At 48.8% G+C, this 115343-nt stretch carries 84 protein-coding genes (2 of these 84 running past the window's edge); 34 read left to right on the plus strand and 50 right to left on the minus strand.

Annotated elements, in window-relative coordinates; genetic code table 11:
- The 5 genes from FBF61_RS03160 to FBF61_RS03180 form a co-directional block, all read left to right on the plus strand.
- Positions 1-2015, plus strand: partial view of a SusC/RagA family TonB-linked outer membrane protein gene (locus FBF61_RS03160; RefSeq protein WP_138475703.1) — the 3' portion only. 1000 nt of this gene lie to the left of the window's left edge; only the last 2015 of its 3015 coding nucleotides appear in the window; its start codon lies beyond the left edge, outside the window; the stop codon is at positions 2013-2015.
- Positions 2016-2025: 10 nt separating this feature from the next.
- Entirely contained in the window at positions 2026-3555 is a 1530-nt protein-coding gene (locus FBF61_RS03165; RefSeq protein WP_138475704.1) for a RagB/SusD family nutrient uptake outer membrane protein, read from the plus strand.
- Positions 3556-3775: 220 nt separating this feature from the next.
- Positions 3776-5176: an aryl-sulfate sulfotransferase gene (locus FBF61_RS03170; RefSeq protein WP_138475705.1), complete on the plus strand. Its 1401-nt coding sequence runs from the start codon at positions 3776-3778 to the stop codon at positions 5174-5176.
- Positions 5177-5179: 3 nt separating this feature from the next.
- Complete coding sequence (gene chrA, locus FBF61_RS03175; RefSeq protein ID WP_138475706.1) at positions 5180-6361, plus strand: chromate efflux transporter; 1182 nt, start codon at positions 5180-5182, stop codon at positions 6359-6361.
- A 3-nt stretch (positions 6362-6364) separates the two neighbouring features.
- Complete coding sequence (locus tag FBF61_RS03180) at positions 6365-7366, plus strand: sulfotransferase family protein (protein ID WP_138475707.1); 1002 nt, start codon at positions 6365-6367, stop codon at positions 7364-7366.
- Positions 7367-7375: 9 nt separating this feature from the next.
- Here FBF61_RS03180 and FBF61_RS03185 read toward each other — a convergent pair whose 3' ends face one another.
- From FBF61_RS03185 to FBF61_RS03235, 11 genes are all read right to left on the minus strand, one after another.
- On the minus strand, positions 7376-8566 hold the full coding sequence (locus tag FBF61_RS03185) for a thioredoxin family protein (RefSeq protein WP_138475708.1): 1191 nt from the start codon (positions 8564-8566) through the stop codon (positions 7376-7378).
- Positions 8567-8755: 189 nt separating this feature from the next.
- Positions 8756-10366 carry a RagB/SusD family nutrient uptake outer membrane protein gene (locus FBF61_RS03190; RefSeq protein WP_138475709.1) on the minus strand — a complete coding sequence of 537 codons (1611 nt, stop codon included), beginning with the start codon at positions 10364-10366 and terminating at the stop codon, positions 8756-8758.
- A gap of 20 nt (positions 10367-10386) precedes the next feature.
- Positions 10387-13743 (minus strand): TonB-dependent receptor, encoded by a 3357-nt coding sequence (locus tag FBF61_RS03195; protein WP_229214898.1) that lies wholly within the window; start codon positions 13741-13743, stop codon positions 10387-10389.
- 166 nt (positions 13744-13909) lie between these two features.
- Entirely contained in the window at positions 13910-15097 is a 1188-nt protein-coding gene (locus FBF61_RS03200) for a FecR family protein (protein ID WP_138475710.1), read from the minus strand.
- A 147-nt stretch (positions 15098-15244) separates the two neighbouring features.
- On the minus strand, positions 15245-15865 hold the full coding sequence (locus FBF61_RS03205) for an RNA polymerase sigma factor (protein WP_138475711.1): 621 nt from the start codon (positions 15863-15865) through the stop codon (positions 15245-15247).
- Positions 15866-15993: 128 nt separating this feature from the next.
- Positions 15994-16443, minus strand: a complete 450-nt coding sequence (locus FBF61_RS03210) for a hypothetical protein (RefSeq protein WP_138475712.1) — start codon at positions 16441-16443, stop codon at positions 15994-15996.
- Between the two features lie 66 nt (positions 16444-16509).
- Positions 16510-17118, minus strand: a complete 609-nt coding sequence (locus FBF61_RS03215; RefSeq protein ID WP_138475713.1) for a hypothetical protein — start codon at positions 17116-17118, stop codon at positions 16510-16512.
- A gap of 50 nt (positions 17119-17168) precedes the next feature.
- Positions 17169-18371 carry a DUF748 domain-containing protein gene (locus tag FBF61_RS03220; RefSeq protein WP_138475714.1) on the minus strand — a complete coding sequence of 401 codons (1203 nt, stop codon included), beginning with the start codon at positions 18369-18371 and terminating at the stop codon, positions 17169-17171.
- A gap of 7 nt (positions 18372-18378) precedes the next feature.
- A complete protein-coding gene (locus FBF61_RS03225; RefSeq protein ID WP_138475715.1) occupies positions 18379-19656 on the minus strand; it encodes a YihY/virulence factor BrkB family protein in 1278 nt (425 codons plus the stop codon).
- A complete protein-coding gene (gene xth, locus FBF61_RS03230) occupies positions 19653-20453 on the minus strand; it encodes an exodeoxyribonuclease III (RefSeq protein WP_138475716.1) in 801 nt (266 codons plus the stop codon). Before xth ends, FBF61_RS03225 begins: the two co-directional genes overlap by 4 nt.
- The gene (locus tag FBF61_RS03235; protein WP_229214899.1) at positions 20434-20655 is read right to left on the minus strand and encodes a hypothetical protein; all 222 of its coding nucleotides are present in this window, start codon (positions 20653-20655) and stop codon (positions 20434-20436) included. The genes xth and FBF61_RS03235 overlap by 20 nt, the downstream gene beginning before the upstream one ends.
- A 104-nt stretch (positions 20656-20759) precedes the next feature.
- On the opposite strand from FBF61_RS03235, the gene FBF61_RS03240 reads away from it, so the two are divergent.
- From FBF61_RS03240 to FBF61_RS03250, 3 genes are all read left to right on the plus strand, one after another.
- Positions 20760-23162, plus strand: coding sequence for a PAS domain-containing sensor histidine kinase (locus tag FBF61_RS03240; protein WP_138475717.1), 2403 nt, complete (start codon positions 20760-20762; stop codon positions 23160-23162).
- A 146-nt stretch (positions 23163-23308) separates the two neighbouring features.
- A complete protein-coding gene (locus tag FBF61_RS03245) occupies positions 23309-23650 on the plus strand; it encodes a hypothetical protein (RefSeq protein ID WP_138475718.1) in 342 nt (113 codons plus the stop codon).
- A 68-nt stretch (positions 23651-23718) separates the two neighbouring features.
- Positions 23719-25239: a GH3 family acyl-acid amido synthetase gene (locus FBF61_RS03250; RefSeq protein WP_138475719.1), complete on the plus strand. Its 1521-nt coding sequence runs from the start codon at positions 23719-23721 to the stop codon at positions 25237-25239.
- Here the strand turns inward: FBF61_RS03250 and FBF61_RS03255 are convergent.
- Positions 25234-25839 carry a hypothetical protein gene (locus tag FBF61_RS03255; protein ID WP_138475720.1) on the minus strand — a complete coding sequence of 202 codons (606 nt, stop codon included), beginning with the start codon at positions 25837-25839 and terminating at the stop codon, positions 25234-25236. The two genes, FBF61_RS03250 and FBF61_RS03255, sit on opposite strands and share 6 nt — an antisense overlap.
- Before the next feature lie 122 nt (positions 25840-25961).
- Between FBF61_RS03255 and FBF61_RS03260 the strand changes: the two genes are divergently transcribed.
- The gene (locus FBF61_RS03260) at positions 25962-27722 is read left to right on the plus strand and encodes an ABC transporter ATP-binding protein (protein WP_138475721.1); all 1761 of its coding nucleotides are present in this window, start codon (positions 25962-25964) and stop codon (positions 27720-27722) included.
- A gap of 367 nt (positions 27723-28089) precedes the next feature.
- On the opposite strand, the gene FBF61_RS03265 is transcribed toward FBF61_RS03260, so the two are convergent.
- The gene (locus FBF61_RS03265) at positions 28090-28491 is read right to left on the minus strand and encodes a GlcG/HbpS family heme-binding protein (protein ID WP_138475722.1); all 402 of its coding nucleotides are present in this window, start codon (positions 28489-28491) and stop codon (positions 28090-28092) included.
- A gap of 185 nt (positions 28492-28676) precedes the next feature.
- Between FBF61_RS03265 and FBF61_RS03270 the strand changes: the two genes are divergently transcribed.
- From FBF61_RS03270 to FBF61_RS03300, 7 genes are all read left to right on the plus strand, one after another.
- Positions 28677-29579 carry a helix-turn-helix domain-containing protein gene (locus tag FBF61_RS03270; protein ID WP_138475723.1) on the plus strand — a complete coding sequence of 301 codons (903 nt, stop codon included), beginning with the start codon at positions 28677-28679 and terminating at the stop codon, positions 29577-29579.
- A gap of 95 nt (positions 29580-29674) precedes the next feature.
- Entirely contained in the window at positions 29675-30046 is a 372-nt protein-coding gene (locus FBF61_RS03275; RefSeq protein WP_138475724.1) for a VOC family protein, read from the plus strand.
- Positions 30047-30092: 46 nt separating this feature from the next.
- Positions 30093-30701, plus strand: coding sequence for an RNA polymerase sigma factor (locus FBF61_RS03280; protein ID WP_310590259.1), 609 nt, complete (start codon positions 30093-30095; stop codon positions 30699-30701).
- Positions 30691-31533 carry a zf-HC2 domain-containing protein gene (locus FBF61_RS03285; protein ID WP_229214900.1) on the plus strand — a complete coding sequence of 281 codons (843 nt, stop codon included), beginning with the start codon at positions 30691-30693 and terminating at the stop codon, positions 31531-31533. The genes FBF61_RS03280 and FBF61_RS03285 overlap by 11 nt, the downstream gene beginning before the upstream one ends.
- A 24-nt stretch (positions 31534-31557) precedes the next feature.
- The gene (locus tag FBF61_RS03290; RefSeq protein WP_138475725.1) at positions 31558-32355 is read left to right on the plus strand and encodes a DUF4097 family beta strand repeat-containing protein; all 798 of its coding nucleotides are present in this window, start codon (positions 31558-31560) and stop codon (positions 32353-32355) included.
- Between the two features lie 73 nt (positions 32356-32428).
- On the plus strand, positions 32429-32728 hold the full coding sequence (locus tag FBF61_RS03295) for a DUF3784 domain-containing protein (protein ID WP_138475726.1): 300 nt from the start codon (positions 32429-32431) through the stop codon (positions 32726-32728).
- Positions 32729-33036: 308 nt separating this feature from the next.
- A complete protein-coding gene (locus FBF61_RS03300) occupies positions 33037-35724 on the plus strand; it encodes an SP85-like N-terminal domain-containing protein (protein ID WP_138475727.1) in 2688 nt (895 codons plus the stop codon).
- Positions 35725-35762: 38 nt separating this feature from the next.
- Here the strand turns inward: FBF61_RS03300 and FBF61_RS03305 are convergent, their stop codons facing one another.
- From FBF61_RS03305 to FBF61_RS03355, 12 genes are all read right to left on the minus strand, one after another.
- Entirely contained in the window at positions 35763-36056 is a 294-nt protein-coding gene (locus FBF61_RS03305; protein ID WP_138475728.1) for a hypothetical protein, read from the minus strand.
- Positions 36057-36064: 8 nt separating this feature from the next.
- The gene (locus FBF61_RS34430; protein ID WP_166444409.1) at positions 36065-36223 is read right to left on the minus strand and encodes a hypothetical protein; all 159 of its coding nucleotides are present in this window, start codon (positions 36221-36223) and stop codon (positions 36065-36067) included.
- Between the two features lie 129 nt (positions 36224-36352).
- Positions 36353-36715: a hypothetical protein gene (locus tag FBF61_RS03310; RefSeq protein ID WP_138475729.1), complete on the minus strand. Its 363-nt coding sequence runs from the start codon at positions 36713-36715 to the stop codon at positions 36353-36355.
- 154 nt (positions 36716-36869) lie between these two features.
- Positions 36870-38336, minus strand: a complete 1467-nt coding sequence (locus FBF61_RS03315; protein ID WP_138475730.1) for a sulfatase family protein — start codon at positions 38334-38336, stop codon at positions 36870-36872.
- A 97-nt stretch (positions 38337-38433) separates the two neighbouring features.
- Positions 38434-39963 (minus strand): RagB/SusD family nutrient uptake outer membrane protein, encoded by a 1530-nt coding sequence (locus FBF61_RS03320; RefSeq protein WP_138475731.1) that lies wholly within the window; start codon positions 39961-39963, stop codon positions 38434-38436.
- Positions 39964-39992: 29 nt separating this feature from the next.
- Complete coding sequence (locus tag FBF61_RS03325; RefSeq protein ID WP_138475732.1) at positions 39993-43040, minus strand: SusC/RagA family TonB-linked outer membrane protein; 3048 nt, start codon at positions 43038-43040, stop codon at positions 39993-39995.
- A gap of 60 nt (positions 43041-43100) precedes the next feature.
- Positions 43101-44747: an arylsulfatase gene (locus FBF61_RS03330; protein ID WP_138475733.1), complete on the minus strand. Its 1647-nt coding sequence runs from the start codon at positions 44745-44747 to the stop codon at positions 43101-43103.
- A 433-nt stretch (positions 44748-45180) separates the two neighbouring features.
- Positions 45181-46224 (minus strand): nucleotidyl transferase AbiEii/AbiGii toxin family protein, encoded by a 1044-nt coding sequence (locus FBF61_RS03335; RefSeq protein WP_138475734.1) that lies wholly within the window; start codon positions 46222-46224, stop codon positions 45181-45183.
- A 34-nt stretch (positions 46225-46258) separates the two neighbouring features.
- Positions 46259-46852 (minus strand): DUF6088 family protein, encoded by a 594-nt coding sequence (locus FBF61_RS03340; protein ID WP_138475735.1) that lies wholly within the window; start codon positions 46850-46852, stop codon positions 46259-46261.
- 243 nt (positions 46853-47095) lie between these two features.
- Positions 47096-48874, minus strand: coding sequence for a sulfatase-like hydrolase/transferase (locus FBF61_RS03345; protein ID WP_205748218.1), 1779 nt, complete (start codon positions 48872-48874; stop codon positions 47096-47098).
- Positions 48875-48897: 23 nt separating this feature from the next.
- Positions 48898-50130: a mandelate racemase/muconate lactonizing enzyme family protein gene (locus tag FBF61_RS03350; protein WP_138475736.1), complete on the minus strand. Its 1233-nt coding sequence runs from the start codon at positions 50128-50130 to the stop codon at positions 48898-48900.
- A gap of 12 nt (positions 50131-50142) precedes the next feature.
- Positions 50143-50865 (minus strand): thioredoxin domain-containing protein, encoded by a 723-nt coding sequence (locus FBF61_RS03355; protein ID WP_138475737.1) that lies wholly within the window; start codon positions 50863-50865, stop codon positions 50143-50145.
- 267 nt (positions 50866-51132) lie between these two features.
- On the opposite strand from FBF61_RS03355, the gene FBF61_RS03360 reads away from it, so the two are divergent.
- Positions 51133-51978 carry an alpha/beta hydrolase gene (locus FBF61_RS03360; RefSeq protein WP_138475738.1) on the plus strand — a complete coding sequence of 282 codons (846 nt, stop codon included), beginning with the start codon at positions 51133-51135 and terminating at the stop codon, positions 51976-51978.
- Between the two features lie 2 nt (positions 51979-51980).
- Here FBF61_RS03360 and FBF61_RS03365 read toward each other — a convergent pair whose 3' ends face one another.
- On the minus strand, positions 51981-53495 hold the full coding sequence (locus FBF61_RS03365) for a sulfatase family protein (RefSeq protein WP_138475739.1): 1515 nt from the start codon (positions 53493-53495) through the stop codon (positions 51981-51983).
- Positions 53496-53582: 87 nt separating this feature from the next.
- Here FBF61_RS03365 and FBF61_RS03370 point away from each other — a divergent pair, with 87 nt between their 5' ends.
- Positions 53583-54881, plus strand: coding sequence for an alginate export family protein (locus tag FBF61_RS03370; protein ID WP_229214901.1), 1299 nt, complete (start codon positions 53583-53585; stop codon positions 54879-54881).
- 86 nt (positions 54882-54967) lie between these two features.
- On the opposite strand, the gene FBF61_RS03375 is transcribed toward FBF61_RS03370, so the two are convergent.
- Entirely contained in the window at positions 54968-55432 is a 465-nt protein-coding gene (locus tag FBF61_RS03375) for a transposase (RefSeq protein ID WP_138475740.1), read from the minus strand.
- Between the two features lie 382 nt (positions 55433-55814).
- Between FBF61_RS03375 and FBF61_RS03380 the strand changes: the two genes are divergently transcribed.
- From FBF61_RS03380 to FBF61_RS03390, 3 genes are read left to right on the plus strand one after another with little or no spacing between them, the layout of a single operon-like run.
- Positions 55815-56735, plus strand: a complete 921-nt coding sequence (locus FBF61_RS03380; protein ID WP_138475741.1) for a family 2A encapsulin nanocompartment shell protein — start codon at positions 55815-55817, stop codon at positions 56733-56735.
- Positions 56719-58503 carry a family 2A encapsulin nanocompartment cargo protein cysteine desulfurase gene (locus FBF61_RS03385; RefSeq protein WP_138475742.1) on the plus strand — a complete coding sequence of 595 codons (1785 nt, stop codon included), beginning with the start codon at positions 56719-56721 and terminating at the stop codon, positions 58501-58503. Before FBF61_RS03380 ends, FBF61_RS03385 begins: the two co-directional genes overlap by 17 nt.
- Positions 58503-59354 (plus strand): serine O-acetyltransferase, encoded by an 852-nt coding sequence (locus FBF61_RS03390; protein ID WP_138475743.1) that lies wholly within the window; start codon positions 58503-58505, stop codon positions 59352-59354. The genes FBF61_RS03385 and FBF61_RS03390 overlap by 1 nt, the downstream gene beginning before the upstream one ends.
- Positions 59355-59859: 505 nt before the next feature.
- Here FBF61_RS03390 and FBF61_RS03395 read toward each other — a convergent pair.
- The 17 genes from FBF61_RS03395 to FBF61_RS03470 all read right to left on the minus strand — a co-directional run bounded on the left by FBF61_RS03395 (position 59860) and on the right by FBF61_RS03470 (position 88383).
- The gene (locus FBF61_RS03395; RefSeq protein WP_138475744.1) at positions 59860-61461 is read right to left on the minus strand and encodes a SusD/RagB family nutrient-binding outer membrane lipoprotein; all 1602 of its coding nucleotides are present in this window, start codon (positions 61459-61461) and stop codon (positions 59860-59862) included.
- A gap of 20 nt (positions 61462-61481) precedes the next feature.
- Entirely contained in the window at positions 61482-64859 is a 3378-nt protein-coding gene (locus FBF61_RS03400) for a SusC/RagA family TonB-linked outer membrane protein (protein WP_138475745.1), read from the minus strand.
- Positions 64860-65394: 535 nt separating this feature from the next.
- Entirely contained in the window at positions 65395-67095 is a 1701-nt protein-coding gene (locus tag FBF61_RS03405; protein WP_138475746.1) for a hypothetical protein, read from the minus strand.
- Between the two features lie 544 nt (positions 67096-67639).
- Positions 67640-68383 (minus strand): RraA family protein, encoded by a 744-nt coding sequence (locus tag FBF61_RS03410; RefSeq protein WP_138475747.1) that lies wholly within the window; start codon positions 68381-68383, stop codon positions 67640-67642.
- Positions 68384-68432: 49 nt separating this feature from the next.
- A complete protein-coding gene (locus FBF61_RS03415; RefSeq protein WP_138475748.1) occupies positions 68433-71297 on the minus strand; it encodes a glycoside hydrolase family 2 protein in 2865 nt (954 codons plus the stop codon).
- 20 nt (positions 71298-71317) lie between these two features.
- Positions 71318-72133, minus strand: a complete 816-nt coding sequence (locus FBF61_RS03420) for an SDR family NAD(P)-dependent oxidoreductase (protein ID WP_138475749.1) — start codon at positions 72131-72133, stop codon at positions 71318-71320.
- A 24-nt stretch (positions 72134-72157) separates the two neighbouring features.
- Positions 72158-73351 (minus strand): enolase C-terminal domain-like protein, encoded by a 1194-nt coding sequence (locus tag FBF61_RS03425; RefSeq protein ID WP_138475750.1) that lies wholly within the window; start codon positions 73349-73351, stop codon positions 72158-72160.
- A 2-nt stretch (positions 73352-73353) separates the two neighbouring features.
- A complete protein-coding gene (locus FBF61_RS03430) occupies positions 73354-74697 on the minus strand; it encodes an endo-1,4-beta-xylanase (protein ID WP_138475751.1) in 1344 nt (447 codons plus the stop codon).
- A complete protein-coding gene (locus tag FBF61_RS03435; RefSeq protein ID WP_138475752.1) occupies positions 74694-75938 on the minus strand; it encodes an MFS transporter in 1245 nt (414 codons plus the stop codon). Before FBF61_RS03435 ends, FBF61_RS03430 begins: the two co-directional genes overlap by 4 nt.
- Before the next feature lie 29 nt (positions 75939-75967).
- Positions 75968-76741, minus strand: coding sequence for a LamG-like jellyroll fold domain-containing protein (locus FBF61_RS03440; protein WP_138475753.1), 774 nt, complete (start codon positions 76739-76741; stop codon positions 75968-75970).
- Positions 76742-78223: a cellulase family glycosylhydrolase gene (locus tag FBF61_RS03445; protein ID WP_138475754.1), complete on the minus strand. Its 1482-nt coding sequence runs from the start codon at positions 78221-78223 to the stop codon at positions 76742-76744.
- Positions 78224-78281: 58 nt separating this feature from the next.
- On the minus strand, positions 78282-79823 hold the full coding sequence (locus tag FBF61_RS03450) for an endo-1,4-beta-xylanase (protein ID WP_138475755.1): 1542 nt from the start codon (positions 79821-79823) through the stop codon (positions 78282-78284).
- 41 nt (positions 79824-79864) lie between these two features.
- Positions 79865-81313, minus strand: a complete 1449-nt coding sequence (locus tag FBF61_RS03455) for a RagB/SusD family nutrient uptake outer membrane protein (RefSeq protein ID WP_138475756.1) — start codon at positions 81311-81313, stop codon at positions 79865-79867.
- A gap of 27 nt (positions 81314-81340) precedes the next feature.
- Positions 81341-84331: a SusC/RagA family TonB-linked outer membrane protein gene (locus FBF61_RS03460; RefSeq protein WP_138475757.1), complete on the minus strand. Its 2991-nt coding sequence runs from the start codon at positions 84329-84331 to the stop codon at positions 81341-81343.
- A 716-nt stretch (positions 84332-85047) separates the two neighbouring features.
- Complete coding sequence (locus FBF61_RS34435) at positions 85048-85395, minus strand: hypothetical protein (RefSeq protein WP_166444410.1); 348 nt, start codon at positions 85393-85395, stop codon at positions 85048-85050.
- A 1515-nt stretch (positions 85396-86910) separates the two neighbouring features.
- A complete protein-coding gene (locus tag FBF61_RS03465; RefSeq protein WP_138475758.1) occupies positions 86911-87651 on the minus strand; it encodes an IclR family transcriptional regulator in 741 nt (246 codons plus the stop codon).
- Positions 87652-87999: 348 nt separating this feature from the next.
- Positions 88000-88383 (minus strand): hypothetical protein, encoded by a 384-nt coding sequence (locus FBF61_RS03470; RefSeq protein WP_138475759.1) that lies wholly within the window; start codon positions 88381-88383, stop codon positions 88000-88002.
- 359 nt (positions 88384-88742) lie between these two features.
- Here FBF61_RS03470 and FBF61_RS03475 point away from each other — a divergent pair, with 359 nt between their 5' ends.
- The 9 genes from FBF61_RS03475 to FBF61_RS03515 all read left to right on the plus strand — a co-directional run bounded on the left by FBF61_RS03475 (position 88743) and on the right by FBF61_RS03515 (position 103588).
- Entirely contained in the window at positions 88743-89381 is a 639-nt protein-coding gene (locus FBF61_RS03475; protein ID WP_138475760.1) for an RNA polymerase sigma-70 factor, read from the plus strand.
- 1 nt (position 89382) lies between these two features.
- On the plus strand, positions 89383-90381 hold the full coding sequence (locus tag FBF61_RS03480; protein WP_138475761.1) for a FecR family protein: 999 nt from the start codon (positions 89383-89385) through the stop codon (positions 90379-90381).
- A gap of 75 nt (positions 90382-90456) precedes the next feature.
- Positions 90457-93924 carry a SusC/RagA family TonB-linked outer membrane protein gene (locus tag FBF61_RS03485; RefSeq protein WP_229214902.1) on the plus strand — a complete coding sequence of 1156 codons (3468 nt, stop codon included), beginning with the start codon at positions 90457-90459 and terminating at the stop codon, positions 93922-93924.
- A gap of 10 nt (positions 93925-93934) precedes the next feature.
- Positions 93935-95377: a RagB/SusD family nutrient uptake outer membrane protein gene (locus FBF61_RS03490; RefSeq protein ID WP_138475762.1), complete on the plus strand. Its 1443-nt coding sequence runs from the start codon at positions 93935-93937 to the stop codon at positions 95375-95377.
- A gap of 23 nt (positions 95378-95400) precedes the next feature.
- Positions 95401-96696 (plus strand): TolB family protein, encoded by a 1296-nt coding sequence (locus tag FBF61_RS03495; RefSeq protein ID WP_138475763.1) that lies wholly within the window; start codon positions 95401-95403, stop codon positions 96694-96696.
- A 31-nt stretch (positions 96697-96727) separates the two neighbouring features.
- Complete coding sequence (locus tag FBF61_RS03500; RefSeq protein ID WP_138475764.1) at positions 96728-99892, plus strand: FAD-dependent oxidoreductase; 3165 nt, start codon at positions 96728-96730, stop codon at positions 99890-99892.
- A gap of 6 nt (positions 99893-99898) precedes the next feature.
- Entirely contained in the window at positions 99899-100999 is a 1101-nt protein-coding gene (locus FBF61_RS03505; RefSeq protein ID WP_138475765.1) for a hypothetical protein, read from the plus strand.
- Positions 100996-102261: a polysaccharide pyruvyl transferase family protein gene (locus FBF61_RS03510; protein WP_138475766.1), complete on the plus strand. Its 1266-nt coding sequence runs from the start codon at positions 100996-100998 to the stop codon at positions 102259-102261. Before FBF61_RS03505 ends, FBF61_RS03510 begins: the two co-directional genes overlap by 4 nt.
- A gap of 52 nt (positions 102262-102313) precedes the next feature.
- The gene (locus FBF61_RS03515; protein WP_138475767.1) at positions 102314-103588 is read left to right on the plus strand and encodes a polysaccharide pyruvyl transferase family protein; all 1275 of its coding nucleotides are present in this window, start codon (positions 102314-102316) and stop codon (positions 103586-103588) included.
- Between the two features lie 77 nt (positions 103589-103665).
- Here FBF61_RS03515 and FBF61_RS03520 read toward each other — a convergent pair whose 3' ends face one another.
- The 6 genes from FBF61_RS03520 to FBF61_RS03545 all read right to left on the minus strand — a co-directional run bounded on the left by FBF61_RS03520 (position 103666) and on the right by FBF61_RS03545 (position 111622).
- Positions 103666-104178, minus strand: a complete 513-nt coding sequence (locus FBF61_RS03520; protein ID WP_138475768.1) for a hypothetical protein — start codon at positions 104176-104178, stop codon at positions 103666-103668.
- An 18-nt stretch (positions 104179-104196) separates the two neighbouring features.
- Complete coding sequence (locus FBF61_RS03525) at positions 104197-105657, minus strand: RagB/SusD family nutrient uptake outer membrane protein (RefSeq protein ID WP_138475769.1); 1461 nt, start codon at positions 105655-105657, stop codon at positions 104197-104199.
- A 13-nt stretch (positions 105658-105670) separates the two neighbouring features.
- A complete protein-coding gene (locus FBF61_RS03530; RefSeq protein WP_138475770.1) occupies positions 105671-109228 on the minus strand; it encodes a SusC/RagA family TonB-linked outer membrane protein in 3558 nt (1185 codons plus the stop codon).
- A gap of 180 nt (positions 109229-109408) precedes the next feature.
- Entirely contained in the window at positions 109409-110470 is a 1062-nt protein-coding gene (locus tag FBF61_RS03535; protein WP_138475771.1) for a FecR family protein, read from the minus strand.
- A gap of 182 nt (positions 110471-110652) precedes the next feature.
- Entirely contained in the window at positions 110653-111240 is a 588-nt protein-coding gene (locus tag FBF61_RS03540) for an RNA polymerase sigma factor (protein WP_138475772.1), read from the minus strand.
- Positions 111241-111367: 127 nt separating this feature from the next.
- The gene (locus tag FBF61_RS03545; RefSeq protein ID WP_138475773.1) at positions 111368-111622 is read right to left on the minus strand and encodes a hypothetical protein; all 255 of its coding nucleotides are present in this window, start codon (positions 111620-111622) and stop codon (positions 111368-111370) included.
- Between the two features lie 126 nt (positions 111623-111748).
- On the opposite strand from FBF61_RS03545, the gene FBF61_RS03550 reads away from it, so the two are divergent.
- From FBF61_RS03550 to FBF61_RS03565, 4 genes are all read left to right on the plus strand, one after another.
- Positions 111749-112504 carry a DUF72 domain-containing protein gene (locus tag FBF61_RS03550; protein WP_138475774.1) on the plus strand — a complete coding sequence of 252 codons (756 nt, stop codon included), beginning with the start codon at positions 111749-111751 and terminating at the stop codon, positions 112502-112504.
- Positions 112505-112619: 115 nt separating this feature from the next.
- The gene (locus FBF61_RS03555) at positions 112620-113219 is read left to right on the plus strand and encodes an RNA polymerase sigma factor (protein ID WP_138475775.1); all 600 of its coding nucleotides are present in this window, start codon (positions 112620-112622) and stop codon (positions 113217-113219) included.
- 58 nt (positions 113220-113277) lie between these two features.
- A complete protein-coding gene (locus FBF61_RS03560; protein ID WP_138475776.1) occupies positions 113278-114375 on the plus strand; it encodes a FecR family protein in 1098 nt (365 codons plus the stop codon).
- Between the two features lie 211 nt (positions 114376-114586).
- Positions 114587-115343 carry the 5' end (the start) of a SusC/RagA family TonB-linked outer membrane protein gene (locus tag FBF61_RS03565; RefSeq protein ID WP_166444411.1) on the plus strand. 2642 nt of this gene lie beyond the right edge of the window, so 757 of the gene's 3399 nt are visible here — the first part of the coding sequence; its start codon is at positions 114587-114589; the stop codon falls past the right edge of the window.

Here is a 115343-nt window from a genome sequence, read left to right on the forward strand (position 1 = left end):
ACACCGATTATGATCGTTATTCCGTTCGTCTGAATGCAGATAAGCAGTTCAGCAAACGTTTCAAAGTAGGTGCCAACGTCTTTGGTTCGCGCACTGTCTCTCTTTTCAAAAATTACGACGGTTCCATCGTACCTTCCAACGTAATGTACGGAATCCTTTCAGCATCGCCTGCGGTACCTTCCTACAATGCGGACGGCTCCTATGCCAGATTCCAGGGCCGTGACAACCCCATTGCCTGGCTGCTTGCACCTACCAACAATCGTTTTGGCAACAAAGTCAACATCAACGCATTTGCTGAATACCAGATCACCGATGACCTTTCGTTCAAAGTGAATGCGGGTACGGAATACAACGGTTTCAAGGAAGGTACCTACCTGCCCCGCGACCTTGTTGACGGTGAGAAAGTAAAAGGCCGTGCAACGGTGCAGGACAACGCCGCTACCCGTAACCTGGTGGAAGGTTATTTTACCTACATCAAAACATTCGGCGCGCATTCTGTCAATGCTATCGCGGGGGTATCTACCCAGGACGACAAGACCGATGACCATTATACGGCTGTACAGAATTTCAGCTCGGATGTTTTTCTCTACAATAACCTGGGTGCAGGTACCGAACGCGTAACTTCTACCAGCAACAAGATCAATACCAAAATTGCTTCGGCATACGGTCGTATCAATTATAGTTTCAAGGACAAATACCTGGCTACGTTCACGATCAGAAGGGATGGATCTTCCCGCTTCGGTGAAAACAACCGCTATGGTTACTTTCCTTCGGGATCGCTTGCATGGCGCATCGGGGATGAGGAATTTGTAAAAAACCTGAACCTTTTTTCTGACCTGAAAGTACGCGCCAGCTACGGGGTTACCGGAAACGACCGCATCGGGGACTATGCTTATATGACTACATTCTCTCCCGTAAACCTGACCCTCGACGGCCAGAATTCTTACGGAGGCGTGGCTGCAACCAGATTGCCAAACCCAGACCTGAAATGGGAAAGCACGGCACAGCTGGACATTGGTGTGGATATGGCATTTGCGAGCGGACGAATCTCGGCTACATTTGATTATTATCACAAAAAAACAAACGACCTGCTGATGAACATCCCGATCGGTGACTGGCAGGGTTTCAGCAGCCAGATCGTGAATGCGGGCGCCATTGAGAACAATGGTCTTGAACTTTCCCTCAATACCCAGAATATTACCAAAGGCAGTTTCAGATGGAAAACATCATTTAACATTGCTTATAACAAGCAAAAAGTGCTTGACCTGGGCGGTCGTCCGTACATTATCACCACTACTGCCAATCCTTATGGCGGCCGTGCTGTGGATTTTACCAAACTGGAACCTGGCCGTGAACTCAGCAGCTTCTTCGGATATGTATATGACGGCGTGATCAAATCGGGTGAAACCTATGCCGCTCAGCCAGGCGCACCGGCGGGAAGTCCCAAATATGCGGATGTAAACAATGACGGCGTGATCAATGCCAATGACCGTGCCTACCTCGGCAATGCGAACCCGCATTACACTTACGGGATCGGAAACGAGTTCAGATACAAGAATTTTGACCTGAACATTTTCATGCAGGGTGCGCTGGATTACAGCCTGTACAATGCCAATGCACTGATCCTCGAATCGGGTTACGGCGTTTCGGCCCTGAACCGCTGGACTCCTTCCAACGAGAATACAGACATCCCGCGTGACGGGTATGCCACTACTTCTTACGGAGGTTATATCAATTCGAGATTTGTGGAAGATGCGTCTTACCTGCGCTGCAAAATGATCACATTGGGCTATAACCTGCCTTTCGGACCAAGCAGCAAGATCAACGTAAGACTATACGGAACCGTTCAGAACCTGTTTACGATTACGGGCTACACAGGTACTGACCCGGAAGTAAATACCAAAGCCGCCAATACAGGCACCGCTGCCACCAGCATCAACCTTGCCTCCGGTCTGGATTATACTGCCTTCCCGTCTTACCGTTCTTATACCCTTGGCTTAAAAGTTAACTTCTAATATTTTGATAATGAAATATATATCGATCCTATCACTATTGATGCTGTGCTTCGCGGTTTCCTGCGAAAGCCTCATCGAACCGAAAGTGTACAGCATCCTGACGGACGCCAATGCTTTCCAGTCGAAAGACGATGCCATTGCGGCGGTAAATGCTGCTTATTCCCGGCTGAAACAACCCAGCGGAAGCAACGACTCCTGGATGTACTATGCTGGTTTTCAGGTTACGATCACTGACCTTACCACTGATGCCGGGCACGCGAAATCCGGCGGGGACGTGGGACTGATGTCTGATGCAAACTGGGGGCCGAGCAATACTTATCTTGCCTACGCCTGGCAGCATCAGTACAAGCTGGTTTCTGATGTGAACAATGCTTTGTATTATATCCCAAAAATCGAGGCACTTTCCGATGCGGAAGAAAAGCAGTTTCTGGGTGAGCTGAAATTCCTTCGTTCCCTGGGCTATTATGACCTTACCAATGCATTTGGTGCGGTTCCGCTGATGACCGAAGACGAAGTTGCCAAAAATATCCAAAGCCCTGATTATGAAGCACGCGTAGAGGTGACAGAAGTGTCGCAGATCAATGCGCAGATCATCGCTGACCTTGAATATGCCGCTGCAAACCTGCCGCTTAATTACGCAAGCAGCCCTATTTACACAAGCAATGATGTGGGCCGGGCTACCAAAGGTTCAGCGCTGGCTTTGCTGGCCAAGCTGTACCTGCGCGAAAAAGAATGGCAGAAGGTGGTGGATGTCACAAAGCAGATCATGGACCTGAAACAATATGAGCTGTACCCGTCTTATGCGAAGCTTTTTGCTGAAAGCAACAAATGGTGCTCTGAAAACATTTTCAGCGCCCTTTCGAACAATCTCGTGGATGCCACCGAAATGATGAACCACTTTGGCCCGATCAACCACAAGGAAGTTACCGACAGGTGGCAGTATTTTGCGATTCCCTGGCGGTTCTGGAATACGTTCGAGAAAAATGACGACCGTCGCGAAATGTTCTTTTACGATTATATCGGAACTGACGGATTGCGCTACGTACAGCCTCCTGCCGGAAGCGTAAACCCTCCTGCCGGTTATTACTACCTGCCTGATGTAGCCTCCAAGAAATATGCAGATCCCGAAGGATCAACAACCTATCTGGACGGACACGTGTTTCCGATCATCCGCTACGCCGACATTCTGATGTCACGTGCAGAAGCTCTGAACGAACTGAACGGTCCGAATGCAGAAAGTATCCAGCTTGTGAACCAGGTGAAAGCCCGCTCGAAAGCGACTTTGCTGGGCGCCGCCGGAACATTTACCAAAGACGGCCTGCGCGACGCGATCCTGACGGAACGTGGCTGGGAGTTTTTCTTCGAATGCAAACGCCGGGAAGACCTGATCCGCATGGGTAAATATCAATCTATGGTCAATACATACCTGACGGCAATCGGACAACCCGCACGCATCGATATCAACAAACACAAGTATTTCCCCTATCCACAGGCACAGGTAGATTTGAACCCTAATCTGAGCAATAGTGGTAGGCAGTAGTGTTGTCGTCGTATTGATATAGTGTTTTAATTGATTGAAAATCAAACACTACAATGTCACACTGAGCGGAGTCGAAGGGCAGATGCAATACGCAAAACCCTTCGACTTCGCTCATTGACAGGGTGACCGGGCATCTTCTGCCTGATAACGAAAACGTCAATGCACATTCGTATAGCGAAGCCGATGTGTGCTATCTTTGCCGCTAAACCCGTTTTTGTCCATGAAATGCATTTTACTCAATTTTCTGGTTTTCGTTTTAGGAGGTTTGCTTGCAGGCTGCGGCGGTACCGGTATTGAAACGATCAGCCTGAGTGCGCCGGGCAGGAATACGCTGAAAGTCAGGATTGATGTAAAAACAAGCCATTCGAACAGTCTGTGGATCGAATACTGGCAGAAAGGCGATTCTCTCAAAAAATACACGACATTGCACACACCTGCCGGCACGGAACATAAGCTGGTACTTACCAACCTCCGCCCCTCTTCACAGTACCGCTACCAGGTTATCGCTGCCGACGGTGGCAGTGAAACTAAAAGCAAGGAGTACGACTTCAAAACACCTGCCTATCCGATGTGGATACAGGATTTTTTCCGCGTTATCGCGCCTGATTCAACGGTCGTTCCGCAAACTTTCAAAGACGGTTTTGTGCTGATTTCCCGCCGGGAAACGCCGGGGATTATCTTTATGCTGGATGCAAAAGGGGAAATACGCTGGTACCATCAGGTGAATGGCACCGGGTTCAAAACGACACATTTTACACGCAATAAAACCATTTTGTCCATACTTGGAACGGACGAATATCCGACAAGCTACGGAAACGAGATCCTGGAAGTATCCTTGGCCGGGGATACACTGCTGCATCTCAAAAAGGGCGAAGCCGATTTTAAAGAAACGGTACACCATGAAATCATTTTAAACGACAAAAGTCAGGTCGTCACCCTGAGTGTGCAAACGAAAATCATGGACCTGACCAGCGTCGGCGGCACTGCGCAGGACACGGTGAAAAGCGACGGCATACTGGTACTTGACAGAAAGGGCAAAAAAGTATGGAGCTGGTCGGTTTTTGATGCACTCGACCCGCTGAAGGATCCTAAAATCATGGCCGAGAAAAAAGACTGGATGCACGCCAACAGCGTCAGTTTTGATACAGACGGCAATTATCTGGTTTCTTTTTATAACAATGGGCAGGTCTGGAAACTCGATGCCGGCACGGGAAAAGTAATCTGGAAATTTGGCAAGAACGGTGATTTTGCAATCCCTAAGGAAGGTATTTTCGATCAGGGCCACGCCGTGCACAAAAATGCACAGGGCGATCTGATGCTTTTCGACAATGGTACCAGCCGCGAACAAACCCGGACCCTGGCTTTCAAACTGGACGAAAAAAACAAAACCGCCGCACTGACCAGGCAGATCATTTTGCCCAAAGAAATTTATACCGCCAGAATGGGCAGTGCTTACCTGGTGGGCACCGATGCGATCCTCCAGTGCAGCTCCAAGACCAACACCGTGGTGCTAACCGACGCAAAAGGGAAATTTCTGTGGATGCTCAAAAGCCAGATCATGCCTTACCGGGCAGAATTTATCCCGGGAAACCTCGTTGCGCCTTATCTCGTCAACAAATAGCCCATGAAACCCTCGCTGACTTACCTTTTTCTGACATTTCTGAGGATCGGCGCGACGTCCTGGGGCGGTTTTATGGCACTGATTTCGATGATTCAGAAAAAGGTGGTTGAACAAGATAAGAACCTGGAAGGTACCGATATCATGGAAGGCATTTCGCTGGCTTCCGTGCTGCCCGGCCCTATGGCCGTCAATGTTGTTTCTTTTGTGGGTTACAAACTCGGCGGCTGGACCGGCGCGCTGGTCAGTGTGGTGGCGGTATTGCTGCCGTCTTTTCTGCTGATGTTAGGACTGTCGCATTTGTATTTTCAATATGGCGATATTCCCGCGATGAGCCAGTTTTTTGCGGGAATCCTGCCGGCTGTTGCTGCTATCATCGTAAGCGTGGCTGTAAATCTGGGCGAGAAAAGCATCAAAGACATTCCGCAGATCGTCATCGCAATTGCTTCGGGAATCCTGGTTTTTTATTCAAAATCCTACCTTACCACATTGGCAATCCTGGCGGTATGCGGTGTTTTCGGGTATTTTTATTATTACAAATCATCAGTTGTGCCTGCCTCTCAAGACGCGAAACCTGTGCAAACTGAAAGTTCGCAGAAAACTTACTGGCTGTTGCTTCCGCTGCTCGGGCTGGGCGTTCTGGGGGTTTGGGCAAACGGAAATCCGCTGTTGGAAATACACAAAACGATCTTGCTGACCTTTTCGGGCATGAGCCTTAGCCAGTTCGGCGGCGGCTATGTAATTATCCCTACAATGCAAAAAATTGTGGTCGACGGGATGAAATGGCTTTCCAACCGGGAATTTGTGGATGCCGTGGCGATGGGGCAGATCACGCCAGGGCCTATTTTTGTGAGCGCGACTTTTATTGGTTATAAGCTTGCCGGGTTCTGGGGAGCGCTGAATGCCACGATCTCCATATTTGCCCCTACGGCAGTACTGACCATATTTTGCGCACGTTTTTTCAACAAAATCAGTAAATCCGCCGTAGTAACCGCTATTTTTAAAGGTTTAAGGCCTGCTATCATCGGCATGATCGCTTCGGCCGCGCTGACGATCCTCTGGGGCAACGGGATTTCTCTTTTCGCAGCCGCAATTTTTGGCATTGCATTGCTCGTCATCATGCGTTTCAAAGTCGATCCGGTGTATGTGATCCCGGCGGCCGGCATTACAGGAATTTTAATATTATAATCCATGACTTTTACCCCCGTCCAGATGATCGGGACCCAGCGTTCCGGGTCTAACCTGCTCCGCCTGATGCTTAACCAGCTGAAAGGCGTGTCTGCTCCGCACCCGCCGCACATACTGGAACGACTGATGCCGTTGCTGCCAGCTTACGGTGATCTGGAAATCCCGGGCAATTTTGAAACCCTGATTGCCGATGTCTGCACTTTGGTTGAAACCAACCCCGTACCCTGGACAGGCGTGACCCTGAACCAGAAGGTAATCCTGGACAGGTGTGAAACAGCCACGCTTCCGGAAATTACACGGGTAGTGTACGAACTCAAGGCCGAAAGTGAAGGCGCCCATATCTGGATGTGCAAAAGCATGGCCAATATCCGCTATGCGGATGAGCTCGAAAAGTACGATCCCAAGCCGCTTTACGTACACCTTTTCCGGGATGGGCGCGATGTGGCGCTTTCTTTCAAAAAGGCGATCGTAGGCGAAAAACACATTTATCATATAGCCCGCCAGTGGAAAGAGGAGCAAGACGCGTCAGTTGATCTGTACGAAAAACTTGGCGGCGACCGGGTGATCCAGCTCCGCTACGAGGACCTGCTTCAGAATCCCCAGGCAGAGCTAAAAAGGCTTTGCGGGTTCCTGGATGTGGAATATTCGGAATCGGCTATGGCCTATCATGAATCCGATGAATCGAAGGAAACTGCCAACTCCGGGCTGATGTGGCAAAATGTGGTAAAACCCGTACTCGCTGACAATCACCATAAATTCCTGAAAGAACTGAGCCAAGAGGATATCCGGATCTTTGAACGTGTTGCCGGGGACACGCTGGAAACACTGGGGTACGAACTTCAGTTTGGGAGAAACCAAAGTCCGTTCCGGGAAGAAGAAATCGCCGGATTTACAGAAATCAATGAACAGCTGAAAGCCGAATTCAGGAAAAAACTCCGGCCGGAAGATCTTGAAAAAAGACGCGGACAGGAGGAATTGCTGAAGTCGGTCAGAGCGAGGATGTAAGAGAAGCTGTTAATGTGCCTTGCTAATTTCTGCTATCAGTTCTTTTGCATCGCTGCCGTCCTGGCCGGTCGACTCGGCCAGCGCCAGCGCTTCTTTTGCTGTTTCGGATGCGGCCTTGTTCTTACCGGTTTTATGCAAAAGCGTAGCGTAGATGCAGAGGTACTCGTAATTCTTATCAAGTGCAATCGCTTTTTTGATCAGCTGCGCGCCTGTCTCCAACGTAGGAATGTCCTTGGCAAAAGCTTTTATATACGCAGCCGTTTCGTAAAAAGTCCCCGAATCGGTGCTATCCACTTTTAGAGCGTAGTCCAGTGTTTCCTGCGCATACTTATTCCAGTTTTTCTGCCCCTGATAAAAATAGATTTTAGAAAGTCCGAGCAGCCGGTTGGAGTAAGTATACTTCTGCCCCACCGCCGTAACGACATCTTTGAAAAGCTCTGCATCGTTTTTCTGGCCCGCTTTACCGGCTGTATTTGTAATGATTCGCTGAACGCGTTTTTGTACCAGATCAGCACCAAAAAGCGGCTTGAAAAGATCTGCATTGGCAAGCAGGTATTGGGTACCAGGCGAATTGAACGCAAGATATTTTGTAAAAACAAAACGCAGGTTCTTTTCAGACTGAAGCTGCTGAGGTGACTGGGTTTCGAGATATTCCTTTGTCACTTTTTCCAGCGGACTGTCCTCACTTCCAAAATTTTCCAGTGCATTACCAAAATTATAGAGCAGCTCCGGCGACCGGTCGCCTTTGTCATACTTCTCTTTCAGAGAAAAAATGGCCTTTTCAGGATTAAAAGCATTTTCTCCATCCATTATAAATTTCTCAGCAGGTTTTCCGCCGAGACTTTGATGAACAGGCATTTCGCTTCCATCGAAAAATAAGTAGGTAGGATAACTTTTGACACCGTACTTTTTAGCGAGAGCCTCCCCTACCGAGCCGTCCTCTATGTTGATTTTGTAGCTAACAAACCTGGTGTTGTAGAAATCCGATACTTCCTTCTGGTTAAATACTTCCTTCTCCATTTGCCTGCAATACCGGCACCCGGGCGTGGATGCATAAAGAAATACGTATTTCTTCTCAGCTTTGGCTTTTTGCAAAACCTGCTCCCACGACGTTGACTCAAAATTGATATAAGGGGTTTCCCGCGCCCGCAGCGCGGCATGGGCGAATACCAGGATTGCCGTCAGTAATAATCTTGCCATTTTTTGAAGCCATTGAAGTAAAACCAGACGCCGCTGAATGGTGCCGGCATTTAGTCACCAATATATCACTAAAATCCCAGATCGGAATATGACAGGATTGTAAATGTTGTGCCGAGGAATGACTTGCAAGCAAACCACCCCTCGGCACAACAGCAAACTAACTGACTTTCCCACACATTGCGGCTCGCATCAGTATCCCGGGTTCTGAACCAGCGCGGGGTTCAGGAGCAGGGCAGAGTTAGGGATCGGAAAAATACGTTTGTTAACGTCTGAGTCGGTCTTATAACCCCATTTTCCCTCATATTTACCAAAGCGGATCATGTCGTTCCGGTGCCACATTTCGGAAGCAAATTCCCTGACGCGTTCCTCATAAATGTTTTCCAGCGTCAAATTTGTAAAGGCGGCAGCCGACCTGGCGGTGCGGACCGAGTTGACAAGCGCGAGGGCACTCGCGCCGCCCGTGGCCGCACCTCCGCGCTGAATGGCTTCGGCTTTCATCAGGAGCGCATCGGCGTAGCGAAAGATCGGCACGTCGTTATTCTGGTTACGGTTCAGGGAACCCGCATCAGGGTAAAATTTGATATTCCGGTAACCCATGTTCCATGCAAGTTCGTCATTGCCAACATCAAAGGAAGTAACGTCCTGACGCAGCGAAACTTCCGGCGTAATGTTCACCTGATAAGTGTACGGGGCCGAAGGATCCGAGCCTGCGTAAAACTGGTCGTACCCTTTTTTTGTGGTCGTAACCATGACCGGCGAGCCGTCATTATAATATTGCAGACCCGTCAGCCATTCTTTGTTTCGCACATCATTGGCATCGTTGAAATGTTTATAAAATTCAGGCAAAGTGCTCACGGCAGCATCCGGCGTAAACGGCATTTTGTACTTACCCACAAGCCCCCTCGGAATATCATAGCGGGAATGCAGGTTGGTGGCCCTGAAAGGGAAACTGTTGGCAGCAGTGGCATCGAAAGGGATCGAAAAAATGAATTCCTTCATCTGCGGACCGTTGTTTGGGTAAAACATCTGCAGGTAAGTGGCAGCCGGCTCGAGCGAAAACTTACCTGAACTGATGATCTGATCACAAGCCGCGATGCAGTCGCTGTTCCGGTTGGTACCGGTGTAAATTTCGGCGTTCAGGTACATTTTTGCCAACAATGCATAGGCTAGATATTTCGTGGGACGGCCATATGTTGTGATGTCGACGGTTTCGCTCAATCCAGGCAATGCTGCATTGATCTCACTTTCGATGAAGGCAAAAACTTCTGCACGCGGCACGTTGGGATGCGGGCTATAGTCACCGTAAGTTGTGATGATGGGAATATTTCCATAGCTGTCCATCATCCAGAAATAAGCCAGCGCCCGCACCATTTTCAGCTCCGAAAGCGTTTGGCTTTTTGACGCGCCCTCCGGCATATTGCTTTCCAGGATTGAAAGCGACTGGTTGACTGTACCGATGATCGTACTCAGCCAAACCCAGTTGCCGGTCACGGTACCGTGATCCTTCGTCCAGGTGTGGTAATGAAGATCCTTGAATTCGGCTCCGTTGAACCAGTTTCCGCCTTTTGCAGGAAAAATAGCTTCGTCCGTACTCAAGGTCTGCAGGTGAAAAAATTCCACAGAAATATTGCCTCTCAGTGCCACGTAGGCCGGTCCGGCTGCGCTTATGAACTGCGCATCATCGCTCGGAAAAACATCCGGCGTAAGCTCAGAAGTGACGGGGACGTTCAGTTCATGGCAGGAAAACAGCGTTCCCAGGACCATGGCGGAAAAAATTGATTTTATGTATGATCTTTTCATAATAGCTCGCTTTTTGAAAATCAGAATGATACGTTCACGCCCAGCAGGAATGTCCTGGTTTTGGGATAGAAATTGTTATAATCCACGCCCGGCGCAATTCCTCCCTGGTTGATCTCAGGATCGACACCTTTGTATCCGGTGATGACGAAAAGGTTGTTTACTGACGTGTAAACCCGCAGATTTTTGATCGATGCACCCAGGTTTTTGAAATTATAACCCAGCGTAGCATTGTCAAAACGCACATAGCTTCCACTTTCAACAAAGCGCGAAGAATACAAGTAGGAATTGAAATCAGCCATCGATTCCCCGGCCACTTCGGCAAGGATATTGGTGTACTGGGCTGTGTTAGGACGGAAGAGGTCCGCACGGGTTGCGTTGAATATCTTGTTGCCAAAAGTCCCCCGGAGGAATACGTTCAGGTCAAGGTTTTTGTAGCGGAAATTATTGCTCCACCCGGCCAGCAGTTTTGGCTGTGCATTCCCGAGGTATTTGTAGTCCACACCGATGATCGGCGTGGTCGTCAGCGAACCGTCGCCTCCTACGTACTGTGATACCCCCGCATCATTTTTACCGGCATATTGCAGGGAAAAAAACTGCCCCAGCGGCTTGCCCGCTTTCAGGATTTCAAGGGAGTGGCTCGATTGTCCGAGCCCTTCCGGATACGCCAGCAAAACCGAGTCGCCGCCCGCAAAAAGCGGGTTGGAGAGGCTCGTAACAGTATTTTTATTATGTGCAAGATTCAATCCCGTGTTCCAGCTAAACCCTCCTTTGTTGATCAGGTTTGCATTCAGGTTCAGTTCAATGCCTTTGTTATTGATACTTCCTCCGTTGGTCGTGATTTTGCCGGTTGGCACCAGGATTGGGTCCACATTGTAGGAATAGATCATGCCGGTCGTATTCTTGTTGTAAAGCTCCAGGGTTCCGCTTAGCTTACCGTCGAACATTGTAAAATCAACCCCAATATTGCTGGTAGCCGTTTTTTCCCATTTCAAATCCGGGTTGGCGGCCTGCGTCGGGCCCAGAGCCGCGGTAAGCGAGCCATTGTAATAATAAGTACCCAGGCTTCCCGACAAAAATTGTGTGGTATAAGCCCCGAAGCCGGTCGCGTTACCCGTAACGCCATAGCTGGCGCGTACCTTCAGTTCGCTGAATAATTTTTGTCCCGCCATAAAATTTTCCTCCGTCACACGCCATGCAACCCCGGCAGACGGGAAATACCCCCACTGGTTGTTTGCACCAAACACCGAGCTTCCGTCGCGTCTCACCGAGCCCTGCAGAAGATATTTATTTTTATAGTTATAGTTCAGCCTCGCAAAATCCGAGATGAGCCGGGTTTGCTGGTAGATCCCGTCTGCGCCGAAGCCGATCTGAAAACCAGAAATGGCATAAGGATTGCTCAGGGCGAGGTTGTTATAGCTGATATTATCGACCGGCAAATTGCTTGTTGTCACCTGAAAACCCTCTCCGATAATGTAATCCTGCCAGGAGTAACCCACTACGGCATTGATGTTATGATCGCCAAAATCGCGGTTCCAGGTCAAAAATGTTTCCAGGATCTTGCTTGAATTCCGGTAAGAACTCCGGGTAGCCTGACCATTACTGCCAAACGACTGCTGACTATGAAAACCAAGACCCGGCTCCGGATTGTCATACATGTTGTTGTAATGGCTGGTGAAGTATTTGTTGTAATAGCTTCCGCCCAGCGACGTCGTGTTGAGATAAGAAAAATTAAGGTCATAAGTTAATCCGAAAGGCAATTTCACCTGGGAGGTAAAGCTGCCTGTCAGGTTGTTGGTCTTCGTTTTTGATTCGCTGTTGTTGAGCATCGCTACCGGGTTATAGTAGTCGGTATGTTCCGGGTTTTCGAAATAGCTCCCATCTGCATTTTTTACCGGAGAAACCGGCAGATACAACGCTGATTGCAACAGTACCGTGTTTCTAAACGGAATATCGTTGGCGGTGCTGTTGGAATTTGTAACGGTAAGCCCGAGTTTAAGTTTGTCCTTGAATGCATACTGCTCCACAGCCAGCCTGCCGATGACTCTTTTCAAAGAGCTGTTGAGCAAAATCCCCTGCTTATCGACATAATTAATGCTTGCACTGTAAGTACTGTGGTCGGTGCCTCCGCTGAATGACAGGTTATGATTGGTGGAAATCGCATTCTTCTTCTGTATCTCCGACTGCCAGTCGGTGTCCGCGCCGAGGTCGTCTTTCGGCGACAGCCCTATGCCATTCTGGTCGAGGTAAGAGCGTAATTGTGTCCCGCTCATCATTTCCAGTTTATTGGACACTTTTTCGATGCCTACAAAACCGTTATACGAAATTTTCATGTCGCCTTTTTTACCTCTTTTGGTAGTGACCATGATCACGCCGTTGGCTGCCCGGTTACCGTAAATGGCCGTCGCAGCCGCATCTTTTAAAATGTCTATGGAGGCAATGTCGTCGGGGGCGATGGTCGCGATGTCGGCACCCGGCACATTATCTATTACATAAAACGGTCCTTGCGAACTGTTGATCGTCGAAGCCCCGCGCAATACGATGGCAGCCGGTTTGTTAGGGTCACCGCTGGCCGTGATATTCAGCCCCGGCACTTTCCCCTGCAGAAGCTGCCCCACATCCGTGATCGCACCTTTGTTCAAGTCCTCCGATTTTACTGTACTTACCGCACTGGTCAACGTTTTTCTCGACTGCGTTCCATAGCCGATCACAGCCACTTCGCCCAAAGTCGTATTGCTTTCGGCCAGGGTCACTGCCATGTTGCTTTGCCTGCCGACAGCTACTTCCTTGGTAGTGAAACCGATATAGGAAAATACCAGCACATCGTTATTTTCTGCGTTGATACTGAAATTTCCGTCCGTATCGGTCGTGGTGCCCACTTTGGAAGCCTTTATTACCACGGTAACCCCAACCAGCGGCTTACCGTCGGGCCCAAGTACCTGTCCCTTGATGAGCTCCAGTACCTTTTTGACCGCAGGTATGGAATCCGGCAGCTTTTTTGCTTTCAGCACCACCGTTTTGTCGACAATGGAATATTCAAGGGGCTGGTTGACAAAGCATTTGGCGAGCACTTCCTCCAGCGCACTCTCGCGCATGGCCAGGGTTACTTTTTCTGATTTTTGGATCAGTTCCGTTTTATACCAGAAAGAGTATCCGCTTTGCTTTTCAATTTCCTTCAAAATCTTTTCCAATGGTGCATTTTTTGCCACAATGGTGATTTTCTGCGAATAGCTGCGGGCGCTGACCTGCATGCAAAAAGCGAGTAAAAAAATAAAGATCAGTTTCATAACCAAAATGGCCCTGAGGAGTGGAGAGCGGGGATGTCCCTCACGGGCATACGAGGATCCCTGCCCCTTTTGGATAAAAGAGTTGTGGTTCATACTTTTGTTTGAGAGTTGGTACTAAACAGTGAGACAATTGTTGACATGTGCCGAGCTCTTTCCAGGCGGGAGCGGTTGCAACGTTCCCGTTCTTTTTTGCCTTTTTCAGACAGGAGACCGGCCAAGAAATGAAGTCGCTATCGGATCATACGCATCTGGTTTTGGTTTAAGGTGTAACAATAATGGTTTTATCCTCAATCCTGAACTTCACGCCGCTGAGCGAGAGTATTTTCAGGAGCTTTGAAACGTTGGAATTGCGCGGTAACCTGCCAGTGAAACGTTCGCTGCTGGTATTTCCCTCATACGCGACCTCCACGTCGTACCACCTGGAAACCTGCCGCATGATGCTTTCCAGGTTTTCGTCTTCGAACTGGAAATAGCCGTTTTTCCACGACAGTTCTTTTTCTGTATCCACGTCTTTTAACACTTCAATGCTGCCGGACGTAACACGCATCCGGGCTTGTTGCCCCGGTGTCAGCATTGCGGAAAATCCGTCTCGCGAAACCTTTACCGAGCCTTCCAGCAAAGTAGTCCGCATCACCGTCTCGTTTGAATAGGCCATGACGTTGAAATGAGTGCCCAGCACAGCGATCTCGGTTTCAGCCGCTTTCACGATAAACGGCATCTGCTTGTTGCGCGCCACTTCAAAGTATACCTCGCCTTTAATTTCAACCCGCCTTTCGGTGCCGGTAAAAACGGTCGGAAAGCGCAGACTCGACGCTGCATTCAGCCATACGCCCGTACCATCGGGCAGTACTACGTGGTACTGTCCGCCTTTGGGTGTCTCAATGGTATTGAAAACAGGAGCGCTTCCGCCCGTTTTTCCTGAGTTGTAAACCAGCTCTCCCGAGCCCGATTTAATAATGTCTGTGCCGCCCTGCTGCGCCAGGTTTCCGTTCCCGGCATTGTCGAGCACGATACTGGACCCGTCACCAAGCGTAAGAACAGCCTTATTTCCTCCCGGCGGCAAATCTCGGAAGTCGGACCGTTTATCCGGTACTTTTGCGAGCTTCGCATCTTGCTGCCCGCCCCACCAATACCAGCCTAAGCCAAGCACCAGCACCACAGCCGCAGCAATCTTGGACCATAGCCACACAGCCGGGCGGTTTTCTCCGGCATCCGGGCTGCCAGGCTGACGGTCGTTTCCAAAAAGATGTACTATGATACGGTCCGAAGTGTCGTCCGGCATTTTTTCGTCTGGCTCAAACTGGTTCCAAGCGTGTTCCAGCACTTCAGTTATTTGCGTGTCTTCCGGATGATCGTTCAGCCACGCGGCCAGCTCATTTTTTTCATCCGGGCTTTGGGTACCATTGATGAATTTACCAGTCAGATACTTGATTCTTTCCAATTGCATAAAATAGCACAGATTGCCCTAACGGCATAAATTTCATTTGCCGGTATCGCATTACAACCATGAAAAGACGGGCTGTTTTGAACAATTACCAAATGAAGGACAATTGGCAGGAGTGAGGGGACTAGTTGAACGGCTATTTTTTAAAAATTATTTTTTCAGGCTCAGCAAAGTAGCAGCGATCAGCAGGGAATCTGCATGGCGGCGCATCTGGAAGCGGATCGCTGCCATGGCCTGGACCATGTGATTTTTGACGGTATTGGGTGAAATTTTTAGCAGGTTCGCGATTTCATCATGCGTTTTTCCTTCCTCCCTGCTCAAATAATAAATTGTTTTCTGCTGTGGTGGAAGGCCATTCACGACAGTTTTCAGCACCTGCTCCACTTCTTTTGCAGCGAGCATTTCGTGGGCATTGTTACGACTTTCATCGTTTTCCCTGAACATTTCGGCGATGATGGCCGTTTCGTGGGCCATTCTCTTAAAATGGTTCAGTGCATGGTTTTTGGACATGCGAAATAGGTAGCTGCCGAAATTATCGATCAACGCGAGCGATGGGTGATCTGCCCAAAGCTTCATAAACACCTCCTGCACAATATCTTCCGCCAGCATTTCGGACTCAGTCAATCGGAGCACGTAGCCGTAAAGCTTGTGTTTGTAGGCATTGAAGAGCATGGTAAACGCCGATTGGTCCGCTCCTGAGGCCAGGAGCATCAGCTCTCTCTCATCAGTTAACGGGCGGGCATCCAACGGTCTGGGCGATAACAGTTTCAATATAATACAATATTTTATTCTGCTTTAAATAACAAAAGTAAATTATTATATCAAAAATTCAGCCCGAAACAAATTATTATTTCACAAGTCACCAATAGTGAAATATTGGTACGCTATGAGTACCGATCTTATTCCGCCAGTTCTTTTATTTTCATCATGGCAAAAGCGGCCGACAACCCGCCCAAAAGGTACCACGCAACAGTCATTACTTTGGTTTCATTTGTTTTGGTAACCGGCGCATCGCTGAGCCCCAGCTGCTGTGTAAGCCCGATAGCGCCCAGGCCGGCAGCCAGTCCGTATCCGGCGCCGCGTACCAGCAGGCTACCTTCTCCTTCTTTGCCTATCATACTGAAATACATAGTGTTACTCACAAGATCCGCTGCCAGCGTCGAGCCCGTCAATAAATTTCCCGTCGGGGCCTCCATACCCATTGCATTCAGGGATTTGGTCAGCGCCTCTTCGCCGATCAGGTCTATCCTGGGGGCTTTGCTATAAAGCCGTCTTGCGGCTTCGTGAACCACATTCAGTACAATTGCGCCTGCAAGACCTCCTATAATGTTTCTGATTTCCGGTTTCATAGTTTATATCATTTACGTTAATCCTGATTTCCCGTCCGTGTTAAAAAACCGTTCCTGAAAACCGGCTCATTTCAGCAACGCCCCGGCCAGATCCTCCCACTGGACTTTCGAAAACGCCATCCGGCCGACGCTGCCTACCAGCATGTTCCTGGCTCGGTCGAGAAATTGCTCGGAATCGTGGTTAACCTTGATATTACGATCATAAACGGCGGCAGTTACGCTCAGCTTTTCCCTTGTCACAGTAAATGTGCTGGTAGCTTCTGACGTATAAAAATGGGCTGTTTGCAGGTTATCTCCGAGCGGATTAGCGACCGGCCGCACCCGCACGGCTATGCTCTGCACATCTTCGGTTTCGTATTCTTCTATCTTCTCGACAAAAACCCAGTCGTACCCGTCGCCTGCATCGCTGCCCGGCCCCGGAATATCGATCCTCAAATAAAAACCCTGCTGCACTGGTCCTGAAACGGCTGCACCGTTCTGGTCAGAAAGCTGAAAATCAGCAAGAAGCCCCGACGAGATATCATTCCATTTACTGACATCCAGCAAACGTTTTCTGGCTGTTTCATAAACTCTTTTCGCCGTGCCGGCATCGGGCAGGTCCCTGAAACTTTCCGCGTTAATCAGTTTGCCATCCACATTCTCCGGGACAGTTTTAGTGAAATTCTTTTCGTTCATTGCTTCCTTTGTTCATAGGATGATATACCTGCATATTGAAAGTTGCCCGTCTATTTCTTCTCAGGCTTCTTGTCCTTCCTGTCAGACTTTTTATCTTTCTTACCGGACTTTTTATCCTTCTTGTCAGACCCGAACACCTTCTGCAGGAAAGTCTTTTTTTCCTCTTTCTGAACTTCCACAGAACCAATGCTGATTTCATTGTCTATCGAAGGCTGAAGAGCATGTATAAAAGCATTCTGCAGCATGGTAGTGATCGCAAACCAGATATTCGTATCAGGATTGTCCAACCTTCCCTCAAAAGGTATTTTGGTGGCGACCTGGTCGAGCTTCTGATTTTGAAATATCTCGCCCACGCCTCCCGCAAGCCCTTCCCACAGCTTCCGGAAAATATTGTCTTTACGATCTTCCTTTCCCAGCACATCGAGGTCCTTGATCAGCGGTTTCACGTATCCTGCAAACTTCTGTTCCTTGGCCGCGACTTCCGAATAAAGTCCGAAAGTGCCTTTGTTCACATCAATTTTAGCATAGGCCTGGAAAAAATCATTCAGCTTGACCAGATTGGTATTTTTCAATTCGGCGCTCATATCAAATGTGGGTGCAGCATCCAGCGGGTTCAGTTTCGCGTCAAGTGTAAGCGTGCCTTCATAGACCGTAGCGCTGGCTTTTACACTGGCCGGCAGCACTGCCGACGAATCATAGCTGTTTTTCAGGTTCTGCGCTACCAGTTTCAGGCGGTTCATTTCAATGTCCACTTTTGGGCTTGATGTATTGTCTTTGTACTGGATCTTGCCATTTGTTATTTCGAACCGGTTGATATCGAGCGGCATAAACTCATCCAATACCTTTTTAAAATCCGCTGAATCCCTTACCACCTGTTTGGGTTCCACCTTGTCTTTTGTAAAAACCAAAACCGGCCGGTCGACATTGATTTTGCTGACAATAGATCCTTTCAGCAAGGCTTTCCACTCTATGGAAAGATCAATTAACGATGCCGAGAAAAACGGCGTCTGTTTTCCCGAAGTGGTATCCGTTTTGTTCAGATAGATACTGTCGATTTTATACGCGCCCCTGATGATTGCCAGATCAATATCCTCGATATGCCCATAATAACCTTTCATACCCGCGAGGGTTTTGTTAGCGTAACGCAACACCACATACGGCAGTATCAGTCGGGCTACAATGATCAATACCACTAATGCAAGCAGGATATACCTCCATTTTTTCCGTCTTTTCACATGATCTTTTTGCTCCATATCTGTATTAAAACTTACCGGCCATTGCTTTTCTGATCAGCTCCATGACTTTATTTTTATATAAAAAACAAACTGAAAGTAATACCAGAACCAGGCCCAGTATCAGCACAAATCCCAGATAGTCACTATCCAGTGCGTCGTTAAGCAATCCGCCCAAGATCAGGAGGACAATGATCAGGATGACGAAGGCGATCAGGGCTACGATCAGGTAAAAGACCACAGGCGATGCAAACTGGGAAACCCTTGCTTCAATTTCCGCCTTTATTTTCCCGATACGCTCGTCTATAAAATCCGTGATAAAATGGAACCACATTTTCGTGCCCTCCTTTTTGTTTTTTTTGTCTTTTTCCTGGGCAGTTTTAAAAGCCGGCTGGGCAGCAGCTGGTTCGGTTTCCATTTCCTTCCGCTCGACCAGCACGGCATGATCATTGGGAGATATCGCGACTCCGTCCGATTTGGCATAAACCTTGGTGAACTCCGCACCGAAGTAGAGGATGATAGAAGAATAGTAAATCCAGGTGAGCAAAATCACGATCGAGGCCGAGGTTCCGTAAGTGGCGCCCAGGTCCGCCTGGCCCAGGTAAAAGCTGATCGCAAATTTGCCTATTGCAAACATGACAGCAGTAAATGCGGCACCTACTACACATTCTTTCCACCGGACATGGCCGTCGGGCAGGATTTTGAAAATGACCGTAAACAGCGCAGTGATGATCACCAGCACCAGCGCAATGTTCAGCCCGGAGAAGATAATGACGGAAACTTCTGAAAAGTACTTCTCCAGCCTGCTGCTCAGCAAATCAACCACTGTATTGACCCCCAGTGATACGATCAGCAAAAATCCCAGTGTAATAATGATGGAAAATGACAGCACACGGTTTTTGAGGTATTGCAGCCAACTTTTTTGCGGCCTCGATTTGATCGACCAGATGTAATTGATGGAATCCTGAATTTCCGCAAATACCCCCGTAGCTCCGATCAGCAGGGTAATCCCGCCGATGGTTGCGGCCATCACCGACTTATTGGTGATCGCAGCATTTTTTATCAGCTCCTGGATCTGAACAGCGGCCTGTTGACCAACCAAGCCGGCGATCTGCGCAAAAAGCTGGCCTTCAAAAACTTCTTTCCCATAAAAAATACTGACCATTGAAATAATCAGCAGTAACATGGGTGCCAGTGAAAAAATGGTGTAATAGGATAAAGCTGCACTGAGCTTCAATGCATTGTCGTCTAAAAACGCGGCAAAGCTCTCTTTCAGGAGAGCGAAAGTAAATTTAATCCTTTTCATACGATGGTTTCCTGTTGATGATTGATATCTTTTATTTCTATCCAGGCCGGGGCATGGTCACTGGCCTTTTCCCAGCCTCTCACGTGCCGGTCTACGCCGGAGGAGGATAGTAAGCCTGCTACCTGCGGACTGAGCAAAAAGTGGTCAAGCCGCAGGCCGGCGTCGCGCTGGTAGGCTTTGTAGAGGTAATCCCAGAAAGTATAGATACGCTCTTCCGGGTGCAAATGCCGGATCGCATCCGTCCAGCCTTGTTTCAGCAGATCCTGATAGGCGCGCCTTGGCTCCGGCATGAACAGGGCATTGTCCAGCCAGCTTTCGGGCTTGTACACATCCAGCTCGGTTGGGATGACATTGTAGTCGCCGGCGAGTATGACCGGCACTTCTTCTGAAATCAGGTATTTTGCATGCTTTTTTAAACGCTGAAGCCATTTCATTTTATAATCGAACTTCTCGCCCGGCGCCGGGTTGCCATTGGGGAGATACAGGCAAGCTATCAGCATATTTTCCACAATTACCTCAATGTAGCGGCTATGGAGATCTTTTTTATCACCGGGAAGCTCGCTTCGCACCACTTCCATGGGCAGCCCTTTTGACAATATTGCTACCCCGTTCCAGCTCTTCTGCCCATGCCACACAGCCTCATATCCCGCGTCCTGAATTGGCTTCAGAGGGAATTTCTCCTGGGGTGCTTTCAGTTCCTGGAGACATACCACATCCGGCCCGGCTTCTTTCAGCCAGCGAAGCAGTACGGGCAGCCTGCCATTAACGCCATTGATATTAAAGGTTGCGATTTTCATCCGTTCCTGATTTTCGCTGCACGGTAAACTCCGCACGTATTTCCATTTCCGTTCCGCAGACAAAGTGCTTATCGCCGTTTTTCAATATGACCAGGCTGTACCGCATGTCGGCATCCGGGACAATTTCCTCAATCTCTTCGACTGAAAAACTGACCGTTACATCCTGATCTTCCTTCGTTTTAAAGCTTGTCTTATTTATCATCTCTGTTGAATTGAACCATCCTTTGGCATACAAAACCATACCCTAGTCTTTGGAACAGATTTCTTGTTACCGTTCTCATGAAAAGAAAAATGGATTATTGAAAAATGGACTCCTCAGATAAGCCCTTCTTACTACAAACATCGACAAGGGAACAGCTGCTGGCATTTTCGCTCTCGGGCGCAGCTATCAGTAGCTGGCGGTTTGATGCCGCAAACAGTACTTACGAGATCGACGATAGCTTCCAGACATTATTTAACTATCACGCTGACAGCAATTTAAACCCGGAAACCTTTCATAACCTGATCCAAATCAGCGACCGCAGGCTCTTCAGAGAGATGCTGCAACGGGCACTTTCCGAAGGGTCGGAAGGTAAGCTGAACATGGTAGTACGCACCGAAAATACTCCCGGCAAGCTGGTTCATCTCATCGGCCGGGCTTATACCGACGGCGCCGGACAGGAGGTGGGAATCATCGGAAGTGCAGTTGAAATTCCCCAATACGAGAATGGCGGACAGCAAGGTCAGATACCGGGAAGTGCCGAGCTTAAGACAAGACCGGACGAAAATTATCCGAGCGAGGAACGTTTCCGCAGCCTCATCACAGAAGCTCCCGTGGCAACCTGTCTGTTTGTAGGTAAGGACATGGTCATCGAGATCGCGAATGATATCATGATCGGATATTGGGGAAAAGACCGGTCGGTGATCGGCAAGCCCCTGCTGGAAGCGGTACCTGAGCTGGAAGGACAGCCCTTTATTTCGATTCTGGAAGAGATTTTCAGAACCGGAATTGCTTATGAATCTAAAAATGCACCTGCCCGTCTGAAAGTACAGGGCGTACTTTCCACTTTTTACTTCGATTTCACCTACAAGCCCCTTTTCGACCATGAGGGAAATGTATACGGGATCATGGATATGGCGATTGATGTTACCTCGCAGGCCATTTACCTCAAAGAACTGCAGGCGAGCCAGGAGCGCTTCCGTTCCATTATTGCCTCCGCACCGGCAGCTATGGGGATTTTCACGGGAAGGGACATGGTAGTGGACTTGCCCAACCAGGCTTTTATTGATATTATCGGAAAAGGTCAGAACATCGCGGGCAGAAAGCTGGCCGAGCTGCTGCCGGAGCTCGAAGGCCAGAAATTTCTTGAGTTACTTGACGACGTTTACACGACGGGGCAGTCCTACAAAAGCTTTGGCGCACCGCTCGATATTTACCGGGACGGGAAACTGGCCCGGACATATTATAACATATCATTTACGCCGCTGAGAGATGCGCAGGGCGATATATACGGAATCCTGGATATGTCTGTGGATGTCACCGAAACTGTGTTGTCGAAGCAAAAAGTGGAACTTGCAGAAGGCAGTCTCCGGAACGTGATTGAACTGGCTGAGATAGGAACCTGGCGGGTAGACCTTGACACTGAAATGGTTGAATGCTCGCCGCGTCTGCTGGGGTGGTATGGATTGGAAAGTTCAGGGCCAGTGGAGCTGGGGACCATTCGTGACATGATCAATCCGGACGACCTGATCAAGATTTCGGAAGTGCTAAGCGAGGCGGCAAAACCGGAAAATTCGCCTTTTTACAACTGTGAATACTCGATCAGGGCAAAAGACGGGACTGTAAGGGCATTGCGCGACCGCGGCCAGATTCATTTCGACGCAGACGGAAAGCCTATGGCCATCAGTGGTTCCGTACAGGACATTACCAATCAAATCAAAGATAAAATATCTCTGGAAAAGCAAATTAACCTGAGAACAAGCGAACTGATAGATTCCCTCGCAGACCTGGAAAGGTCCAACTCGAACTTGCTGCAGTTTGCATACATTGCCTCTCACGACCTGCAGGAACCATTACGTAAAATCCAGACTTTTTCTGATCTGCTGATCAAACGTTATACTACCGAACTGGGTGCTGGTATCGATTACCTCAACAGGATCCAGGGTGCCGCCAGGCGAATGTCGATCCTTATCAAAGACCTGCTGGACTTCTCAGGAATTTCAACCCGCCAGCAGGCGTCAGCCACCGTCCGTCTGAACCAGGTCATCGACGCCGTATTACAGGATCTTGAGGTCAGCATTGCCGATTCGGGCGCGCACATTCAAGTCGGGCAGCTTCCGGTTGTGAAAGGAGACCGTACCCAGCTTGGCCAGCTTTTTTCGAACCTGGTCAGCAACGCTATCAAATTCCGCAGGCCCGGCGTAACGCCCTTGATAGAAATAGATTATGCCTTGTTGCCAAAAACACAGCTCCCGCCCCAGGTCAACCCTGCCCGCCTCGCTTCCCAGTATTACAGGATCGACGTGATGGATAATGGCATCGGCTTTGATGCAAAATACAATGACCGGATATTTCAGGTTTTTCAGCGTCTGCACAGCAAGTCTGAGTTTGCCGGCACCGGTATCGGGCTCGCGATCTGCGAAAAAGTGGCGGCCAACCACGGAGGTGCTATCAAAGCCGCCAGCGTACGCGGGCAGGGCTCAGTTTTTAGTGTATATTTACCCGTTTAGCAAACGGGTAAATTCACTTACATCATGCTATGAAATCTGGTCTTTTTCTGTGTTGTGTGCTTGGGATATTGGTGCCATTGTGCCAAAGCTGCAACAAATGTTCAGATGTTTCCCCGCCCCCGACTGCACCTATACGCTTTATTATCGTGGATAAAGGTGGAAAAAACCTGGTAACGACAGAGGGATCAAGGTATTCCCCGGATTCGATAAGGCTGTTTGAGACGGACAAAAAGACGAATGTCATTTTTGACATCAAATACGATGAATCCGTAAAAGGGTACCTTTTTCAGGCGGATTGTTATAAAAACGACAGCGGAAGCTCTCAGCTTTTTCTGCGGCTGGACCAGTCTGATACCGACACGCTCATCGCATCCTACCAGACGACCAGATCCAAATGTTTTACATACCATGACTATACCCACTTCCAGCTGAATGGTAAGGATGTGTACGGAGCCGGAGAAACTGCGGCCCTGGTCATCGTTAAATAGCGGTCTTCGCGGTAATGGCATGACTTTTTGATTCGCAAAGTCATCAAACTTTCATATTCAGATACAAAATGGCGGTTATCGGCGAGCTTATTAAGAAGGCAATTGATTTTACGGGAATGATCATCAGTGACCCTGAGCCCGTTGAAGCTCAGAAAGAGGTCCTGAGAAAACTATTGGAAACGGCTAAACTGACCGCTTTCGGGAAAGCATACCAATTCGCCGAAATTCTGGAAGCAGACGATATTGTGGCTGCATTTCAGGTTAAAGTGCCCGTTCACGATTATGACAAACTGTACGCCGAGTGGTGGCATTATCTGCTCGAAGGGCATCAGAATGTGACCTGGCCGGGCGGACAGCAGTATTTTGCGCTCAGCAGCGGGACTACCAGCAACAGCAAGCACATTCCGGTCACAGACGACATGCTGGCCTGCATCCGCAAAGCGGGTATCTCCGAAATCACCAACATAGGGGCATTCAACCTCCCTTCCGATTTTTTTACCAAACAAATCCTGATGCTGGGCAGCAGTACCAACCTCATTCAAAAGGATGATCATCAGGAGGGCGAGATCAGCGGGATCAGCGCGAGCAACCTTCCCACATGGTTTGGCGGATTCTACAAACCCGGAATCGAAATTGCCTCCATTGCCGATTTCGACGAACGGGTGAAACGGATCGCAGAAGAGGCCCCGAAATGGGATATCGGCTGTATTTCGGGTATTCCGGCGTGGATTGAGCTGATGCTGAAAGAAGTCATCAGACATAATAACCTCAACAATATTCATGAAATATGGCCGAACCTGATGGTGTATACCACCGGCGGCGTCGCTTTTGATCCGTACCGGAAAAGTCTGGAAAAGTTACTGGCGCATCCCCTCGTATACATAGACACGTACCTGGCTTCCGAGGGCTTTATAGCAATCCAGAAACGGCCCGATACCATGTCGATGGCATTGTTCCCGGACAATGGGATATTTTACGAGTTCGTACCTTTTAACGGCGACAATGTAGATGAAGACGGACTGGTAAAACCCGGAGGCACCGTACTTTCACTGGCCGATGCGGAAGAAAATGTGGAATATGTGCTACTGATCTCTACCGTTTCAGGAGCATGGCGCTACATGATCGGGGACACGGTGATGATTACCGACAAAACCAGGGCGGAGATCAAAATCACCGGCCGTACCAAACATTACCTGAATGTTGTCGGAGAACAACTGTCTGTAAACCAGATGAATGATGGATTAAGGGTCATTGAAAATGAATATGGTGTGGTGATCAAGGAATTTATCATTTCTGCGGTTCGCCGTGACGGTGAATACATTAACAAATGGTTTCTGGGGTGTGACAAAAAAGCCGATAAACTAAAAGTAGCCGAGTCACTGGATGCGACATTGAGAGAAAACAATAAAAACTACAATGTGGCCCGGACTCGCGCATTAAAGGGTGTAGAAGTGGAACTGATCCCTGAGGAACTGTTTTACAAATGGAGCGAGGAAACCAAAAAGAAAGGCGGACAGGTGAAGATACCGAGGGTCATGAAGGAAGAGGATTTCCTGGCATTCGAGGCATTTGTAGCAGCGAATTCATGAGGGGATAATCCGGTCGGCCTCCAGTTTTTTAACCTGCTCCACAATGTCGTCCGGCGAAAGATACAGGCGTGCAATTTTACGCTTGTATTTTTCAGACAAAGAAGCATGATCCAGGATAAAATGCTTGGTTTTGAGAATGTATTTACCCAAACCGTGGCTTACCGCGTACGTGTCCGCTACGCGCTCGGCCTCTTTCACAAACCGTGCAGAAAAAAGATAACCCAGCCCAAACCGCACCATACCCGGCAGACTGCGGTTTTCATAATCCATCACATGCCCCAGTTCATGCCCTATCCAGCCCACTATTACATCAGAAGGGATCTGGTGAATCGGAATTGCTGTATGCGTCAGCTTGAACAAGGCACTGATATTGATGTTATAAGCACGGTCCGCGTTGAACATCGTACTGATTTTCGGCTGCGCCTGCATGACCGAGCCCCGAATCTTTTGCTTGAATACAAAGTTTATAGCTGTTTCCTTCAGTTCCGGGTAAAACGATAGAGCCTGCAATATTTCATTCTCCAAAACCTTGGGGATAGATTTGTTCGTGCGGAACACTTCGGGTACATTGGGGACATCTGGCTGATCTGAAGAAAGCATAAGCGAAAATTACGGAATGATTGTTGGTTAAGAAAAGACCAAAACTGTTCCAAAGATCGGTTTGTGATGCATTAACTGTATTCAAAAGATGCTGCTGGTGTGACTTTTTTGCGACTATCAACATGGCTCTACTCTGGAAATACCTCCGTCCGCACTACACACTCGTATTCTTTGCCCTGCTCCTCGCCGCATCGGCCCAGCTCCTGACGCTGATCGACCCTGTCATATTCGGAAAGATCATTGACGAGTATGGCACCAACAAAAACAATTTGTCAGAAAGTGAGCTGCTGAGAGGAGTTACGCGCTGGCTGCTGCTTGCTCTGGGGATTGCTGTACTGGCTAGGTTGTGCAAGGCCGGACAGGATTACATTACCCGCAAGGCTGTGGCCCGTTTGGGAATGTATATCTTCAATGATGGTTTGAAACAAACTTTGCGGCTTTCATTCCAGGAATTTGAGGAAAGCCGCAGCGGTACCACCCTTTCTGTACTGCAAAAGGTCAAAACCGACGCCGAGCGGTTTATCAATTCCTTTATCAACGTACTTTTTTCGTCCCTGGTGGGTGTGGGTTTCCTGGTTTGGTACAGTTTCAACCGGAACTGGCTGCTTGTACCTGTCTTTTTTATAGGCGTGCTCCTTCTGGGCTCGCTTACCGGCCTGGTTTCCAAGCGTATCAAAGGCATACAAAGGTCGATCAACAGGGAGACCAACCGGCAGGCGGGCATGATCACCGAAAGCCTCCGCAATATAGAACTCGTGAAAAGCCTGGGACTGACTTTCGCGGAGATCAGGCGGCTGAATGTGCTGACACTGGGTATCTTCGACCTGGAAATGCAAAAAGCCAGGAAAGTAAGCGTCCTGTCGTTCCTGCAGGGCAACATGCTGAACCTGCTCAAACAATCGATCCTGTTTATTCTGCTGTGGCTTATCTTCCGTGAAGTGCTCAGTACCGGCGAGCTGATCGCGATGCAGTTCATTTCCACGGCCATTTTCAATCCCCTTCAGGAGCTGGGCAATATGATCATCTTGTACCGGGAGGCCGATGCGTCCCTGAAAACTTTTGACCAGCTGATGCAGAAGCCTGTCGAAAAACGTCCTGAAAATTCCATCGAGCTGGGCAAACTGCTGAGCCTTCGCTTCGACAACGTGGTGTTCAGACATAAAACGGCCGGGTACAACGCCATTGACGGCATTTCTTTTAAAGTAGCACTGGGCCAGTCGATTGCTTTTGTGGGGCCATCGGGTTCGGGGAAATCCACACTCGTGAAGCTGCTCGTCGGATTGTATACACCGGTAAGCGGCGATATTTATTTTAATGAAACCCCCGCCACGCAGATCCGCTACAACCCCCTGAGACGGCAGATCGGGTTCGTGACGCAGGATACCCAGCTCTATGCCGGTACCATCCGCGACAATCTGCTGCTCGTAAAACCTTCCGCTACCCACGAAGATATTAACGAAGCATTACGTAAAGCTTCCGCCCTGGCACTGGTAGCCAAAGCCTCCCACGGCCTGGATACCCTTCTCGGAGAAAATGGCATGAAGCTGTCGGGAGGTGAAAAGCAGCGGTTATCCATTGCCAGGGCATTGTTAAGGAATCCGCAGCTGCTGATTTTTGATGAAGCGACTTCCGCCCTCGACTCGCTGACGGAAGAGGAAATATCGGCCACCATCCGCGATATATCCGGCGCGCGCCAGCAAATGACGATATTGATCGCACACCGCCTTTCGACCGTCATGCACGCGGATGTGATTTATGTGCTCGAAAAAGGACAAATTTCCGAATCCGGCTCGCACGATCAACTGCTCGGTCAGAAAGGACTGTACTATTCCATGTGGCGGCAGCAGGTCGGGGAGCGCAGGTTGACTTCCTTCCTACCGTAAACCGCATTAAAAGCGCCGTAAAAACGGAAATCTGAACTCATTAATTCAGGAAGAGATCCTATCAATACTTTTGTAAACATCACAAACAATTTTCCGTTGCCGCGTCGGAAGTAATTAAAGTGATATTGGCTGATTAGGTTTTAAATGTAGTGTTTGAAGTTTTTCTAGGCAAGCTAAGTTAGGCGTAGTTTTCTTAGTTAGTCATAGTTGAAAACTACGCCGAACAGACCGCATGACGCAAAGACGTACCCAACGTCGGCCGGTTGAAAACTACGCCTGACGAAACACAACTTTCAATTATTGATTTCAATCAGGCTATTAACCCGACACCACACATATCATTTTCTTTTTTGATTATTAAAAATGGTTAATTGATCGCGTCGGCACCTGCCTGGGCAACAATATGATCGTTTTCAACGCTGTCCCCGGAAACACCTACTGCCCCGATAATTTCCCCCCCGGCGTTTTTGATCAATACACCTCCCGGAAATGAGATCAGCCCGCCATTGGAATGCTCGATGTTGTAAAGCGGGCCTCCCGGCTGCGAAAGCTTCCCGATCTCGCCCGACGGCATGTTGAAGTAACGGGCGGTACGTGCTTTCTTTTGGGAAATATCGATAGAGCCCAGCCAGGCCTCGTCCATGTGCGCAAAGGCGATCAGATTAGTACCTGAGTCCACCACGGCAATGTTCATCAATGTTTTGGTTTCGATTGCTTTTGCCTTGGCCGCTGCTATAACGGCCTCCGCCTGTTCCAGTGTAATGTTCATAATCTGTTTTTTAAATAAAAAAAGAAACAATATTACTACCCGCTGCGCCGGTGCGATAGCACAATCCTCTTTTTTATTGGAACAATAATATATTTATTGAAATTGAGTTTGAATTAAAGCGGATCCCGGCCCAACTTGATGCCCGGTTATCATCGAAGCATTCCGGGCTAACAACTTAATATACCATGAACCAGATATGTCATCTTGCGCCAATCAATCTCAGTGACACTACCAAGCTGGACACGCTTGTGGAGCACAGAAAGGTGTACAACCTGCGGCATTGCGAACTGAACATCTTCGAGACCTTTCACCGCTGTTCGGATGTGATGCTATCCTACAATGGACTCGTGGTGTCAAGTATGATGAGAGGCAAAAAGATCATGTCTCTTTCAGGGGCAAAGGAATTTGATTTTCTGCCTGGCGAAAGCGTCATACTTCCTGACGATGTATCGATGCGGGTGGATTTCCCCGAAGCCGACCTCACCCACCCGGTACAATGCGCCACGCTGGCACTGGACTGGGGGATCGTTAACCGAAACCTGGAATTCCTCAATGACCAATATCCAAACAAGGAATCGCCATTTGAATGGAAGCTCAATTTCAGCAACTATCATTTTGTGAATAACAAGGAGCTGGCCGGCAGTATCAACAGGCTGATCAGCATCAGCATGGAAACCGACGTGGCCAAAGACGCACTCGCTGACCTCTCACTTAAATTTTTACTTTTAAGGATTATCCAGACCCAGAACCTGGCTTTGACCGATCACAACATGTTACCGGACAACCGTTTTGGCGGCGTCATCGATTACATAAAACAGCATCTTTCCGAAAAGATCAGCGTGGACATACTGGCGCGGGAATGCTGCATGAGCCGTTCTGCTTTTTTCCAGGCGTTCAAAAACAGGTTTTCCATTTCACCCCTCGAATACATCCTGCGCGAACGGATCCAGCTGGCCAAAATGCTGCTGGTGAACAGCCAGCAGAACATCACCGAAATATGCTACCAGTCGGGCTTCAATAACCTGAACTATTTTATCCGCCAGTTCAAAAAACAGGAAGGCATATCGCCCAGTGTTTTCAGGAACTGACACCCCTCCTACCCGGAAGTTATTGATTTCAATCAAGGCATTAAACCGGCGCCCTTGCCTATTTTTGTTTTATCAAACACAAATAAAACACGGGTATGGAACACAGAGCTGCATCGCTGCGGCCTTTCATCGGGGCCAGGGATTTTGAAGTGTCAAGGAGTTTTTACCAAGACCTCGGTTTTGAAGAGGTCGTTCTGAGTCCGGGCTTTTCTTTGTTCAAAATCAATAATCTGGCATTTTATCTGCAAGATGCCTATGTGAAGGACTGGATCGACAATACCATGCTTTTCCTGGAAGTGGATGACGTGGGCCGGTACTGGAACGAGCTCCTGGCCCTGGACCTGCCAAACAAATACGAGGGCGTAAAACTGACACCCATCCGCGTGGAGCATTGGGGCAGGGAATGTTTTTTGCACGATCCGTCCGGAATCCTCTGGCACTTCGGCCAGTTCTCCCAAACCAGGTGAGGCAAAAAAAGGTCTGGTAAAAAATTATCCATTTCCCGGTAACCTTTTGAAGTTATGCCGGTCTTCACTTCGCATTATCATCCTGACCTTCTATACATTGAATTCACCAGCCGACAACATACTGATGCTCCGGGTAAAAGAGGGCGACTTGTATCCGATGGGCCTGCTTTTCAAACGCTACCACCGCGAACTGTTCGGCTTTTTCTACCACATGAGCGGCAATCCGGATGCCAGCGAAGATATGGTCCAGACCGCATTTTACCGGATGATCAAGTACAGAAATTCATTCACAGGCCATGGGGCATTCCGAAGCTGGATGTATCAGCTGGCGCGCAATGTTCTTCTCGATCATGTGGAGCACAACAAACGGTCGGCCCGGCAGCACAACGTGGAGGATTATGCGGAAAGGATCGGGGGAGGCACGCTGGCGGACGAATTACTGCAGAAAACGGAGCAAGCGACCCAGCTCAGAAATGCACTGGCGCGGTTAAGCGAGGCGCATCGGGAAGTATTGGTCATGAGCGAGTACCAGGACCTGAAATACAAGGAAATAGCGGAAATCCTGAATGTAACGGAAGGAGCGATTAAAACCCGGTATCACCGGGCAATGAATGAGTTAAAGACCATTTACCTGAAAAATGAAGATGAACGATAAACATATCAGTTGCGAACAGGCAAAAGAATGGCTGACAGATGCATTAAAAGGAGAATTATCAAGCGAGGATCAGACAGTATTGGATGCACATGTTGTGCAATGCCCTGAATGTCAGCGGGAACTTGCCCTTACCAGGGACGTCCGGAACTGGCTGCAAACCGACGAGACGCCCGAACCAAGTTCCGGCATGGAAAGCAGATTTTACAATATGCTTACTATCGCGGAGCAGGAAAATAATGTCCAAACCCCGAATGTTCCGCCAGAGCAGGTCGGCCCATTTCACTTCACCCGCAAACCGATGGTCTGGATGCAGGTCGCGGCGACGATATTGTTATTGGGTGTCGGGGTTATAGCGGGATATTGGTTGCGAAGCCGGAAAGCGGGCGACGAATTGGCACAGCAAAAAATAGACATCATGGCCGTACAAATGCAGGAAATGCGGCAAATGATGATGCTTTCGCTACTCGACAACTCTTCCGCCGTAGAACGGCTTCAGGCGGTAAGCCTCTCCACCGAGCTGGATAAAGCAGACGGAAAGGTCATTGAAGCCCTGCTGACTACCCTTAACTATGACACCAATACCAATGTGCGCCTGGCAACCCTGGAAGCGCTGATCAGATACACCGACGAGCCACAGGTAAGGGAAGGCCTCATTGCATCGCTGGCTCTTCAGGATTCACCAATGGTACAAATGGCCCTGGCCGATCTGATGGTGAAGCTACAGGAAAAACGCTCGGTGAAAGCGCTTCGTCAGCTGCTGCGCCAGAAAGGCATCCGTAAGACTGTCAAGACTAAAGTCGAGCAGTCCATCATACAGCTTTCATCAGTTTGATTTATACACAAAACAAAACCCGACATGAACAAGTATCTAAAAATCAGCATTTTGATCCTTTTTTTGGGCAATCATGTAAAAGCTCAAAATAGCAAAGACCAGTTGACAGTGGCGTTAACAAATCCTGCCAAACCCGGAACGCTCGACATTAACCTTGTATACGGGAACATTCATATCAAGGGTTATGCGGGCAAAGAGATCGTTATTGATGCCTCCTCCGATAAAGAGCTTACTGCCGGGAATAATGAAGGGATCAAACGTATTGCGAAGGCGAACCCGATGGGACTTTCCGCGGAAGAGGAGAATAACCACATCCGGCTAAACACAAACAGCAATTCATTCCCGGTGAATCTGACGATAAAAGTTCCGTGGAAGACCGCCCTGAAATTACGGACGTATGATAAAGGTGACATTGTGGTCGAAAATGTGATCGGCAGCATGGAACTGGATAATGTAGGTGGGGCCATCAACCTGACCAATGTGGGCGGATCGGTAGTGGCAAACACTTATAACGGCCCGTTAAAGGCATCTTTTCAGGATTCAGCTTTCGACAAACCGATGGCATTTTCGTCCATGGGCGGACGGATCGACATATCCTACCCGCCGACATTGAAAGCGAATTTGAAGGTAAAATCAGAACGGAGCCGGGTTTTTAGTGATTTTGACCTGACAAAAAATCCCGCCAAGACTATCAAAACCAACGATTCGGGTGTAAACCGCTTAACACTTGACGACTGGCTCTATGCGCAGGTGAATGGTGGCGGCCCCGAAGTGATGATCAAAAACTACTACGGTGATATTTACCTGAAAAAGAAAAAGTGACATCGGCTTTCGGCTTTTTGAATTGAACCGAAGTGTTGCTAATTTACATTACAAATCATCCGATACTATTGCTATGAACTGGATATTTGGTGCAACCGGCTTAATGGTCATTATTTTGGGGATCCTGATCTGGCAGTTCGGGCTTTTTAATCTGCTGAGCAATGTAGACCGTAACCGTGTCATAGACAAGAAAAAAGCGGCACGACTGGCGGGATATTATCTCATATTTCTGGGGCTATGCTTTGTAGCGTTCGGATACTTTGCAGCCAATATCGCCGACCAGACGATGATCCTGATTATCGCATGCTTCATTCCTGTCAATATGGTTTTTGTGGTTTCCTACATGGTCGCTCAAAGCCGTAATATGAGATGAATAATAACATCTGATACAACTTTTATGACAAAATAGCCTTCATCCAGAAGCTGCCCTGCTCCTTTATGACAACGCAGTAGCATTGTTCCGTATAAAATGATTTTTATCACTCTTAGTGACTTTTTACAACAAGGTAACAACCGTAAACTAACTGGTTACCAGATAATAACAATTTAAAATATACCGTAGCCTTTCCGGAAGCTAACGCGGTAAACATTTTAAATTTGACATACATAATCAAATTCCGGTCAGGAAATTTCCGGGAATGATGATGTCAGTTGTAAAATACTCAACTAAAAGTAAGCGTGATGAAAACAAATCTAAAATTCTGCATAGCGTTGCTGTGCCTTATCCCAAACGTTATTTCTGCAGCCATTATTTATGTGAATCCATCCGCCGCCGGAAGCAATAACGGCAGCAGCTGGGCAAATGCTTATACCAATTTATCAACTGCCCTGGGAGCAGCCGCAAGCGGGGACGAGATCTGGGTCAAACAGGGCGTGTACAAACCGACCGTCCTGCACGACGTGAACGGAAACGGCAGTACGGAAGCGCGCGAAGCCACGTTTAAGATACCCTCGGGCGTGACGTTGTACGGTGGTTTTGCAGGTACTGAAGTAACCCGTAGCCAAAGAAATTTCCAGAGCAATATCACCGTATTAAGTGGCGATATTGATAACAATGACACCAACGTTGACGGGAATTCAATTGCTGAAAACACAGGTCAGATCGTTGGCAACAATGCTTACCACGTCATTTATACCAATAACGTGACTACTTCCACCAGGCTCGACGGATTCGTGGTGACGGCCGGAAAGGCCATGAGCGGGGCGGCGATCACCGATGCAAACCAGGATGGCGGCGCCTGGTACAACCTGTTGAACGGGGCCACAAACGCCAGTAGCCCGACGATCGTAAACACTACTTTTCAGGGAAATTATGCTGCTTCGGAAGGTGGTGCATTCTTTTGCAATGCAGCAGCTGCCGGCGGAGCTGTCACATCACTGATTCAAAACTGTAAGTTTATTTCCAACAAATCGAATGTTGCGGGCGGCGCCATTAATATAGGGTCGTTCAGTGCAGGTAATTACCAGCCGACAATCAAAAAATCGGAATTTTCACAAAATGAAGCTTACAGACGCGGCGGGGCAATTTATCTTATTGGCGATCACGCTATACTTGATTCAACGCGCTTTCATGCCAACAAAGTAACTGCGGTTTCACCGGACAACAGCACATTGCCCGGCTCGGGCGGAGGCGTGGGAATGGTCGCGTCCAATGCAAGTTTCTCCAATTGCTTTTTTATCGGCAACAACACGACGGGTAATCCCACGGGAGCTTTTGAAGGTGGCGGTGGCGGTGCCGTATATATGTCGGCGAACGAAACGCAGACCAACACGCTTGGTATTTCCCAGCCTAAGTTTGTCAACTGCGGCTTTTATGCCAACGTCGCCAATGGCAATACTGCGGCCTGGGGCGGCGCTGCCGTTCATCTGAGCGACGCGGGCAAATTAAGGCCCAGCTATATCGGCTGTGTCTTTTCAGGCAATCAAGCCCAGGACCATGGCGGTGCGGTGGCAAGCTTCGCCAGGGTGATGAGTGCAGGTGCCGGGTACACTCCGGAACTGACACCCAAATTCACAAACTGTACCTTTGCCGGTAACCATGCGGGCAAAAACGGCGGTGCGGTCTACAATGACGGATACGTATATATGTCATCAGAAATACTGCAGTCCCGGATAGAAAATTCAATACTGTGGGGCAATACTGCGGGTACCAGCGGGCCGCAGGTGTCGTCCTCGGGAGCTAATACGGTGGCATATTCGCTGATACAAGGTTCAGGAGGAAGCGGCGGCGGATGGAATGTGTCGGTGGGTATCGATGCTGGCAACAATATTGATGTCAGCCCGGGTTTTGCAAATGCGGCCGATCCCGACGGTGCGGACAATAATCCGGGCACTTCCGACGACGGGCTCCGGCCGACTGCCACCGCGGCTCCGGTTGACAAAGGCAATAATGCAGCTGCCGGACTGGTGGGTATTTCGAAAGATTACATAGGCGGCGCGCGGGTGCAGGGCAGTAAGGTGGATATGGGTGCCTATGAACGCGCCGGAAGTGTCATTGTTTATCCAAAAGTATATTGGCTGAAAGACTGGCGTATCGTCCGTCCTGCCTGCCTGAACTGTCCTTGGGCCTTTATTTTTAAAGAGAGGATCTTCGAAAAATTTATCTGGAAAGGAACCGCCAAGCTCACTGACAACGGAAGAACCGCTGTCATCACAGGTAAGATCATCAGCCGTGATAATCAGAATATCGGCTTCGACGTCTATCTGAAACTGATCAATAAGCACGACTGGGCTGCATGGAGTGCGAAGGGACGAACTTACACCACACAAACCTCAGCTTCCCAGCAGGCAGCTTTGCTATCCTATAAAAAATGGCTTTTCTGGGAGCTGAGCAGTGAAAGTTATCTGAAAGGCATAGGCGATTTGTCCGGCACACTGGCACTTACCCATTCACCGATCAGCAAGAAAACCGGCTTCCAGCTGGGTACCGGTGCAAACGGGTGGGATGCAGACTTTGGCATGAGCGGGTCATTCAATTACAAAGGCACCCTGGGGTACAAGGGAACAAAATACAATTTGAGCGCGGTCGCTTCCATGAATGTAGATGCCGGGGAATATAAACTGGGCAGAGAATCAATGGAAGCTTTTTCTGACGAAGAAGATGCGACTGAATCCGGTGATGAGCCCACGATAACAGTTTATCCTAATCCTGTTCGGGACTATCTGAACATCCGTCCTGGCACCCAAGCAAGTCAATTCGCAGTAAGGCTCATCCGAAACAACGGTTCCATTGCGAAGGAACTGAATGCGACGACCTCCGAAGGTTTGATCAGCATTTCAGTTCGCGGACTGACGCCGGGCAACTATGTTTTACAGCTGACCGGTGATGACGGGAAAGTTGAGAATCGGAAGGTTTTGGTTGTAGAGTAAAATATTATCAGCGCCAGAATATGTTTTCTGGCGCTGACCTAAGCTATTTTCGCCGGTTTTACATTATACGGCACAGCCCTGATCAAACGGGTATTGTTGAATTCCTCAACAATACGGATGTTCTGGGCCGGGACAATTCCGCGGTTGATCCAGTTCATGACCGTTTCCTGGTTTTTGATACCGAACCGCTTACAATACTCTTTTATCGTAACCCAGTCTGAAAGATCAACTACTTCACCCTGGCTGATCAGATAAGACTGGGCTTCTTTAATAGCTGCATTGGCACCTGCCAACAAACGCTCTATTTCCTGGGATAATTCTTTTGATTCCATCTCAGTTATTAATTCTTTTTTGATTTCTCCCATTCTTCAATCACATCCTGCAACTTCTCAATTGTCTTCCAGATTTCAAGCCGCTTTTCTTCACTAATAACTTCCGAGTTGTCCCAGAGCAGTTGCCTGAGGGCTGCAAGGTGCATTCTGAGGGTAAATATATTCATGAAAATAGTGGTGTGAAAAACGAATTTATAAAATGTTAGTAATACTAACAAATAAATATATACTTAATTAACTCATCCGGGCTGCCAAAAAAGCTAAACTAATCAAAAAAGGGGCCAAGGCCCCTTTCATTATTCTTCATTAGGAAAGATCCCTCTGAGCAAATCCATGATAAAACCGGTGTACTCCAGAACCTTGTAGATATTGTCGGGCGACAGGTTCCAGTCGTTTGTGGGGCGAATGTAGTGCATCGTCATGTCGGTGAGGAGCCTTTCGATGGCGAGTGGATCAATTTCCGAATCCAGATAATTTTGAATGAGTTCTTGCGGCGTCTTGACAAGAGGCCGGCTTGCAGCGAAGTTCTGCATAGTGTTAGTGTAAGTAAAAGTTTGGCGCTGCAAAAAACGGTGCCGCGCTTGCCGTTGCTCAACCCAAGTAAGGGCAATGGTGTTCAATCCATTACGGTAGCTACGACACCGTTTATCGGTATCCATAGTATATAATAGCACCTTGCCACCTGGCAGAAAAATATATGGGGTGCAACTCGTGCACCTTACTTGAATTGAGCGAGGCAAACGTAAATTATTTGATCGAAGAAATCAAAAAGAATTTTCTTGCGGTAGGATTCATTTACAAACGCTCTGCCTCTTACGGAATCACCTGCGCTCTTGGTCGCACATATTTGCCATTTTCATCCAAAGGGCGAGGATCGGCGTAGTCGGGATTTACATATCCCACGGCCTTTTCCTGTTTTGCCAGTTCCGCCTGAAGTTGGGTTTTCAGCTTTTCACCCTCTTTCGATTGATAAAGATTGGAGGTCTCTCCCGGATCTTTACTGAGATCATACAGCTCCGACCAGCCTTCTTCTCCCGGATAAAGGATCAGCTTGCTGTTTTCGGTGCGGACAGCCTTAATGGTCGGCGTGGCAAAACCTCTTTCGTAAAAGTATTCATAGAGAAACGACGTCCGCCAGTCTTTGGCTTTGTCCTCAATGAGCGGCACCCAGCTTTTACCCTGAAACGAAGCCGGTGCTTTTACACCTGCCAGATCCAGAAACGAAGGCGCGGCATCCAGGTTCAGGACAATTTTGTCAATCTTTTTGCCTTTGGGAAACCTGGCCGGATACCGTACCAGCAGCGGAATGCGGATGGATTCTTCATAAGCTGCACGCTTGTCGCCCAGGTCATGTTCGCCGAAGAAAAACCCATTGTCGCTGGAAAAAATAACCACAGTATTGTTATCCAGACCAAGAGAATCGAGGGTTTTAAGTACCCGGCCTACATTTTCATCAACACCTTTCAATGCACCGAAATAATTCCTGATCCGCTGCTCGTTCTTTTCTGTCCAAGTCCCGCCTTTGGCATTGGTTGCATTGGCATTATTGGGCTTGCCTGTATCGATCTGGCCTTTGTAAGGAAAGATATTACCGTCATTTACAGGTTCGGTCAAAGTCACTTTCGCATAAGTTTCCTGGTGCCGCACCGGCGGCTGAAACGGCCCGTGCCCCGACTTGAAAGCCAGCGAAACCAGGAAAGTTTTGTCCTTATTGGCACGGATATAATCAATGGCGTTGGTCGTCGAAACATCATCCACCCAGCCCTGGCTTGGCTGTACTTTGCCGTTCACTTCAATGGGGCAGTCGAAATATTTCCCCTGGCCTACAAAACTGGCCGAATAATCAAATCCCGGCCGTTTTCCGGTTTCATTGCCCATGTGCCATTTGCCAAAAAACGCTGTGTTGTAACCAGCCTTGCGCAATTCGGTGGCATAAGTCACAGTGGTGTCCGCCAGGCCGGTGTGGTTATTGGCGATGCCATTGAGGTGATTGTACCGGCTGTTGAGCAACGTCGAGCGGCTGGGCGAGCAAAGCGAATTGATCACAAAAGCATTCCTGAACCGGACGCCTTCATTGGCCAGCTTATCCAGGTTGGGAGTCGAAAACCAGGGAAACCTGGCCTTGGTCCCCTGCTCCTGCTGCACCACGCTCAACGCATCAAAACGCTGATCATCCGTATAAATAAATACAATATTGGGCCGCACGGTCTTCCCTGCATTTTGCGCCTGGGAAGTGGCAGCAAGGCCAATGAGGGAAGCGAGAAGAATGTTTCGAAGCATGATCTGATGACTTCGGCTTTCGGCAGTCAGCCGTCGGCCTTTTTTTAAGGTTAGTTAAACAAAAACGAAAGCCGATAGCTGCTTGGCCGACCACCCCCTACCATCCCGGATTCTGGTGCCCCTGCAACTTTGGGTTATTGTCAAGTTCCTGCTGCGGAAGCGGGTATAAGTAATGTTTTTCCGAAGCATTTGTTTTTCCGGCTGCGTGCAAAGACTTGATCAGGTACGAATCTGCTCCTGACAGCGGTTTGTAACGGATCAGGTCAAACCAGCGGGAATATTCGAATACGAATTCCAGACGGCGATCTACACGGAGCGAGTCGCGGAACTGTGCCTGCGTCAGTCCCTTGGTAAGATCATCAAGTCCGGCGCGTTGGCGGACTTTGTTGTAAGATGCATAAGCCGCAGCAGTGGGGCCGTCTTTTTCATTGATTGCCTCGGCATTGATCAGCAACACATCCGAAAAACGCAGGATAGGCACATTCGCAGCCGATTGCGCGAGGTTACCTGCCTGTGCCGGATCCCACCATTTGTTGAAATGCGGGTTGGGTTTGGTTGCGCCGGTTACCGGATCTTTGGTCGTTAGCTGGTAAGTCTGGCCGTTGGCCGGACTCACGATGGACGTGATAAAAGTCACGTCCCGGCGTTTGTCTTTGGCCGAATACAACCCATAAACCGCCGGCATTGGCTGTTCTGCAAAGTTTCCGTTCAATCCCGGAATACCCGTCGGCGCCGAGCGCATAGCCTGGTTGTTTCCATGAGAATCGGCATTGGCTTCAAATTGCGCCGAGAAAATATGTTCGATGCCGTTTTTATTGGCCGGTAAAAAAACCTGTGCATAATTGGCAAAAAGACCATAACCAAACGGCCCTTCGATCACTTCGCTGCTTTTGGCAATTGCATTGGCATAATCATAGCGCGTCAGATAAACCTTGGCCAACAAAGAGCGGGCTGCCCCGCCCGTAGCGCGTCCGGCATCAGCGGCTGTATATTTCACACCCGAGCCGAAAGTATCGTTCGGAAGCCCGTGCGCGTCGGTCAGATCCTGAATGATCTGCTGATAAACCTGCTCGGAAGGCGTTCTTTCCACATAAAGATCTTCCGGCGTGAGGGTCGTTGTTTCATGCAAAACCAGTGGAACGTCCCCATACAACCGCACCAGATTAAAGTAATACAATGCTCTCAGAAACTTGGCTTCCAGTACGAGCCTGGTCCGCAGGGTTTCGTCCATATTCACCGTCGGAATGCGGTCAATGGCAATGTTGGCGCGGTTGATAGCATCGTAATGCTGCTGCCAGATCTCCCGCACACGCAAACCGGTGGACGAATGCGAAAGCACGGATTGCGACCGCACGTCGGCATTGGTAGCGCCCGGCCCCGGCTGCACATCATCCGACATCATATCCATACCCGTCGAAAAAAGGACATGGTAAGGTGTCTGGCCGGTGGAATTCAGACGGAAATATATGGCATTGACCGCTGCAACTGCATCCGCCTGGGTTTTAAAAAACTGGTCTGAGGAAACAAACGACTTAGGCGCTTCTTCCAGGTCGACGCAGGACGTCAGCGCACCTTGTATCAGACCCGCCAGAACAACCGATTTCAGAATATTAGTATGGATTTTCATTTCAAGATGCTCTTTTGAATGCTATGTAGTTAAAAAGAAATGGTAAGACCACCCAGGAAAGTTTTGTTGGCAGGGTAAACACCATTGTCCACACCCTGGGTCAGCGTAGCCTGTTCGTTACGGCTCACTTCGGGATCATAACCTGTATACTTAGTCCAGGTAACCCAGTTTTGTGCGGTGACGTAAATCCGCAACTGGCTTATGCCCAGTTTGCCGGTGATAGAAGCAGGCAGCGAGTAACCCAGGCTGAGATTTTTAAGTCTCAGGTAAGACCCATTTTCGATAAACCGGTCTGAAACCGTTACAGCAGGGTTTTCAATGGCGCGGTGGATTACGTTACTTGGGTTGTCAGGTGTCCAGCGGTCAAGCATCGTGGTCGATCCGTTGATATAACCCGTTCCCAATTCCAGGTTCGCCTGGTTGGCATTATAAACCTTGTTTCCCGACTGACCTTGTAATAACACATTCAGATCGAAGTTTTTATACGAGAAATTATTGGTCAACCCAAACAAAAACTTCGGCTGCGCATTTCCGACAATGACACGGTCGTGCGCCTGGGTGATGGTCCCGTCGGGCACGCCATCGGGTCCGCTGATATCCACGTAGCGCTGGCTGCCTGCCTTATCATTTGCGGCAAATTTTGGCAAATTCGCAATATCATCGCCCGTCTGGAAGATCCCGTCCGCTTTCAGAACCAGGAACGAACCGATAGGCGAACCTACCTGCGCAATGGAGTTTCCGGAAATAACCTGCGTCACACCAGGCCCAAGGCTCAGCACTTTGTTTTTATTGGTAGAAAGTACCAGATCCGTTGTCCAGCCAAACTCTCCTTCGCTGTTAACCGTGTTCAAAGCCAGTTCAAGTCCTTTGTTTTCAACACTTCCGTAGTTCTGGAATGCATTGGCATAACCCGAGGTGTAAGGCAGCGGCACGTCCAGCAAAAGTTCCGTTGTTTTCTTGTGATATGCGTCCAGCGTGATATTGATCCGGTTTTTATATAAACCAATATCAAGTCCGGCGTCGTATTGCGCAGTCTGCTCCCAGCCCAGGTTTGGATTTGCGATTCCGTTGGGTGCATAACCCGCAACCAGTTTCCTGCCAAAAAGATAGCTGTAATAAGCTTCCTGCGCCAGCGAAGTGTATGGTGCAATTTCCTGGTTACCGGTGACGCCGCCGCTGATCCTGAATTTCAGGTTACTGATCTGCTGCACATTGCGGATAAAATCTTCTTTACCCAGGTTCCAGGAAAATGCCGCGGAAGGAAAAAAGCCCCACTTGCTTTCTTTTCCCAGACGCGACGACCCATCGGCACGGCCGGTCAGGGTAAGGTTGTATTTACTTCTGAAAGTGTAATTCACCCGGCCGAGGTACGACAGCAACGCCCATTTAAAGTAATTGGACGAAGCATTTTGAAAGACAGTTCCGCCGCCGAGGTTATGATAACTAAAATCATCCGTAACAAAAGTCGCGGCCCGCGCCACTGCATTTTCGGTTGTGGAAGCTTGTTGTGTAATCCCTACTACGGCATCCAGCGCGTGGTCCGCATTGAAGGTTTTGTTGTAGCTCAAAGTATTTTCATTGAGCCAGCCGATGGTGTTTTTGTTACCAATGATCCCCTGCCCGCTGAGGCCGGCCCCTTCCTGCAAACTGGATGGCAGATAACGGTTTTGTTTATTGAGTAAAATGTCCGTTCCGATCGAAACCTTTGCTTTCAGTCCCTCTGCGATCTCATATTCGCCGTAAGCATTTCCGAACCCGCGGAAAATATGTGTTTCGTTGACCTGCAGGTACAAGGTGGCAATCGGATTGGCCAACGGACTGTCGTAAATGCTTCGCAGGGTGAAACCGTTGGCGGAAGTCGCGTCGTAAATGGGCATGGTTGGCGGCATTTGAATAATATTCGGTACCACGTTTTCGGGTGCCACCTGCGCCGATGATTTGCTTCCCGAGAAGTTGATCCCCATTTTGAAACGCCTGCTCATATCCCTGTCCAGGTTGATCCGGAACGAATAGCGCTCGAAATCTGTGTTTTGAAGGATTCCGTCCTGTTTAAAATAATTCCCAGAAACCGCAAAGCGCGTTTTGTCATCGCCACCGGAGAATGACAGACTGTGATTTTGGATGGCCGCCTGCCTGAAAGCCGCATCCTGCCAGTCGGTACCTACGCCGGGCCGGCCTAAACTATCGATTTCAGACTGAGAGAATGCGGGCGCTTTTTTGGAGTCTGCCAATGCATCGTTTTTAAGCAGCGCCCATTGCTGCGCATTCAAAAGAGGCAATGTTTTCAGCACTTTCTGAACCCCGTAATAGCCGTCATAAGTGATCAGGTTTTTTCCTGACTTCCCCTTTTTCGTTGTAATGATTACAACACCATTTGCGCCCCGAGAACCGTAAATGGCGGTTGCGGAAGCATCTTTCAAAATATCTATGGATTCAATATCACTTGGATTGAGCGTCGAAAGCGCGTTGATCGTCGGGCCATTGGTTACGCCGGCGTCTGCATAACTGTTATTGTTGTAAACCGGAAAACCGTCGATCACATAAAGCGGCTCGTTGGCCCCGTTGATAGAGTTCCCGCCGCGGATTTTGATACTTACCGAGCTCCCCGGCTGACCTGACGACTGCGTAACCTGTACCCCCGCTGCCCTGCCCTGCAATGCACGGTCGAGCGAACTGATGGGTACACCTTTGAGATCGCCCGTTGAAATAGAGGAAACAGACCCTGTGAGGTCACCTTTCTTTTGCGTTCCGTAACCGATCACCACCACCTGGTCGAGCACATTGGCCGTTTTGAGGAGCACTTCAATAGGGGCAGCCGAAAGCTCGTAAATTTCTACTTCCTGCTGCTGATAACCCGTCAGACTGATTTGTAGTGTAAAAGGGAAGTCCTTCGGCGCAGGAATGTCAAACTTCCCGTCCGGGTCGGTAACTGCATATTTTGATGTTCCTTTCTGAACAACAGTTGCGCCGGGTAGCGTCTGGCCTTCGGCGTCTTTCACAACTCCGTTCACAATGTCCTGCGCCTGTGCCAGGCCCACTGCCAGTACGAGCAGCGCAAAAATAAAAAATCGCTTCATTATAGAAATCCTGTTAATTGAGTAGTAAATCCTGTAACGATTGTGTGTATACGAGAACGCTTAACGGAAGGTTGGAGGTTGCCTGTTCGGACGTCCCGCCGGTGATCCTATCTGATTGGCCGGTTTGATTTTTTCATAATCCACAACCCCCGTTTTCTCTGCCCAGCGGAAGTAGTCTGCTGAAAGTTCGTTTACAATTTCCGTCCTGCTGGCGGCCAGGTCAGTCGTTTCACCCCGGTCCTTTTGCAGGTCATACAATTCCCATTTGTAGCCGGGATATGTAGAAACGAGCTTCCAGTTTCCTTTTCTGACGGCCCTGTTACCAGCACGTTCCCAGAAGATCGGTTCGCCCCGTTCCACTTGTTCTGTTTTTCCCGTGAGCACAGGAACGAGACTTTTCCCTGGCAGACCATTCGTGGCAACACCTTGGTTTGAGGCAGGATAGGTTGCTTTTGCGAAATCATAAAACGTAGGTGCAAGATCGATCAAATGGCCGGTGCCTTTTACAATACTTCCCGCTTTGATCTGCTTGGGAAACCAGGCAATGAACGGTGCGCTGATCCCTCCTTCATGCATATTGTTTTTATAATTCGAATGCGGTGTGTTGGATACATAAGCCCAGGGCTGATCCTGATACACATACGACCCGGCGGTTCCGGCAGGGCCCGAATTACGCTGCGGCTTGCGGGGCGAAGATCCTGCGTAACCACCTTGCGCACCATTATCGGAGATGAAGATAATGAGCGTGTTATCGTCTTTTTTCAGTGCTTTCAACTTCTCGCGCAGCTTGCCAATGTTCTGATCGACGCGGTCAACCATAGCTGCGTAAATTTCCATTTTGGTTTGCCAGAGCTGTTTTTCGTCAAAAGGCACATTGTCCCAGGGCGTAACTTCATTGTCACGCACAGCGATGGTCTGCTCAGGGTTGGCGATACCGATGGTTTTTTGTCGCTGGATGCGTTCCTTCCGTAGCGAGTCCCATCCTATGCTGTAACGTCCTTTGTATTTGGCAATATCTTCCGCGGGCGCCTGCAAAGGCCAGTGCGGAGCGTTGAACGCCAGGTAGAGGAAAAAAGGTTTGGGCGTTTTGCTTTGCTCTTCCAGGTACGAAAGCGCATGGTCGGTGATCTCGTCGGTCAGGTATTTGTCAGCGGGCAGATTAATCCGCCTGTTGTTTTCCACCAGCTCAACCGGGGGGCCCTGACCATATTTTCCTATGTCGTAATAATTGCTGGCGCCATTGATAAAACCGTAAAACCGGTCAAATCCACGCTGATTGGGCCACGCAAGGCTATCGTTTCCAACATGCCATTTTCCACTCATCAATGTACTGTAACCGGCATTACGCAATACTTCGCCAAACGTAAGCGACTCTTTATTGAGATAACCCTGATAAGCCGGCAGACCCAGGTTCACATTGAAGTAACCTACGCCGGCTTTATGCGGATACTGACCGGTGATCAGCGAGGCACGTGTGGGGGCACAGATGGAATTGTTATAGAATTCCCGAAAGCGGATACCCTCGCTGGCAAGCTGGTCGAGGTTGGGGGTTTTGATCTCGGAGCCGTAAGCACCGATGTCGGAATAACCCAGGTCATCGACCATGATCAGGATAATGTTCGGGCGCGGGGCGGGAGCGGGCTTTTTTTGGGCAAAAACTTCTGACAAGCCAATAAAGGCTGTTATCAGGAATATAAAAATTTTCATAGGTTGGGTAAAAAATGTTACAAGGAAATGCATAGCCACACCAGCCTGTAAACATTACAGGCCGCGGGAATCAGAAATAAAATCGATCAGCTGATATCCTTTTGGAACATCAGCAACAACTGTTTCGCCTTTTCCTGAATGTAAAGAGAGAAGCCACCATGAGGTTAGCAGAGGTTATCCATTCTGAATGGGCGTTCATAATTAAGATAATTTAGATGCTTACAAGTATACTGCCGGTGGTTGACATATACTCTATTAATATTATAGACAAAGTAAGCTTATTGAAACTGCAATACAAAATTTATAAACCTGAATTTTCAGAAAAGAATGTAAACGTATCGTTTGCTTCATGTTCGGAAGTTTTTGTTTTGGACTAAATCAATAATAACTTGTCAAGAAGAACAAATTTAAATAAACTATTGATCTACTAATTTTATAGTTTATTACAATTAACCTGTGACTGCCACGTCAGATTATTAATCCGGGTCTGCAACACTCCGAGTTTTTTTATAAGTTCTGAGAAGGCAAGCTTATCCCCATAAATCATGTTCTCCCGCATTTGCCGGTAGTCACTCTCCCAAGCCGGAAGCAAATGCTCTGGTGGAACGAAAGCAATTTTATCTGGGCTGTGATTGGCATAGTTTACTTCCGCGAGGGCCGTAAATTTTCTGCGGTGGTCGATGATCGAATGATATAAGTGATGATCTGATAATGCCGTCTCAGCGAATGGGGAACAGCTTAGCTTTTCTATGTCATACAAATGCCGGCTCAGGCGGTCAACACGTATTTTTTCAGGATTTTTCTGGAATTCCTCATGCAGCAGGAATATTTTTTCCAGAAATGTCCGTTCCGGATTTACAATAGGTACTAAGATACCTTTATCAGCAAAGGGGCGCCCGCTAAAATTTTCGGCAACCAATGTGGCAAATGATCTTGGTGTGACCGGCTCTTTCAGCGAGCGACAGCCCACTTCCACCAGCACGCCGGGTTTCAAATATCTGTCCGCTTCGGTGAGTTTGGGATAATAAATCTCAATAATAATCGGATCCTGATCCGACTCACCGGTTTTCCGGAAGTCTATTTTTACATCTCTGAACCTGGCTTCTCTAAATTTACCGGCAAGTTCTTCAATGAAAATTGTCGTTAAAAAAGTGACTGATGCTTTTCGCAACTTATTGATTTTTGTCCTGCTCAGTTCACCGGCGAATCCCAGGTACTCCCGATCTATCGCCAGATCGATATCCTCGGAAAAACGCTGGATCAATCCAAAACCTTTGCTCAGCGATGTCCCGCCTTTGAAAATCAGCGCTGGGGCGCAGTCCATAGAAAAAATCAGCGCCAGGGTTTGTACTACCCACCAGTCTTTTTCGACGGCTACGCCGGGCAATCCCATTTGTCGCCCGGTTTCATTGAATATGTTCAGGCGGGTCGCATCGGACAATTGGAGCCATACTTTCAAACTTTTTAAATCAATCATGTGTGTATAGAATAATGTGATGTGGCGTGTACTGCTACTGTGACGGCCGCATGAGCTGGCGGATCCATTCGGGGGCCAGCTTGATGTCATGCTGCAAGTGATAAGGCTTTTCTTCTGCAAGCCTCTCCCTTATGACGCGCATTTCGTTTTCGGTCACATTATTTTTTCCAATTGTACGCAACGCCTGAATCACCAGCCTGCTGATTTCACCAATAGCTGAAACATTTCGCGTACTAGCTTTTTTGAAAGTGATGATTTGGTTACCGACTTTTACCTTACGGGCGGATGAATCTGTATAGTAAACAACATTCATAGGCACCTGGGTCGTGAGCCCCAATTTGTACAGCGCATAGCTTCCGGTGGGAACGGCCCGCGCTTTGTCACGTTTGATGATCGCTTCCGCTATCTCCTCAATTCCTGGTAATACCGGACCCATATTTTCATCCTCAACCGGCCTCGCATACATCCCCGTAGCCACCCGGTATAACTTGCCATCCAGCACCAATCTCTCCAAAACTTTTGACACAGTTTTGGCATTCGAAACATCCAGAAAACTGTCGGTAAAGTATACCACCCCCCCTCGGGAACGGTATATCTTTTCAATTACCTTATCATCAGCACTTTCCATATCAAATCAAATATACGTTTTGTCGCAAATATAGTAAATATTTGCGACAAAACGTATATAGGTTCCATTGGAATTTCTGATGGTGAAACGATGCCACCCTCACGGGGTTAACGGCTCGAACGCGTTATAATCATCTGGAATAATTTTCATCGCGTGGGATTTATAACGTCATTCACACATCTCCGTCGGCTTTTTTTTAGATAATACTTTGAATAGCATTATACCATTTGCTAACAAGTGCAATCAGTTGATCAATACCAATTCGATTGCCTTTATATCCGCAAATTTTGCGCCTTTTAGTTCCGGGATGGAAAGCTTCAGTTCGCCGGTTCCTTTCTGCAACGTCCAGTCGCCTACATACAGTGTTTTGAATTCCTTTTCGTAAGATTCGCCCTGCCGTTTTACGCGATCGGGGCTGGGCAGAAGCGGCGGATCATAGGCTTCGCTGATCTTGCCGGTAATGCTTTTGCCGTTCAGTTCAGCCTTGAAAACATTGCCTACGCCTTCTGGCGGGCTCGTATAGCGGATGTTTAACTTGTATTTTCCAGCCGTATGTACATCTACATTCCAGGTTACATAAGACTGCGCGTCGTTCCAATTGGCGATCCAGGAAGAATTGGGCGCGGAGCTGCTGTAAGACAGCTTTCCGGTTGGGGAAGGATACAAGATTGCATCCTGAGAAGGCAATGTTGTCTTGGGAAATTGCGGATACCCTACCGGTATCCACCTTACCGGACCGGTTTCCGGAAATGTGGTCTTATACCAATTGTCCAGTTCAGTTTTAAGCGACTTTGCAATGTCAGGATACTGCTCCGCAATATTATTTTGTTGGGTCGAATCTTTTGACAAATCATACAAAGTGCCGTTTTGAAACACATAATGCCCTTTTCTAACACTGTGCGTTTTATTAATGGAAGAAAACAGCAACCGCTCAGGCACCTGGGCTGCTTTGCCGGTTAACGCCGGTTTCAGACTGATACCATCCAAAGTTTTCGTTCCATTCGAAGAAATTCCAGTCAGATCGGTCAAAGTTGGAAGCATATCAATATAGGCGGCATTGCCTTCGACGATTTTCCCGGCCGGGATCACGCCAGGCCAGCGGATAAAAAACGGCGCACGCACCCCACCTTCGTCAGCCATGCCCTTGCGCCCTTTCATGTCACCATTCCAGCGCCACGAGTTTGGACCATTATCGGTCAGGTAAATGACGATCGTTTTTTTGGTAAGTTTCAAATCGTCCAGCTTTTTCAGGATCCGGCCCACATTGTCGTCAATGTTTTCACACATTGCCAATGCTGAGATGGTTACGTCTATTTCCTCCTGCGATTTATTGTGACTGAACTGCCTGATCCCCCTGGCTTTCACCCGGTCATAGTACTTGTCGGGCACCTGAAAGGGAGAATGCGGCGCATTGAACGGAACATAGCATACGAATGGTTTGTCTTTGTTTTTTTCAATAAAACCAATGGCATGATCCGTCAGATCGTCGGTAATGTAGCCTTTGCTTCTCACTGCTTCACCATTATGATCGAGCATGGTATCGAAATAATTGGCATAATGTCCGCTCAGAAAACCGTAAAATTCATCAAAACCCCGACCATTGGGATGGTAAGGATACTGGCTGCCATTGTGCCATTTTCCAAAAGCACCGGTCGCATAACCTGCTTTTTTAAACAGATCGGCGAAAGTAACTTCATCCAGATTCATAAATTCTTTGGAATTGCTGACACCCCAAACCCCAGCCTTGTAATGATAGCGACCTGTCAACAAGCCTGCACGTGTGGGAGCGCAGAGCGGCGCGACATAAAAACGTGAAAATCGGGCTCCGTCGCGGGCGAGTTGGTCGATATTCGGCGTTTGCACATTGGTATTACCATTGATACTGAGATCGCCCCAGCCCTGGTCGTCGGTCAGGATGAAGACCACGTTCGGGCGCGTCTGCGAATTGGCTTTATAACACAAAATCCCCAACAGAAGCATTGCGGAGAGTATTTTCAGACAGAAATAGACAAAATTTCTCAAGTATTGAACAGATAACATTGACATTAAACCGTATGTTTTTTCAATAAAGTTTCATTGAGCTTATGCCCAAGGCCCGGCGTATCCGGAACGCCAATATACCCATTTTCAAAACGTTCCGCAGGTGAAAGCAGGTCGGCACGCCAGGGAACTTCTCCATAGGCATATTCGAGAATGGAAAAATTGGGAATCGAGGCGCAAACCTGCACACTGGCGGCGGTGGAAACCGGCCCGCTCGGATTGTGCGGTGCCACCGTAATATTGTCCGCGATTTCGGCCTGAGCGGCTATAAACCGCAATTCCTGGATGCCGCCGCAATGTTTCACATCGGGCATGATGATATCCAAAGCGCGTGTGGTAATGATTTTATTAAATCCCTGCCTCCCGAAAATAGACTCTCCCCCAGCCGAACCCTGCCCGATCTCATCGGTAATCGCCTTTGTATCTTCCACATATTTTTCAGGATCGATGGCTTCTTCAAACCAATACAAATTGGAAGGCTCCAGCCTTTTGGCCGTGGCTATCGCGAGGTCTTTGTTCAGATGGCTATGTACATCGATCAGCAGATCCGTTTCTTTCCCGATAGTCTGGCGCACGGCTTCCACACAGGAAACCGCATAGTCAATATCCGATTCAATCTGCTTCTGATCGGCTGTTTTGAGCGGCTTCATGTCATCGAAAGGCGCAAGTTTTACAGCCTTAAAACCACTTTTCAATGCATTTTCGGCATTCTGCTGGAAAGAAGCGATCAGCCTTCTGCCGCTGGCGTCGCGTTCGTTGGTAGCACGGTTGATATTGGCATACACTTTCAGCTTGTCACGCAGTTTTCCTCCAAGTAAGTTGTAAACCGGTACGCCCAAAGCCTTGCCCGTAAGGTCCCACAGTGCATGTTCAATGGCGCTGAATGCAGTAATGGCCGTTTTTCCTTTTGCCGCCGCAGTTTTCAATCCGCGTTGCCGAAACTGCTCGATGGCAAACGGCGACTCGCCTTTGACCAATTCAAATAACAAATTGATCTCGGCGTGGAGCTGTGCGGCACCGTTTTTAGCAGCCGCCGAAAACCCGTGCGAGGCCTCTCCCAGCCCGGTTATGCCTTTGTTGGTTTTTAATTCTATAAAATGCCAGTTGCCGCGGGCGTTTACTTTTACCTCATGAACGGCAATGCCGGTGACTGTCAGCTTTTCGTCTTTCAGGCCCGGCACCGGAAAAAAAGCAGCCGGCAATAAACCGGCGCTCTTCATAAATCTTCGTCTTTTCATGTATCCGACAAATTACAGGGTTTGCCCTTTCAAAGCTTTTTCGATTTCAGCCTTGGAGGCGCCGCCTTTCTTCTGCCAGACTATCTCATTATTTCTGTATAAAATCAGCGTTGGCAAACCCACCACGCCCAGTTCCTTCACCAGGCTTTTGTTTTCATAGGCCTCAATTTTGATCACTTTCACATTCGCAGCCTGCTCCGTTTTGATGGAATCGATAGTCGGGTCCAGACGCTTACAGCCAGGGCAGTAGCGCGAGCCAAAATCAACCAACACCAATTTATCGCTTTTCAGGGACGCGGTATATTCATCACGTGAAAGGCCTTTCCCGGTTGTAGAGATCACCGGTCTGCCCAATCCGATCCATTTGCTGAGACCGCCCGGGATTTCGGTAACATCCTTGAAACCAGCCGCTCTCAGATCAGCCGCCAGAACGCCGCTGCGTCCGTTTCCGATTGAATAGATAAAAACAGGTTTTTCCTTGCTGAGTTTTGCACTTTGTTTTTCAAAATCCGCTTTGTCGGCGATGCTGAAACTCACGGCACCTTCCAGATGGTTCTGCACATATTCCTCGGGAAGCCGAGCGTCCAAAATCTGTGCATTCTTGCCGGCTGCGTTGAGTTTGGCCTCAAATGCCTCAAATGATAACAGTTCACGCTTTTTACTTTGTTGCGCAAAAACGCTGGTCGTAAAAATCAATGCAAGCAGCAGCGTTCCCAATGGTCGAAGATTCTTCATAGTCAAGTTGTATTAAGATGGAATTTGGATTTTGCACAAAAAATGAGGCAGTTCCCGCGAAGGCCGCGGTATTCCAAAAGCAGTAAAGGATTGAAATTGAACCACCATATTGAAGTAAGGTCAGATTACTGAACCGTTTGTATCGCATATATCCCTGCAGGTGGTTAGCAGAAAAAGATATACTCTATTTAATCGATAGGCAAATAAAAGTAATAGTTTTCGATTTGCCAACTAATTTTCTATTTTTCCGGAAACATCCATTTTCCGATGCAAAATCCATTGAAGAAAATCATACTGGCTGCGCTGCTGATGTGCATGGCGCAGTTCTCCATTGCACAGCAGGACACCATTCCGGCGATATGGACTTATAAGAAAATTGATACTTTAAACCTTCAACTGAAAATTTTCAAACCTGCTGGTTTTGATGCTTCCAAAAAATACCCGGCCATTGTTTTCTTCTTCGGCGGCGGCTGGGTTGGCGGCAATATCGGGCAGTTCCAGAAACAGGCTGTTTATTTGGCTTCCAGGGGAATGGTAACGATCCTGGCTGATTACCGCGTGGCATCCCGCCACCATACCACACCTTTTGAATGCGTGGCCGACGGAAAATCCGCGATCCGCTATGTTCGCCAGCATAGTGCCGAACTGGGTATTGACCCTAATCGTATTGCGGCAGGCGGCGGCTCGGCAGGCGGGCATGTGGCGGCGGCTACCGACCTTACCAAACTCGACGAACCTTCCGAAGACCTGAACGTCAGTTCCCGGCCCAATGCGCTCGTTCTGTTCAATCCGGTGTTCAACAACGGGCCCGGCGAATATGGTTATGATCGTATCAAAGACCGTTTTCCGGAAATTTCACCTTTTCATAATATTGCCAAAGGTGCAGCCCCAACGGTCGTATTTTTGGGGACCAAAGACAAGCTTATTTCCGTACCGACCGCCGAAGCATACAAAGCCAAAATGCTGGAAGCGGGCAGCCGGTGCGAGCTGTTTCTCTACCCCGACCAGCCGCATGGTTTTTTCAACAAAGGTGAAAGCTTCACCCAAACACTCCGCCAAACCGACGTTTTCCTCGAATCACTGGGCTACATCAAGGGTAAGCCGACGATTTGAAATTATTTCTTAAAATATTTATCCTGCGTGTATTTGGGCTGGTTCTTATCCATTGTCCGCTCAAATTTTTCAGGTTCATAACCCAGTGGCAGCACCGTTTTGGCGGTATACGGTAATGTATCGCCGGTTTGTTTCTGCCATTGGATCAACAACTTTTTAAGCTGTTCTTCCTTATCGCGGTATGCAGGTTTCCCCGCGAGGTTATCCAGTTCCAGCGGGTCTTTTTTGAGATTAAAAACCTGGGTATAATCACGCTCCGGATAACGGATCAGCTTCCATTCGCGGTCGCGGACAGCACGCACAAAATGACGATAGGCGGTGAAAAGACTTTCCCTGACACCTTTTGACTTCCCGCTGATCACGTCCGACAAGCTCAGGCCGTCCACCGCTTCCGGTTTGGGCAGAGCGGTAAGCGATGCGAGTGTCGGAAATATGTCATAGAGGTACACCAGCGCATCGGAAACTTTGTTTGCGGGAATCCCGGGACCGGCGATAATAAAAGGGACTTTCATGCTATGCTCATACAGGCTCTGCTTACCCAGCAGACCATGGCTGCCCACAGCCAGCCCGTTGTCTGCGGCATATACAATGATGGTATTTTCATACAACCCCTTATCTTTCAATGATTGGATCACCTCACCCACCTTCGCATCCATATGTGATATCAATGCATAATAATCTGCCAGCGTCGCCTGGATAATGTCCGGGGTCCGCGGCCAGGCAGCGAGGTTTTCGTCCCTTACCTGCATTTCTCCGTAATTGAATGGATGGTATTTTTTATAATTTCCCGGCAATGGAATGCTTTGATCCGGATACATGCCAATGTAATCCGTGCGGGGCGAGCGGGGATCGTGGGGCGCAGTATAAGCGACGTAACAGAAAAACGGTTTGTTTTTTTCACCCTTTGCATATTCGTCCAGATACGATAATGCGGCTTCTGTAAATATATCCGTGGAAAAACCCTTGGTAACCGGTCCGCCCAATTTACGCTTGGCATCGAGGTCTCTCACAGGAACCTTAAAATGGTCACTCATGCCACCCAGCATGACCGATTTGCCTTTTTGAAATGATGCTTCAAAAGTTTCAGCACCGTTGTGCCATTTACCTGTACCAAAGGTTTCATACCCATTTTGAGCAAAATACATCGGCATCGTGTGAATACCCGTCAGTACATCATACACATGAAAAAGGCTTTTTCCGCTCATCAGCATCGCACGGCTCGGCGCGCAGATTGCTCCATGATGACCGCCCATCACGTAACAATTAGCAAAACGTGTCCCGTTTTTAGCGATCTGATCAATATTCGGGGTCTTGATAATCTTGTTTCCGGATGCACCGAGCGCATCGGCACGCTGGTCATCGGCAAAAATAAAAAGTACATTGGGACGCTTTGCGGCTTGCTTTGTCGATTGTTTATAAGCCAGCGATCCGAGCAACAAGGATACCAGACAAGCCGCGCCGGCAAACCATCTGGCCGTCTGAACGAAGCTGTGCCAGGGTCTGGAAGAATTTCTCATATTTTTTGAGGATAATAGTTGGTATTCAAATGTACTAATTGTTAATAAAATATATAGACTTACTAGATTTGAAAAAATATCTGTCCAGTGCGCTACTTTGTATTGCTGATGTTATTCATCGGCCTGCTGAACCACAAATCATTTTCGCAACCCGCCGACACGCTGAAGCGTGAACTGATCATCGACTTTGAAGCAAGGCCACGGGCCGAATACAGGGATAATTTCATGCTGATGGCGTCTGACTCGGTGATGCCCGAGTTTTATGTAAGCCAGCGGAACCGGCTTGGTATTACCTATACAAGCAACCGTTTTAAATTTCACGCTTCCCCCCAGGAAATCCATGTATGGGGCAAGTCGGGAAGGGTTTCACAGATTGGCAGCATCAATGCTTTTGAATTATACATTGAGCCAACGATCACAGGAAACTTATCGGTGCGGGTTGGCCGGCAGGCCTTATCCCTGGACAACGGGCGGATATTTTCAGCTGCTCCCTGGGGCCAGCAGAGCAGAGCCCACGAAGGCATCCGTCTGCTTTACAATAAAAAGCTAACGACGGATCTTACCATCGCTTTTACCCGGCCGTACGGTAAACATTTTGATATAGCCTATTCGCCGGTAGCCTCGCACCAATACAAATTCCTTTTTGTCCACCATCTTAAACATCAGTTAAGCAAAAATTTTACGGTAACTACCATCAATACGCTTGAAGTATTTGAAAAAGCGAACCTGCACAAAGCATATTACCAGCGTATCACCAACGGCGGACGGCTGGAATATTACCTCCACACGTTCTATGGCACCGTAAATGCTTATTATCAATATGGTCGCAATGCGAGTTCAAAAAAAATCCGGGCCTATTACATTCAGCCAGAAATAAGCAACACTTTCGACAAAACCACCGTTCGGCTTGGGGCTGAAATCCTGAGCGGAAACAAGGCCACCATTAAACAAGATGTCACCAATTCATTCGTGCCGCTGTACGGGGTCGCCTGGAAGTTCATGGGCAACATGAACCTTTTCACACGGTTTCCTGCCGATGTCAACGACAAAGGGCTTGTGAACCCATACCTCTTCGCTATTTACCAGGTCAGCAGGAAGCTGTCGGCACGTGCGGATGTGCACCTTTTCTATTCACAGCATCCGTTTGGTGAGCCAGGCAAAGACCTGAAAGGCAGATACCTGGGTTTTGAAAACGATGTTTCCATGAATTTCAAACCTGCAAGCCAGCTGGAGATCACCTACGGATTTTCGTCCACCTTTGCAGCAAAACGCATGGAATTACTGAAAAAAGTATCCGATTCCACCAAAATTCCGGTCTGGAGCTATCTGATGATTTCGTTCAGGCCCCGGTTACTGCACTTGAAAAAATACTCCGCAAAGAATTGATGCCCTGTTATATCGCAAGTACCGGGCACTTTACACTGTTACATATAAAGAACGGGGAATGAGTGAATTTTTGGGCTTTGCGATGTTTAGGAAATGAGTTGTTCGTGATGTATTTGTCTGGCGGGGGTTTGAAGACTGATCAGCTGCTGGTTTGAGATTTCTACGAAGTCGATCAGGATGCCATTTTGCTCATTATCATTGAGATAGTGTCTTATCTTGCGCGCAAAATCGTAAAGCGGCTCATAGTATTTATGCCCTGTATGATACTGCAAATCCTGTATCGTGAATGCGTTACCTTTTTTAAGAATGAGATACACTGCTATAAAAAAGTAGGAGATTGGAAGCTTGCTGCCTTCCAATACCGTACCACTTTGCAAGGTGGTACGAAACCTGCAATGCTTGCATTGAAACTGCCGCTTGGACGTCAGCCAATAATGCTCTCTGCTGCCACACTTCTTGCACGTCACACCTTTTCTTAATCGTAAATCCTTGAACGCCGCGATGGCGATTCCCTCATTTTTATAGATGTCGATCAGGTTACCTTGTAGCATGGTTCGAAAAGAAAGAGTACATTTTCAAAGCTAACAAATAAAAAATATAAAATCTATGGATTTGATAGATTTTTGTAAATTATGTGGTAAACTCCTCAATGCTTAAACCTCCTTTGCCTATCAAAGCAATGGGATAAATAGCAGAATATAAGATCATATTTTTACAAAAAACAAAATTAAATTCACTAAACATTCTTGAAAATGCGGGAAATTCCAATGAATGTACCGATCATCATTTAGAGATGTCCATTATACGTAAAAAGCAGGTGGTAACGATCAGATTTTCCTGTTTTTCCGGTTTCAACTTCCTGTAAGTTTACGAAAAGTTGACCCTGCGGCCGGCACTTCGTTCGGCCCTGCATTCTTACCATACCCGATCATAATGGCAAAACAGAATCAAAACCAAACCGCGTTGGGGGATGTTGCCGCACGGCAGCTGGCCATCGCAACCCGCACAGTCCCTCAGTTTGAAGCAATCACCCCCCGCTGGCTTACGCGCCTGCTCAACTGGATCCCCGTCGAATCCGGTGTGTACCGGCTGAACAAAGTAAAAGACGGCAGTACCGCCGAGGTAGACTGCTCAGGACGGGACGAAAGAGAGCTGCCGCACACGTTTATCGACTATGTCGAAAACCCGCGCGAATACAATCTGACGGCAGTAAATACTGTCCTGGACGTTCACACCAGGGTTTCCGACCTTTACAGCAAGCCATACAACCAGATCAGCGAGCAGCTCCGCCTCACCATTGAGAGCATCAAGGAACGCCAGGAAAGTGAATTGATCAATAACGGGGAATATGGCCTGATCAGCAGCACTACCGCTTCCCAGCGCATCTCCACCCGCCTGGGCCCTCCTACTCCCGATGATCTGGACGATCTGCTGGCGAAAGTTTGGAAAGAACCTGGGTTCTTTTTGCTGCATCCGAAAGCGATCGCTGCTTTTGGCCGCGAATGTACCCGCAAAGGCGTTCCGCCGCCGACAATTTCCCTTTTTGGCTCTCAGTTCATCACCTGGCGTGGTATCCCGCTGATCCCTTCTGATAAAGTACCCATTGAAAACGGCAAGACGAAAATCCTTTTACTCCGCACAGGCGAAAGCCGCCAGGGTGTGGTGGGACTCTACCAGCCTGGATTGCCGGGTGAGCAGTCGCCGGGGTTGTCCGTACGTTTTATGGGCATCAATGACAAAGCCATTGCATCTTATCTCGTTTCTCTTTACTGCTCACTGGCGGTGCTGGTAGACGATGCTATTGCAGTTTTGGAAGATGTCGAAATCGGTAATTACCATGAGTATAAATACTGATCCTCAGATCCCGGGCGTGCCGGACGCAGCATGGATCGAGAAACTGGCGAATGAGCTGTTTTCGGCCCTCCCGGACGAAACACCAAAACCTGTGTTGTCCCCGCATCTGGAAGATCATCCCAGAATGGAGAAAATGCTGAACCTGATCGTGCCAGGGTTCTCGAAAGCACCTGCTGCGCCGGAAGGGTTTCAACTGAGCGACCCGCAGACAAGTCTGGTAGATCCTCATTTTGCGGACGGAAAAGTACCTCCCTCGGCGACGGGTGTAGGCGTGTCCCCTGCCGGTGCCGTTCACAGCTATACGCCGTCGCCGCAGGACATCAAACCTCCGGTTACCGCGCCTGCACATCCTTTTGAGGTAAATGAATCGGTTTTCAAGCCGTACCAGTTTGACCATCGTCAGGAAATTGAGCTGAAACATATACTGGCAGCGATTTCCAATTTTGAAAAGCTGCCGCAGATTCCGGCAAACGCTTTTCATGGGAGCGACCCTGCTTATTATTTTTTACAAAATACCCCACAGCCAATCACCCAATCGCCAGGCGTATCCGGTTTTAACGTTGACCTGATCCGCCAGGATTTTCCGGTTTTCAACGAACGCGTCAACGGCAAGCCGCTGATCTGGCTGGACAATGCTGCTACTACCCAAAAGCCGCGTCAGGTGATTGACCGTGTGAGCTATTTTTACGAGCACGAAAATTCCAATATCCACCGCGCTGCGCATGAACTTGCCGCCCGGGCCACGGATGCCTACGAGGGTGCGCGGGAAAAAGTAAGACAGTTTCTGAATGCCCGGTCGGTCAATGAGATTGTGTTTGTGAGAGGCACTACCGAGGCAATTAACCTGGTGGCGAAAACCTGGGGCGACCAGAACCTGGTAGCCGGGGACGAGATCATTCTCAGCCACCTCGAACATCACGCCAATATCGTCCCCTGGAAGCAGCTGGCCGACAAAAAGGGATTGAAAATCAGGGTAATTCCGGTGGACAATGATGGTCAGGTGATCCTTGCCGAGTACGCAAGCCTGCTGAGCGACCGTACCAAACTGGTATCCTTTACCCAGGTTTCCAATGCATTGGGAACGATCACGCCTGCCAGGCAGATGATCGAAATGGCACATGCGGCCGGTGCAAAAGTACTGCTGGACGGCGCCCAGTCGGTTTCTCACCTGCGCTCGGATGTGACCGGGCTCAATTGCGACTGGTTTGTATTTTCAGGCCACAAGGTATTCGGACCTACGGGAATCGGTGTTTTGTATGGAAAAGAAGATCTCCTGAATGCGACCCAGCCCTGGCAGGGAGGCGGCAATATGATCGTCGATGTGACTTTTGAGCATATCCAGTACCATAAAGCGCCTTCCCGTTTCGAAGCCGGCACCGGGAACATTGCGGATGCTGTCGGGCTCGGCGCGGCGATTGACTATGTGAGTAAAATCGGTATCGACGCCATCAACCAATACGAACATTATCTGCTTGAATATGCTTCCAGCCGCATGCAGGTCATTCCCGGTCTGAGGCTGATCGGCACGGCAAAGGAAAAAGCTTCTGTATTGTCATTCGTGTTTGAAGGTTTCCGTACCGAGGAAGTCGGTTCGGCACTGAACCGGGAAGGCATTGCAGTACGTTCGGGACACCATTGTGCGCAGCCTATCCTGCGCAGGTTCGGGCAGGAAACGACCGTGCGGCCATCGCTTGCATTTTACAACACCACTTCCGAAATTGATGTGCTGGTGGATACTTTGTATCGTTTAAGGAGAGGAAGAAACTAATGACACAGTCGAAGCATACGGGGCAGTCGGATACGCGGCAGCTGGTTGAACTGCTCAGAAAAACGCATCGTGCGGAATGGGAGGCAACTCCTTCTTCGCACGATGCGATTTCATGGCTGAACGACCTGGTCCAGTTCCTGTTTCCCAGCAACCATTTACCGAAAAACTCCTCTTACGAGGGTATTCTGAAAAAAAACCAGATCGACCTGGAAAATATCCTGCTGAGTTACCTGGACCCGAAAGAGGTTCACGTTGAGGAAGTTGTCAGCTCGTTTTACAGTTCGCTCGAAACCATATACCGGAATTTACGGCTCGACGCGAGCAAAATTTACGAGTACGACCCGGCTGCCACCAGTGTGAATGAAGTAATTGTTTCCTACCCAGGCTTTTACGCCATCGCGGTTTACAGGATCGCCAATCACCTCAGCACGCTTGGTATCCCTGTTCTTCCCAGAATATTGTGTGAATCGGCCCATGGAAAAACCGGCGTGGACATCCATCCCGACGCTACCATCGGCGTACCTTTCATGATCGACCATGGGACTGGTATCGTCATCGGCGCTACCTCTGTGATTGGCAACAATGTCAGTATTTATCAGGGAGTTACACTGGGTGCATTGCAGGTTGCCAAGGAACTTCACAACACCAAACGACATCCGACCGTCGAGGATAATGTGATCATTTACGCCCGGACAACGATCCTGGGCGGCGACACGGTGATTGGCAAAAACAGCGTCATTGGCGGAAGTGTTTTTCTTACCAAAAGCGTAGCCCCTGATTCGCAGGTATTTAACACCCACCAGCTTCGGATCACTTCAAAAGCTGTTGTTGACCCGGCCACTGACACCTAGCGCTACCGCTGTTCGCTATACTTCGTTACCGGTATTTGCAATGTTACGGAGCGATTGGCTTCGGAGCGACCGGCAGCGGCAAATAATCGCGGTTGACGATCATCCATTCCAGCAGAAGTGATTTGAGCTGATGTTCCGTTTCCCGGACTTCCGGCTTGCCGACCTGGTTATTGGTTTCATCAGGGTCTTTTCCTCTTCACAGATCTCAGACATCGCCCTGCGTTGGGTGAAAAGCAGTTTGCCATATTTTTCTTCCACCCTGCCTTCTGCATGTTTTTGTTTCAGATCGAGCCCGAAAGGCCGGGCCGCAATCTATCGGGTGATACGGAATCTGCCAGATCGCATTTGGGCAAGCTAAAACAGCACGGCCACAATCGCCCCGGTGGTACTGCAATTGACAACCAGTTTCCCTTCCGGACCACAAGCTCGAGACGCTTCGGTACAAAAAAAGCCCTGCAAACCGGTTTGGTTCACAGGGCTTTTACAGACTGTACGGTCTAAATCATTACGGCATATACCAGGGCTTTACGGACCTGCTGTCGGTACCGCCCGTGACGGCTTTCCAGTTGTCGAAATTGGAAGTAACTTCTACCGGCGGATAAGTCAGTCTGTTGAAATTCAGAGACTCGCTGGTTGGAGCTAGCGGCACGTTCGGAGTTGCATTGCCAGTCCGGCGCTGCAGAATCCATGCATCCAGGGGCTGGTGAAACAATGAGATCCAGTTTTGTTTGTAGATCTGGGCAAGTGCTGTGGCGGGCGTCGAGCTGAGTGCAACTGCCGGGTTGGCGAGCATAGCTGCCAGGCTAGCAGGATCAGGAGTCGCAGCGGGCTTGTTTACGACCCAAACTTCGGAGGCATTTGCCTGTTTATACCAAAACTTGACGGAAGAAGTAATTCCTTCTTCATAAAATTGCTTGGCACTTGCAGGATTGGCAGCCGCTCCGCCGATACCTCTGTTATAGATTTCGGCTTTCAGGAAGCTGATTTCGGTTCCCGTCGCGAGCAGATCGGGAAATGTCCTGACTCCTACGTAGTAAATGTTCAAAGGAGAATAATAGTACGTACCGGCAGGTGCCCAGGTAGTCAGCCTCACATCAGCGTAAGGGTCATTCTTTCCGCCTTCAGTATCATTCCTTGTTTCTGCCTGTACATTGGATGGAGGATTTTGCGGGTATGGCTTCCACTTCCCGGCACTATTGGGCTCAAAGAAGATTTTGGTCCTCAGGTCAAAAATACCCGATCCATCTTCTGCATTGGTGCTGGACATGGCGTTCCACATCGTAGTCCCCATTCTTACATAGAAATTCCCCCTGTAATTACCAGCCCTGTCAATCTGCAGCCCCATAGTTACAGGATCAATTGCAACTACTTCATCTGGACCGAGAAGCGGCTTGTTCAATGCCTCAGCAATAATGGCGTCGGCCGCAGCAGCATTTTTATCACGCATCACCATGGCATACTTAAGCCTGATCGAATTGGCAAATTTTATCCAGGTCGGAATATCATTGCGAAGCAATGTTTCGCTGGCTCCCATTGAGACCTGATCCGCGCTGGTACTGAAACCATCAACTGCCTGCTTCAGATCGGCCAAAGCTGCGGTAAAGATATCCGCCTGCTTGTCATAGACCGGTCTGTAATACTGAGACCCATACATCGATCTTGCAGCCTCGGTATACGGCATATCACCGTACAGGGACGTTGTTTTCAACGTCTTTAATGCGATCAGTGTCTGGAGCATCGCCCTTATGTTCGTCATTTTGGCTGCTTGGGGATCGGCCTCCAGGAGCTCTATTGCCTTGCGATAATCGGCTAATGCAAAATAATAGTTTTCCCAGGTTCCGCCCACCTGATTATCCAGCCTGAAACCCGATGCAGCATAGTTTGTCGCCAGTTGTGTAGCCTGGTACAAAAACGTTGAGGCGATTCCTCTGCCGGTTTCGGGCATACTGGATACAATGCTGTTATACAATGGGGGGATCGTAACGGAATACTGTTTATTTTCCCAAGGGTCGTTGATATCCCCAAAATCCTTTTCGCAGGACGTAATCATCGCCATTGAACAGGCAATCGTAAGTGAAAATGCTGTTTTCTTTATATATGTCTTCATATTATATACAAATTAGAGGGTTAAAACTGGGCCTTAAGGCTTACACCATAAGATCTGATACTGGGCATACCCGACCATTGCAGTCCCTGCCCGTTTCCTACCCCGTTAATAGCCTCAGGATTCAGATGCATCGGCAAGCTGGAATAGAGGTAAAAAAGGTTTCTCCCGATAACCGACACCGTCAGGTTCTGGAATACTTTCGTCCTGGTGAGCACTCCCTCCGGCACCCGGTACGACAATGTAAATTCCCGCATTTTGGCCCAGCTATTTTCAAAAACAGAAAGGCTTCTTGGCACGTTAAGGTGCGTCCAGCCCGCATAAGAACCGGCGTATTTGTATATCGGATTCACAACCCTGGTATTCATTTGGTTGTCGTCGACGTTAAACCCATCCATGATCACACCGACATTTGCAGTGGAGCCGTCAGGGAACGTATAGGGCAGTCCGCCACCGTTTCGCTCAACGACAGTTTCAGGGGCGATACCGCTTCCCATAGCCGTAGAGTGGTCAATAGAATAAATATCTCCGCCCAATTTAAAATCAACCAATCCGTAAAGGCTGAAATTCTTATATCTGATTGTATTTCCTACACCACCTGTAAGCTTGGGTGCCGCGTTGCCGATAGCTACCGGCTCATTGGTAACCTGGTATTTGGTACCGTACACATTGCCCTCAGCGTCTTTGATGTTGTACAACAATTTGTTGCCGTTCGCATCCCTCACAAAGTCGGTTCCGTAGATCGTCCCGTATTTTTCACCCGGTGTTACTTTCATAAATGCGCCCAGGTTACCAAATACATCGGCGATCCTAAGTTCCCTTACCCCGGGAGCCAATGAAACCACCAGGTTATCGTTCTTGGCCCCGTTCAGCGTCAGGTTCCAGCCGAAATCGTTCGTTTTGATAATGGATGTATTGATGATAAATTCAAAACCTTTATTTCTCAATTCTCCTGAATTAAATGTAACGACATTCGCACCGGAGGACGGCGCTATATCTGCCGACAGGATCTGATCGACTGACTTGATATTGTAATAGGTAACATCAAGATTTAATCTGTCTTTGAAAAACGACAAATTAGTACCAACCTCGATAGAGCTGGATGTCTGGAATCCAAGTTCCTGCGGGCTCAATGTAGTAGGTATCGAGTTCGTCGGCTGACCGGCAAAAGAACCTACATCATAGGTGAACCCGAGTTTATACGGATCACTTGCATTGGCACTTCTACCGTATGCCAACCGGAGCTTACCATATGAAAGCACATTGCTGGCAGCACCCAGATTAAAGGCGTCCGTAAACACAAACCCAAGGCTGGCCGATGGGTAAAAGGTCGAGTTTTTTTCTGGCGTAAGCGTAGAGTTTACGTCATTTCTACCGGTAACTTCTAAAAACAGATAGTTTTTATAGCTCAAATTCAGGATACCCAATAAGGACTGGGATTCCACTTCATACCTTCTCTCACGGGTGTAATACCTGTAAGAGTTATAATCGTTGATATCTCCCGGAACATATATTCTGTCGGCAGTGATGATGTTATTGAGTGAGTAAACTCCCGGAACCAGCATTTTACCGCTGTTTTTCGCGCTCATTCCGGTCAGTTTATTCGAGTAGGCGTTAAACATCGCAGAAGCGCTCACATTAAAGCCTTCTATAAACAAATTATCTTTATGTGCCGTAACCATCAAATCCGTGTTAAAGATCTTGGTTTTATCCAGATCTTTCTGATACATCCCTCCGGATACTTTGTCCACATTGGAAGTATTGTTAATGGTCACAAACTTAGCGGCAATCAGGTTGGCGGAAGTTCTGACGAATGCATTCAGCCAGGGGGTGATCTCCGCATTCAGTTTGATCGTCGAAAGCAATTCGTCCCTGTTCAGACGGCTGTTCTGCTCATATAACCGCCAGTAAAGGTCTCTCCCGTATTCCTGGTGGGGATACGTGCTTCCGAAATCAAATTTGGAGCCATCGGGGTTTTTATAATACTGGTATTCAAGCGGCTTGTACTCTCTCGACATTCCATAAACAGAGAACTTGGACCAGGAGTTATTATTCCCGATTTCCGGGGCATTCAACCGGTAACTCTGGTTGTATCCGATGTTGACGTCGGCAGTGAGGGCCTTGGAGATCTGCAGGCTCGATCCCAGCGATAAATTGGTATTGTTATTGTCGGTATTGGGCACTACTGCCTTGGCATCGGTACGGGAAAGGGCCAGGCGGAGTGTTCCAAAGTTGTTACCGGCAGAAAAAGACAAACTGTGTGTAGTTTCGTTGCCTTCTCTGTAGTAGGCCTTCCGGTTATCGGGCTGAGGCGAATAGGGCCTCATTTGTCCATCCCACCAGCGAACATTTTGTCCGTCCAGTCTGGGTCCCCAGGAAGCACTGGCGCCAAACCAGCTGAAAATATCCCAGGTATTGAAGCCTCCTGGTATGGTACCATGTACACCGCCTATACCTGTGCCGCCATTTCCATAACTCGATCCGCCGTACAAGGTGGGCAGATAGGATTCGCCTGAACTGGTTTTGGGCAATTGGGGATTTGCACTCCACAGCCCTGCCGCAAATCCTCCGCCATACTCATTCTGTACATCTGTAAACCGGAATACGTTTGAAAAATTACTAGAAAAATTGTAGTTGACACCCAGTCCTTTCTGCACCATTCCCTTTTTGCTTGTGATCAGCAGCACACCATTCGCGCCCCTTGCCCCGTACAGAGCGGCTGCACTCGGCCCTTTCAAAACAGATACACTCTCCACATTGTCCATATTGACGTAGCTAAGATAGTTTCCCCAGTCCTGAACATTGTCCTGACCCGAAATATTGGACTGAGCGATCGGGTTGTTATCGACGATCGCACCATCGATGACGATCAGCGGCTGGTTGTTTCCGGTTAAGCTGTTATTTCCCCTGATCACAATTTTTGATGAGGCATTGCCTATCCCGTTTCCGGTAGAAATATTCAAACCGGCCACTTTACCCATCAAGCCCTGGGCAAGGTCCACAGGTGCGGCAACCGTCACATCGGCACCCTTTACCTGCTGCACTGCGTAGCCGATAGACCTTTTTTCCTGCCTTATCCCCAGGGCCGTTACCACGACTTCTCCAAGCGCGGTTGCGTCTTCTTCAAGTGAAATTTCAAAAACTGTCTGGTTTTCAACCGGCACTTCCTTGGTTTGGAAGCCTATAAAGGATGCAATCAGGGAGCTGCCGGGTGATGCATTGATACTAAACTGTCCACCGGCGTCAGTAGTGGTTCCTCTGGTGGTTCCTTTTACCAGGATGGACACACCGGGCAACGGCTTTCCATCTGAATTGCTGGTAATTTTGCCGGTCACATTTTGCGCAACCGCCGGGGCGCTCACCATCAAGAAGACAATGATTTTAGTTAAAAATCTTCGCATATAATAAATTTGGGTTAAGGTGGATACTTACCTATCCGATCACAAAATCAAACCGCTCACAACCAGAAAAGTAAATATGTAACCCAAATTAGTAAACAATTTTAATAACCCGAACGATAATAACTATTTTTTTTATTATCGTCTCTATTATAAACTTTCAAGGATCAAAAAAACAGAATTTTTATAAAGTAAAACATAAAAAACACAGAATTTTATACATATCTAAGTTGTAAATATCCGAGGTATGAAGAATAAAATATTTTCTAGCAAAAAAGTAGGATTTTGCTTCCCACAACGAAACGTAAGTACGTGATCTATAAGTTACAAACAGCCGGACAGCCATTGATACCGCAGGCAACTTCAGTCCGGAACAATCCGGAATTGTGACAATCGGGAAGCGCAAGAGGGCTTTGCGACAGCCCGTGCCGGGAGTAAAAAGGCACGGGGCTTTCAAAGAGAAGAAAAACCGCAATACCGTGCGGCACCAACGTCGCACGATAAACGTCACGCTGGACGTAAACAAAATTGGGAACGCTCAACCCTCGATTTTATAATTAATACGTTTGATCTTCTCAGCTTCGGTCGGGCAGAAAATAGCAAGGTTATAGTGGCTGCCGGGCTTTAATACGCCACCCAAATTACTGTCCAGAAAAAACCCTTTCTTGTAATATTTGCCGTCCCTGAGCATATTCATCCGCCCGTTCTTTACCGGGTTCGCTACAAACAGATAAATATTTGTGTCGTTGTAGACCACCAGATAAATCCCTTTGAAATGATTCGAAACTTCGGGATAGTCGTTGGTGTGCAAATTGATACACTTCCCCGCCCTTCCATCGCAGTCTGTACCTTCGGACACTTCAATATTTTTCAGCAAAGGCGCCCGCTGCAGCTCCTCCCGGGAAAGCTGGGAAAAGACAGGGTTAAAAACGTAGACAGGGTCAGGGTTTCCCGCAATGGAATCACTGAGCATTTTGCTGGCCCCTTCGTAATAATCCGTATGCCTGTATATGAGCCACTCCCCGTTGTAATTGTAGTTAAAAAGCCCGGAGAGAAAATATGACTTGTAATTGGTAAGCTTGTCATAATTTGTATAGTAGTTGAACAGGAACATCAGCAAACTTGTGACACCAAAAAAAAGTCCGACCAGTTTCTGTTTGCGGAAATAAATCAGGAGGAAACAATAGAGCAGTATCCAGGAAACCATCGAGTAGATTTTGTACCGGCTGGAAAGCGTGTTCATCCCTACACCGGATGTTCGCGAATAGGCCATAACGATCGATGTGATAATAATGAATGCGGCCATTCCCAGCCATGTTACCTTCAGCCTATTATCCCCTGAAAATTCACTCCCCGAAAACCGCTCTTTCATAAGCAGGAAACCGCCTCCGCAAATCGCCGCAAATATTAAAAAGCCAAGGCACAGGGCCGGTATATTGACAGCGGCCACCGGGGAACCGACGTTCTCAGTGTAATCCAGGATACCGCCCAGAAAACCGAACAGGTTATAGAACAGGTACAACGGATTTTTAAAATGCCCGGATATTCCGAATGCATCGGTCGCGCTGTACATTTTAAAATCATGAAAATAAAGGAGTACGGCAGCAGTACCGGTCATCCCCCATAGAAAAGCTGTTCTGAATCTTCCCTGGTAAAGAAGCACAAACAGGCCGGCCACAAAGGAAAACATTCCGTTCCCAAAGGAAAATGTCGCCAAAAGTGCCGTGAATAAAGCCAATATAATGCCCGCACGATCGTGGTACACCAATAGATAGATTGTGAGAAGTCCCATAAAACCGACGGGCATGTAGACTGTACTGGCGCCCGCCCACAAATTGGCCTCGTAAGCCACAGGCCCGAAGAGCGTGAGTACAACCGGAATAAGATAATATAAAGAAACACCGGTCTTCTTGATTATTTTCCAAAAAAGAAACGTAAACCCGACCAGGGTCAGGTTCCCGATCACGATGATGGTCACAAAATTGACGTGACTGGTCAGCCAGTAGGAAACAAGGGCTGTTAACCTGGAATATACAATCCGGTGCTCAACCCATTGTTGTAACAAAAGCTGGAAACGTTCTGTGAGCGTTGAAGCATCCCTGAACTGCTGAGTGAAAAGCAAAAGGCAATACAGATCATCCCCATTGGGAATATTGACCGCATTACTGATCACAATCGAAAAGAAAAAGGCAATAAGCAAAACGCAAATGCCAGCAGGTAACAATGATTGCAGATTCACAAAATAACCCAATAAGTGAATGTAAATGACCTAAATAATCACCCTGCGCCGAAAATACATGGGGCCGGACATATGCAAAAAATTGCGGGAACAGCAACATGACACCGGCAGTAATGATTGCCGGATGCTTGCCATAAGGAGAATAGATGGAAACCTTTCTAAATAATTAAAATGAAGAAAGGGGTTGAGTAGATAGGACCGGTCCGCCGGGCGGCCGTCTAAATTCCTGGAAATTGCAAACTTTCTTTTCGCAAAGAAGTTGCGTCTGAAGCACAGTAATCATAGGGATGGGTAAGTAGATTGTTAGATGATTTTTCCGGACCGAGCCACCAGGGGTGTTTATCGATCATAAACTAGATATTCTTATTTTTTTATAAAGTTAAAATATATACAACTAGTTACAAAAAATAAGTAGATGTTTTTCTACTAACGGTAACAATGATGCTGTGCATCAGGTGGTCGGCCGGGACAAGCCTAACCGGCTACAAAGCAAAAGGGCCGCAGATCATAGATTTGCGGCCCTTTTGCTTTGTATTAATTGCACTTAAAAATATCCTCCCTTTTCCGTAATATCCTGAATGGACTGTCCTTCTTTCACCCAGCCAAAAATCACCTTTTCGTTTTCGATAATTTCTTCGGCCCGCAGCAGGACGTCATAAGCTACGGTCCTTGGCACAACCAGAACACCATCGATATCCCCGAGAATGATATCCCCTGGTTTGATGGTAGCATCCCCTATTTGAAGCGTCACCTGGTAATGCGTGATCAGGCAGCGGCCCAGGCTTCCATTGGAAATCCTGTACTTATAAAAGATCGGAAAATCTGCCTCCAGAATCTGGTGCGTATCCCGGATTCCACCGTCGATGCAGGCTGCTTTTACTTTCTTGCCTTTGGCAGTGGCGGTCATTACGCCGCCCCAGAGCGTCGCTTTCTGGTCGCCGGTCGTGTCCCAAACCACAAAAGAATCTTCATGCATTTCGTCCAGCATTTGCACCCGGAACTCCATTTCTCCCCTGATCATGGCATTAGGCGCACTTTTCACGGTAAAAGCAAACCCGGCCACCGTACGGTATTCCCTGAGCGGCACAATATGTCCCGGTAGCGCCTGGTTCAGGAGGCAAAATTCCCGCATCACATCGTTCACCGCGCCGGTGTACAGTTTCTCAAAACGTTCAAGTAATTCTTTGTCAGGAATTGGAAAAGGCTCCGTTGAACGGCCTTCTCTGAATTCGATGAGCTTCTCAAGGTTCATCATCCCCACTTCTTTTTTATACTGGTCTACACTCATGATTTTCGATTTTAAGCGTTGAATTTTTTATTTTATTGGTGTTTTGGTTCTAGTTTTTGGGTATGTACAGCGTTGAAGTCGCCAGCGGGGAGTTCCAGGATTTTACAGTCAGCATGGGTTGTCCGGCTGCTTCCGGTTCCCGCCAGAGCACGTCCAGCACGATCTGTCTCGCCTCTCCTGCCGCCAGCCAGAAATAATTGTCTTCTGCCACAATCGCCCTTTTCACTCCCGAAATATCCATTTTTGTCATAAATGCGGGCGAGGTCCCTGTGTTTTTTACGGTCACTTTAATGCGGCTCCGGTCATTTCCGATCTTCTCCTGGCTGTTCGCGGCAATGGTCAGGGTCGTTTGCGGGGATTGAGCCATCGCAGGTTTGAGCCAGGGCCCTTTGTCCAGTGCAATCCAGGGAATCGGTGTTGAAGTATATTCCTTAAAAAAGGCCTCGTCACGCATTTTGGAAAGTACCCTTGGAAAATAAACGGAGCGGGAGATCAGCTTTCCGGCCTGATCCTTTAACTCTGCGAGCACCAGTAAAAAACGGTCGTTGTACTCAGCGGGAATTGTGAATTTGCCCGTTGCGGCGCTGGTCACCGAAGTTCCGGCCTGGATCTGCAAGGACTTTTCGTTTTTCCAAAGGGTTTTAAATGCGTCGTCCAATACACTGACAGACAATTTCGCACCATTGATCGCACCCGGAGATGCATGTGTGACTTTGACTGGCAGGTCCATTTGTTCCCCCGATTTCCACAACAGCCGCTGAATATCCACGGCAACATGTGTCGGCTCATAAGTTCTTTTCAGGAAATAATAAGGTGCGCCTGCGTTACCGAACCAATCCATCAGCTGGATCGCGATCACGGGCCAGTGCCGTTTGAATACCCAGGGCATCAAACCCGTCGTCACCGGGTAATTCCCCTGCACCTTTTCCGAAAAAACCTGATAAAATTCCCCTGCGCCCACCTGCGATGCTTCTGAAATTTCATCGATGGTAGGGTCTGCTACGTCGACGATGTGAGAGGCGCGGCTCAGCATTCGCGGGACACGGCCAGGGCCGTATTCCGTAAAATGATGAATAAATTCAGGATGGTCTTTTTCAAAAGTTTTCTCCCACATTTTGCCCAATCCTACAAACTCCTTGTTATTCACAGTTTCATAAAAAACGCTTGCCTCGGGGAGCGAGTGCATGCCGGTTTCGGAAATCCACGGCGCTTTTGCATAGCTGCGATTGTACCACACCGGATCCATGTCCGGGTAAACGTGTATGGCGCCGTGGTCGGGCGTGGTCCGTTTGAATGGTCTCGCGCGATCGAAAATTTTCAAATTGCGTTCCAGGATACCCATGGAAGTGGCATTGCCGGACGAATACGCATTGAATTCGTTCCCCCCGCACCAGATCGCCAGCGAAGGGTGGTTTCTCAGACGCACAATATTCTGAACTACCTGCGCCTCCCACACATCCTGCGGGTAATCGGGCGTGTCCTGGTTGCCGATCGGGAAATCCTGCCAGACCATGATCCCGAGCTCGTCGCAGATATCATAAAAATGTTTTGTTTCCAGCAGCCCGCCACCCCAGATCCTGATCAGCTGAACGCCCATTTTCTTGGCCGCTTCCAGGGTCCACCGGTATCGTTCGTAGGGCAGATCCAGCAGAATGTCCTGGGGAGTAAAATTCATCCCTTTGACAAAAACCTTTTTGCCATTGATCACAAACTGCCAGTCGTCCCACCGGTCGCGGGTACGGGGCCCGCCCGTCGGCAGAAAGGCAATGGTACGGATGCCGTGTTTAAAACTGATGTTATCCAAAACCTTGTTGTCCTGCATCAATGTGATCCTGACATCATACATATCCGCTTTTCCGAGTCCGGTGGGATTCCAAAGCTTTGGATTAGCAAGTACAATATCTTTTTCCAGCCAGTTCCGGCCTTTGGTGAGCGCTATTTTCCAGGCTTGTTTACTCACCGGTTTCCCGTCCGACAAAAGCTCCAGCTGTACCGTGTAATTTCCGTTTTGCGCCTCGAATTTCTGCCCGAAGTTGTCCGGATGGTCCAGTTGCGTATTGTTCCAGGGGTGGAGCTTCAAATTGGTAGAAGGTTCGCCGGCAAGAAGTTCGAGCGACAAATGAAGCGCCGCCTGCTTATCCGAAGATTTTACGGTAGTCAGGAACGGGCGTTCCAGGTGTACTTTCGGAACAATCTCGAGCCTCACTCCCTGCCACATTCCCACGCTGAAAAATGCCTCCCCACCCGAGCCGCCTGAAATTACCCACGGTTTGATGATCTTGCCGCTTACCCTGGGATTGTAACCTTTGCGTTTTGAATAATCAAATTCCCCCGAAGCCGACCGCGGCAAATCTTCCAGCTTGGTCGCTTTGTTGCCCCAGTTCCCGGCCCGTACTTCAACTACAATTTCATTCTCTGCTTTCAGAAAGCGGCTGATTTCTATCGTCGGCCCTCCGAACATTCCTTCATGAACACCCACCAATGAATCGTTCACCCATACTTTTGAAAAATAATCGACCCCTTCAAAACATAGAAATACATAGCTGTCCGCATCCTTTTCAGGCATTTGGAACGAACGGCGGTAGTACCATACTTTCTCGTCGAGCCACCAGTACTTTTCTGAATTCTTGTTATAATAAGGATGCGGCAACTTTCCCGCCTTGAAATACGACCAGTGAACCGAATTTGGAATGCTGGTTTTGAAAACGTCCTTCAATCCGGACCATTCGGAGCTGCTTTCGATTGGCTTGTCAGCATGCCCCAGCGTCCAGCCTTCGCCGGATAATTCCACATGCTGCGCACCGCTCCGTTCTGTGACGCGATAAGGTTGCCAGAGGTTTTTCTCTGCCGGCTGGCTTCTGACCACCGCGGTTATTAAAAGTAGTGAAATAGTGAGATATGCGAATATTTTCATGCCTTATGATGATAAATGGTTCATTTCCGGCCAGTGTCCTGGCCGGTAGTATCATTGTAGGGTTTGGGCTTTCCATAACCGCGCATTAGCAGCAGACCTCCGTCCACGGTAATAGATTCGCCGGTCAGGTAACTTCCGGACACCAGCAGATTGACCAGCACAGCCGCTACCTCACCGGCCAGCCCGAAACGGCCCATAGCAATGCCTTCATTGATTTCCCTGAAAGCAGCCGGATCTTCCCGGGCTTCCCTGGTCATATCGGTTTCGATGGCACCGGCGGCAATGGTATTTATTTTGATGTTATGCGGTGCAAGTTCCAGCGCAACACCTTTCATCAATGTTTCCAGGGCGCTCTTGGAGGCGCCGTAAGCGCTCTGCCCAATTCCCGGACGGATTCCGTTCACGGAGGTAATCGTATAAATTGCCCCCTCCACCCTATGTTCCACCATACTCCGGGCGATCGCCTGGGTAAGAAAAAAAGTCCCCCTGAAATTGGTATTCATAAAAAGATCAACATCCTGCTCGGTTGTGTCGAGAAATAGCTTTTTGTAGGATACACCCGCATTATTGACCAGAAAATCAACTCCGGACATCTTTTCCCAGGCCTCTTCCGCAAGCTTTTTTACCTGTTGCAGATCAGCAATATCCGCCTGAAAAATATGGGCACTACCATTGCGCGACCGTACCAGTGCGGCAAGTTCCTCGGCCTCTTCCGTGATATTCTGGTAATGAATGCCGACCTCGCATCCCTCATCTGCAAGTTGCAGCACCACTGCCCGCCCTATTCCCCGGTTTGCACCTGTCACCAACGCCTTTTTCCCTGCCAATCTATTCATATACTGTTGATTATATTCAGGATATTAAATGCCTCCTACTTTGGGATACCAGTCTGGCCGGTACGGGTCCTGGTGGAAACGGGCATAGTAGTCTCCTTTTTCCTCGTAATATTTTTCGTAAAATTTCATCTTGTCCTCATCCAGACTCACACCCAGCCCCGGCCCGGTGGGAACCTTGATGCATCCGTTTTTATACTCCATTTTGCCTCCCTGAATGATATCGTCGGTCAGATAATGGTAGTGGGCGTCGCCTGCGAAAGTCATTGTGGGGATGGTGGCGGCAGTATGGATCATCGCCGCGAGTTCGATCCCGAACTCAGCCCCGCTATGCATGGCAATGCCCATATTAAAGGTATTGCATATGGCTACAAGGTCTTTCACACCGCGGGGACCCTCCCAATAGTGAATATCGGTAAGCACAATGTCCACTGCGCCCAGCCGTATCGCAGGCGCCAGATCGTCAAAGCGCGCGGGGTACATATTGGTGGCGATCGGAATGCGTACCTGCTGGCGAACAGAGGCATTGCCCTGCAAACCCCAGGACGGATCTTCAAAGTACTCGATGTTCAGCTGTTCCATCCGTTTTCCCATCTGCACGGCAGTCGGTACAGACCATACTCCGTTGGGGTCGATGCGGAGGCCAAAATCATCGCCCAGCTTCTGACGGCAGAGTTCCAGCACCCGCACTTCCTCCTGCGGCGACATTACTCCCGCTTTAAGTTTCATGGCATTCACGCCAAGGGTTTCGTGCAATTCCACACAGTAATCGGCCAGGTCTTCGGCTGTTTCATCATGTTTTCCGTCGCCGGGGCGGTCGTAACGCCAGAACAAATAGGCAATGAAAGGTACTTCGTCACGAATACGGCCGCCGAGGAGATCGCTCATCGGCCTGTTCAAAACCTTCCCCTGGATATCCAGGCAAGCCATTTCCAAGGCCGCATACAGCCGGGCATTGGACATGTAATAAATACTGCGCAACACTTTCAGCTTCATCACTTCCAGCTGAAAAGGATCCAGTCCGATGATTCTCGGTTTCAGTTTTTGCAATGCGCCGCGCTGGTCACCGCCGCCTACTTCTCCCAGGCCGACGATACCTTCATCGGTTACTACTTCCAGAATGGTCCGTAAAAAATAGCCGGGATGCACACCGGTATTATGTCTCAATTGGGCATTCAGCGGAATGGCGACGCAGCGCGTTCTGAGGTCAACAATTTTCATATTCAGATAGCTATGGACAGGATGTTTTTCTGGTCTTTTTTAATGGAGAATTTCTTTTCGACAATTTGTTTCCCAACCGTGATTTTTACGGAATAATCGCCGTAAAACCCGCGGAAAGTAACAGGATTATTGCTTTCAACATTCTGACTGACAGATGTTTTCCACTCTTTATTAATCAATTCATTTAAAACATGGTAGGAAGGTTTCGGGCTCATATCTTCATTCAGGAATCCGCCGCGCCATTTATCCTCCCCGGCTACGGCCGTTCCGTCCGACATGTTCCACCAGATGATGGCTTCGACAGCCTGATGGCTGAACCAGGCACGGTAAAAATTACGTGTCATTTTCGCCTGGTTTTGCAGTCCGGTTTCGTTGTTGGGCAAAGTAGGGATCGTAATTTCCGAGATGTGGATCGGCACATTGTATTTTCCATACAGGTCCAGGACATCAAAAACGGTCTTCGGCGTAATGCTTTTACCCGCTACCACATCGTAATGGAGCGCCTCGCTGAAAAAGTGGAACTGCAGACCTATCCCGTCAATTTTGGCCCCTTTCAGTTGCATGTTTTCAATCAGCACATTGTACGGGCTGTATTCCCGGTGATAGTTCGACCAGATGCTCGTGGTTTCATTGATAAAACCCCGGGTCGTTTTCGGGAAATTTTCGGAAAACTGCTGAAATGCTTTAAGACCATAATTGTCAGGCATTTGAATGGCATTACTATGATAAGAAAGCAGCTCATTGACCACATCCCAGGTTTTGACGCGCTCCCCGTACCGTTCGCCCAGTTGCCGGATACGTTCATTGATTTTTTGCTGAATGACCGTCGTGTCGCGTGGAAGCCAGTCGGGAGTGGAATGTTTTACATTGTCCCAAACCAGCGTGTGGCCTTTGGGCGTAATGCCGTTCTTCTCGCAAAATTCAAGTACGGGATCCGGCGGCGGGCGGCGGTAAATTTCCTTGCTCGACGCTTCATATCTGAGATCACCAGGTTCGGGTTCCAGTGTTTTCCAGTAAAAAGGCACGCAGGCGGTATTGAAGAGGCTCCTGAAAATGTCCTCATAACGCTTGTTCTGCTCAGGCTTCTGATAACCGTTCAGCATGAAAATATTGGAACCGAACTGAAATTCATGTGTCAGTTGTGTTATCTCAATTTTCGCGTTTTTGGGTAGTTTCCCTTTTTTTGAATGAACCGTAATACTGGCGTCACCTTTACGGTTGGTTTCAATTCCCTGCTGAATGCGCTGTTCCACAGCCGGGTCCGACCATAAGGAATCATACCGGTTCTGGGCCGAAACCCATGTTGTAATCAGGCTTAACGTTAGAAAAACGAAGATTCTTTTCATTGAAATTCAATTTTATCCCTTTTAAAAAATACCAGCGCAGCGATCACAATGAGCGCGCCGCCAATGACATATGCGATCGAAAGCAGGGACAGCCCCAGCGAAAGTCCGAGCGTAGGTTTGAGAATGCCCAGCATATAAGGTGAAAATGCCCCCGCCAGAAAAGCGCACATCAGCATCAGGCCCGATGCCGAGGAACGGGTTTGAACAGAAACCACTTCATACAATGACGCGAAAATATTGGAGTCGTAAGCTCCGCGGAACACGCCGAAAAGGAATAGCGCTGCATAAGTGATGAACTGCGTTTCTGCTGCTGCCATCCAGAAAATGAACGGAGAAGCAATTAAAAGCGCGATGCCTTGCAGCAGTAATCTGGCCTTCCTGTCCTTCAAAGAAAGCCTGTCGGCAAGCTTACCGCCGACCAGCACACCGATCACCGCCCCACCATGATGGTAGAAAAGCGAGCTGAAACCTGCCTCGGCGAGTGAAAGATTGAATTTGGATGCAATGAACGACGGCATCCAGGTAAGGTATCCGACATTCACAAAAACCATACAGGCAAAGCCAGCTGTGAGCAGGATGGCAGTAGGTTTTTTGAAAATAACAGCGGCCGTTTTCAGGATTTCAGGTTTTTCCAGACCTGCCGCAGGTATATCATTTTTCAACCGCATAAAAACGAGTATCCCCACAAGGACCCCAAAAGCACCGAATACGAAGAAAGCCTTTTGCCAGCCATAGGTTTCTCCAATGTACCCGGCAATAACCCCGCTGAGAATGATACCGATATAAACCGCGGACTGGTGCAGTGACAAGGCAAATGACCGGGTTTCTTTATGGTGCTGGCTGATCAGCGCATTGGCCGAAGGCGCATAAAATGCCTCGCCCCCGCCCGTCGCGATGCCTCTGAGCAGCACAAACTGAATAAGGGTCGTACAAAACCCGGTCGATAAAGTAGCGATACTCCAGAAGATGAGACTGATTCCGATGATCTTTTTTCTTGAAAAGCGGTCGCCAAAAAAGCCTGCTACCGGCACCAGCAGCCCATACGTCCACACCAACGCTGATGCGATCAGCCCCAATTCGGCGTCGCTGAGGCCCAGGTCCTCGCGGATCAGCGGCAGCACCACACTGAAAATCTGGCGGTCGGCCTGGTTCAGAAAAAAGGCCAGCCATAGTAAGGCGAGTAATTCCCACTTATAACCTTTGTTAGGTTGCAAAGTATTGGGTTCAATTTCTACAGACATTCCCGTTTTTTTAGATGGCAAATTTTCGATCATAGCGAGTATAGATTATTCATTTCCAATTCATCCAGCGCACGGTCGAACACAGCCAGGGCGCCCATATTCCCTTTGAAAAAATTGCCCATTTCGCCCATTCTGTGTACGGCCCCGACAGTAAAATCGGCCCCGTTTTCACCACCGTCAAATATCCCCTGCGTGTACGGATAAGGATTGCGGCCCTCACGCAGATCCAGTTCCCCGTTGAGATACGACTTCACGAGCTTACCATCGTATGTAAAACCGACCCATGACCATTCGTTTCGGAGCACGGCGGTTTTTCCAATGGAAGCATCCATGCACCATTTTTCTCCTTCCGTTGGCCCGCCCACGCCGGATATGTGCCCGCATACCTGGTTAGCACTTTCATGTATCCAGAGATTCAGGAACAGGCAATATTGTCTCTTCTTTTCCGATTCAAGCCACATCCCGGCAACGGCTTCGCATTCGTCGGGCATCAATGTTTTGGGTTCACGTTTCACTAATGCCAAAACAGTTACCTGCGCGTTTTTACCGTAAATATTCAGCCCCGGACAATCTGATCGGGGTATATAGCAATATTGCTGCTCTTCGAACCTGACCGAATGACCGGAAAGCGGCCCGGTCTTCTCTACGTCGATGCTGCCCGGCCCGGCGGGCAGAAGCTGGTAATTATATCTGCCTTTCGAGTACAGACTACCGTCTTCAAAATCCCAGAGACACACCAGATTTTCGGTTTTTAGAATTTTATCAGTCACCTGGGTTACGATTTTGTGATCAATTACTTTCAATCAATTTTTAATGGTTAGTCTGACAATGCCCGAACGCCCGAAATCCGGCAACTTGATTTTGCCGCCATTTTGCAAAACAGTTTCCTGATCCGTCCAGGGATCGTAAAAAATTGTTTCCGCAACATTCAATTTGAACGGGAGCGAAACGGATATGCCGGAAAGTCTTGCCGGTTTTATGCCTTTTACGAGTTCTTCCTCCCAGGTATTGGATTGGTCCCGGCACCAGAGCAGTACCGTTTTTTTGCCTTGCAAACCGTAGATCCTGAGTCCGTTTTGTTCTGCAACAAAGGGTCTGAAATCTTCCAGACGCGGGTCCAATCCCCGGATCGCTTTCTTGAAGCGCGCCAGTTGATACCACAGATCGTGTTTGTCGATATAATAATCCCAGTGCCAGCTTTGTCCCGGTCCGGCGGCGCCTGCGAAAAAAGCAGCGTACAAATAATCATGAAGCATCATTCCGGCCGAATCTTTCGGGTAAAGCTCAGAAGGCCCGGCATGATGCGCCTGCACCGCCCCTACTTCCGACAACAGTACCGGTTTTTTCAGATCCCATTCCTTCAGTGTTCGCACTGCATCGTAGGCAAGCTTATCCATAGGCCCTCTGGCAACTGCCAGTTTTGCCCCCGGATCGAGATACCGGTGAACCTGTGCGATCTGGTTGGCGGGCATCACCGAGTAATTCCGGTACCATTCGGTAGCTGTTTCGGTATCATAGCTGCCCAGGCTTTGCATGACGAGCTGCTTCGGTACGCGCCGTTTTACTTCCACAAGCATTTCGCTGGTCCAGTCTTCGATTATTTTTTTGTCCTCGATCCGGACAGAATTCATTTCATTCCACAGCTCCCACCCAAAAACCGTCGGCACGTCCGCATATCGTTTTGCAAGAAATTCAACCCTTTTCAGGTACAGTTCTTTGCCGTGAGCGGTGGTAAAAAAGTCCTTCATGGAAGAAAGCCCGCCACCGCGACTTTGATCATAGATCGGCTTTTCGAAGGGGACCGAGCCCGCAAACATCGGCGGCAGGTTGGTCAGCGCCCTGAAATTTTCAAGACAAAACTTGATACGGATTCCGTTCCGTTTGGCGATGGCAACGAGGCGGTCGATCCGCCGGGCTATCGCTTCATCGTAGCTCCCCGCCTTTTCATGTTCCACTTCAAAAGCCGGTGCGCTCAGCCAGACACGGGTAAAATTACCCCCGTTTTTGCCCAGCCGATCCAGGTAATACTCCATTTTGTTCATGACCGAATCTTCGCTGGAAACAAAGCGCGGCCAGCAGATATTGATTCCCACTGGAATGAAGAGATCGCCGTTATCAAGCTCCAGATAACCGGACTTCCCAACGCTCACACGAACAAAATTCCCTGAACTATCCGCCTTCCCTGCACCGGTATCACCCTTTCCGTTTGTGTACGGCCTGGTATATCCGGTACAGCAAAAAACCAAAACCGACAAGAATAAAAAGCCTTTAACTATTCGTTTCATCCGTAAATCTCCTTTAAAAAACAACCGGGAAATGTGCCCGGCAGGAACTCTGACCGCATTACTTAAACCCGTCCCCGTTTTTGTTCAAAGAAAAAACCTCTTCTCTGTATTCGCCGGATCTGGCTTTCCAGGTCACCCGGTATTTGCCCTTAAATCCCCGGAAATCCACTTTGTTATTTTGATCTGTTTTAGCTGTGAGAGAAGTTACCCATTCCTGATTGATCAGTTTCTGAAGCGCGAAAAATGATGGTTTGGGCTCCATGTTTCTTGTAAAAAGCCCCGATGTAGTCGGCTCTCCCGGAGCGCCGCAGTCGTCTACAATATTCCACCACGTAATGCCCATCATACTTTCAACGCTAAACCACAGCCGGTACAAATTATAAGCGATCACAGCCTGTATATTCCTTCCCTTTTCGTTGTCGTCCGGCGCCGTAATGGTTATTTCGCTCAAATGGATCGGCAGTTTGGCCTGGCTCATGATCTTCATCTTCTCCCAAACGATCTCAGGCGTTTCGATCTCTTTTCCGGCTGCTACATCAAGGCATTGCTGGGGATTAAAAAGGTGCATCTGAGATCCCATGATGTCGATCCGGCGGCCCTTTGCCAGCAGGTCTTTCACCTGATCTGTGTAGTTCTGGTTATTGGCGTAATCGTTGATATTCAGCGAGACATTTTTGGGAAAAACCTCATTGGCTTTCCGGAATGTCCTATTGGTATAATCACCGGGCAGCAGATTTCCGTACCTGCTGTTCGTGATGACATCACCGGTGACTGCATTTCCATGAAAATCAACCGCGCTTTCATTGACTACGTCCCAGCCGGGTACTTTGTCCCCGTAATATGCTGCCAGCTCTTCCACTCTTTTGTCGAATGTCCGGCCCACAGCGGCTACATATTCCGGGGCCAGTGCCGCGATTTCCTTTGCTGTAAGTTTGCCAAGCTCTTCCTTTGTGAATTTAGCCAGCTTTTCCTTTTCGTTTTTTGGACAAAACTGCTCATAGAGCCATTCGGGATGCTGCCATTTCGGATTACCCCAGGCGATCGTGTGCCCGTACGGACGTATGCCCCGGCTTATACAGAATTCCACGATCGGGTCGGGAGCAGGACGCCGCCAGTGCGGTTCGTCTTTGGGCTTTTTTACCGCATTCCAATATTGTTCCGTATCCCAGTATTCCTGTTTGAACCGGGGGCGGTTCGGTTCCATTTCAAACTTTTTCCAGTAAAAGGGGATGGTGGCCGAATTGAAAAGTGTGCCGAACAGTTCCTTGTAACGCCTGTTCCGCTCCGTCGTACCCAACTGATCATAGTTAAATATATTGGCCCCAAAGATAAAATCATGCGATATCTGCTCAATCCTGACCTCCGTTCCCGGCGCTGCATCCGCAAAACTCAATGATGCATCCGATTTTCTGTACAGATCAATATCCTTATCGATTTTCTTTTGCACATCCGCATTCCATAACTGCCAGTATGCGTCGGTCATGATCTTTTTGGCAGATGCATAATTCCATGACGGATCCCCAGGTTTCGTTTGTGAGTTTACAGGCCTCACTCCTGTCAAAACAATACAAATTAATAAAAGCAGTTTTCCTTTTTTCATTTTGTGGTAAAGGGCTGGTTTTCAAATCAGATAATAAACTTTCAATACCCCGGATTCTGGTCTTTCGAAGGATCCAGGGCCGTATTGAAATTGAGCTCGCCGACGGGTATCGGCCAAAACAGATGTTTGTCGGCTACATCTTTCCCCGTGGCTGCCTTAATGACCTGTTTCAGCTTTGCCGTGCCCAGTCTTTTCAGGTCCAGCCAGCGTTTTGCTTCATATTGTGTTTCATATCCCCTTTCGCTGAGCACCAGCTCGTTAAAAGTATCCACCGTGTAGCCGCTCAGAGCAAAATCGATGGCGGATGCGCCCGTGGCAGGCAGCCCGTAAGCGCGGCGGTGCACCTGGTTTAATGCTTCCAGACCTGCCGCTGTGGGTCCATTATTCACCCGGTTATCCGCTTCTGCGAACATCAGCAGGATATCCGTATAACGATAGACCGGGAAATCGTTGCCGGCGGCAGTACCCGTCGGTGCCAGTGGATCCGAGAATTTTTTGCAAAGGATCGTGTTGGGCCCCAAACCGATATCATATTTGATCCAGTTGAAACTTTTCCGGAGATCGGCGTCATTCCAGGCTTTTTGGACAGGGCTGGTTTGAGTATCGCTGTAATGGGCATAAAAACCTCCCGCGCCGTGCAGTTTTGTGCCCGGATGATGTGCAAACATAGCCAGGTACATGCCCTGGTTATTCTGCCTGGTCATTTTCAGGTAAAAAATTTCCTCCGAGGAAGTCACGACGGTCGGCCCAAAAACCTTGTCAAAATCGGCTGCAACCGTTACAGGTACCAGTGAAAACTTCTGAGACTGAATGATCTCGTTGGCCTTATCACGGGCTTCTTTGTATTTATTTTGTGTAAAATAAACTTCCGCCAGCGCCGCCTTCGCCGCCCATTTGGTCGCCCTGCCTACCTGTGTCTGTGTTTCGGGCAAATTAGCCTCTGCCTCAGTCAGATCGGCAATGATCAGGTTATAAACATCTTCGACGGAACTGCGCTGTATGTTGGCCTCGTCCAGTGTCACCTCGGTCCGGATCGGAACAGCCCCCCAGTTCCTGACAAGCCAGAAATAACTGAATGCACGTAAAAACTTGGACTCTGCCGTGTATTTGGCGACATCTGCCGTACTGATATTTTTCCCTTTCGGCGCGTTCGCAATCACCAGATTGGCATTCCGGATACTCAGGTAAAAAAGCCGCCAGCCATCGTCCGTACGCGGAATGTTGGTACTGTTAAGACCCTGAAAATCACTCAGTACCTGATAACTCCCGCGACCGTAACTGTAATCGGTATAAGCTTCTAGCTGAGCGCCCAACTGACCGCTGATGCCGTTGGTGGCACGCAGTTGCTCGTAAACCGCGTTCACCGCCGTTTCCACTTCGCCGGCTGTGTTGTAGAAAGTCTGCACGGCCACGGCCTTTGGTTTTTCCGTCAAAACATCCTCACAGGACATCAACAGGAAAAGAGGAATAACTAAAAATATCTTTTTCATGAAAGTTCTGATAATGATTTGGGAAAATTAGAATCCGACACGGATACCTGTTGTGACCGACTTGGACGTAGGATAGCTGTAATGATCTATCCCCTGCCCCAGCGAATTGGAACCGCCCTGCGAATTGGTTTCAGGATCCCACCACGAATATTTGGTAAACGTGAGCAGATTTTGTCCGCTTACATAGATCTGCGCCGAACGCATCCATTTGACGCCCCAGCCGGAAAGCGGCAGGTTATAGGCCAGCTGAATGTTACGGAGACGCATATACGAACCATCTTCCACCAGCCTGTCCGAATAATTATAAGAATTGGCGCGTGACAAAACCGGATACTTTGCATTGGTGTTGGTTGGGGTCCAGTGATTGGTATATACTTCACGCGGCATGTTCAGGCCAAAACCGTAGTCAAGCGTATTATTGATTGAGCTCACATTGACCAGGTCATTACCCTGCACTCCCTGCAGAAAGATGGACAGTTCCAGGCCCTTGAAGGACATATTGGAATTGATACCATAGATAAAATCAGGATTTGGATTTCCGATAATGGTCTTATCCAGCTGGTTGATCACCCCGTCTTCATTGAGATCCTTGTAAATCTCTTTTCCGGTTTCATTGTATCCGTTTTTGAGATATCCGTAAAAAACACTCATCGGTTCGCCTTCACGGAGCAGGTTGGCGGCATCACTGATCAGCGTTACGCCTATGCTGCCTCCCAGGATATCAGCACCATTGTACAGTTTGACCACTTTGTTGCGGTTAAACGAGACATTGGCACCAAGGTCCCATTTGAATGCTTTGTCGATAATGCGGCCATCCACTGCAATTTCCAGCCCTTTGTTCCTGATCTGGCCCACATTCTGGATCGTACTGGTAAAACCGTAACCAAGCGGCAGCTGGACGGTATTAAGCAGGTCGCGCGTATTTTTGATATAATAATCGAGCGAAATGTGGTAACGATTGTTCAGGAAAGCGGCATCCACTCCAAAGTCCAGCTGTTCCGTCGTTTCCCATTTCAGGTTACCGGGGAGCAATGTACCGGGTGCAAAAGTGTTATAAAGCGCGTCGCCAAAAACTGTTTTTCCGGCAGCCAGATTGTTCAGGGTAGCATAGGCGCCAATGGCCTGGCTTCCCGTCAGCCCCCAGCTCGACCGGAGTTTCAGATCGGAAATGGCAGGGACATTTTTGATAAATTCTTCTTCAGAAACTCTCCAGGCCAAAGCAGCAGAAGGGAAATATCCCCACTTGTTGCCCTCACTGTACTTCGAGGAGCCATCTGCACGGAAACTTAACGTTGCCAGGTACTTGCTGCTAAAACTATAATTTACGCGGGCAAGGTACGACAATAGCGTACTGAACGAATAGCTGGAACTCGGGATACCAGGCGTATTCGCAGAACCCAAATTGGCCGTTTCCGTTACATTACTCAAAAATCCGACACCCGAACCACCCAGCGTGGTACTCAGAAAATCCTGGTATGTAAAACCCGCAACTGCCGAAATGCTGTGTTTTTCGGCGAGTGTTTTAATGTAGCTGATTGTGTTTTCGCTCAGCAAACTGGTACCTCTTGCATTGGACACGGTTGCTGTGCCTTGGGAATTGATAAAATTTGTGGTGGTATAACCATTGGTAATATCATCACTGTTTTCGATCCCGCCCGAAATTTTAATGGCCAGGCCCTCGAAAGGTTTAAAAGTAAGTGCGGCATTCGCCAAAATCCGGTTTGCGTCCACTTCATCGGTCTGCTCATTGATATAATTGAGCGGATTGATCAGCACATTGGAGATGAACGGATAGGCTGTGGCCAGTGCACGGTACGAACCGTCCTCATTATACGGCGTCAGCGTGGGCGGCGCGGAGATGGCCGCAGATATCAATGAACCGCCCCGGTTTCCGCCCCCGTTGTTCTGGCGGCTGGTTTTTATTTTCGTTAAAGTCGCACCATAGCTGAGGCTGAACATTTTACTAAAATCCGTATTGAGCGCTGCCCGCAGGGAATATCGTTTATAATTACTGCCTTTGATGATACCATCCTGGTCAAAAATACTTGCGCCCACAGAAAAACGCGTTTTTTCATTTCCGCCGCTGGCAGTCAGGTTGTGCGTTTGCATGGGGGCTTTCCGGAAGACCAGGTCCTGCCAGTCGTAGCCTTCTCCAAAGCCGTCAATCTGCGCCTGAGTAAAATAGGGATTCACTTTATCGTTTGCGGCCTGCTCGTTGTAAAACATGGCATATTCCTTCGCATTCATCAGGTCCAGCTTTTTGCGCAGGGTCTGCTGGCTGAAACTGCCTTCATAATCAACCTGCATTTTCCCGGATTTGCCCTGTTTTGTTGTGATCAGCACCACGCCATTTGCACCCCTCGATCCATAAATTGCCGTTGCCGACGCATCTTTCAAAACCTCGATACTTTCAATGTCACTGTTGTTAATGATCGTAGGGTTACTGCCTGAGGTCGGGAAGCCGTCGACCACATATAACGGCTCATTGCTTCCCTGGACTGAGTTCGTTCCGCGTATCCGTACACTCACACCCGCTCCCGGCGCGCCGGTATTCTGCGTGACCTGCACACCAGGTGCCCGGCCCGACATGGCCTGCAGCACGTTCGTTGCCGGAAATGCGTTGATCTCCTTCGCCTTGATCTGAGACAAAGACCCTGTTAAGTCGCTTTTCTTTACTGTACCATAACCTACCACCACTATTTCCGACAACTGCTGATCGTTTTGCTGCAGGCTTACATCAATCACCGACTGGTTTGCAGTATTGATCTCCGTGGAATTGTAGCCTACGAACGAAAATATCAGAACGGCATCCGTTGCAGGAACCCCGATGGAGTAGTCGCCTTTGGCATCCGTAGTTGTTCCTTGCGTAGTTCCTTTGATCAGGATACTGACACCTGGCAGCGCCTCCTTGTCAGACCCCGTTACCTTCCCCGAAACAGTCCGGTTCTGCGCATTTGCACCATAGGCATGCAGCAGCATGCATATCGCTAAAAACCTCATGTAAATTATTGCTTTCATTGGTTGAGGATTAGTAATAAATTTTATATTATAAAATTGAATTTTATTTTATAACAATATTCATACATAAGAAATACTGATCCAAATTTCCGGCAGTTTTTTTACATTTTTTTTTGATAATGTCCTAAACGGGGCTTGCAGGATAGGCACGACAATGTCACCCCTCACGGGGTTCACCGGCTTTGTTAAAATATCATTTACCAGAATATTTACATCCCGTTGGGGACTGTGGAGCGCACTGGAGGATACCTAAAAATAAGGATGCATTACGGAACGAGTAACCATGCATGAAAAAAGCCCAGAGGGCTGAAATTTTTGTAACAAAAACGGCATTCTATATTCCATCCAAAACCCCGTCAGGGGTGGTCGCAGCAGCAAAAATGCCACCCCTCACGGGGTTCACCGGCTTTGTTACAATATCATTTGCTAGAATAATTACATCCCGTTGGGATTACTGTGCAGCGCACCGGACGATACCTAAAAATAATGATGCATACGGACCGAGTAACCATGCATGAAAAGCCCAGAGGGCTGAAATTTTTGTAACAAAAACGGCATACCATTTTTATCCAAAACCCCGTCAGGGGTGGCAGATGCGGCAAAAATGTCACCCTTCAAGGGGTTCACTGCCTTTGTTACAATATCATTTACCAGAATATTTACATCCCATTGGGGAATGTGGAGCGCACTGAACGATACCTAAAAATAATGATGCATTACGGAACGAGTAACCATGCATGAAAAAAAGCCCAGAGGGCTGAAATTTTTGTAACAAAACAATATCCTATACGATCCAGAACCCCGTCAGGGGTGGTCGCAGCAGCAAAAATATCACCCCTCACGGGGTTCACTGGCTTTGTTACAATATCATTTACCAGAATATTACATCCCATTGGGGAATGTGGAGCGTACTGGACGATACCTAAAAGTAATGATCCATTACGGAACGAGTAACCATGCATGAAAAGCCCAGAGGGCTGAAATTCTTGTAACAAAAACGGCATACCATTTTTATCCAAAACCCCGTCAGGGGTGGTCGCAGCAGCAAAAATGTCACCCCTCACAGGATTCACCGGCTTCGCTACAATATCATTTACCAGAATAATTACATCCCGTTGGGGACTGTGGAGCGCACTGGACGAGACCTAAAATTAATGATGCATTACGGAACGAGTAACCATGCATGAAAAGCCCAGAGGGCTGAAATTTTTGTAACAAAAACGGCATACTATTTTTATCCAGAACCCCGTCAGGGGTGGCAGCTGCGGCAAAAATGTCACCCTTCAAGGGGTTCACTGCCTTTGTTACAATATCATTTACCAGAATGTTTACATCCCGTTGGGATTACTGTGCAGCGCACCGGACGATTCCTAAAAATAATGATGCATACGGAACGAGTAACCATGCATGAAAAGCCCAGAGGGCTGAAATTTTTGTAACAAAAACGGCATACCATTTTTATCCAAAACCCCGTCAGGGGTGGCAGCTGCGGCAAAAATGTCACCCTTCAAGGGGTTCACTGCCTTTGTTACAATATCATTACCAGAATATTTACATCCCGTTGGGATTACTGTGGAGCGCACTGGACGAAACCTAAAATTAATGATGCATTACGGAACGAGTAACCATGTATGAAAAAGCCCAGAGGGCTGAAATTTTTGTAACAAAAACGGCATACCATTTTTATCCAGAACCCCGTCAGGGGTGGTCGCAGCAGCAAAAATGTCACCCCTCACCGGGTTCACTGGCTTTGTTACAATATCATTTACCAGAATAATTACATCCCATTGGGATTACTGTGCAGCGCACTGGACGATATCTAAAAATAACGATGCATTACGGAACGAGTAACCATGCATGAAAAGCCCAGAGGGCTGAAATTCTTGTAACAAAAACGGCATACCATTTTTATCCAAAACCCCGTCAGGGGTGGCAGCTGCGGCAAAAATGTCACCCCTCACGGGGTTCACTGGCTTTGTTACAATATCTATTTGCTAGAATATTTACATCCCATTGGGGTCACTGTGGAGAGCACTGGACGATACCTAAAAATAATGATGCATTACGGAACGAGTAACCATGCATGAAAAGCCCAGAGGGCTGAAATTTTTGTAACAAAAACGGCATACCATATTTTATCCAAAACCCCGTCAGGGGTGGCAGCTGCGGCAAAAATGTCACCCTTCAAGGGGTTCACTGGCTTTGTTACAATATCATTTACCAGAATGTTTACATCCCGTTGGGATTACTGTGCAGCGCACCGGACGATACCTAAAAATAATGATGCATTACGGAACGAGTAACCATGCATGAAAAGCCCAGAGGGCTGAAATTTTTGTAACAAAACAATATCCTATACTATCCAGAACCCCGTCAGGGGTGGTCGCAGCAGCAAAAATGTCACCCCTCACGGGGTTCACTCCTTTGTTACAATATCATTTACCAGAATATTTACATCCCGTTGGGATTGGCATTTTGCCGACTTCGAGAAACCTTTCAAAGAATCAAAAAGCCGATCGCAAATCACTGAGGGCACATAACCAATAGCTGCGGCAGAAAGCTGATAGCCAACAGCCAAATCAATGCTTGAGCTTTTGGGAAATACGATTGGCCGTCGATTTAAGCTTTTCAACGAGTGCGATCTTGTCCATATTCATGTACCTGTACTCAGGCAGATAGATACTAAGACTCGCCACGACTTTGCCATTTTTATATATGGCAACAGCCAAGCCGATCACCTGCCTTCCGGGAAGGACCTGAAAAGCACATTGCTCTGCCCGGATTTTTGTAATTTCTTCTTTAAATCCTTCTGGTGTATGGGCTTCCTTCCAGATCTGTTCTGCCGGTAGCGAATATTTGGCTATAAAACGCTCTATGTCAGCATCCGACAACATAGCAAGCAAAAGCCTGCCTGATGCAGAATCATATACATGCTTTTCCTCAGCCGTACGCACCTGCAATTCCTGTTCAGCGCTGATCCTGTGGATGACAATCCTGTTTTCTCCATTTAAAATAGCCAGAAGGCTGTTTTCATTGATCGAAGCCGTCAGCTTTTCCATTTCCGGGGCCGACATCTCAATCAGGTCTTTCCGGTAGGCGTCGTTGCCCGACAACGTGTAGGCCTTACTGCCAAGCACGTACCCTTTCTTTGTACCCACCTGTTCCAGATACTTTCTGGAAACTAGTGTCTTGATGATATTGGCACACGTTCCGTGATTCAGACCGAGGGTATCAGCGATGTCGCCGAGAGCCCGGGGTTTTTCGGGTTCAGCTGAAATTATTTCCAAAATATCGAGCGCTCTGTGAATTACCTGTATCATTACTTATTCTATTTTACAATATAAAAGTAATAATTTCCAGTATAAAACAACTCTTTCCATCGACCCGACTTGTATTTGGCCGTAACCGGGGGGCATTCATGGTGAAACTACTGCCGTCCCGGATATTTTTGATCAATACCTATAAACCGGCGGGCCCTCTCCGTCGTTTTAAGTTAAATGTTGCTGTATGAGCCCACCACCAGTCCATGGTTTGCTTTTATGGCGGATGATCAAACCCACACCCGGACTGTGCGCCGCCTCTATTTCAGGCGGAATTTTAATACTGATCGCTTTAAAGTACTTTTCGAACAGGATTGCTTGCCTTTGGCCAAACAACAATGAGAATTGCTAGATTTCGTCTTTCCCGCTCACTTTGTAAACATGACATTCATCTGCTCCAATCACGTAATCCTCCTCAACAACAATGACATCGCCCCTTTTTCCGATAAATCTGAATACGTCCTCCTGGTTGGCCAACTTGCGTTGATAATTATCGTCCAATACCGTATACCATTGTGTCTGGGGATCTGTGCTTTCCGGGCGCCGGATCGTATCCGAACTAGACATCCGAACAGTATAATGGTCGGTCAGCGGGCCTCCGGACACCTTAATACGAATTCCTATGAAGATATCTGTACAATAAACTTGCTTGGAATCCAGGTCGTTTTGGCAGGCATTCAAGCCCGCGAAGAACAAAAGGACAATGAGAACTGCGGGTTTTCTGGCTTTCATGGGACGTTAAGTTTTTGCCTTAGGAGGACACCTCAGGTGCTGAATAGGTTGGATGCCACCTGGAATAAATAAGTCATGTTCACCCTGTACAAAGCGGATATCCGGGAAACACTTTTGGTGCAAAAGGCAATGGATTGTGCAGATCGAGTTGGTTGAAACTCAAAACCATGAGATGAGTCCCGGTAGGTTATTTTAATAAAACATTGGATTTAAATGGTGCACTTGTCCGAACCGGAACCGTCCCACCAAAAATTTTAACATTTTTTTTAAAAAAAATCCTGAACTGATTAAGGGGCATTTCCGTAGAAGTTGTCTTGTAATTAGTTGACCGATTCAAAGAAACAATTGTCCTTTCCCTTATGACTGAAAACCTGCTACAAGATACCTCCCGGGAGAAAGACGAGCCGGACAAAGTGCTGAATCTTGGACTCGGGTCGCCTCAGGCCGATGGACCGGTCGACAATGAATGGATGATCAGGAACGGTTTCGCGAAAAGTCCCAGACATGGCTTTGAATTGTTGTTCAAGCGTTATCATAAGGTACTCTGCAGCCACGCAGCACGTTTCGTATATTCAGATGCGGTAGCTCAGGACATTGTCAGCGAGGTTTTTTGCAAGCTATGGAAGTCGAAAGCGTATGAAAATATCACCTCTTCCTACCGGTTCTATCTGTTCCGCTCGGTACGAAATGAGGCTTATAATTACATAAGGCTTGAATTTCAACCTATGGAACAACTGGAAGCTGCGGCAGGCCACGTATCGGGAAACAGTCAGCTGCCGGACATGATCACCCAGTACGAGGAGGTTCTGCACCACGTAGAACAGCTCGTGCACAGCCTTCCTCCCCAATGCCGCAAGATCTTTTTAATGAGCCGCTTTGAAGAAAAAAAATACCAGGAGATCGCCGACGAGCTGGGGATATCCATCAAAACCGTAGAAGTACACATCAGCCGGGCGCTGCTTTCCATGCGCCAGGGTCTAAAAGAACATTGGATTTGATATGAAACCAACCATCAGCAAGAGGATCATATTCGACCATTTTGCAAACAAAACCTCACCTTTACAAAAAACAGCCATTGAAAACTGGCTGACTGACAGGGAGAACGAAGAGCTCTATTACCAGTGGCTGGAAGAATGGGAAAGGAACCATCTCCAGTACGATGCGCAAAATGATGTTGCGCTCGAACGTTTGTTTTCGATGATTGACCGGGACGAAGCCATAACGCCCGAGTTACAGACTAGTCTACGCGGAAAACTGGCGCGCTGGGCCAAAAATCACGCGGGAAAATTCGCCGCCGTGATCGCTGTGGCGCTGGGACTTGCCTGGTACAACCGTGATACGATCAATTACATTTCCTATAAAACCGGTTACGGAGAAATCGAGACATTCGAGCTCAGAGACGGCAGCACGGTGAAGCTCAATGCGAATTCGGTATTGAAGGTCTCCCGCTGGAATTTTGGAAAAACGAAAAGGGAGGTTTTTCTGAAAGGTGATGCCAGCTTTGACGTCGAGCACCTGGAAAATCACCAGAAATTCATCGTCAATACGCCCGAAAACTTTACCGTGGAGGTGCTGGGTACCAAGTTCACCATGTCGGCCAGGAAATTCGGTTCAAAAGTAGTACTCACCAACGGCAAGGTGAAACTGCACTACCTGGAAGCGACCGATGAGAAGGAGCTCATTATGAAACCCGGCGACGTAGTAAAGCTCAAAAAGGACCGTCCAATGGAAATCACCCGCACCGAAGCACCTGAAACCTACTCCGAGTGGGAAAACAAACGGTTCGTGTTCGACGAAACAACCCTGGAAGAAATGGCCTACCAGCTGAACGAAACCTACGGACTGGAAGTGACATTCAGCAGCCAGACGATCGCCAACCGGCAGCTGATGGGATCTTTCAAGGGGCGTACCATCGATGAATTCCTGCAGTCAATCGCAGAGGTACTGGACCTCTCGGTAAGCCGCGAAAACAACAAAGTGCATTTTACTGACCACTGAAACAAGCCAGACCGATACCTAACGTACTCCCGGCCCTTCTACAGTCCAAATTATTTCTTTTCAACTAACCCGATCATGTCTAGACATTTCTACCTAGCTGCCATTTGGGGAGCTACCCTCTTGCTCCATTTGCTGGTATCATTCCCTGCAGGCGCCCAGGCGCTGGCTATGCACCAGCGGGAACAAGCCAGCCCCAACACCCAACAACCCGCAAAACCCCTGCTTCTGAAGGATGCTCTCAGGGAACTGAAACAACACTTTAGGGTCGACATCCTGTTCGACTCGCAGGCTGCTAATGGTGTACAGGTGCCCAACTTCCGCATTAACAAGCAATGGAATCTTGAAAAAAATCTTGATCAAATGCTTGCCCCGCTGGGCCTGACCTATAAAAAGGTCAACAAGAGCTCGTATCTGATCATCGACCGGAGCAGCAGCACCAACAGCCTGACACCCGGGGCTATCAGAATCGTCGGCGCAGACAACCCGGCTGATCCGCAAAATGGATCGGGCAGACCGGCCGGCAACGAGCCGTTTGCGGCTGTTTTGCCGGTTCAGGTACGGACGGACGTCACCATCTCGGGTAAAGTAAGCGACGATGCAGGAGACCCGCTTCCGGGTGTGAGCGTGATGGTAAAAGGGACCCAGCAGGGTACGGCCACCGACGCAGCGGGAGAATATAAACTGGTGCTGAACAGCCTGCCGGTGTCACTGGTGTTTTCATTTGTAGGATACATTTCAAAGGAAATAAAAGTAACCAGCCAGTCGCACCTGTCGGTAAGCCTCGCGGCTGACACCAAAGCACTGGAGGAAGTCGTCGTGGTGGGATATGGTACGGTAAAAAAAAGTGACCTGACGGGTGCAGTATCGAAGATCGGTGAAGGAAATATCAAGGCCACCCCTATTGTCTCGCTCGACCGCGCCATGCAGGGAAGGGCGGCAGGCGTACAGGTGGTCAGCAACTCTGCACGACCCGGCGGCAGCTCCACGATCCGTATCCGCGGGTCAGGTTCCGTCAATGCCAGTAACGACCCGCTCTATGTTGTGGACGGCTTCCCTACCGACAACCTGAACTCGATCAACCCGAACGATATCGAATCGATTGAAATCCTGAAAGATGCTTCCGCAACAGCCATTTACGGTTCGCGGGGCTCAAATGGCGTGGTGATGGTTACTACCAAACATGGCAAGGCCGGAAAAACGGTCGTGGCCTATGAAGGATATTACGGGGTTCAGTCGGTTCGTCGCAAGATACCCCTGCTCAACGGACAGCAATTTGCCGAGTTCGTCAATGAGGCACAGGTCAACAATGGTGGCACGCCCTATTTTGACGGCTCAAATGCAGACCGGCCGCTTCCCTCGGCAATTGGAGCCGGGACCGACTGGCAGGACGCCATTCTTCAGAATGCACCGATGCAGAACCATCAGCTGGGGATTTCCGGCGGTTCCGAAAAATCGCGGTATGCTATTTCCTTCGGCTACTACGATCAGGGCGGTATCATCAAAAACTCCGACTTCAAACGCTACACATTGCGATCAAACATCGATTCGGACATTTCATCCCGGGTTAAGGTAGGTCTGACTTTTCAGGGCGCATATACCGAAAGCAACGACGCACAGACCGAACCCACAGGCAATCTGGCCTATACCGGCGTGATCAGTGCGGCAATGAACTATTCTCCTACATTTAAAATGTACAATGATGATGGCACCTATTACAAAAACCAGGGACAACTGAACGGCCTCGGTGCAGATAACCCGCTGGCGCTTCTGAACGAATTCACCAACAAAACGTCCGCGATCAGGCTGCTGGCCAACTCCTTTGTCGACATCAAGATCATGGAAGGGCTGAACCTCAGAAGCAGCATTGGTGCAGACGTACAGACTTCCCGGCTCAACTATTACGTTACCCGGGATGCGATCGTGGGGGCAAGCGTGCAGGGAAGCGCGGCTGTAACCACCAAACAGCGGCTCAACTGGCTCAATGAAAATACGTTGAACTATACCAAAAATTTCAACTCAAAAAACAACTTTAGCGCGCTGATCGGCTATACGATCCAGGAGATCAAAGGGGAAGAGGCTGTGGCCAAGGCCAATACCTTCTCCGACGATTTCGCGGAATATAACAACCTCGGAGCGGGATCTACGCTGATCGCGCCTACTTCCACAGCCAATGAATGGGCTCTCATTTCCTACCTGGCCCGCGTAAACTATGGCTATGATGACCGTTTTTTACTGACCCTCACAGGTCGCCGCGACGGTTCTTCGAGATTTGGCCCCAACCGCAAGCAAGGCTTTTTCCCATCGGGCGCACTGGCCTGGAAGCTTCACAATGAAAAATGGTTCAGTAACATACCTTCGGTCACCGAGGCAAAGTTGCGCACCAGCTATGGATTGTCGGGTAACCAGGAGATCGGTAACTATCAATATCTGGCTAACATCAGTGCCGCACCTTACGTCATCGGAGGGGTGCTGAACACTGGTTCGGCCACGGCAGGTATTGCCAATCCCGACCTCAGATGGGAGAAAAACGCTCAGTTCGACATCGGTATGGACCTGGGACTTTTCCGCAACAGGATCACCCTCTCTGCTGACTATTATTACAAAAAAACGTCCGACCTGCTTTTCAACGTGGGCGTACCGACTTCATCAGGTTTTTCGACAACCCTGAAAAACATTGGCAGCGTGCAGAACAAAGGTCTGGAACTGGGGCTCAATACCGTTAATATCGATAAAAACGGTCTGAGGTGGAGCTCTGAGTTCAACATCACATTCAACCGGAACAAAATCCTTACACTCGACGGCCGGCAGGAATTCCGGACCGGCTCAGACGCGACAATCTCGAACACGTCGCAAAATCCGATCCTTCTCCGCGTCGGCAGCGAGCTCGGAAACTACTTCGGACTGGTGATGGACGGGATTTTTCAGAACCAGTCGGAAATAGACAATTCTGCCCAGAAGGCAGCGAAGCCAGGCGACATCCGCTACATTGACCGTGACGGAAGCGGGGTGATCAACGACGACGACCGCGACATTTTGGGCAGCGCCAATCCTGACTTTTTTGGTGGGATCAACAACACGGTCAGCTACAAAGGATTTGAATTCAATGTCTTTGTACAAGGCTCCTATGGCAACGAAATCCTGAATTTCGCGTCTTTCGATCAGCTCAATTTCACGGGCGGGAACAACCAGTCGGCCAGGGTCCTGGACCGCTGGACACCGACCAATCCCAGCAATACGATTCCCCGGGCCAATGCGGCGGGCGGCTCCCGGCTGTTATCGACCCTGCATGTCGAAGACGGCTCGTACCTGAGGTTCAAGAACATTTCCCTGGGATATAATCTGCCGCAGAAATGGCGTAGCAAATTCCGGTCACAGGCGGCCAAGGTATACGTGGCGGCGCAGAATCTTTTCACGCTCACCAAATACACCGGCTATGATCCGGAAGTGAACCGCTACGGAAGCTCTTCGCTGAGCCAGGGTATCGATTACGGCGGGTATCCTGCTGCCAAAACCATCCTTGTAGGACTGAACCTGACATTCTAAAACTACGCTCATGAAATTTAAACTCATATATCTGCTTCCGGTCATACTGATGATGTCCTGCGAAAGCAAACTCGACCTGACACCCGTCACCAACCTGACGAATGCGACCTATTACAAAACAGCCGCAGACGCCAAAGCTGCCCTGGGCGCATGCTACGCTGCCATCGGCAATCTCGATCCCTTCGCCGACCTGGTGACGACCGACGATGCTATTCCGTTCCTCACCGGTGCTGCCGACAGGCCCCAGCTCTGGCGGTATGAGATCACGACGGCGAACTCATTCATTACGTACTATGCCGGCGGCTTTCGGGGTATCAACCGGTCGAACATTGTCATCGACAGACTGCCTTCGATCGATATGGACGAGTCTCTGAAGGCCCGCTACATTGCAGAAGCGCGTTTTTTAAGGGCTCTGCATTACTTCAACCTGGTGAGATGGTACGGGGGCGTACCGCTGGTCACTGCCGAAACGGCATCTCTCGAAGGGCTTGAAGTGGAAAAAGCTTCTGTCGAGGATGTTTACAAACTGATCATCGACGACCTGACCGCCGCGGAAAGTGTTCTTCCCGCTACCTATCCTGCCGCCGACGTTGGCCGGGCTACGAAAGGTGCCGCGATGGGGATGCTTGCCAAAGTGTATATAACGATAGCCGGTACCGACCGCCAATCCCCTTACTGGGCCCAGGCTGTTGCGAAGCTCAAACAGGTGATCGACTCGGGAGTTTACGACCTGTACGCCAATTTTGCCGACGCATTTGCGCTTTCGGCCAGAGGCGGGAAGGAAAATGTATTTGAAGTCCAGTACCTGACAGACGTCCGCGGGCACGGCCAGGGCAGAGGATACGGTGTAAGAGGTGCTCTCATATATCCCAGCGGCGGGAGCGGGATTGCACGCCCCACCAAAAGTTTGTTCGATCTCTATTCAGCGGAGGATGCAAGAAAAGCGGTTACCTTTCTGACCTCCTATACATACAACGGAGCCACCACTGAGCTGTCGATCACAAATCCGGATTTTACAAAAGCAGTTTCTTTTCAAAAATTGTGGGATAAAACTGCGAAAACCAGTGGCGGCGAAGGAACCAGCATACCGATCCTTCGCTACTCGGACCTCTTGCTGCTCTATGCAGAAGCTTTAAATGAAGTCAACAACGGCCCAACTGCCGAAGCCTATGCCGCGTTGAACAAAGTACGGACGAGGTCAAAACTTGCCGCACTCACCAATCTCACGTACCAGTCTTTCAGGGAAGCGGTCTGGCTGGAACGACGCCTGGAACTGACCTTCGAGAACCACCGCCGTTTCGATCTGTTGCGTACAGGAAAGCTCATTGAGGCAGTGAAAGCCGAGACGAGCTTTAACCGGAACCCGCAGATACAGCCATTCCACGTGCTGTTCCCATTCCCGCAATCCGACACAGACGCCAATCCGAAACTGGTTCAAAATCAGGGCTATTAACAGATCTGACCACAATATTATTTATGAAAAACTGCTTGGTAATCTTATCGGTCTGCATGCTGGCGGCCGCATTCTCTGGAACGGGTTTTCCTGAACACAACGGGCTGGGCGGAGCTGCGAACATTCCCATCCGAAAAGTAGCCGCGGGTAAAATCATCCACCGCTTTCACGATACCTCTCCAATCAGCCCTTCGGGGAAATACATTGCTCTGTTCCGCATCCCTTTCGAAGACCATTATCCCAAGGCAGGTGATGTCGGAGAAGTGGTATTGATCGAGCTGGCGACTCGCAAAGAAACAGTTGTTGACCGTTCCTTCGGCTGGGAGATGCAGGTGGGCGCCAATGTACAATGGGGCGCCACCGATCATGAATTGTTTTATAATCAGGTCGATATCAGCAACTGGAAGCCCTACACAGTGCGCTATGACCCGATCCGCAAAACTTCCCGGAAATGGGAAGGTGCCACGTTTATGGTCACGCCCGACGGGAAACAGGCCGCAAGCCACAACATGGTCAACTCGGTGAATGCCCAGTCGGGCTACGGTGTGATCCTGCCTGAAAAATTCCGCAGCAAAAATTCCGGTGTCGTCAGCAATGACGGACTTTTCGTCACGAATGTATCAACCGGCAAAACCAGAATGATCGCCTCCATCAAAAGGATTTTTGAGGAAGCCAAGCCGAAAATCGGGATCGACGATCCGGAAAACTACGAGATCTATACATTCAAAGCCATGTGGAACCCTGCCGGTTCACGTTTGATGACGTGCCTGATCATCAAGCCCAAAGCAGGCGGGCCGCGCAAGGTAGCGCTCGTCACGATGAAACCGGACGGTACCGATATCCGCACGGCGATCACGACGAAACAATATGCCAAAGGCGGGCATCACATGGCCTGGATGCCCGACGGCGACCATTTTTCCATGAACCTCGAAGTGGACAGCGACCGGAACGGTCTGGAACTCATCACAGCCAAATACGATGGATCGGAGCTTAAAACCGTCTTTTCTCCGGGTTCAGGCCACCCCAGTTTTCATCCCAAGGGTTTGCCGCTGATCATTACCGACGCCTACCGCCACGAAGTGAGCGTCACCAAAGACGACGGTATCGTGCCCATTCGGCTGATGAATGTCAAAACCGGAAAAGAAACCATCATCGCAAAAGTGAGGGTGCCTGATGTAAAAGATAACTCTTTCCGCATGGATGCCCACCCCACCTGGGACCGGACCGGCAGATATGTAATTTTCAATGGCTATGACGACAACAGCAGAGGCGTGTACATCGCCGACCTGAAAAAGATAATCGAAGAACTCAAACCTTAACCACTTGTCTTCAGGCAAGTAAAAAAATATCATGGACAGGCGTAAATTTTTGCATTTGACCTTACCCGCCACAGGAGCGGTGTTTCTCACCAATTCCATGACGAACGGGCAGGCCATGGCCGAGATCGGCCAGCAGTTCGATGGCAGGAATGCGGTCGGGAATTACGATATGGTGATCAACGGCGCGGGGCTTTCGGGCTACTTTGCAGCATTGCACGCTTCCTCGACAGGAAAAAAAGTACTGCTCGTGGAAAAACGGTCGAGCCCGGGTTTCGAACTGGCTGCAAAAAGCCGGCTCTGGCTCAATGCACAGGGATTCGATACGCTCCGGCCGGAATTGCAGGACCTGTTGCTCCCTGAGCAGGAACTTCCCGAAATCAAGAATACAAAAGGTTCAGGAAAAGGAAAAAGCCGTCTCGGCGATCATATCGCACTTTTCAAAGGCAGTATCCGGAAAGGAATGGTACGTAACCTGCTGCTGGGAAAAGTAGATATCCTGCTGATGACCGATGCCTGTGGTTTGTTTGAGCACAAAGGTCAGGTAAGCGGTGTATTACTGGCCACCAAACAGGGGGTATTTGCAGTTCCCTGTAAAAGTTTCGTTGACGCCTCCGACCAGCTTTTGTTCAGCCGAAGACTTGCCGGCCAGTCACTGCAAGTGCAAAAAGCAGGCTTTGTTGTAGAAGTTAATAAAGTAAACAAACCTGCATTCAAAGAAATTAAAACCGACGCTTCGTTTGGACTGCTAGGAGACAAACTCACAATCTACCCCGGCAAGCTTTCCGACGATCAGGCATTTCTGGCATTCGAATTCCCCGTAGGTTCCGACAAACTCGAAGAAGCGGAGCATAAGGCCCGCCAGATCGCAACGCAGCTCGGTACCAAAATCAAAACACTCGGCACAGGCTTCGCGACCGCGCAGATACAACAGTATGCGCTCGAAACATCCCTGACGATGGCCGAAAACAAGGTCCCCGCCACCTCCCTGAACGGCCACTACCTTCTGAACAGCACTTCACAGGAGCTTTCAGCCGCATCGCTGCTGTCCCTGGAGAAAAAAGCACAGGAACTAATAGACCGCATCAAGATCCCGGCCCAAACAGGCGCGCCGCAAAACCTTATTCTTCCCGGCAAAAAACTGGATATCAAAAAGGTGAAGTTCGAAGATGTCGACGAGCCTGGTTTCAATGTTCCCCTGCAGGCCGTACATCTCGACTGGACTGATGCGGTCGTTGCCAAACGGCAGACGCAGGTGCTCGTCGCGGGCGGAGGTACAGCCGGGGCACTGGCAGCCGCCGGATCGGTAGACAAAGGCGCAGACACTATCGTAGTCGATTATTTCAATGACCTGGGAGGTACCAAAACGATGGGCGGCGTAATGGGTTACTACCACGGTGTCAAGGACAATGTCTTTTTTAAAAAACAAAATGACGAAGCGGAAAGGCTAGCTCTTGAAGCCGGTATGAACAAAAAGATCGGACGGCAAATTTACCATCTCCGGTCTGTTCTGGACAAAGGCGGCCAATTCATTTCATCGGCCATACTATGCCAGGCAATAACCCGTGATAATACCGTAAACGGCGTGGTAATATGCCGCAACGGGCAGCTCGAACTGGTACTGGCCGACATTACCATAGACGCCACCGGCGACGGCGATGTAGCTGCCATGGCAGGCGCGAGCTTCCAGATCGGCGATTCCAGGATCGGGTTTACACAAAATTACAGCCAGTGGGATATCGCCGGCTCAGGCAAACTCCCCTCGGCGACCAACCGGGACTATGACATTCTCGATAACAGAAAAGTCTCCGAACAGCAGCGCGGAATTTTCATATCACATTACGAGGCACATTGCTATGACTTCCACCCTTTCATGACGGTCAGGGAATCGCGTCGCATCGACGGTGTTTATAACATTGACCTGATCGACTGTGTGGAAAAAAGGCATTTCGAAGATGTGCTCGCGCTGGCCAGCAGTGACTTCGACCCACACAACGTCGCGTCGTCCGAGTACAGCAAGTGCGGGTTTCTTTTACCTCATTCCAATGATATTACCGTCGAAATCCCCTACCGGTGTATCGTTCCCAAAAAGCTTGACGGCCTACTGATATCCGGGCGCGGATTCGGGCAAAGCCGCAATGCCCTGCAATTCACACGGATGACCGCCGACCTGCTCGTCCTCGGATACCTGACCGGCCAGATCGCGGCGGATATTGCCTGGAAAAAGGTGCGTCCGAGAGATTACAATGTCAGCACGTTACAAAAAGAGTGGGTTTCCCTGAATTATCTTCCTGCGGAATATGTGCGCAAAAAACCGGGTGACCTCCGGGCTGACCCCGCAGAAATAAAACGCCGCGTGAGTCAACTGGAGTCGGGAGCCCCCGAATATCTCTATGAATGCAGCCGGGTGGAAAGATCGCTGATCCTGCCGCTGATCAGCGAACGTTTTGAAAAAACCGACCGCCAGGACGGGAAGCTGCTGCTTGCCAAAATGCTGGCATGGTTCGGGGATGGTGGCGGTAACGCGCTGATCGGCGCGGAACTCGTAAACCTTTTCGGGCTGGAACAGGAAGATGGGTATCCCAAAGGTTATATCGATGATTATGACAATATCCGTGGCCGGCCGAAAAACAAGCTGGAAGGGCTTTTCTGGAAGATCAATCAGAACATTGCGTTACTGGGTATGTCGGGCAAAGGTTCCGAAACGGAGACCGTCCGGTATATCCTCGAAAAAACCGACTCAGGAGGGGGAATGGTACCGCGTACCAACGATTATTACAATGAGCGCATCGATATCAAGATCGTGCCTTTTCACAACCGTATCCTGAGCCTGGCTATGTACGCCGAGCGCATTCCCGATCCATCGCTGATCAGCGGGTTCGAGAACCTGCTGAAAGACACAAATATCGGCGGGTATGTGACCTCCGAGATTGACAAAGTGCGATGGAAAGTATATGGCGGATCTCTGGAAATAAGCATTGCCGCAGCCATGGCGCGTTGTGGAAGCCGGAAGGGATTTGAACTTCTGCATGCATATCTCAACGATCTGCATTATAATTACAAATCATTCGCGCTGAGCGAGCTGAAGGAACTGACCGGGAAGGACTGGGGCTATAAACCCCAGAGCTGGCAGAAACATCTGGCAGGACTTTCCTACCCGCAGCCGGCCAGGGCATTGAAAAAAGAGATCGAGATTTAAGCGCCCATGCCTGGAATACGCCTGATACTGCTGTTTTTGTCACTTTCCGCAACATGGTCCTTTGGGCAGGTTGCGGAAAGGACCTATTACCGGAGCCCGGAGCTGGAACAACTGACATTGCGGACGGAGGGTCTTTTATTGAATATCAATGATGACCATTCGGAACCCGTCGCCGTTCTGGAATACACCAGTCCCGACGGCATTATTTACTGGTACCGGCGTATTGCCACCGAGGTTTGCCTCACCGGCGACTGCCGCCCGATCGATGTAGGTATTTACTGGGATTTTACCGGAGACTTTGCCGGTCTTGAGGTTTTCAAGGAGCCGCTGACCAAAACCGATCACAGCGACTTCACGACCTGGGACTACCGTAAACTGATGTCGATCCTGAAAGACGACTGGTCGCCGTTGCGGGAATACACCCTGAGCGAGCTGGTGGACGAAAAATCCGAAGACGGTGTTGACGCGGTGTCGGGGGCAACAAAGCATGAGATCGCGGAGGCGGCTGTGGAAAAGGCAGTTTATACTACGCACACCCTCTGGCATCTGATCCATGTGGGAGAAAAAGAGCAGCTGGCGAAGCTGACCGCTCTGCGACTGACGCAAAACCAGCAACTTGAAAAAACGTTGCAGGCCAATCGCGCAAAATCCCTGCCGTTCCTCCTCGACATGTTCGGGCAAGGGAACATTCCGCAGAACAGCTTCACGGAATCCATCGTACTGGACGGCCTCGCCGGTTCCGCCGACCCGACCCTGCGGGCTGTGGCGCTGAATGCACTGCACCGGCTGGACCTGACTGCACGCGGATTGCAGGATCGGCTGGCAGCTGTTTACAATGCCAAAACAATACCGGAAAGGGTGGAGATCCTCACCCGGCTAAAACCAGTCACCGAATTGTCGAAGCAATGGTATGACACCCTTTCCGGCGATCTGGACGCGGACAATCCCTGGATGGCCGTCAAGATTATCGGCACATTGAAAAACAGCAGCCGACAATCACCGAAGGTTGTTGAAACCGTCAGAAAATTATCCCAAAGTGAAATACCGGTTGTCCGGAAGGCAGTGAAAGAATTTGAAATGACCCAAAACTTACCAAACAAACGATGAACCGACGCGCATTTTTAAAAGATACACCCCTGCTGATGGGCCTGGTACTGGGTGCCATGGAAAGTGTCGAAGCCGCCCCGGTCAAAGTGATCATTTTACGATCTTCCTGGCAGACGGTGAATATCGGGGACATTGGCCACACACCGGGCGTACTGACGCTTTTGGAAAAACATATCCCCAAGGCCGAGGTACGGCTGTGGCCCTCGGATGTAGGCGATGGCGTGGAAGAAATGCTGGCTAAAAGATTTCCCAATGTAAAAATCCTTCAAACAGAAGAAGACCGTCAGAAAGCCCTGAAAGAAGGTGACTTTATGCTGCACGGATCGGGACCTTCACTAGTAGCACGCAAAGATCTGGACGTCTGGCGGAAAGAAACCGGCAAACCTTACGGCATTTATGGCATCACATTTCCGGGCAGTTATGTATTTCAGGATCAAGCCGCGAAGTTCAACCCGCTGGATATTGAGATCATGAACCAGGCCAGTTTCTGCTACTTCCGCGACTCGGTTTCGTATGAATTTGCCAAAGCCAACGGACTTACCTGCAAGGTCACAGGATTTTCTCCGGACGGCGCATTCGCGGTAGACCTCCGGAACGACGCTCCCGCCATCGCATTTTTGGAAGAGCACAACCTGAAAGAGGGCGAGTTTGTGTGCGTAATCCCGCAATACCGTTTCTCGCCCTGGTGGGAACTCAAAAGCAAGAACCGGGCAGTCGACAAAGCCAAAGAAGCCTATAACGATAAAATGAAGGAGCAGGACAACAAGCCGATCCGCGACGCGATTATCGCAGTAGTGCGGCAGACGTCCAAAAAGGTACTGATTGTCCCCGAAAACGAAACACAGGTACGGATCGGAAAGGAAATGCTGTATGACCCGCTGCCGGATGATGTGAAAGAGAAAGTGGTTTGGCGCAGCACCTACTGGCTCACCGACGAGGCCATTAGTACGTACATCCGTTCGGCGGGACTTTTTGGTATTGAAATGCATTCTCCGATCATGTGCGTCGCCAATGGGATACCGGCCATTGTCTGCCGGTTTAAGGAACAGACCAGCAAGGGTTTTATGTGGCGGGATGTTGGTCTGGGTGAGTGGCTTTTTGACCTGGACACGCCCGAAGATGTGGCCCGTATCACGCCGGCGGTGCTTGATATGATCGAGAATCCCGTAAAGTCGCGTGCAAAGGTTAAAAAGGCAAAGAAGCTCGTCGACCGGCTGTTTAAGAAAACGATGGGTGTTTTGAAAAAAGACATATATGCCTGATCTGAACGGGCTCAAAAGCAATTGAAAATTTTGTTCAAAAACCAAAAACATCATGATTCAAACCAGCCGTCGACATTTTCTACACACTTCCGGCCTGGTCCTGGCGACATTGCTCAGCCAGAACCTGGGTGCGCAACCGGCAAAGAAAAAAGTAGTGATCCTTCGCTCCTCCTGGCAAACTGTCAACATCGGCGACATCGGCCATACTCCCGGTGTGCTCACCATTCTTGAAAAACACCTGCCCGATGTTGAGATCAGGCTCTGGCCGAGCAGTATCGGCAATGGTGTGAAGGAAATCCTGGAACAGCGATTTCCAAACGTGAGGATCGTAAACACTCCTGAACTTGTTAAGCAGGCTTTTGCAGAGGGCGATTTTCTGCTGCACGGATCAGGACCTTTTCTTGTGGCGCGGGCGGACGTGAAAAAATGGCGTGAAGAAACGGGGAAACCCTATGGTATATACGGCATCACCTATCCCGGCTTCTACGGAGCACCCACGGAGCAGCAAGTCGCTTCGCTCAAGACCGACGCGGAACTATTGACCCATGCAGCCTTCACTTTTTTCAGGGATTCGCCTTCGCTGGAATATGCGCGTGAGCAGGGTGTAAAATGCCCTGTTATGGAGTTCGGCCCGGACGGGGCGTTCGCTGTCGATCTGCGTAACGACGGGCTGGCCGATCAGTTCCTGAAAAACAATGGCCTGGAACCGGGGAAATTCCTTTGTGTGATCCCCCGGCAACGTTATACCCCTTACTGGGAGGTCAAATCCAGGAACACACCTTTCGACGCTTTCAAGGATGGGAAAAACAAGGAAATGCAGGAACATGATAATGGCCCGCTGCGGGAAGCGATGATTGCCGTGCTGGACAAAACGGACCTGAAGATACTGATTTGCCCGGAGGACGAAACGCAGGTCAAACTCGGCAAAGAGATCCTGCTGGACAAGCTGCCTGCGCAATACCGCAGCCGCGTGGTGTGGCGCGACCGTTACTGGCTGACCGACGAAGCCCTGAGTACATACCTGAAATCCGCGGGGCTGTTCGGACTTGAAATGCACTCCCCTATCATGTGCATCGGTCATGGTGTACCCGCAGTCGTTTGCCGGTTCACCGAACAAACCACGAAGGGTTTTATGTGGCGCGACATCGGTCTCGACGAGTGGCTTATCGATATGGACAAGCCCGAGGAAGTAGCACGCATTGTGCCTGCTGTGCTGGCCATAGCGCAGAATCCCGCCCAGGCAAAAGAAAAGGCATTGCAGGCAAAGCAGATCGTGGAAGGCCGGCAGAGGGCGACTATGGAGATATTGGGAAAGGCACTGAAGTAAGCTGAAGAAGGCCGCGACAGAAAGCGACAATAATATTACTTTAAGCGCAGCGGGCCGCCGCTGCGCTTAAAGTAATATTATTTGACCTGCAATTTACCTACTTCTATCACCGCCGGTTTGAATTCATTTGTATTGTAACCATGGTTTGTCACAACCACAACCAGATCAAACTCCCCTGATTTGGAGTACGTATAGGTGCAGTACCATCCCTCGCTCGAAAGCGTTGTCTTTAATCCTTTCGCGCCAACCAGGCCGTAATCCGAATACTGATCGCTGTTAACAAGCACAGGATGGTTGAACATATCAACCGAATCGGCAAAGGTAACGCCGTCCGTGCTCTGCTTTTTCTTCATAATGACCCTGGCACCGCCCGGCCACACCGAGCACATATCTGCATCCGTATCCACCACTATTTTTACAGGCTTGCCCTTCACAGGCTGCGTAACAAGAGAATCCATTCCCTGTAAATTGGCCATATATAATTTAACACTGGCAAGGCCCGGTGTCGCGACGATATCTTCTTTCAGGCAGGACGTGAGCAATGCGCCTGCGAACAAGGCTAATGTAATTTGATATAAGATCTTTTTCATTTGTAAATGTCCATTAAATTAATAACCCGGATTTTGCGGTAAAGTCTGGTCCTTTTCAATTTCGGATACCGGAATGGGAAGAATCAGCTGCTCTTCCGGAATCGGGCCTGATATCGCAATATTGGTATCATAGTCAATCGGCGTCATGATCGCTTTGGTGATCACTTCTACGGCCTTACCTGTCCGCACCAGGTCGAAATACCTGTGCCCTTCAAAGGCAAGCTCCATTCTTCTTTCGTGCAGGATCGCGTCCAGGTCGAGCTTCGCGGCAGTAATCGCAGGTACTTTTGCTCTCGCCCGGACAAGGTTCACATAGGTAACGGCTTCATCTTTTTTACCTAATACCATCAGTGCTTCGGCATACATTAAGAGTGCGTCCGCATAACGGGTGATGACATAATTGTTGTCGGTACCGGTGTTGTTGTACGGTTTCAGCTGCGCCGGGGCGGGAGAATGTTTGATCACCCACGCCTGGATCGGGATCGTACTCGAAGCAATGTACCCCGAATCGATGGTGGTTTTGTAACGGATTGTTTCTCCCGTGCTCACAAATTCACGCATCAGATTGTGCTCGATCAGAAGATTGGACGCACCCGCAACTCCCCAGATCAGGCCCACATCATTATTCACCCATCTGAACCAGTAGCTCGGCTGACCTGCGGCCACGTTAAAGTTCACTTCGAAAATGGATTCACTATGAAATTTGTTCGTCGCCAGGAACACGTCGCTATAATTGGGTAAAAGCGAATAAGAACCAGCCTCATTATCGACGACCAGCCTTTTCAGTACTTCTGCGGCTTTTGCATGATTGTTCAGAGTCAGGTACACTTTGCCCAGCATCGTCAGGGCTGCACCTTTTGAAGCTCTGGCTTCTTCACCTTTCAATTCTGATTTTTTCAGACAGTTGGCAGCTGCGAATTCAAGGTCGGGGACGATCAGCTTGCTGTAAATATCAGCCACCGGCGTTCTTCCAACGCCAAAAGCTTTCGAGAGGTCCGCAAACGGTTCCGAAACCAAAGGTACCGCGCCGTAGATCCGCACCAGATTGAAATACGCCAAAGCACGCAGAAACGACGCTTCTGCTTTGTATGCGTTGATCGTCTTTTCTTCATCGGCATTTTTCGGCACGTAAGCCGCCATGATGGCAATGAGCGTATTGGCATTGGCGATCATTTTGAAGTTGTTGATCCAGATGTTGGCCTGCGAGTTTCCGTTGGTTTTTTTGAACGTCTGCCAAACGTCCGTACGGAAACGGTCTTTTCCATCGTCCGACATCAGTTCCGGAATGAGGGGAAGGTCGTTTTGACTGTAAATGCTCTGCAGGACTTTATAAACTCCCACCAGTCCCGTTTTCATTTCGGCCGGATTACGGTAAAAGCTCGCAGGTGAAAGAGTATCCTCAGGCTGCCTGTCGAGAAACTCTTCCGAGCAGGAAACGAATAAGATTGAGGCGATTAATACTATAAATATATGCTTCATTTTGATGCCTGATTTAGAAAGTTAGGTTCACACCGAAAGAGATCGATCTGGACATGGGGTAGGAATCCCGGTTGATTCCCTGCGAGAGTGAATTGTCGCCCTGTGCGTTTGCCTCCGGATTGTATCCCGGGAATTTGGTGATATAAAACGCATTGATCGCTGTTGCATACAGCCTTACCCTGGAGAGTTTTAGCCTGTCAACGATCTCTTGCGGCAGCGTGTAGCCAAGCACGATGTTCTGGAAGTTCACAAAAGTACCTTTGTACAAAAGGGAACCGCTGAGGTTGGTACCATCATACGATTTCCGGCTTGGTGCCGTGTATTTGGCGTCCGGGTTGGTTGGAGTCCAGTAGTTTTGATAGTAATCAACCGTTGTATTGTTTTGTCCCGTACCCCTTCCGTAAATGCCTTCCATCTGGCGCATCGAAATGTCACCGCCCTGGGTACCATTGATTTGAATGGTCAGGTCGATGCCTTTATATTCGAAGGAGTTGGTCATCCCCCATACAAAATCGGGAATTGCCGAACCGATGATGGTGTTATCGCTCGCATCGATGATACCGTCGCCGTTCACGTCGGCCAGCTTGGGCGTACCCGGACTAGACCTGAACCGCCAGCTTGGGTTGTTGGCATTCACGATCGGTGACGTTTTTACATCTTCCCAGTCACGGTAGGGTCCGAGGAAGCTGGCTCCGTAAATGCCTGCAATGGGTCTTCCCTCGGTGGTATAGCCATCATTGTTAAGCAGCGGCCGTTTGTCTTTCCCAATATCCAATACCCGGTTGCGGTAGTACGACAAGTTCGCGTTTGTGGTCCACTTCAGTGCGCCAACCAGGTTGCGTGTTGTGATCGAATACTCGTACCCACGGTTACGCATCGCGCCGATATTGGCCATGTAGGAACCAAAGCCGGTGATCACGGGAAGAGGCATGCTGAAAAGCATGTTTTTGGTATGGCGGTAAAAATAATCTACGCTCAGCGCAATCCGGTTGTTAAGCAGCTCAGCGTCAATCCCCGCGCCCCAGTCGGTGGTTTCTTCCCAGCCCAGGTTCGAGTTGGCGATTTTGCCCTCGGTATAGGATGGTGAAACCGCAGAACCGCTGCCGAGCACATAAGACGAAGAAGTAAGCGTGCTCAGGGCCAGGTAGTTGTTAATGCCGGCATTCCCGATAATACCCCAGCCGCCACGGATTTTCAGGTCGCTGATATATTTTTGCAGCGGCTCGAAAAACGGTTCGTCAGAGATACGCCAGGCAGTCGAGACGGACGGAAATACGCCCCACTTGTTGTCGGCACCGAATTTTGAAGAACCGTCCCGACGGATACTTCCGGTCAGGTAATATTTTCCTGCGAAATTGTACATCAGCCTGGCAAAGCTTCCGATCATCGCTTCACTGTACCGGTTGGTCCTCGCGTCCGTCTGCGCATTCTGAACGGTAATCGCCTGATTTAAAGTAGGTATAAGGTCCGTTGGATAATCATACTTCATCATATAGGCATCGCGATACTTCGATTCTTCCACAGAATAGCCGGCCACTGCACTCACCGAATGTTTACCGAATTCACGCTGGAAGGTCAGGAAGTTCTGGGAGTTCCAGTATAACCGGTTAGTCGTCTCATTTATACCCTGCGACCTTGAAAAAGTAGCAGAAGCCGTCGGTACTGAGCTTGGATTGAAATAATCCCGCTGGCGATAACGGTATTCGGTGTGAAACTCCGATCTGAATTTCAATCCTTTGATAATGTCGATCTCCGTATAAAGTGTCGAGAGGTTTTTGAAATTGCGTCTTGCATCTTGTTTTAGGAACAAATGCAAAGGATTTACAAAAAACGCAAAATTCCAGTCCCAGGGATCCAATAACGTATTCCCATAAAATACCGGCTCTCCGTCTGCAGTTGTCGGGTTCCAGATCGGGGGCATGGCCACGGCATTGTAGAATGGATTGCTGGTGCTGCCGCCCTCAATATTGGGAAGTACGTTCGAATTTTCCAGCGTCGGGGCGAGCAACATTCCTGCACGAATGCGGTTAGTCAGTTTCAGGTCAATGTTTGCGCGAAAGGAAATACGGTTGTAATCCGAGTTCATTACAATTCCTTTCTGCCCAAAATAACCGCCTGAGATCATGTAATTGACATTGTCCGTCCCACCGGAAGCCGAAAGCTGCAGGTCTGTGACACTCCCGGTACGGGTGATCAGGTCCTGCCAGTCGGTGTCATAAGGCATTTTGTAAATGGTGTCACTCACCGTGATCCAGCGGTAGAAAAGGTTACCGGGGGCTGCCATTCCAGCTGCATTACTGGAGTACTTTTTCCAGTTCTCGATGCGTTTTTCAGGAGAATCTGTCCATTTCCACAGTGGCGCGTCCAGGTTATCGGTCCCAAAATTCGGATCTTCTATGATGTAAGCGTTGGCGCGGGCGTCATCGAGATACTGCAGAAAATCATCCCCATGCAAAACGTCGATCTTGTTGATCATCCTGTCGAAACCGCGGCTGGCGTTGATGCTGAGCGTAGGCTTGCCTTTCTTGCCTTTTTTGGTGGTGATCAGAATAACCCCGTTGGCCGCCTGCGTTCCGTAGATCGCGCTGGACGAAGCGTCTTTTAACACCTCAATAGACTCAATATCAGCTACATTTATCCCGTTCAGCGGATTTTCATCTTTACTGAAACCGTCTTTCAGCGGAAAACCATCGATCACGATCAAGGGGTTATTGCTCGCATTGATCGAGCTCACACCGCGTATCCGGATATTGGTACCGCCACCAGGTGCCGTATTTGAGTTCGCGATTTTAACACCGGCCATCTTTCCGGCCATCGCGGCAGCAAAATTGGCCATGGGTTTGTCTTTGAGGTCGCGGCTGGAAACGGAGGAAATAGCCGTCGAAACATCCCTTTTTTTCTGTGTACCATACCCTACAACCACTACTTCTTCCAGCGCCTTCATATCCACTTTTAAAGCGATATCCACCACGGATTGGTTGGTAATGATGATTTCCTGATTGATATAACCAACAAAGGAATATACGATTGAAACCTGCCCGTCGGGCAGTGCAATGGAGTATTTCCCTTCGGTATCGCTGATTGTTCCCCGTTGAGTGCCTTTTACGACGACACTCACACCGGGAAGTGGCTCCGACCTGTCATCGACAATAGTCCCGGTAAGGATCCGCTCGGCTGCTACAATCTCTTTTACCGTTTCAGCCGGTTGATTGCTTTTCCTCAGAACAATATGCTCGCCAGATACCTCATATCTGATCTCCAACGGACTGAGAAACTTGTCGAGTACATCCGACAATTGTTCGCCGGCTGCGTCGAGGTTGAAATTATAGTCAGGCTTGGTCAGCGTGGAACGGTAGGCAAATTTGACGTTTGCTTTCTTCTCGATCGCAAGCAGCGTTTTGTCAAACGACTGGTTTTTGACGTGGATCTTTACCGGCCGGCTCAATATATTTTGAGCCTTCATGGTATGCGCCAGCGATATCCCTGTGCACATCACGGCCAGGGTAAGTTGTAAAACTGACCTTTTCATAAGCTCGTACAGAAAGGCTTGATTTTGTAGTTTTTTGTTCATTAATTTAATTAGGTTTTGTAATTGGAAATGCAAAACAATGGTATCCGGTTGCCGCCGGGTGCCTCAAAAATCCGTGGCCGGTAATGTTGCCGCATTGCCGGTCCATTTTTAGAGTACTATCAGGTCGGGGGTCTCAGCGCATTCATCATGTTAGTCAGGGTTTGGATTTAAAAATGCGTTTTATTCGGAACAGCCTTCTCCGATGAAAATCACTTCTCCGTCAAGTACATTATATCTTGCCTCCACCATTTTTCCGATCAGTTCGAGCTTTTCGAAAAGTGATTCATCGGAAAGCGACATATTCAGCCGACAGCTTTTGAATGCCTCCTTATCGTAAATAACCTTGATCCCATAAATTTCCTCCAGCCCTTCAAAAACCTTCGAAATCGGCGTGTCTGTGTAGATGTATGTTGCAAGCTGCTCACGGGTGACCAATGATTTCGGCATCGCGACCAGCGTGCGTACAAGCTGCAGGTCTTTCTTCGTATAAACGGCCCGTTGATTGGGGGTCAGTGTCAGCCCATCCGGTTCAGCCCGCTCCTTCCCGTTTTCGGACCGGTACACGCGCACACTTCCAGACGTAACTTCGACTTTCACATCCGCGCCATCCGGGTATGCGGACACTTTGAATTTCGTCCCTAATACTTTGGTGGTGAGACCATTGGCAAACACAAAAAAAGGCCGATCAGGATTTCTGCCGACATGAAAGAACGCTTCCCCCTCCAGATACACCACCCGACGGTCTGCCTCCCCCATTTCATACCGAACGTGGCTTTTTGGCGACAAGGTGATCGTGCTTCCGTCACTAAGACGGATCGTTTTCGGTGTTGTTCCGTCGTTGGCTGACCGGACTTCCGGATCGGTTTTAAGAATGGCTTTGGCGAAATGCACAGGTACTTCGGTCGGATTATACCAAAGTGCGATGCCAACCAGGATTGCGATGGAAGCTGCAACCGACAGGTATAAATATTTTCTTTTGAAAGGGATCTGTTTTTCGGAGGACACCTGGTCCATGATCACCTGTCTTGCCATCTCGATTTTTGAATCTGGAACTTCCGGATAGAACTTCGCAAATCCCTGAACAAGGCCTGCTGCGTGGTCGATCACAGCCGATTGGTGCGGAAAAGTATTCCTTACCGCCTCCCAATGCCTGTTACTATCCGCGTCGGGATTTTTCACCCACCGGATAAAATGATCATCATGTAAAAAGTCCTGAAGGGTAAAATGTTCGTAATGTTCCATTGGGTAAGTTAACTATACCCTACAGATACATGCCCTCTCGAATCGTACTCAGTAAAATCACAAAAAATATTAAAATAATTAATATACAAATTTCCATGTATGATTTAAGCCTTAAAAACTTAGGATAAGCCCATCAAGCTGAAATTTGAGATTTGTAACAAAACGAAGAGGATGAATCCGTTTCAGAACCCGTAGCTGAAGAAGATCGAAAGCAGTGAGGCCGTGAAAAATGGGAGCTCAGATCGTAACTGCTGCATCGCGCGGTTTTGCAGGTTCCGCACGGACTGCTGGTTGATATTCATCATGCGGCCGATCTCCTCCGTCGAAAAATCATGGTAATAGCGAAGCTGGATAACTTCCTGCTGACGAACGGGTAATTTCAGCAATGCCTCGTGGAGAAGTGTGAGCTGGATATGATTGTGCTCGTCTGAGATCCAGCTGCTTTCGATATCCTTTTCTGCCGGGAATAACTGTTCAGACAAATCACCGTCCGTGCTGAAAACAAAACGATCCGATTCGAATGACCGTACCAGCTTGTTTCTCAGGGATCTGTACAAATAAAAGCGTGGAGAATGAACTGTACCGAGGTCAGTGCGTTTATTCCAGAGATGCAGGAACAGATCCTGGATGGTGTCCTGAACAAGTTCATGGTTGGACGAAATCCGGTAGCCATAACGGAACAGGTCCTGGGCAAAGTAACTGTAAAGCTTCTCAAAAGCGCTCGAGTTACCCTGGCACATTTCATTCCAATATTCCTGTTCTTCCAACATGGTTAGGCTGGTCGTGACGTCTTTCAAATAAATCTATCAAACAATAAATGTAATAATTTAAAGAGAAAGAAATTGGGCGTGACCGATTTATCCGGCTACAAAGCCGGATTTTATAAAAATTCCGGCTTTATAATTCAGCGATCATTATCTTATACGTATCCACCTGGCTCTCAAACTTCCGGATACTTGTTTCGTAAATGAATTTCAGGGATTCCAGGTCAACAATATCTTTTTCATACGTCTCATTGGCCGTCGATGTCCTGTCGATCTCGTCCAGCAATTTGACCAGTTTTTTCAGGGAAGACGAATTTTCATCAGCCCGGTATTGATACCAGTCGAGCATTTTCTGATAGCTTCTTTTTAAATCATTTTTCTGCGTCATGGGAATGATCCGGATAATTTCTGTATTTTGTTTTGACGTATAATTATCATTCCCGCAACATTTCCGGTGGCGTAATTTTAGTAGACAAACTACCTGAACAGCGCATTGGATAAAGAGCCACAGCATATGAATAATGACGGATCATTTTACCTTGGAACGAGCGGACTGGTTTTGCCTTTCAAAAACAAGCAGTCATATCCGGCGGAGTTTGAAGGTAAAAGCCGGCTGAATGTGTACGGGACCCTGTTCAATTCCATTGAAATCAACTCGATCTTTTATAAACTTCCAAGATTGGCCACGGTTCAGCAGTGGAGTGATGCTGTAAGTGAGGATTTCCGGTATACTTTCAAGCTTTGGAAACAAATTTCGCATAGTCCGGCTTTAAACTTCGATCCGGCAGATCTTCAAAGGTATTTTCAGGTAATTGCCGGAGCTGAAAAAAAACGGGGCTGTATCCTCGTTCAATTTCCGCCGTCTGTCAAAGTGTCGCTGTTTAAAAGTGTGGCATCGCTGCTGTCGGGGATGCAGGATTTCAACGGAAACAAATGGCCCGTGGCAGTCGAATTCAGAAGCCCTTCCTGGTATTCGGAACATACTTATGAGCTACTCAATGATTACAATGCCGCACTGGTTTACCACGACAAATCCGGCAGCCAGCCGCCTCTTCAGCCAATGGAAGCCGACCACATCTACCTCCGTTTCCACGGCCCGGGAGGCAACTACCGTGGCAGTTACGATCAGGGCCTGCTTTACGAGTACGCGGGTTATGTTCGGGAATGGATGAGCGGCGGGAAAACGGTTTACGTTTATTTTAATAACACTATGGGCGCGGCTCTGGATAATCTGCAAACTTTTGAAAAATTCCTCCGTGAGGAATATTGATTTTCCGAACCAGGATCGTCGTGCCGGAGGAGTAGTAATGCGCCCGAAAAGTCTTACAGTCCAGGCAGTATCATTTTTCGTTATCATTAGATTATATTCATAAAAAGTTGGGATTATGAAGGACGTTGAAAATTCATACCCGAAAGAAGATCAGAAACTCTGGCTGGCTTTCCTGAGCGGGGATGAAGAATCATATACCCAGCTGTATAAGCTATATATCAGGCACATGTACCGCTACGGCACAAGCCTTGTGACGACCTCAGATGCTTTTGTATTGGACTGTATCCATGATGTTTTTACTGAATTGTGGGCGAAACGCAGCCGGCTTTCGGTGCCGGATAATGTGAAGTATTATTTGTTGAAAGCCCTCAAAACCAGGATCATGCATCTGCTTGGACGCAAGGAGCGATCTTTCAAGCCGTTGTCTGACGTGGATTTTGAAATTTTTGAGCCGAACGATCTCGAAATCCTCGAAGAGCTGGATTCCGCCAACTCCCGGCAGGAAAGACTGAAAATACTCATCGCGCAACTACCCAACAGGCAGCAGGAGGCACTGAAGCTGAGGTTTATCGAAAACCTGAACTATACAGAAATCGGGAATGTCCTCGAAGTAAACACCCAATCCGCAAAGAATCTGGTTTTTCGGGCTATTGAAAAATTACGGGGCTGGATCGTCTTACCATTTATTAACTTTTTTTATATTTTTTTGGCTTAAAGTGAGTACGTTTTCTTAATTCCGTCATCTATGGACAGCATTAACAAAACGAATCACGTTGAAAACTGTCTACTCTGGTTATACCTCCTCTGATTTTCTGACCGATGATAGCTTTATCGGTCATCAACTGTTGCCGACGAAGACTTCACATGATTTCTGGCAGGCATGGTTGGAAACCAAACCCGAAAATCGGGGAGAGTGGGAACAGGCCGTCTTTCTGCTGGACGCTATCCGCCTAGGTCTGAACGACTACGCTTCGACCTACTTGCCGGAAACGGTCATTGCCGAATTGCTGGAAAAGATCAAACTCACCAATTCCGGCCAAAAAGAAACCCGGAATCTGAAAGTTAATTTCAGATGGCTGGCAGCGGCTTCCATTGTGATTGCGCTGGTTGCCGGCAGTATGTTGTGGAAAAGGTCCGGCGTCAGCTCTGACTACCAGGCACATGTATCGGGATTGGAGTCGGCATTCACGGAAAAAGTCAATACTACGTCAAAAACACAGCTGATCCATTTGCCGGACGGCTCCACGGCAGAGCTGCTACCCAATAGCAAAATCAGCTATGCCCATGATTTTAATACCACAAACCGCCGGGTCTTTCTTTCGGGCGAAGCTTCGTTTGAAGTCGTAAAAAACGTTCGTAAACCTTTCCTTGTTTATGCCAACAAAGTGGTAACCAAGGTATTGGGTACCAAATTTATAGTGAGGGCCTACGAAACCGAAACGGATGTGAAAGTAAACGTGCAATCGGGACAAGTGTCTGTTTACCGGGAATCCGCAGATGATACCAAAATTGGTAAAACACTGCATAACGGACTACTGCTGCTGCCAAATCAGCAGGCTGTATTTTCACGAAAATCGGAGGAATTCAGCAAGACCCTGGTTGAGGAACCCGAAATCCTCACGCTGCCCGCGGCCGATAAGCCAGTATTTGTTTACGACGAGATTTCCATTTCAAAGGTATTTGAAGATATCGAAAAAGCTTACGGTATCACGATCAGGTACAATAAAGAAAGTTTGGAAGGCTGCCAGCTGAGTGCGTCTTTAAACCACGAGTCTTTTGACGAAAAACTGGAAATCATTTGCAAAACCGTAAAAGCAACTTACCAGAAGTTCGATGGCCAGATCATCATCAACGGAGGGAGCTGTGAATAGTCTTTTCGAGGCACTAACCCTAAACCAGTTTCTATGAAAACATAAATACCCTGCCCTTAAAATAAAAAACCAGCGGTGCTTGCATCACCACTGGTTTTGCATCCAACATTACCAAATCAGAAGATTCGGAAAGAGGATTGCTATGTCCAGAATTTAATAAAACTGACAAATCAAAATTATGAAAAAAGTAAATCCATACCTAAGAAGGTGTATGAAAATTACGATTGTTCAAATTGTTCTTGGCTTCCTGTTTATGGGAGTTTCCTGGGCAACTGATGTTTCCGCTCAGGAATTGCTGAACCGGACGATATCCCTCCATGTACAGAACGAAAACATAAAGAATGTCCTGCATATCATCGAAAAAAATGCGGATGTCCGGTTTTCTTACAGTCCACAGGTGGTACCTCCGAAGCGAACAGTTTCACTCAAAGCCGTCAATGTCACCGTTGGTGAAGTACTGGACAATATCCTGAGCCCCCTTCAGGTAAGTTATGTGGTGTCGGGCAGGCAGATCATACTCTCCCGCAAAACGAGCGACGCGGACAAGAAGGAAATCAAGGAGGAAAAGGCAGACGAGACAATCCCTTTAAAAATCAATGTAAAACCGGTTTCGGGAAAAGTTACCGACGATACTGGAGCGGCACTTCCGGGTGTGACTATTTTGGTAAAGAACTCACAGACAGGTACAATCAGCGGCGCAGACGGAGATTTCAAAATTGACGTTCCGGGCGACAATAATATACTGGTTTTCTCTTTTGTGGGTTATCTGACCCAGGAAATAGAAATTGGGAAGTCCAATTACCTGAAAGTTACAATGGCAGTGGATGCCAGGACCTTTGATGAAGTGGTGGTTACCGCATTTGGTATCAAAAAAGAACAGAAGTCACTGACGTACGCAACGCAGCAGATATCGGGAAAATCCATTTCCGCCGCGGGTAACCCCAATGTGCTGGGCGGACTTCAGGGAA

It is taken from the genome of Dyadobacter bucti, from assembly GCF_005869225.1.
Lineage (GTDB): Bacteria > Bacteroidota > Bacteroidia > Cytophagales > Spirosomataceae > Dyadobacter > Dyadobacter bucti.

What these genes read in the sequence shown, in the direction of transcription:
- FBF61_RS03535 (WP_138475771.1), bottom strand. Translation starts at nt 110,470, where the DNA reads ATGGAACATTACGAACATTTTACCCTTCAGGACTTTTTACATGATGAT.
- chrA (WP_138475706.1), top strand. Translation starts at nt 5,180, where the DNA reads ATGAAACCCTCGCTGACTTACCTTTTTCTGACATTTCTGAGGATCGGC.
- FBF61_RS03510 (WP_138475766.1), top strand. Translation starts at nt 100,996, where the DNA reads ATGAACCGACGCGCATTTTTAAAAGATACACCCCTGCTGATGGGCCTG.
- FBF61_RS03525 (WP_138475769.1), bottom strand. Translation starts at nt 105,657, where the DNA reads ATGAAGCATATATTTATAGTATTAATCGCCTCAATCTTATTCGTTTCC.
- FBF61_RS03315 (WP_138475730.1), bottom strand. Translation starts at nt 38,336, where the DNA reads ATGCTTCGAAACATTCTTCTCGCTTCCCTCATTGGCCTTGCTGCCACT.
- FBF61_RS03320 (WP_138475731.1), bottom strand. Translation starts at nt 39,963, where the DNA reads ATGAAAATCCATACTAATATTCTGAAATCGGTTGTTCTGGCGGGTCTG.
- FBF61_RS03400 (WP_138475745.1), bottom strand. Translation starts at nt 64,859, where the DNA reads ATGCGAAGATTTTTAACTAAAATCATTGTCTTCTTGATGGTGAGCGCC.
- FBF61_RS03260 (WP_138475721.1), top strand. Translation starts at nt 25,962, where the DNA reads ATGGCTCTACTCTGGAAATACCTCCGTCCGCACTACACACTCGTATTC.
- FBF61_RS03330 (WP_138475733.1), bottom strand. Translation starts at nt 44,747, where the DNA reads ATGAAAATTTTTATATTCCTGATAACAGCCTTTATTGGCTTGTCAGAA.
- FBF61_RS03305 (WP_138475728.1), bottom strand. Translation starts at nt 36,056, where the DNA reads ATGGAATCAAAAGAATTATCCCAGGAAATAGAGCGTTTGTTGGCAGGT.
- FBF61_RS03335 (WP_138475734.1), bottom strand. Translation starts at nt 46,224, where the DNA reads ATGATTGATTTAAAAAGTTTGAAAGTATGGCTCCAATTGTCCGATGCG.
- FBF61_RS03170 (WP_138475705.1), top strand. Translation starts at nt 3,776, where the DNA reads ATGAAATGCATTTTACTCAATTTTCTGGTTTTCGTTTTAGGAGGTTTG.
- FBF61_RS03490 (WP_138475762.1), top strand. Translation starts at nt 93,935, where the DNA reads ATGAAATTTAAACTCATATATCTGCTTCCGGTCATACTGATGATGTCC.
- FBF61_RS03290 (WP_138475725.1), top strand. Translation starts at nt 31,558, where the DNA reads ATGAACAAGTATCTAAAAATCAGCATTTTGATCCTTTTTTTGGGCAAT.
- FBF61_RS03180 (WP_138475707.1), top strand. Translation starts at nt 6,365, where the DNA reads ATGACTTTTACCCCCGTCCAGATGATCGGGACCCAGCGTTCCGGGTCT.
- FBF61_RS03225 (WP_138475715.1), bottom strand. Translation starts at nt 19,656, where the DNA reads ATGAAAAGGATTAAATTTACTTTCGCTCTCCTGAAAGAGAGCTTTGCC.
- FBF61_RS03420 (WP_138475749.1), bottom strand. Translation starts at nt 72,133, where the DNA reads ATGAATAGATTGGCAGGGAAAAAGGCGTTGGTGACAGGTGCAAACCGG.
- FBF61_RS03350 (WP_138475736.1), bottom strand. Translation starts at nt 50,130, where the DNA reads ATGAAAAGACGAAGATTTATGAAGAGCGCCGGTTTATTGCCGGCTGCT.
- FBF61_RS03430 (WP_138475751.1), bottom strand. Translation starts at nt 74,697, where the DNA reads ATGAAAAGAATCTTCGTTTTTCTAACGTTAAGCCTGATTACAACATGG.
- FBF61_RS03190 (WP_138475709.1), bottom strand. Translation starts at nt 10,366, where the DNA reads ATGAAAAGATCATACATAAAATCAATTTTTTCCGCCATGGTCCTGGGA.
- FBF61_RS03185 (WP_138475708.1), bottom strand. Translation starts at nt 8,566, where the DNA reads ATGGCAAGATTATTACTGACGGCAATCCTGGTATTCGCCCATGCCGCG.
- FBF61_RS03520 (WP_138475768.1), bottom strand. Translation starts at nt 104,178, where the DNA reads ATGAAAAAGATCTTATATCAAATTACATTAGCCTTGTTCGCAGGCGCA.
- FBF61_RS03375 (WP_138475740.1), bottom strand. Translation starts at nt 55,432, where the DNA reads ATGCTACAAGGTAACCTGATCGACATCTATAAAAATGAGGGAATCGCC.
- FBF61_RS03285 (WP_229214900.1), top strand. Translation starts at nt 30,691, where the DNA reads ATGAACGATAAACATATCAGTTGCGAACAGGCAAAAGAATGGCTGACA.
- FBF61_RS03340 (WP_138475735.1), bottom strand. Translation starts at nt 46,852, where the DNA reads ATGGAAAGTGCTGATGATAAGGTAATTGAAAAGATATACCGTTCCCGA.
- FBF61_RS03530 (WP_138475770.1), bottom strand. Translation starts at nt 109,228, where the DNA reads ATGAACAAAAAACTACAAAATCAAGCCTTTCTGTACGAGCTTATGAAA.
- FBF61_RS03465 (WP_138475758.1), bottom strand. Translation starts at nt 87,651, where the DNA reads ATGATACAGGTAATTCACAGAGCGCTCGATATTTTGGAAATAATTTCA.
- FBF61_RS03495 (WP_138475763.1), top strand. Translation starts at nt 95,401, where the DNA reads ATGAAAAACTGCTTGGTAATCTTATCGGTCTGCATGCTGGCGGCCGCA.
- FBF61_RS03265 (WP_138475722.1), bottom strand. Translation starts at nt 28,491, where the DNA reads ATGAACATTACACTGGAACAGGCGGAGGCCGTTATAGCAGCGGCCAAG.
- FBF61_RS03450 (WP_138475755.1), bottom strand. Translation starts at nt 79,823, where the DNA reads ATGAAAAAAGGAAAACTGCTTTTATTAATTTGTATTGTTTTGACAGGA.
- FBF61_RS03435 (WP_138475752.1), bottom strand. Translation starts at nt 75,938, where the DNA reads ATGTCTGTAGAAATTGAACCCAATACTTTGCAACCTAACAAAGGTTAT.
- FBF61_RS03355 (WP_138475737.1), bottom strand. Translation starts at nt 50,865, where the DNA reads ATGAAGAATCTTCGACCATTGGGAACGCTGCTGCTTGCATTGATTTTT.
- FBF61_RS03410 (WP_138475747.1), bottom strand. Translation starts at nt 68,383, where the DNA reads ATGAGTGTAGACCAGTATAAAAAAGAAGTGGGGATGATGAACCTTGAG.
- FBF61_RS03250 (WP_138475719.1), top strand. Translation starts at nt 23,719, where the DNA reads ATGGCGGTTATCGGCGAGCTTATTAAGAAGGCAATTGATTTTACGGGA.
- FBF61_RS34430 (WP_166444409.1), bottom strand. Translation starts at nt 36,223, where the DNA reads ATGAATATATTTACCCTCAGAATGCACCTTGCAGCCCTCAGGCAACTG.
- FBF61_RS03500 (WP_138475764.1), top strand. Translation starts at nt 96,728, where the DNA reads ATGGACAGGCGTAAATTTTTGCATTTGACCTTACCCGCCACAGGAGCG.
- FBF61_RS03200 (WP_138475710.1), bottom strand. Translation starts at nt 15,097, where the DNA reads ATGCAATTGGAAAGAATCAAGTATCTGACTGGTAAATTCATCAATGGT.
- xth (WP_138475716.1), bottom strand. Translation starts at nt 20,453, where the DNA reads ATGAAAATCGCAACCTTTAATATCAATGGCGTTAATGGCAGGCTGCCC.
- FBF61_RS03295 (WP_138475726.1), top strand. Translation starts at nt 32,429, where the DNA reads ATGAACTGGATATTTGGTGCAACCGGCTTAATGGTCATTATTTTGGGG.
- FBF61_RS03540 (WP_138475772.1), bottom strand. Translation starts at nt 111,240, where the DNA reads ATGTTGGAAGAACAGGAATATTGGAATGAAATGTGCCAGGGTAACTCG.
- FBF61_RS03235 (WP_229214899.1), bottom strand. Translation starts at nt 20,655, where the DNA reads ATGATAAATAAGACAAGCTTTAAAACGAAGGAAGATCAGGATGTAACG.
- FBF61_RS03240 (WP_138475717.1), top strand. Translation starts at nt 20,760, where the DNA reads ATGGACTCCTCAGATAAGCCCTTCTTACTACAAACATCGACAAGGGAA.
- FBF61_RS03380 (WP_138475741.1), top strand. Translation starts at nt 55,815, where the DNA reads ATGGCAAAACAGAATCAAAACCAAACCGCGTTGGGGGATGTTGCCGCA.
- FBF61_RS03485 (WP_229214902.1), top strand. Translation starts at nt 90,457, where the DNA reads ATGTCTAGACATTTCTACCTAGCTGCCATTTGGGGAGCTACCCTCTTG.
- FBF61_RS03480 (WP_138475761.1), top strand. Translation starts at nt 89,383, where the DNA reads ATGAAACCAACCATCAGCAAGAGGATCATATTCGACCATTTTGCAAAC.
- FBF61_RS03455 (WP_138475756.1), bottom strand. Translation starts at nt 81,313, where the DNA reads ATGAAAAAGATATTTTTAGTTATTCCTCTTTTCCTGTTGATGTCCTGT.
- FBF61_RS03445 (WP_138475754.1), bottom strand. Translation starts at nt 78,223, where the DNA reads ATGAAACGAATAGTTAAAGGCTTTTTATTCTTGTCGGTTTTGGTTTTT.
- FBF61_RS03390 (WP_138475743.1), top strand. Translation starts at nt 58,503, where the DNA reads ATGACACAGTCGAAGCATACGGGGCAGTCGGATACGCGGCAGCTGGTT.
- FBF61_RS03515 (WP_138475767.1), top strand. Translation starts at nt 102,314, where the DNA reads ATGATTCAAACCAGCCGTCGACATTTTCTACACACTTCCGGCCTGGTC.
- FBF61_RS03385 (WP_138475742.1), top strand. Translation starts at nt 56,719, where the DNA reads ATGAGTATAAATACTGATCCTCAGATCCCGGGCGTGCCGGACGCAGCA.
- FBF61_RS03415 (WP_138475748.1), bottom strand. Translation starts at nt 71,297, where the DNA reads ATGAAAATATTCGCATATCTCACTATTTCACTACTTTTAATAACCGCG.
- FBF61_RS03475 (WP_138475760.1), top strand. Translation starts at nt 88,743, where the DNA reads ATGACTGAAAACCTGCTACAAGATACCTCCCGGGAGAAAGACGAGCCG.
- FBF61_RS03425 (WP_138475750.1), bottom strand. Translation starts at nt 73,351, where the DNA reads ATGAAAATTGTTGACCTCAGAACGCGCTGCGTCGCCATTCCGCTGAAT.
- FBF61_RS03460 (WP_138475757.1), bottom strand. Translation starts at nt 84,331, where the DNA reads ATGAAAGCAATAATTTACATGAGGTTTTTAGCGATATGCATGCTGCTG.
- FBF61_RS03545 (WP_138475773.1), bottom strand. Translation starts at nt 111,622, where the DNA reads ATGACGCAGAAAAATGATTTAAAAAGAAGCTATCAGAAAATGCTCGAC.
- FBF61_RS03550 (WP_138475774.1), top strand. Translation starts at nt 111,749, where the DNA reads ATGAATAATGACGGATCATTTTACCTTGGAACGAGCGGACTGGTTTTG.
- FBF61_RS03270 (WP_138475723.1), top strand. Translation starts at nt 28,677, where the DNA reads ATGAACCAGATATGTCATCTTGCGCCAATCAATCTCAGTGACACTACC.
- FBF61_RS03505 (WP_138475765.1), top strand. Translation starts at nt 99,899, where the DNA reads ATGCCTGGAATACGCCTGATACTGCTGTTTTTGTCACTTTCCGCAACA.
- FBF61_RS03360 (WP_138475738.1), top strand. Translation starts at nt 51,133, where the DNA reads ATGCAAAATCCATTGAAGAAAATCATACTGGCTGCGCTGCTGATGTGC.
- FBF61_RS03215 (WP_138475713.1), bottom strand. Translation starts at nt 17,118, where the DNA reads ATGAACGAAAAGAATTTCACTAAAACTGTCCCGGAGAATGTGGATGGC.
- FBF61_RS03165 (WP_138475704.1), top strand. Translation starts at nt 2,026, where the DNA reads ATGAAATATATATCGATCCTATCACTATTGATGCTGTGCTTCGCGGTT.
- FBF61_RS03365 (WP_138475739.1), bottom strand. Translation starts at nt 53,495, where the DNA reads ATGAGAAATTCTTCCAGACCCTGGCACAGCTTCGTTCAGACGGCCAGA.
- FBF61_RS03195 (WP_229214898.1), bottom strand. Translation starts at nt 13,743, where the DNA reads ATGAACCACAACTCTTTTATCCAAAAGGGGCAGGGATCCTCGTATGCC.
- FBF61_RS03210 (WP_138475712.1), bottom strand. Translation starts at nt 16,443, where the DNA reads ATGAAACCGGAAATCAGAAACATTATAGGAGGTCTTGCAGGCGCAATT.
- FBF61_RS03470 (WP_138475759.1), bottom strand. Translation starts at nt 88,383, where the DNA reads ATGAAAGCCAGAAAACCCGCAGTTCTCATTGTCCTTTTGTTCTTCGCG.
- FBF61_RS03325 (WP_138475732.1), bottom strand. Translation starts at nt 43,040, where the DNA reads ATGAAGCGATTTTTTATTTTTGCGCTGCTCGTACTGGCAGTGGGCCTG.
- FBF61_RS03310 (WP_138475729.1), bottom strand. Translation starts at nt 36,715, where the DNA reads ATGGATACCGATAAACGGTGTCGTAGCTACCGTAATGGATTGAACACC.
- FBF61_RS03300 (WP_138475727.1), top strand. Translation starts at nt 33,037, where the DNA reads ATGAAAACAAATCTAAAATTCTGCATAGCGTTGCTGTGCCTTATCCCA.
- FBF61_RS03255 (WP_138475720.1), bottom strand. Translation starts at nt 25,839, where the DNA reads ATGCTTTCTTCAGATCAGCCAGATGTCCCCAATGTACCCGAAGTGTTC.
- FBF61_RS03220 (WP_138475714.1), bottom strand. Translation starts at nt 18,371, where the DNA reads ATGGAGCAAAAAGATCATGTGAAAAGACGGAAAAAATGGAGGTATATC.
- FBF61_RS03555 (WP_138475775.1), top strand. Translation starts at nt 112,620, where the DNA reads ATGAAGGACGTTGAAAATTCATACCCGAAAGAAGATCAGAAACTCTGG.
- FBF61_RS03275 (WP_138475724.1), top strand. Translation starts at nt 29,675, where the DNA reads ATGGAACACAGAGCTGCATCGCTGCGGCCTTTCATCGGGGCCAGGGAT.
- FBF61_RS03395 (WP_138475744.1), bottom strand. Translation starts at nt 61,461, where the DNA reads ATGAAGACATATATAAAGAAAACAGCATTTTCACTTACGATTGCCTGT.